This window comes from Caulobacter sp. GW456-12-1-14-TSB4, from assembly GCF_059424195.1.
On the sequence record NZ_JBWKZF010000002.1, the window covers coordinates 1 to 112467 of the forward strand.

The 112467-nt window shown below is 68.0% G+C and carries 106 protein-coding genes, 4 pseudogenes and 2 riboswitches (1 of these 112 only partly in view); of the genes and pseudogenes, 68 read left to right on the forward strand and 42 right to left on the reverse strand.

Features of this window, described 5'->3' with window-relative positions; translation table 11 throughout:
• From AC07YH_RS01960 to AC07YH_RS01970, 3 genes are all read right to left on the reverse strand, one after another.
• Positions 1-840 (reverse strand): pentapeptide repeat-containing protein (locus tag AC07YH_RS01960; RefSeq protein ID WP_494745341.1); only part of this gene is annotated, 840 nt, incomplete at its 3' end.
• A gap of 95 nt (positions 841-935) precedes the next feature.
• Positions 936-1427 (reverse strand): pentapeptide repeat-containing protein, encoded by a 492-nt coding sequence (locus AC07YH_RS01965; protein WP_494745342.1) that lies wholly within the window; start codon positions 1425-1427, stop codon positions 936-938.
• Positions 1428-1512: 85 nt separating this feature from the next.
• Positions 1513-4227: a TSCPD domain-containing protein gene (locus AC07YH_RS01970; protein ID WP_494745343.1), complete on the reverse strand. Its 2715-nt coding sequence runs from the start codon at positions 4225-4227 to the stop codon at positions 1513-1515.
• Between the two features lie 278 nt (positions 4228-4505).
• On the opposite strand from AC07YH_RS01970, the gene AC07YH_RS01975 reads away from it, so the two are divergent.
• Positions 4506-4901, forward strand: a complete 396-nt coding sequence (locus tag AC07YH_RS01975; RefSeq protein WP_494745344.1) for an NADH:ubiquinone oxidoreductase subunit NDUFA12 — start codon at positions 4506-4508, stop codon at positions 4899-4901.
• A 5-nt stretch (positions 4902-4906) separates the two neighbouring features.
• Positions 4907-5575 carry a DUF2155 domain-containing protein gene (locus AC07YH_RS01980; RefSeq protein WP_494745345.1) on the forward strand — a complete coding sequence of 223 codons (669 nt, stop codon included), beginning with the start codon at positions 4907-4909 and terminating at the stop codon, positions 5573-5575.
• Here AC07YH_RS01980 and aat read toward each other — a convergent pair.
• From aat to aroQ, 4 genes are read right to left on the reverse strand one after another with little or no spacing between them, the layout of a single operon-like run.
• Positions 5512-6165 carry a leucyl/phenylalanyl-tRNA--protein transferase gene (aat, locus tag AC07YH_RS01985; protein ID WP_494745346.1) on the reverse strand — a complete coding sequence of 218 codons (654 nt, stop codon included), beginning with the start codon at positions 6163-6165 and terminating at the stop codon, positions 5512-5514. The two genes, AC07YH_RS01980 and aat, sit on opposite strands and share 64 nt — an antisense overlap.
• Before the next feature lie 14 nt (positions 6166-6179).
• Entirely contained in the window at positions 6180-7526 is a 1347-nt protein-coding gene (gene accC / locus AC07YH_RS01990) for an acetyl-CoA carboxylase biotin carboxylase subunit (RefSeq protein ID WP_494745347.1), read from the reverse strand.
• Positions 7527-7531: 5 nt separating this feature from the next.
• Positions 7532-8044 (reverse strand): acetyl-CoA carboxylase biotin carboxyl carrier protein, encoded by a 513-nt coding sequence (accB, locus tag AC07YH_RS01995; RefSeq protein ID WP_494745348.1) that lies wholly within the window; start codon positions 8042-8044, stop codon positions 7532-7534.
• A 60-nt stretch (positions 8045-8104) separates the two neighbouring features.
• Positions 8105-8545 (reverse strand): type II 3-dehydroquinate dehydratase, encoded by a 441-nt coding sequence (gene aroQ / locus AC07YH_RS02000; RefSeq protein ID WP_494745349.1) that lies wholly within the window; start codon positions 8543-8545, stop codon positions 8105-8107.
• A 79-nt stretch (positions 8546-8624) separates the two neighbouring features.
• Here aroQ and thiS point away from each other — a divergent pair, with 79 nt between their 5' ends.
• Positions 8625-8825 (forward strand): sulfur carrier protein ThiS, encoded by a 201-nt coding sequence (gene thiS / locus AC07YH_RS02005; protein ID WP_494745350.1) that lies wholly within the window; start codon positions 8625-8627, stop codon positions 8823-8825.
• Positions 8826-8870: 45 nt separating this feature from the next.
• Entirely contained in the window at positions 8871-9680 is an 810-nt protein-coding gene (locus tag AC07YH_RS02010) for a thiazole synthase (protein ID WP_199743536.1), read from the forward strand.
• On the opposite strand, the gene AC07YH_RS02015 is transcribed toward AC07YH_RS02010, so the two are convergent.
• The 6 genes from AC07YH_RS02015 to AC07YH_RS02040 form a co-directional block, all read right to left on the reverse strand.
• Positions 9677-10060 carry a type II toxin-antitoxin system VapC family toxin gene (locus AC07YH_RS02015; protein WP_494745351.1) on the reverse strand — a complete coding sequence of 128 codons (384 nt, stop codon included), beginning with the start codon at positions 10058-10060 and terminating at the stop codon, positions 9677-9679. The two genes, AC07YH_RS02010 and AC07YH_RS02015, sit on opposite strands and share 4 nt — an antisense overlap.
• Positions 10057-10320, reverse strand: coding sequence for a type II toxin-antitoxin system Phd/YefM family antitoxin (locus AC07YH_RS02020; protein WP_494745352.1), 264 nt, complete (start codon positions 10318-10320; stop codon positions 10057-10059). The genes AC07YH_RS02015 and AC07YH_RS02020 overlap by 4 nt, the downstream gene beginning before the upstream one ends.
• Before the next feature lie 67 nt (positions 10321-10387).
• A complete protein-coding gene (locus AC07YH_RS02025) occupies positions 10388-11128 on the reverse strand; it encodes a DsbA family protein (RefSeq protein ID WP_494745353.1) in 741 nt (246 codons plus the stop codon).
• A gap of 25 nt (positions 11129-11153) precedes the next feature.
• On the reverse strand, positions 11154-12560 hold the full coding sequence (locus tag AC07YH_RS02030; RefSeq protein ID WP_494745354.1) for a M48 family metalloprotease: 1407 nt from the start codon (positions 12558-12560) through the stop codon (positions 11154-11156).
• Between the two features lie 142 nt (positions 12561-12702).
• Positions 12703-15444: an Rne/Rng family ribonuclease gene (locus AC07YH_RS02035; RefSeq protein ID WP_494745355.1), complete on the reverse strand. Its 2742-nt coding sequence runs from the start codon at positions 15442-15444 to the stop codon at positions 12703-12705.
• Positions 15368-15586 (reverse strand): hypothetical protein, encoded by a 219-nt coding sequence (locus tag AC07YH_RS02040; RefSeq protein WP_494745356.1) that lies wholly within the window; start codon positions 15584-15586, stop codon positions 15368-15370. The genes AC07YH_RS02035 and AC07YH_RS02040 overlap by 77 nt, the downstream gene beginning before the upstream one ends.
• A 474-nt stretch (positions 15587-16060) precedes the next feature.
• Here AC07YH_RS02040 and AC07YH_RS02045 point away from each other — a divergent pair, with 474 nt between their 5' ends.
• The 3 genes from AC07YH_RS02045 to prfB all read left to right on the forward strand — a co-directional run bounded on the left by AC07YH_RS02045 (position 16061) and on the right by prfB (position 20986).
• Positions 16061-17257, forward strand: a complete 1197-nt coding sequence (locus AC07YH_RS02045; protein ID WP_494745357.1) for an N-acetylmuramoyl-L-alanine amidase family protein — start codon at positions 16061-16063, stop codon at positions 17255-17257.
• A gap of 172 nt (positions 17258-17429) precedes the next feature.
• Complete coding sequence (locus AC07YH_RS02050; RefSeq protein ID WP_494745358.1) at positions 17430-19796, forward strand: penicillin-binding protein 1A; 2367 nt, start codon at positions 17430-17432, stop codon at positions 19794-19796.
• A gap of 67 nt (positions 19797-19863) precedes the next feature.
• A protein-coding gene (prfB, locus tag AC07YH_RS02055; RefSeq protein WP_494745359.1) for a peptide chain release factor 2 occupies positions 19864-20986 on the forward strand; the annotation gives its coding sequence in 2 pieces (ribosomal slippage) (positions 19864-19932 and positions 19934-20986; 1122 coding nt in all).
• Positions 20987-20990: 4 nt separating this feature from the next.
• Here the strand turns inward: prfB and AC07YH_RS02060 are convergent.
• The gene (locus AC07YH_RS02060) at positions 20991-21293 is read right to left on the reverse strand and encodes a helix-turn-helix domain-containing protein (RefSeq protein ID WP_494745360.1); all 303 of its coding nucleotides are present in this window, start codon (positions 21291-21293) and stop codon (positions 20991-20993) included.
• Positions 21294-21370: 77 nt separating this feature from the next.
• On the opposite strand from AC07YH_RS02060, the gene AC07YH_RS02065 reads away from it, so the two are divergent.
• Positions 21371-21739, forward strand: coding sequence for a VOC family protein (locus AC07YH_RS02065; RefSeq protein WP_494745361.1), 369 nt, complete (start codon positions 21371-21373; stop codon positions 21737-21739).
• A gap of 208 nt (positions 21740-21947) precedes the next feature.
• Here the strand turns inward: AC07YH_RS02065 and AC07YH_RS02070 are convergent, their stop codons facing one another.
• From AC07YH_RS02070 to tyrS, 4 genes are all read right to left on the reverse strand, one after another.
• Positions 21948-22436: a bactofilin family protein gene (locus AC07YH_RS02070; protein ID WP_494745362.1), complete on the reverse strand. Its 489-nt coding sequence runs from the start codon at positions 22434-22436 to the stop codon at positions 21948-21950.
• On the reverse strand, positions 22417-23568 hold the full coding sequence (locus AC07YH_RS02075) for a M23 family metallopeptidase (RefSeq protein ID WP_494745363.1): 1152 nt from the start codon (positions 23566-23568) through the stop codon (positions 22417-22419). Before AC07YH_RS02075 ends, AC07YH_RS02070 begins: the two co-directional genes overlap by 20 nt.
• Positions 23569-23801: 233 nt before the next feature.
• Positions 23802-24263: a peroxiredoxin gene (locus AC07YH_RS02080; protein WP_494745364.1), complete on the reverse strand. Its 462-nt coding sequence runs from the start codon at positions 24261-24263 to the stop codon at positions 23802-23804.
• 72 nt (positions 24264-24335) lie between these two features.
• The gene (tyrS, locus tag AC07YH_RS02085) at positions 24336-25673 is read right to left on the reverse strand and encodes a tyrosine--tRNA ligase (RefSeq protein ID WP_494745365.1); all 1338 of its coding nucleotides are present in this window, start codon (positions 25671-25673) and stop codon (positions 24336-24338) included.
• Positions 25674-25860: 187 nt separating this feature from the next.
• Here tyrS and AC07YH_RS02090 point away from each other — a divergent pair, with 187 nt between their 5' ends.
• Positions 25861-26967, forward strand: coding sequence for an anhydro-N-acetylmuramic acid kinase (locus AC07YH_RS02090; protein ID WP_494745366.1), 1107 nt, complete (start codon positions 25861-25863; stop codon positions 26965-26967).
• Between the two features lie 3 nt (positions 26968-26970).
• Here AC07YH_RS02090 and AC07YH_RS02095 read toward each other — a convergent pair whose 3' ends face one another.
• Complete coding sequence (locus AC07YH_RS02095) at positions 26971-28251, reverse strand: NAD(P)/FAD-dependent oxidoreductase (protein WP_494745367.1); 1281 nt, start codon at positions 28249-28251, stop codon at positions 26971-26973.
• Between the two features lie 142 nt (positions 28252-28393).
• Positions 28394-29044, reverse strand: a complete 651-nt coding sequence (locus AC07YH_RS02100; protein ID WP_013079273.1) for an alpha/beta hydrolase — start codon at positions 29042-29044, stop codon at positions 28394-28396.
• 181 nt (positions 29045-29225) lie between these two features.
• Here AC07YH_RS02100 and AC07YH_RS02105 point away from each other — a divergent pair, with 181 nt between their 5' ends.
• Genes AC07YH_RS02105 through AC07YH_RS02145 form a run of 9 tightly spaced genes read left to right on the forward strand, consistent with a single transcriptional unit; the run spans position 29226 to position 36246 of the window.
• Positions 29226-29687, forward strand: a complete 462-nt coding sequence (locus AC07YH_RS02105) for an Rrf2 family transcriptional regulator (RefSeq protein ID WP_494745368.1) — start codon at positions 29226-29228, stop codon at positions 29685-29687.
• Positions 29684-30814: a cysteine desulfurase family protein gene (locus AC07YH_RS02110; protein WP_494745369.1), complete on the forward strand. Its 1131-nt coding sequence runs from the start codon at positions 29684-29686 to the stop codon at positions 30812-30814. Before AC07YH_RS02105 ends, AC07YH_RS02110 begins: the two co-directional genes overlap by 4 nt.
• Complete coding sequence (sufB, locus tag AC07YH_RS02115; RefSeq protein ID WP_494745370.1) at positions 30814-32283, forward strand: Fe-S cluster assembly protein SufB; 1470 nt, start codon at positions 30814-30816, stop codon at positions 32281-32283. Before AC07YH_RS02110 ends, sufB begins: the two co-directional genes overlap by 1 nt.
• The gene (gene sufC, locus AC07YH_RS02120; protein WP_494745371.1) at positions 32284-33033 is read left to right on the forward strand and encodes a Fe-S cluster assembly ATPase SufC; all 750 of its coding nucleotides are present in this window, start codon (positions 32284-32286) and stop codon (positions 33031-33033) included. It abuts the gene before it with no gap.
• The gene (gene sufD / locus AC07YH_RS02125) at positions 33030-34058 is read left to right on the forward strand and encodes a Fe-S cluster assembly protein SufD (RefSeq protein ID WP_494745372.1); all 1029 of its coding nucleotides are present in this window, start codon (positions 33030-33032) and stop codon (positions 34056-34058) included. Before sufC ends, sufD begins: the two co-directional genes overlap by 4 nt.
• Positions 34058-35272 carry an aminotransferase class V-fold PLP-dependent enzyme gene (locus AC07YH_RS02130; RefSeq protein ID WP_494745373.1) on the forward strand — a complete coding sequence of 405 codons (1215 nt, stop codon included), beginning with the start codon at positions 34058-34060 and terminating at the stop codon, positions 35270-35272. The genes sufD and AC07YH_RS02130 overlap by 1 nt, the downstream gene beginning before the upstream one ends.
• A 7-nt stretch (positions 35273-35279) precedes the next feature.
• Positions 35280-35639 carry an SUF system Fe-S cluster assembly protein gene (locus AC07YH_RS02135; RefSeq protein ID WP_494745374.1) on the forward strand — a complete coding sequence of 120 codons (360 nt, stop codon included), beginning with the start codon at positions 35280-35282 and terminating at the stop codon, positions 35637-35639.
• Positions 35640-35653: 14 nt separating this feature from the next.
• On the forward strand, positions 35654-36046 hold the full coding sequence (locus AC07YH_RS02140) for a HesB/IscA family protein (RefSeq protein WP_494745375.1): 393 nt from the start codon (positions 35654-35656) through the stop codon (positions 36044-36046).
• Positions 36046-36246: a hypothetical protein gene (locus AC07YH_RS02145; protein ID WP_494745376.1), complete on the forward strand. Its 201-nt coding sequence runs from the start codon at positions 36046-36048 to the stop codon at positions 36244-36246. Before AC07YH_RS02140 ends, AC07YH_RS02145 begins: the two co-directional genes overlap by 1 nt.
• On the opposite strand, the gene AC07YH_RS02150 is transcribed toward AC07YH_RS02145, so the two are convergent.
• The 3 genes from AC07YH_RS02150 to AC07YH_RS02160 are packed head-to-tail and all read right to left on the reverse strand — an operon-like array spanning position 36243 to position 37985.
• Positions 36243-36614: a hypothetical protein gene (locus tag AC07YH_RS02150; protein WP_494745377.1), complete on the reverse strand. Its 372-nt coding sequence runs from the start codon at positions 36612-36614 to the stop codon at positions 36243-36245. The two genes, AC07YH_RS02145 and AC07YH_RS02150, sit on opposite strands and share 4 nt — an antisense overlap.
• 2 nt (positions 36615-36616) lie before the next feature.
• Positions 36617-37411 carry a lysophospholipid acyltransferase family protein gene (locus tag AC07YH_RS02155; protein WP_494745378.1) on the reverse strand — a complete coding sequence of 265 codons (795 nt, stop codon included), beginning with the start codon at positions 37409-37411 and terminating at the stop codon, positions 36617-36619.
• Positions 37412-37424: 13 nt separating this feature from the next.
• Complete coding sequence (locus AC07YH_RS02160) at positions 37425-37985, reverse strand: TetR/AcrR family transcriptional regulator (protein ID WP_494745379.1); 561 nt, start codon at positions 37983-37985, stop codon at positions 37425-37427.
• Between the two features lie 94 nt (positions 37986-38079).
• Between AC07YH_RS02160 and AC07YH_RS02165 the strand changes: the two genes are divergently transcribed.
• From AC07YH_RS02165 to AC07YH_RS02175, 3 genes are read left to right on the forward strand one after another with little or no spacing between them, the layout of a single operon-like run.
• A complete protein-coding gene (locus AC07YH_RS02165; RefSeq protein ID WP_494745380.1) occupies positions 38080-39051 on the forward strand; it encodes a glycosyltransferase family 9 protein in 972 nt (323 codons plus the stop codon).
• Positions 39052-39456: a DUF6165 family protein gene (locus AC07YH_RS02170; protein WP_494745381.1), complete on the forward strand. Its 405-nt coding sequence runs from the start codon at positions 39052-39054 to the stop codon at positions 39454-39456.
• Positions 39453-39866 (forward strand): ACT domain-containing protein, encoded by a 414-nt coding sequence (locus AC07YH_RS02175; protein ID WP_494745382.1) that lies wholly within the window; start codon positions 39453-39455, stop codon positions 39864-39866. The genes AC07YH_RS02170 and AC07YH_RS02175 overlap by 4 nt, the downstream gene beginning before the upstream one ends.
• On the opposite strand, the gene AC07YH_RS02180 is transcribed toward AC07YH_RS02175, so the two are convergent.
• Together AC07YH_RS02180 and AC07YH_RS02185 are read right to left on the reverse strand one after the other, a co-directional pair.
• Complete coding sequence (locus AC07YH_RS02180; protein ID WP_494745383.1) at positions 39863-40666, reverse strand: enoyl-CoA hydratase/isomerase; 804 nt, start codon at positions 40664-40666, stop codon at positions 39863-39865. The two genes, AC07YH_RS02175 and AC07YH_RS02180, sit on opposite strands and share 4 nt — an antisense overlap.
• Before the next feature lie 154 nt (positions 40667-40820).
• Positions 40821-41882, reverse strand: coding sequence for a GGDEF domain-containing protein (locus AC07YH_RS02185; protein WP_494745384.1), 1062 nt, complete (start codon positions 41880-41882; stop codon positions 40821-40823).
• Positions 41883-42072: 190 nt separating this feature from the next.
• Here AC07YH_RS02185 and AC07YH_RS02190 point away from each other — a divergent pair, with 190 nt between their 5' ends.
• The 3 genes and pseudogenes from AC07YH_RS02190 (at position 42073) to AC07YH_RS02200 (ending at position 44812) form a co-directional block, all read left to right on the forward strand.
• Positions 42073-43530: a coniferyl aldehyde dehydrogenase gene (locus AC07YH_RS02190; RefSeq protein ID WP_494745385.1), complete on the forward strand. Its 1458-nt coding sequence runs from the start codon at positions 42073-42075 to the stop codon at positions 43528-43530.
• 1 nt (position 43531) lies between these two features.
• A pseudogene (locus AC07YH_RS02195) lies at positions 43532-43645 on the forward strand (hypothetical protein); the annotation flags it as partial.
• Positions 43646-43666: 21 nt separating this feature from the next.
• Complete coding sequence (locus AC07YH_RS02200; protein WP_494745386.1) at positions 43667-44812, forward strand: glycosyltransferase family 61 protein; 1146 nt, start codon at positions 43667-43669, stop codon at positions 44810-44812.
• Here AC07YH_RS02200 and AC07YH_RS02205 read toward each other — a convergent pair.
• Positions 44809-45081 (reverse strand): hypothetical protein, encoded by a 273-nt coding sequence (locus AC07YH_RS02205; RefSeq protein ID WP_494745387.1) that lies wholly within the window; start codon positions 45079-45081, stop codon positions 44809-44811. The two genes, AC07YH_RS02200 and AC07YH_RS02205, sit on opposite strands and share 4 nt — an antisense overlap.
• 108 nt (positions 45082-45189) lie before the next feature.
• Positions 45190-46119 carry a LysR family transcriptional regulator gene (locus AC07YH_RS02210; protein WP_494745388.1) on the reverse strand — a complete coding sequence of 310 codons (930 nt, stop codon included), beginning with the start codon at positions 46117-46119 and terminating at the stop codon, positions 45190-45192.
• Between the two features lie 92 nt (positions 46120-46211).
• Between AC07YH_RS02210 and AC07YH_RS02215 the strand changes: the two genes are divergently transcribed.
• Complete coding sequence (locus tag AC07YH_RS02215; protein WP_494745389.1) at positions 46212-47045, forward strand: oxidoreductase; 834 nt, start codon at positions 46212-46214, stop codon at positions 47043-47045.
• Positions 47046-47122: 77 nt separating this feature from the next.
• On the opposite strand, the gene AC07YH_RS02220 is transcribed toward AC07YH_RS02215, so the two are convergent.
• On the reverse strand, positions 47123-48742 hold the full coding sequence (locus AC07YH_RS02220) for a DEAD/DEAH box helicase (RefSeq protein WP_494745390.1): 1620 nt from the start codon (positions 48740-48742) through the stop codon (positions 47123-47125).
• A gap of 126 nt (positions 48743-48868) precedes the next feature.
• On the opposite strand from AC07YH_RS02220, the gene AC07YH_RS02225 reads away from it, so the two are divergent.
• The 7 genes and pseudogenes from AC07YH_RS02225 to AC07YH_RS02255 all read left to right on the forward strand — a co-directional run.
• Complete coding sequence (locus tag AC07YH_RS02225; RefSeq protein ID WP_494745599.1) at positions 48869-49600, forward strand: class I SAM-dependent methyltransferase; 732 nt, start codon at positions 48869-48871, stop codon at positions 49598-49600.
• 23 nt (positions 49601-49623) lie between these two features.
• On the forward strand, positions 49624-49917 hold the full coding sequence (locus AC07YH_RS02230) for an FAD assembly factor SdhE (protein WP_494745600.1): 294 nt from the start codon (positions 49624-49626) through the stop codon (positions 49915-49917).
• A gap of 4 nt (positions 49918-49921) precedes the next feature.
• Positions 49922-53389, forward strand: a complete 3468-nt coding sequence (mfd, locus tag AC07YH_RS02235; RefSeq protein WP_494745391.1) for a transcription-repair coupling factor — start codon at positions 49922-49924, stop codon at positions 53387-53389.
• A gap of 63 nt (positions 53390-53452) precedes the next feature.
• On the forward strand, positions 53453-53914 hold the full coding sequence (locus AC07YH_RS02240) for a DUF4126 family protein (RefSeq protein ID WP_494745392.1): 462 nt from the start codon (positions 53453-53455) through the stop codon (positions 53912-53914).
• On the forward strand, positions 53914-54048 hold the full coding sequence (locus AC07YH_RS02245) for a hypothetical protein (protein ID WP_494745393.1): 135 nt from the start codon (positions 53914-53916) through the stop codon (positions 54046-54048). The genes AC07YH_RS02240 and AC07YH_RS02245 overlap by 1 nt, the downstream gene beginning before the upstream one ends.
• A gap of 16 nt (positions 54049-54064) precedes the next feature.
• Positions 54065-54203: pseudogene (locus tag AC07YH_RS02250) on the forward strand (hypothetical protein); the annotation flags it as partial.
• A 53-nt stretch (positions 54204-54256) separates the two neighbouring features.
• Positions 54257-54357 (forward strand): annotated as a pseudogene (locus tag AC07YH_RS02255) (hypothetical protein); the annotation flags it as partial.
• Between the two features lie 342 nt (positions 54358-54699).
• On the opposite strand, the gene AC07YH_RS02260 reads toward AC07YH_RS02255, so the two are convergent.
• Positions 54700-56487 (reverse strand): hypothetical protein, encoded by a 1788-nt coding sequence (locus tag AC07YH_RS02260; protein ID WP_494745394.1) that lies wholly within the window; start codon positions 56485-56487, stop codon positions 54700-54702.
• Positions 56488-56592: 105 nt separating this feature from the next.
• On the reverse strand, positions 56593-57108 hold the full coding sequence (locus AC07YH_RS02265; protein ID WP_494616818.1) for a GNAT family N-acetyltransferase: 516 nt from the start codon (positions 57106-57108) through the stop codon (positions 56593-56595).
• A gap of 141 nt (positions 57109-57249) precedes the next feature.
• Between AC07YH_RS02265 and secG the strand changes: the two genes are divergently transcribed.
• The 12 genes from secG (at position 57250) to AC07YH_RS02325 (ending at position 70579) form a co-directional block, all read left to right on the forward strand.
• Positions 57250-57795 carry a preprotein translocase subunit SecG gene (secG, locus tag AC07YH_RS02270; RefSeq protein ID WP_494745601.1) on the forward strand — a complete coding sequence of 182 codons (546 nt, stop codon included), beginning with the start codon at positions 57250-57252 and terminating at the stop codon, positions 57793-57795.
• 113 nt (positions 57796-57908) lie between these two features.
• Complete coding sequence (gene pyrG / locus AC07YH_RS02275) at positions 57909-59561, forward strand: CTP synthase (protein ID WP_494616820.1); 1653 nt, start codon at positions 57909-57911, stop codon at positions 59559-59561.
• Positions 59562-59686: 125 nt separating this feature from the next.
• Positions 59687-59869, forward strand: a complete 183-nt coding sequence (gene rpmF, locus AC07YH_RS02280; protein WP_010919589.1) for a 50S ribosomal protein L32 — start codon at positions 59687-59689, stop codon at positions 59867-59869.
• Between the two features lie 211 nt (positions 59870-60080).
• A complete protein-coding gene (locus AC07YH_RS02285; RefSeq protein WP_494745395.1) occupies positions 60081-60986 on the forward strand; it encodes a retropepsin-like aspartic protease in 906 nt (301 codons plus the stop codon).
• A 129-nt stretch (positions 60987-61115) separates the two neighbouring features.
• On the forward strand, positions 61116-62396 hold the full coding sequence (gene eno / locus AC07YH_RS02290; RefSeq protein WP_494745396.1) for a phosphopyruvate hydratase: 1281 nt from the start codon (positions 61116-61118) through the stop codon (positions 62394-62396).
• 392 nt (positions 62397-62788) lie between these two features.
• Complete coding sequence (locus tag AC07YH_RS02295) at positions 62789-63091, forward strand: FtsB family cell division protein (protein ID WP_047405705.1); 303 nt, start codon at positions 62789-62791, stop codon at positions 63089-63091.
• A gap of 168 nt (positions 63092-63259) precedes the next feature.
• Entirely contained in the window at positions 63260-64291 is a 1032-nt protein-coding gene (pdhA, locus tag AC07YH_RS02300) for a pyruvate dehydrogenase (acetyl-transferring) E1 component subunit alpha (protein WP_494745397.1), read from the forward strand.
• Positions 64288-65652, forward strand: a complete 1365-nt coding sequence (locus AC07YH_RS02305; protein ID WP_494745398.1) for a pyruvate dehydrogenase complex E1 component subunit beta — start codon at positions 64288-64290, stop codon at positions 65650-65652. Before pdhA ends, AC07YH_RS02305 begins: the two co-directional genes overlap by 4 nt.
• Positions 65653-65798: 146 nt before the next feature.
• The gene (locus tag AC07YH_RS02310) at positions 65799-67094 is read left to right on the forward strand and encodes a pyruvate dehydrogenase complex dihydrolipoamide acetyltransferase (RefSeq protein WP_494745399.1); all 1296 of its coding nucleotides are present in this window, start codon (positions 65799-65801) and stop codon (positions 67092-67094) included.
• A 25-nt stretch (positions 67095-67119) separates the two neighbouring features.
• The gene (locus tag AC07YH_RS02315) at positions 67120-67596 is read left to right on the forward strand and encodes a glutathione peroxidase (protein ID WP_494745400.1); all 477 of its coding nucleotides are present in this window, start codon (positions 67120-67122) and stop codon (positions 67594-67596) included.
• Between the two features lie 83 nt (positions 67597-67679).
• A complete protein-coding gene (gene lpdA / locus AC07YH_RS02320; protein WP_494745401.1) occupies positions 67680-69080 on the forward strand; it encodes a dihydrolipoyl dehydrogenase in 1401 nt (466 codons plus the stop codon).
• A gap of 20 nt (positions 69081-69100) precedes the next feature.
• On the forward strand, positions 69101-70579 hold the full coding sequence (locus tag AC07YH_RS02325) for a DUF6880 family protein (RefSeq protein ID WP_494745402.1): 1479 nt from the start codon (positions 69101-69103) through the stop codon (positions 70577-70579).
• Here the strand turns inward: AC07YH_RS02325 and AC07YH_RS02330 are convergent.
• The 3 genes from AC07YH_RS02330 to AC07YH_RS02340 all read right to left on the reverse strand — a co-directional run bounded on the left by AC07YH_RS02330 (position 70576) and on the right by AC07YH_RS02340 (position 73703).
• Positions 70576-70971 carry a DoxX family protein gene (locus AC07YH_RS02330; protein ID WP_494745403.1) on the reverse strand — a complete coding sequence of 132 codons (396 nt, stop codon included), beginning with the start codon at positions 70969-70971 and terminating at the stop codon, positions 70576-70578. The genes AC07YH_RS02325 and AC07YH_RS02330 overlap by 4 nt on opposite strands.
• 21 nt (positions 70972-70992) lie before the next feature.
• The gene (locus tag AC07YH_RS02335) at positions 70993-72546 is read right to left on the reverse strand and encodes an AMP-binding protein (protein ID WP_494745404.1); all 1554 of its coding nucleotides are present in this window, start codon (positions 72544-72546) and stop codon (positions 70993-70995) included.
• A 104-nt stretch (positions 72547-72650) separates the two neighbouring features.
• Positions 72651-73703, reverse strand: coding sequence for an alpha/beta fold hydrolase (locus AC07YH_RS02340; protein ID WP_494745405.1), 1053 nt, complete (start codon positions 73701-73703; stop codon positions 72651-72653).
• A gap of 83 nt (positions 73704-73786) precedes the next feature.
• Here AC07YH_RS02340 and lipA point away from each other — a divergent pair, with 83 nt between their 5' ends.
• Together lipA and AC07YH_RS02350 are read left to right on the forward strand one after the other, a co-directional pair.
• The gene (gene lipA / locus AC07YH_RS02345) at positions 73787-74764 is read left to right on the forward strand and encodes a lipoyl synthase (RefSeq protein ID WP_494745406.1); all 978 of its coding nucleotides are present in this window, start codon (positions 73787-73789) and stop codon (positions 74762-74764) included.
• A 5-nt stretch (positions 74765-74769) separates the two neighbouring features.
• Positions 74770-75222, forward strand: a complete 453-nt coding sequence (locus AC07YH_RS02350) for a type II toxin-antitoxin system RatA family toxin (protein ID WP_494745407.1) — start codon at positions 74770-74772, stop codon at positions 75220-75222.
• On the opposite strand, the gene AC07YH_RS02355 is transcribed toward AC07YH_RS02350, so the two are convergent.
• From AC07YH_RS02355 to AC07YH_RS02365, 3 genes are read right to left on the reverse strand one after another with little or no spacing between them, the layout of a single operon-like run.
• Complete coding sequence (locus tag AC07YH_RS02355; RefSeq protein WP_494745408.1) at positions 75219-76334, reverse strand: FUSC family protein; 1116 nt, start codon at positions 76332-76334, stop codon at positions 75219-75221. The two genes, AC07YH_RS02350 and AC07YH_RS02355, sit on opposite strands and share 4 nt — an antisense overlap.
• The gene (locus tag AC07YH_RS02360) at positions 76335-76826 is read right to left on the reverse strand and encodes a CinA family protein (RefSeq protein WP_494745409.1); all 492 of its coding nucleotides are present in this window, start codon (positions 76824-76826) and stop codon (positions 76335-76337) included. It abuts the gene before it with no gap.
• A 35-nt stretch (positions 76827-76861) separates the two neighbouring features.
• Positions 76862-78010, reverse strand: coding sequence for a bifunctional 2-C-methyl-D-erythritol 4-phosphate cytidylyltransferase/2-C-methyl-D-erythritol 2,4-cyclodiphosphate synthase (locus AC07YH_RS02365; RefSeq protein ID WP_494745410.1), 1149 nt, complete (start codon positions 78008-78010; stop codon positions 76862-76864).
• A gap of 100 nt (positions 78011-78110) precedes the next feature.
• Here AC07YH_RS02365 and dusB point away from each other — a divergent pair, with 100 nt between their 5' ends.
• The 8 genes from dusB to hflX all read left to right on the forward strand — a co-directional run bounded on the left by dusB (position 78111) and on the right by hflX (position 87991).
• Complete coding sequence (gene dusB, locus AC07YH_RS02370; protein ID WP_494745411.1) at positions 78111-79118, forward strand: tRNA dihydrouridine synthase DusB; 1008 nt, start codon at positions 78111-78113, stop codon at positions 79116-79118.
• The gene (locus AC07YH_RS02375; RefSeq protein ID WP_494745412.1) at positions 79115-80230 is read left to right on the forward strand and encodes a two-component system sensor histidine kinase NtrB; all 1116 of its coding nucleotides are present in this window, start codon (positions 79115-79117) and stop codon (positions 80228-80230) included. The genes dusB and AC07YH_RS02375 overlap by 4 nt, the downstream gene beginning before the upstream one ends.
• 2 nt (positions 80231-80232) lie before the next feature.
• Complete coding sequence (locus tag AC07YH_RS02380; RefSeq protein ID WP_125158443.1) at positions 80233-81654, forward strand: sigma 54-interacting transcriptional regulator; 1422 nt, start codon at positions 80233-80235, stop codon at positions 81652-81654.
• 90 nt (positions 81655-81744) lie between these two features.
• Positions 81745-83988 (forward strand): sensor histidine kinase NtrY-like, encoded by a 2244-nt coding sequence (locus AC07YH_RS02385; protein WP_494745413.1) that lies wholly within the window; start codon positions 81745-81747, stop codon positions 83986-83988.
• Positions 83985-85373: a nitrogen assimilation response regulator NtrX gene (gene ntrX, locus AC07YH_RS02390; protein ID WP_494745414.1), complete on the forward strand. Its 1389-nt coding sequence runs from the start codon at positions 83985-83987 to the stop codon at positions 85371-85373. Before AC07YH_RS02385 ends, ntrX begins: the two co-directional genes overlap by 4 nt.
• Positions 85374-86237 (forward strand): D-amino-acid transaminase, encoded by an 864-nt coding sequence (locus AC07YH_RS02395; RefSeq protein WP_494745415.1) that lies wholly within the window; start codon positions 85374-85376, stop codon positions 86235-86237.
• A gap of 156 nt (positions 86238-86393) precedes the next feature.
• Positions 86394-86642, forward strand: a complete 249-nt coding sequence (gene hfq / locus AC07YH_RS02400; RefSeq protein WP_013079113.1) for an RNA chaperone Hfq — start codon at positions 86394-86396, stop codon at positions 86640-86642.
• An 11-nt stretch (positions 86643-86653) separates the two neighbouring features.
• A complete protein-coding gene (hflX, locus tag AC07YH_RS02405) occupies positions 86654-87991 on the forward strand; it encodes a GTPase HflX (protein ID WP_494745416.1) in 1338 nt (445 codons plus the stop codon).
• On the opposite strand, the gene mazG is transcribed toward hflX, so the two are convergent.
• On the reverse strand, positions 87988-88821 hold the full coding sequence (mazG, locus tag AC07YH_RS02410) for a nucleoside triphosphate pyrophosphohydrolase (RefSeq protein ID WP_494745417.1): 834 nt from the start codon (positions 88819-88821) through the stop codon (positions 87988-87990). The genes hflX and mazG overlap by 4 nt on opposite strands.
• The gene (locus AC07YH_RS02415; RefSeq protein ID WP_494745418.1) at positions 88778-90190 is read right to left on the reverse strand and encodes an MFS transporter; all 1413 of its coding nucleotides are present in this window, start codon (positions 90188-90190) and stop codon (positions 88778-88780) included. Before AC07YH_RS02415 ends, mazG begins: the two co-directional genes overlap by 44 nt.
• 448 nt (positions 90191-90638) lie before the next feature.
• Here AC07YH_RS02415 and AC07YH_RS02420 point away from each other — a divergent pair.
• The 3 genes and pseudogenes from AC07YH_RS02420 to AC07YH_RS02430 all read left to right on the forward strand — a co-directional run.
• Positions 90639-90709: pseudogene (locus tag AC07YH_RS02420) on the forward strand (hypothetical protein); the annotation flags it as partial.
• A 311-nt stretch (positions 90710-91020) separates the two neighbouring features.
• Positions 91021-91223, forward strand: a riboswitch (cobalamin riboswitch).
• Positions 91224-91401: 178 nt separating this feature from the next.
• The gene (locus tag AC07YH_RS02425; RefSeq protein WP_494745419.1) at positions 91402-93381 is read left to right on the forward strand and encodes a TonB-dependent receptor plug domain-containing protein; all 1980 of its coding nucleotides are present in this window, start codon (positions 91402-91404) and stop codon (positions 93379-93381) included.
• Positions 93382-93383: 2 nt separating this feature from the next.
• Positions 93384-94853 (forward strand): PepSY domain-containing protein, encoded by a 1470-nt coding sequence (locus AC07YH_RS02430; protein ID WP_494745420.1) that lies wholly within the window; start codon positions 93384-93386, stop codon positions 94851-94853.
• Here AC07YH_RS02430 and cobU read toward each other — a convergent pair.
• The gene (gene cobU, locus AC07YH_RS02435) at positions 94834-95352 is read right to left on the reverse strand and encodes a bifunctional adenosylcobinamide kinase/adenosylcobinamide-phosphate guanylyltransferase (protein ID WP_494745421.1); all 519 of its coding nucleotides are present in this window, start codon (positions 95350-95352) and stop codon (positions 94834-94836) included. The genes AC07YH_RS02430 and cobU overlap by 20 nt on opposite strands.
• Positions 95353-95388: 36 nt before the next feature.
• Positions 95389-95578: riboswitch (cobalamin riboswitch) on the forward strand.
• Positions 95579-95710: 132 nt separating this feature from the next.
• Between cobU and AC07YH_RS02440 the strand changes: the two genes are divergently transcribed.
• The 10 genes from AC07YH_RS02440 (at position 95711) to AC07YH_RS02485 (ending at position 105918) form a co-directional block, all read left to right on the forward strand.
• On the forward strand, positions 95711-97663 hold the full coding sequence (locus tag AC07YH_RS02440) for a TonB-dependent receptor plug domain-containing protein (RefSeq protein ID WP_494745422.1): 1953 nt from the start codon (positions 95711-95713) through the stop codon (positions 97661-97663).
• 64 nt (positions 97664-97727) lie between these two features.
• Positions 97728-98681, forward strand: coding sequence for an aminotransferase class I/II-fold pyridoxal phosphate-dependent enzyme (locus AC07YH_RS02445; protein ID WP_494745423.1), 954 nt, complete (start codon positions 97728-97730; stop codon positions 98679-98681).
• Complete coding sequence (locus tag AC07YH_RS02450; RefSeq protein ID WP_494745424.1) at positions 98678-99514, forward strand: ABC transporter substrate-binding protein; 837 nt, start codon at positions 98678-98680, stop codon at positions 99512-99514. The genes AC07YH_RS02445 and AC07YH_RS02450 overlap by 4 nt, the downstream gene beginning before the upstream one ends.
• Positions 99511-100509 carry a FecCD family ABC transporter permease gene (locus tag AC07YH_RS02455; protein ID WP_494745425.1) on the forward strand — a complete coding sequence of 333 codons (999 nt, stop codon included), beginning with the start codon at positions 99511-99513 and terminating at the stop codon, positions 100507-100509. The genes AC07YH_RS02450 and AC07YH_RS02455 overlap by 4 nt, the downstream gene beginning before the upstream one ends.
• Positions 100506-101279: an ABC transporter ATP-binding protein gene (locus AC07YH_RS02460; protein WP_494745426.1), complete on the forward strand. Its 774-nt coding sequence runs from the start codon at positions 100506-100508 to the stop codon at positions 101277-101279. Before AC07YH_RS02455 ends, AC07YH_RS02460 begins: the two co-directional genes overlap by 4 nt.
• Positions 101269-102210: an adenosylcobinamide-phosphate synthase CbiB gene (cbiB, locus tag AC07YH_RS02465; protein ID WP_494745427.1), complete on the forward strand. Its 942-nt coding sequence runs from the start codon at positions 101269-101271 to the stop codon at positions 102208-102210. Before AC07YH_RS02460 ends, cbiB begins: the two co-directional genes overlap by 11 nt.
• Positions 102198-103658, forward strand: coding sequence for a cobyric acid synthase (locus AC07YH_RS02470; RefSeq protein ID WP_494745428.1), 1461 nt, complete (start codon positions 102198-102200; stop codon positions 103656-103658). The genes cbiB and AC07YH_RS02470 overlap by 13 nt, the downstream gene beginning before the upstream one ends.
• Positions 103655-104686: a nicotinate-nucleotide--dimethylbenzimidazole phosphoribosyltransferase gene (cobT, locus tag AC07YH_RS02475; protein ID WP_494745429.1), complete on the forward strand. Its 1032-nt coding sequence runs from the start codon at positions 103655-103657 to the stop codon at positions 104684-104686. The genes AC07YH_RS02470 and cobT overlap by 4 nt, the downstream gene beginning before the upstream one ends.
• A 3-nt stretch (positions 104687-104689) precedes the next feature.
• Positions 104690-105445, forward strand: a complete 756-nt coding sequence (gene cobS / locus AC07YH_RS02480) for an adenosylcobinamide-GDP ribazoletransferase (RefSeq protein ID WP_494745430.1) — start codon at positions 104690-104692, stop codon at positions 105443-105445.
• Positions 105442-105918 carry a tyrosine phosphatase family protein gene (locus AC07YH_RS02485; protein ID WP_494745431.1) on the forward strand — a complete coding sequence of 159 codons (477 nt, stop codon included), beginning with the start codon at positions 105442-105444 and terminating at the stop codon, positions 105916-105918. Before cobS ends, AC07YH_RS02485 begins: the two co-directional genes overlap by 4 nt.
• On the opposite strand, the gene AC07YH_RS02490 is transcribed toward AC07YH_RS02485, so the two are convergent.
• The 3 genes from AC07YH_RS02490 to AC07YH_RS02500 form a co-directional block, all read right to left on the reverse strand.
• Positions 105915-106508 carry a DUF2939 domain-containing protein gene (locus tag AC07YH_RS02490; protein WP_494745432.1) on the reverse strand — a complete coding sequence of 198 codons (594 nt, stop codon included), beginning with the start codon at positions 106506-106508 and terminating at the stop codon, positions 105915-105917. The genes AC07YH_RS02485 and AC07YH_RS02490 overlap by 4 nt on opposite strands.
• Before the next feature lie 48 nt (positions 106509-106556).
• Positions 106557-107615 (reverse strand): alginate lyase family protein, encoded by a 1059-nt coding sequence (locus AC07YH_RS02495; protein WP_494745433.1) that lies wholly within the window; start codon positions 107613-107615, stop codon positions 106557-106559.
• 128 nt (positions 107616-107743) lie between these two features.
• Complete coding sequence (locus AC07YH_RS02500) at positions 107744-110722, reverse strand: TonB-dependent receptor plug domain-containing protein (RefSeq protein ID WP_494745434.1); 2979 nt, start codon at positions 110720-110722, stop codon at positions 107744-107746.
• A 689-nt stretch (positions 110723-111411) separates the two neighbouring features.
• Between AC07YH_RS02500 and AC07YH_RS02505 the strand changes: the two genes are divergently transcribed.
• Positions 111412-112467, forward strand: the 5' portion of a protein-coding gene (locus tag AC07YH_RS02505) for a putative 2OG-Fe(II) oxygenase (protein ID WP_494745435.1). The gene runs 438 nt beyond the window's last position; only the first 1056 of its 1494 coding nucleotides appear in the window; the start codon lies at positions 111412-111414; its stop codon lies beyond the right edge, outside the window.

Genomic DNA, 112467 nt, shown 5'->3' on the forward strand with positions numbered 1-112467 from the left:
GGGCGCGGGCGGCGCCGGCGGGGGCTTGGGCATGTCCCGCAGCAGCATGATGCGCGTGCCCTTGAGCCCGCTGCACGAGCGGATCGAGAGGCCCGAGGGCAGGCGGACGGAGTCGCCGCAGGCCTCGTCCAGCTGGTCCTGGTCCAGGCCGCGGGCGCCGGTCAGGTCCGCGCCGCTGAGCATCACCATGCTCAGATCGGCGTTGCGGAAGTCCGCGCCGTTGAACGTCGCGCCGCGCAGGCTGGAGCCCGACAGGTCGGCGTTGCGGAAGCTGGCGCCGTCGAAGCGGCCGCCCTGCAGGTTGGCGTGGTTGATGTCGGCGTTCGAGAAGTCAGCGTCCTTGGCGTAGACGCTCTGCAGGTTGGCGCCGGTCAGCTCGACATTGGCCATCCTGGCGCGCTGCAGGTTGGCGTTCGGCATCTGCACGCCGTTCAGCTCGGCCGAGGACAGGTCGACGCGGACCAGGGTGGCCGACTGGAAGTTGGCGCCGCTGCTCTCGATGCCGGACATGCGGGCGTCGGTGAAGTTGGCGCTGGCGAAGTTGGCGCCGCGCATCTCGGCGCCGCGCAGATCGGCCCGGCTGAGGTCCGACGACTGGAAATTGCTGCCGTAGAACATCGCGCCGCGCAGGTCGGCGCCGATCAGGATGGCCTTGGCGAAGTTGGCGCCCATGAACTTGGCGTTCATCAGCTTGCGGCCGGCCAGGTCGCAGTTGGCGCACATCCCGCCGAAGGACGTCAGCTTGGCGACGTCCTTGTCTTCGATCGAGGCGTGAGCCGGGCCGGTCATGGCCAGCAGGCTCAGCGTCAAGGCGGCGATGGAAACGCCCAAGCGGGACATCGACTTCTCCGTTCCAGTCCATACGCGACTGTGTGAGTTACGGTTTGAACCGCCACACGGGTAGAAGCCACTTAAATTGCGGTAATGACGGGGATTTAACGGCAAAGCGGGATGCGCAGATTCCGCGGCAGATAGGTCGATCCGTCGCCGCAGGCCTGGTCCAGCTGGTGCTGGGTGAGGCCGATCGCGCGGTCCATTTCGGCCCCCGAGAAGTTGGCCCCCGATAGTTTGGCCCCGGACAAATTCGCGCCCTGCAGATAGGCGCCGACGAAGCTGGCGTTGGTCAGGTCCGCGTTGGCGAAGCTGGCGCCGGTCAGCACCGCGCCATAGGCGTTGACGTCGCGCAGGTCGCCGCCGGTGAAGCGGGTGCGGTTCATGACCGCCGTCGAGAAGTCGGCCTGGCGCAGACGCGCGCCGGTCAGGTTCTTGTTCTTCAGCTCCAGGTTCGACAGGTCGGCCTGGAACAGGTTGCAGTGCGGACAGCTGGCGCCGTTGCGGACGGCCGAGATCTGGCCGGCGTTCTGGGCGCTGGCGGGGATGGCGCAAACCAGGACGGCGAGAGCCGAAAGAAGGGCGATCGGTTTCATTCTGGCGCAGGTCCTACGCGAAAGGGTCCTATTCACCCTGCCGTAGCAAGCTTAACGCCAGCCGAACGCGTCTACGACGAGGCCCCTAGGACGAAGCTAGGGGACCCGGGCGGTCCGCCTGCGCTCCGCAGGTGTCGCAGACCGTCATGCCGCCCCGCTTGGTCAGCGAGAGGTCGCCGCAGGCCGGGCACATCTCGCCCTCCGCGCCGGGACGATCCTGGCCCTCCACGCGCCGGCGGCCGAACGAGGCGAACACCAGGTTGTCGTGCGAGGCGCCGCGCGAAAAGCCCTTGGAAATGAACAGGCTGGCCGGGACAGGCTCGGGTTCGACATCGTCGATCTCGAGGGTCTTGCCGGAGCCCAGGCCGTCGGCGTTGAACTCGCCCGGATCGCCATTGGCCAGGTCGTCGCGGCCCAGATACGACACGCCCAGCTCGCGGAACACGTAGTCCAGGATCGAGGTCGCCGACTTGATCGAGTCGTTGCCGGTCACCGGGCCCGCCGGCTCGAACTTGGTATAGACGAAGGCGTCGACGAACTCGTGCAGCGGCACGCCGTGCTGCAGGCCCAGCGACACGGCGATGGCGAAGTTGTTCATCAGGCTGCGGAAGGCCGCGCCTTCCTTGTGCATGTCGATGAAGAGCTCGCCCAGCTCCCCGTCCTCGTACTCGCCGGTGTGCAGATAGACCTTGTGGCCGCCGACGGCCGCCTTCTGGATGTAGCCCTTGCGGCGATCGGGCAGGCGGCGGCGCGAGCGGTCGCGCTCGACGATCTTCTCGACCACGCGCTCGGTGACGATCGGCTCACGCGCCGGCGCTGTGGCGCGTGGGGCTTCGGCGGGTTCTTCGGGCAGATCGAGCTTGAAGTCGACCGGCGCGGCGGCGCGTTGCAGGCGCAGGGCCCTGACGCCCGAGCGGGCGGCGGCGGCCTGGGCGCGGACGGCGTCGGCCGGACGGCTGTCGAACGCCACCGGAATGGCGACCGGCGTCGGCAGGCAGGCGAAGGCCTCGACGGCGGCCAGCATGGCCAGGCGGTCGGCGAAGGCCGGAGCCTCGACCGACGCGAAGGCCTCGCGCAGCTCTGGGTTCAGGGCGTCGCAATCGCCCAGACGGCCCGCGCCCAAGGCGTGGCGCTCGGCGGCGGCGATCTCGGTCGGCGAGAAGTCGGCGAAGGCCAGGGTGTCGAAGTCGCGGCGGGCCACGTCCTCGGCCGAGGCGCCCAGCACGTCGCGCAGGAAGCCCGCGCCGATCACCGCCGGGGCGAAGGCGGCGCGCAGGCCGTGGTTCTCGCGCAGGGCGTGCTCGGCCTTCTCGATCTCGTGGGCGGTGAAGCCGCGCGCCTGCAGCATGGCGTGGTCGATCGCCGGGCTCTCCATCAGCGAACCATGGCCCAGGGCGTGGCGGCGGGCGGCGTCCAGATCGACGCCTTCGCTGGACAGGGCCTCGAAGGCGGCAGGACTGAAGGTCGGCAGCAGGAAGCCGTCGGCGGTCTGGGCCACGGACACCGGCGACATCGCGCCAGCCGGACCGACCGGGGCGCCGCCAAGGCGCAAGGTCGCTTCCGGATCCTCAAACGGCCCGACCAAGGCGGCCGAACGCAGGCCGTGCTTGCGGGCCAAGGCGTGGGCGGTGGCGAGCGAGGCGGCGGCCTCGGTGGCCAGGGCCGAGCGCAGGGCGGCGGCGCGGACGCGGCGTTCGGCCAGGGTCTTGAGCACGCCCTGCTTGTCCTGGGCGAAAATGGCGTCCGGACCCAGCGCCGCGGCGGCCTCGGCGCTGGCCGACAGGGCCGCGCCGACGGCGAGCGCCCAAAGCGCGGCGGCGCCATCGCGGCCCTCGATGCTGGTCTGGGCCCAGCCCTGGCTGAGCAGGCAGTCGCCGACACCGGCCAAGCCCAGGCGGGCAGGGCGTTCGCCGCGCTCCAGCTCCAGGGCCGTGCCCCACAGGTGGCAGACATAGGTGAAGCGCTCGACGTCGAAGCCGTCGGCGTCGAGGAAGGCGCTGGCGTCGATCGCCGCGCTGATGCCCACGCCGCGCGCCAGGATCTCGGCGTCCATCGGCGACAGGGCCAGGGTGAGGGCGCTGGTCTCCCAGCCGACCTGGGCGGCGAAGGCGGCGGCGTCATTGCCGGCGGCCACGTCCTGGCGCGAGGCCGAGGCGGCCATGGCCAGCTCGCGCTCGGCCGAGGGTTCGACCAGGGGGCTGCGGACCGCGTCGGCGGTGGCGATGGCGTCCAGGATGGTGCGGTCGTCGGCGCCCAGTTCGCGGGCCTTGCGGGCGGCGCGGGCCAGGGCGGGATTCTTGCGGACGTCGCCACAGGCGCGCGGGTCGCCCGAGCAGCGGCGGACGGCGTCGGCGACCTGGGCCAGGGTGGCGTCCAGGCGCGCGGCGGCCTGGGCGGCGAGGGCGCGGCTGCGGCGGCGGCCCAGGCTGTCCTTGACGATGCTCTGGAATTCGAACTCGGCGATCTCGGGCAGCAGCTCCAGGCCGCCCTGGCCGCCGGCCGGCGTGGCGACGCCCGTCAGCATGGTGGCCAGCAGGGCGTCCTTGAAGGCGCTGGCGTCGGCCTTGTCGCCGAACAGGCCGCGCGTCAGGCCCGCCTGGGCCACGCGCTCGGCATAGCGGGCCGGACCGCCGCCCAGCGCGGCCTTGGGCTCGATCTCGCCGGCCCAGTCCAGCCAGGCCTCGACGCGGGCGTCGCTCCAGGCGTTGGGGGCCGAAACCACGACGATCTCATCGGCGCGCTCGAGGTCGCGCCACTCCATCGCGGGGACGCTTCCGGCGGCTTTGGCGGGGGTGCGCATGGGCGAGTTCCGGATCTGGTCGGCCAGTCGTGATATCTTACCAAATTCCTAACGACTGATTCCGTGCCGTCAGGTGCGCGTAAGGTCGCACCTCAAGTTAGAACCTCGATCGCCGAGCCTCAATAGATGTTGCGGGTGTCAGGCCTCTAATCCACAAGATGTTGAAGTCGCGACCGACGGAGCGACGCTGGACGCTGAGGGCGCGAAACCCTATAGTCCGGCCGCTTCGCCGTGCGTGTCGCGGCGCGCAAAGCCTTATGAAATCGGGTGCGAACGTAGTGCTGAAAGCGATCTTCACGTGGTGGAACGGCGCGACCCTGGGTCAGCGCTTCCACATCGGCCGCCGTGGTGTGCTGGTGGGCAAGGACGATTACGGCAACAGCTATTTCGAAGCCCGCGACAACAGCGACAGCTATGACGCCCGCAAGCGCCGCTGGGTGATCTACAGCGGTTACGCCGAAGCCTCCAAGGTCCCGCCGGATTGGAGCGGCTGGCTGCACTACACCTTCGACGAGCCGCCGACCCAGGTCGCCCTGCCGCGTCGCGCTTGGGAAAAGGATCACATCCCGAACCTGACCGGCACCGTCCACGCCTGGCGTCCCAAGGGCGCTCTGGCCCGTGGCGGCGAGCGCGCGGCCGCGACCAGCGACTACGAAGCCTGGAAGCCGGAATAATCTGAATGGCCCGCCGGGCGCTCCTGGTCGCCGCCGTCGCGGTCCTGTCCGGTCTGACCGTGACGGGCGCCGCGCTGGCGCGCCAGAACAGCGCCCCGCAGGCCCTGACCCCGCCGGCGGCCGCCCAGGCCCCGGTCGCGCCAGCGCCGCGTCCCCTAGCGCCCGCGCCGGCCCCGAGCGAGCTGCGTCCGGCCCAGCCGACGACGGTCTCGCCCGCGATCGCCAATCCCAATCCGCCGGCCTCGCCCGCGCCGACCGCCCAGACCGCGCCGCCCAAGCCGGCCGCAACGGTCCCGGCCAAGCCGCCCGAGCCGGCCAAGCGCCTGCGCTACCAGATCGCCATCGTCCAGGCCCTGGACAAGGTCACGACCGAGACCATGCGGTTCGAGGTCCCGATCGGCCAGCCCATCCGCTACAAGACGCTGATCTTCACCGTCCGCGCCTGCGAGACGGCGGCCTCCGACGAGGTGGCGCCCGAAACGGCGGCCTATGTCGTGGTCGACACCCAGCCAAAGGCCCAGGCCGGTCGCGCCGCGCCTCCGGGACGTCAGGTCTACAAGGGTTGGATGTACGCCAGCTCGCCAGGCCTGAACCCGCTGCAGCACCCGGTCTATGACGCCTGGCTGATCGCCTGCAAGCAGTCGATCCCGGTCGCGCCGCCCGCCAAGCCGTAGAAGTCGCCCTGCACGGTCAGAGCCTTGGCCAGCCGCCGGCGATAGTCCGCGCGGCTGATCTCGATCGTCCCGAACTGCGTCAGGTGCTCTGTCAGGAACTGGGTGTCCAGGAGCTGGTAGCCGCCGGCCAGCATCCGCGCGATCAGATGCACCAGCGCCACCTTGCTGGCGTCGCGCGCGGTCGAGAACATGCTCTCGCCGAAGAACGCCCCGCCCAGCGACACGCCGTAGAGGCCGCCGACCATCTCGTCGCCTAGCCAGGTCTCGACGCTATGGGCCAAGCCGCGCGCGTAGAGCTGGCCATAGAGGCGTTGGATAGGGTGGTTGATCCAGGTCTCGACCCGGCCGGGGCGTGACGCCGCGCAGGCCTCGATCACCGCGTCGAAGGCGGTATCGACCCGGACCTCGTACGGCCCGTTGCGGACCGTGCGCGCCAGGCGCTTGGGGATATGGAAGTCCCCGAGCGGCAGGACGCCCCGCCGCTCGGGATCGATCAGGAACAGGCTTTCGTCCTCGCGGGCGTCGGCCATGGGGAAGACGCCGCGCGCGTAGCAGGCGATCAGGTCGTCGACCGTGAAGGCGTCTTCCATGTTGCAGCCTGGACTTAGGCTTCCTGGGCTTTGATCCAGCGTTCCAGCCAGTGGATGTCGTAGTCGCCGGCCAGGATGTCGGGTTGCACCAGGAGGTCTTGGAACAGCGGGATCGTGGTCTCGATGCCGCCGACCACCATCTCGCCCAGGCAGCGCTTCAGGCGCGCGATGCACTCGGCGCGGTCGCGGCCGTGCACGATCAACTTGCCGATCAGGCTGTCGTAATAGGGCGGGATCGCATAGCCGGTGTAGATCGCCGAATCCAGGCGAACGCCCAGGCCGCCAGGAGCGTGGAAGTCGGTGATGGTGCCGGGCGAGGGCGTGAAGGTCCGCGCGTTCTCGGCGTTGATCCGGCACTCGATGGCGTGGCCCTCGAAAACCACGTCGTCCTGGGTGAACGACAGCGGCAGGCCGGCGGCGATGCGGATCTGCTCACGGACCAGGTCGATGCCGGTGATGGCTTCGGTGACCGGGTGTTCGACCTGCAGGCGGGTGTTCATCTCGATGAAGAAGAACTCGCCGTTCTCCCACAGGAACTCGATGGTGCCGACGCCGAGATAGCCGATGGCCTTGACCGCATCGACGACGATCTTGCCGATCTTGGCGCGGTCTGCCGCGCCCAGGGCGGGCGAGGGGGCTTCTTCCAGCACCTTCTGGTGACGGCGCTGCAGCGAGCAGTCGCGTTCGCCCAGGTGCACCACGTTGCCGTGGCTGTCGGCGATGACCTGCAGCTCGATGTGGCGCGGCTTCTGGAGGTAGCGCTCCATATAGACCGTGTCGTCGCCGAACGCGGCGCGGGCCTCGGCGCGGGCCGTCGAGACGGCTTCGGCCAAGTCTTCACGCGTCTGGGCGACCTTCATGCCGCGACCGCCGCCGCCGGAGGCGGCCTTGATCAGCACGGGGAAGCCGATTTCCTCGGCGGCCGCGAAGGCCTCTTCCTCGGTGGCGACGCCGCCGTCCGAGCCGGGGACGACCGGGATGCCGGCGTCCTTCACGGCCTGCTTGGCGGTGATCTTGTCGCCCATCATCCGGATGTGTTCCGGCTTGGGGCCAATGAAGGTGAAGCCGTGCGCGCCGACGATCTCGGCGAAGCGGGCGTTCTCCGACAGGAAGCCGTAGCCCGGGTGGATGCCCTGGGCGCCGGTGATCTCGGCCGCCGCGATGATCGACGGGATGTTCAGGTAGCTCTTGGCGGCGGGCGCGGGGCCGATGCAGACGCTTTCGTCCGCCAGGCGCACCCACATGGAATTACGGTCGGCCTCGGAGTGGACCGCCACGGTGGCGATGCCCATTTCCTTGCAGGCGCGGTGAACCCGGAGCGCGATCTCGCCCCGGTTCGCGATGAGGATCTTGTCGAACATGACCGTTACTCGATGACGACGAGCGGCTCGCCGAACTCGACGGGCTGGGCGTCGGCGACCAGGATCTCGACGACCTTGCCGCCCTTGGGCGCGGAAATCGGGTTCATGGTCTTCATGGCTTCGACGATCAGCAGGGTCTGACCGGCCGAGACCGTGTCGCCGACCTTGATGAACGGGTCCGCGCCGGGCTGCGACGAAAGATAGGCGGTGCCGACCATCGGCGACTTCACGGCGTCGCCACGAGCGGCGGCCGGAGCGGCTTCAGCGACCGGAGCGGGCGCGGCGGCGACAGGCGCCGGAGCAGCGACCGGAGCCGGGGCGTAGGCCGGGGCGGCGGCCTGGACGTAGTTGACCGGAGCCGCGGTCAGTTCACGGGCGACGCGGATCTTCAGACCCGCGTGCTCGACTTCGATCTCGGACAGGCCCGTGTCCTTCAGGATGTCCGCCAGCTTGCGGACCAGACGGGCGTCGATGGCCGGAGCTTCGACCGGATCGGCGGGGGCCTTGGGGTTCGACATGGAAGCTTACCTTGTTCTTGAGACGCCCTGGCGAGCGGAAAACGCCGGGCGATGTTCTTGTTAAACGCGGATCAGGCCGAAAGCGGCCTCGAGCGCCAATTCATAACTCGCTGCCCCGAAGCCGGAGACGATCCCCGTAGCGGCCAGCGAAACGAAGGTGTGGCGGCGGAATTCCTCCCGCGCCGCCGGGTTGGACAGATGGCACTCGATCACCGGGATGCTCAAGGTCTTGAGCGCATCCAGAAGCGCGATCGAGGTGTGGCCGTAGCCAGCCGGATTGATAATGAGCGCCGAGGCCGACTCACGCGCCTCCTGCACCCAATCGATCAGCACGCCCTCATGGTTGGACTGGCGGAAGACCACCGAAACGCCACGCGTCGCCGCCCGCGCCTCACAGCGCGCGCGGACATCGTCGAGCGTGTCCTTGCCATAAATCTCGGGCTCGCGGGTCCCCAACAGGTTGAGATTGGGCCCGCTCAGCACGTGGATCGGTTTTACCATGCGGCTCCGCCGTCGATTCCGGGAGGTCTTGTATAGCCGGTTCCGTCGGGTCACAAGCACGGCTCGCTTCGGAGGTGAGATGAGGCTTTTGCTGAACGGGGAAGAGCGGGACGTGGCCGACGTCGTCACGATCGCCGATCTGGTGGGCGCCCTGGGCCTGGACGCCCGCAAGGTGGCTGTCGAGCGCAATCTCGAGATCGCTCCGCGCTCGACCTATGCCGACACGGCCCTGGCCGACGGCGATCGCATCGAGATCGTCACTTTTATCGGCGGCGGTTGATCCTCCGCATTTGAAACGCCGGCTGACGGGGCGTAAACCGACCCCATGAACGCGCACGTTTCCCCCGACTCCGTCTCGGCTGACACCGAGGAAACCTGGACCGTCGCCGGCCGCACCTTCCGCTCGCGCCTGATCGTCGGCACGGGCAAGTACAAGGACTATGCGACCAACGCCGCCGCCGCCCGCGCGGCCGGGGCCGAGATCGTCACCGTGGCCGTGCGCCGCGTGAACCTGACCGACCCGACCCAGCCGTTGCTGGTCGATTACGTCAAGCCGAGCGAATTCACCTATCTGCCCAATACGGCGGGCTGCTTCACCGGCGAGGACGCCGTGCGCACCCTGCGCCTGGCCCGCGAGGCCGGCGGTTGGGACCTCGTGAAGCTGGAAGTCCTCAGCGACCCCAAGACCCTGTTCCCGGACATGGAAGAGACCCTGCGCTCACTGAAGCTGCTGGTCGCCGACGGGTTCCAGGTGATGGTCTACTGCTCGGACGACCCGGTCTATGCCCGCAAGCTGGAAGAGGCCGGCGCCGTGGCGATCATGCCGCTGGGCGCCCCGATCGGCTCAGGCCTGGGCATCCAGAACCGCGTCAACCTGCGGATCATCGTCGAGAACGCCAAGGTCCCCGTCCTGGTCGACGCGGGCGTCGGCACGGCCTCGGACGCCGCCATCGGCATGGAGCTGGGCTGCGACGCCATCCTGATGAACACCGCCATCGCCGAGGCCAAGGACCCGATCCGCATGGCCAAGGCCATGAAACACGCGGTCATCGCGGGGCGGGAAGCGTATCTGGCGGGGCGGATGCAAAAGCGGCTGTACGCCGATCCGAGCTCGCCGCTGGCGGGGCTGATCTAGAGCGCCGCCACCAAGTCGGTCTTGGTGAAGTCGTCACCGACAAACAGCAACGGACAGCCGTGTTCGTGGGCTAGGGCGTAGGCGAAGCAGTCGCCAAAGTTCAGGCCGGCAGGGTGAAAGCCCTTGCCCCAGCGCCGATAGGCGTCGGCGACACGGTGGATGTCGGCTGGGTGGAGCGGGACGATCTCGATTTCCAGGTCGTTCAGCAGGATCGACATCTCGCGCGAGACGCCTCTACGACTGGCCACGATCATGGCTTCGGCGGCGGTTGCGGCCGAGATCAGCAGGCTGTCGCTGCTTTCAAGCGCGATGGAGCAGCGCTCGGCGGTCGGCTCGTCCAAGGCAAGCGCCATGAGCGCCGAGGTGTCGACGACGATCACCCCGGAAGGCCATCGTCGTCATAGAGAAAATCCTGGCTTCGGGCGGCCGACACACCTGGAATGGCGTTCGCCGCGCCGCTCTTGCGAACCGCATCGAGAATGCGGCGGCGATCGGCAGCAGCTATGCGCGGCTTGGCCAAAACGGGGGTCAGCTGAACGGTCGGCTGCCCTTCGCGGGTGAGGATGATCTCCTCGCCCGCCTCGGCGCGGCGAACCAGTTCGGTCAATTGGCCTTCGGCCTCGGCGAGGGCGACGCGCACGGGGATGCTCCTTGAAGCGCTCACGCGAGGATAGTGGCCTCTCGGCGCGCGCGCTTCAAGGCGCGGATCAACCCGCCTTCGCCTTGGCGGCCCGCGTCTGGTCGATGGCCAGTTTTAGCGCGTTGATGTCCGCGCCGGGCACCAGGGTGTCGCCGACGATGAAGGCCGGAGTGCCCGAGAGGGCCAGGGTCTTGGCCAGCGCATCAGTGTCGGCCAGGTGCTGGGTGACGGCTTCGCTTTCGCCGGCGGCCTTGGCCTTGGCCATGTCGATGCCCAAGCCCGAGGCGATGCGTAGGGCCGCTTGGGCGTCCAGGGCGTTCTCGGCCATCAGCGCCTTGTAGAGCTCCAGGCTCTTGCCCTGGTCCTTGGCGCCCAGGGCGATGCGGGCCGCGGCCTCGCTGTCGTGGCCGAAGATCACGAAGTCCTTCAGCACCAGGCGAACGTCCGGGTTCTTCTGGACCAGATCGACGATTTCGGGCGCGGCGTGGCGGCAATAGCCGCAGCGATAGTCGAAGAACTCGGTGACCGTGATGGAGCCGTTCGGGTTGATGACGATGTCGCGCGGGTCGCGCTCGATAGCCTGGCGGTACTGGCCGATGGCCTTCTGGGCCGAGGCGGTCTGCTGAGCGGCCTGCTTTTCCTGCAGCTTCTGGCTGGCTTCCATCAGCACCTCGGGGTGCTCCAGCAGATAGGCGCGGACCTTCTCGCCAAAGGCCTTGTCGGGCTTGGCGGGGCCGCAGCCGGCGAGGATCATGCCGGTGACGGCCAGGGGCAGGGCGAGGGGCGCGGCGCGACGAAGCAAGGTCATACAGATCTCGGAGGTGAGGTAAGGGCTAGTGTTGGCCAACGCTGTCCTTGGCCAGGTCCTTCAGGTCCTGGTTTGTCGGGCGAGAGGCCAGGATGATGTCGGTGGCGCGGCGCCAGTCGGGGGTGTTCTTGTTCAGGAGCTCGCGTGCCCGCATGGCGAAGACCTTGGCTTCGCGCACGGCGCCCAGCGAATAGTACTGCTCGGCCGTGGCCAGGCGCGCCTCGCCGTCCTTCTTCTGGGTGTCGTAGGCCTGGGCCAGCAGGCGCCAGGTCACCGCGTTCTCAGGATCGTTCAGCAGGCTGCGCTTCAGCTCCTGGACGCCTTCCTCGATCTTCTTGGGATCGTTCAGGCTGATCAGGGTCTGGCCCAGATTGATGCGCAGCAGGGCCGCGTCGGGCTTCAGCTGCACGGACTTGCGCTGCGGCTCCTCGGCCAGGGCCACGCGGTTGAATTCGAACAGGATCTGGCCCTTCAGCTCCCACAGATAGGGATTGTCGGGGTGCTCGGCGATCATCGGCTCCAGCAGGGACAGGGCCCGGTCCGGGTCCTTCATCTGGTAGTAGGCGATGGCCCGGGCGTAGCGCGCCGGGAAGCCGGTGTCGGTTTCCTTGTACTTCATCAAGGCCACCTGCGGGTTCAGGAAGCCTTCCAGCTTGGCCTTCATGACCTCGTGCTGGGCCAGGTCCTCGGGCGTGTCGACGGCGCTGTAGTGCGGCTGGCGCTCGACGCGGCTGCGCAGCACCTCGATCCGCTCGGACGACAGGGGGTGGCTGCGGAAATAGGCAAAGCGCCGGGCCTGGTCGAAGACTTCCTGGTAGCGGAAGTTGTCGAAGAACTCGACGAGGCCGCGACCCGACTGGCCGGTGGCTTCCAGGAAGCCGGCGCCGGCCTGGTCGGCGCGCGATTCCTGCTCGCGGCTGTAGCCCAGCGCGCCCAGGGCGCCGGCATATTGCGCGTTGCCCAGCAGCATGGCGGCGCCGTCGGCGGAGCCGGCCAAGGCCGCCAGAACCCCTAAGCCCATCGTCAAGATCATCGGCTTGAGGCCGGCGCGCATCATCTCGTCGGAGCGAATCGGGTGGCCGCCGGCCAAGTGTCCGGTTTCGTGGGCGATGACGCCGCGCAGCTGGTTGGGGTTCTCGGTCTGCAGGATAAGGCCGGTGTTGAGGCCCATCTGCAGGCCCTGGGTCGCGAAGGCGTTCAGCGACCTGTCGCCGACGATCAGGATGCTGACGTTGCGCGCGTCCAGCCCAGCGGCGGTGTAGATCGGATCGGCGTCGTGATGCAGGATCTCCTCGATCTCGGTGTCGCGGATCAGGGAGGGGCCGCCGTCATCCTGGGCCAAGGCGACCTGGGGAACGCTGGAGGCGAGCACGGCCAGCGCGGACAGAGCCACGCCGAGTCGCTTTCCAACACGCCCGCTACGCGAGGTCATCGATTGATCTCCAGATCGCGCCCCCGCGAACCACGACCAGTCTAACTTGGAACGTGAAGGCGAGGGAACAAGGGTCTCGCATCGGCTCCACAACGATTTCGGCCCGCGTATCTTTCGACACGCGGGCCGTCATCAGGTCAGCCTACCGGCGCCACCAGCCCTTGCGGGGCTTTTCGGGCGGGGTGGTGATCTCGTTCGGATCGGGCTCGGCCGGAGCGGCCGGGGCCTCTTCGGCGACGGGCTCGGGAACCGGAGCCGGCGCGGCTTCGACGACCGGCTCGGGAGCCGCTTCGACCACCGGTTCCGGCGGGACGACAGCGACGCTCTCGGTCACGGCTTCGGCCACGGCCTCGACGGCAGCTTCCGTCGCGGCTTCCTCGGCCACGGCCTTCTTGCCGCGCGAGCGGACGCGCTTGGGCTTCTTCGGCGCTTCCTCGGCCTCGGGCAGCTCGACCCACACGTCGGCCGGCGGCGCGGAGATCACCGGCGGGGCCAGGATCGGGGCTTCGAACGGCTCGGCCGGTTCGGCGGGGCTCACGGCCTCGACGGCGGCGGTCGTCTCGGCGACGGCGGCGGGCTCGTCACGACGGCGGCCACGGTCGCGACCGCGACGGCCGCGTTCACGGGCCGGACGTTCCTCACGTTCAGAACGCTCGGCGCGCTCCGGACGCTCGGCGGTCTCTTCACGCGGAGCGCGGGCTTCCGGCGCCGGGCGGCGCGGTTCGCCCCCGGGACCACCATTGCCGCCGACCAGGGCGGCCGGATCGTGCCAGGTGAAGACGTTCTCGCCGAACGGGACGCGCGGACGGATCCAGACGAAGGCGTCGGTCGGACGATCGCCGTCCTCGCGACCACCACGACGACCGCCGCGACGGCCGCGACGGCGACGACGGCGGCTGCCGTCATCGTCATCGCCGAACTCGGCGCGGTCATCGACGTCGCCGTCCAGCTCGTCTTCGTCGCTCTCGGTTTCGGCCGAGGCCTCGCCTTCGGTCTCGCGCTCATCGCGACGACCACGGCCACGGCCGCGATCGCGACGGCCACGACGGCCCTTGCGGTCGCCGCGATCGTCGTCGCGGGCTTGCTTGCGGGTCGAGGCCTCGTCGTCGTCGGTGTCCTCGCGCTCGAGGCTTTCCTCGTCCTCGTCGTCGATGATCTCTTCGTCTTCTTCCTCGTCCTCGAAGGCCGTGGGATCGAAGTCGTCATCTTCCTCGACGTACGGGGCCGGAGCGACGGCGATACGGTCGCCCAGCTCGGTGCGCTCGATCTCCTGGTCGCCGGCGTGCAGGCTGTCGTCGACCATGACGGTGACGTGCAGGCCGTGCGTCGCTTGCAGGCGCTGCAGGTAAGCGCGCTTTTCGTTGAGGATGTAGAGGCCCACCGAACGCGAGACCTTCAGGATCACGGCGCCCGAGCCCTTCAGGGCCTCGACCTCGACCGCGCGCAGGGCGGCCAGAGCGCTGGACTCGACCGAGCGGACGCGGCCGGTGCCTTCGCAGTGTTCGCAGACGTGGGTGGTGCCTTCCAGCACGCCGGTGCGGCGACGCTGACGGCTGATCTCCATCAGGCCAAAGCCCGAGATCTTGCCCATCTGGATGCGGGCGCGGTCGTCCTTCAGAGCGTCCTTCAGGACCTTCTCGACCGTGCGGTTGTTCTTGCCTTCATCCATGTCGATGAAGTCGATGACGATCAGGCCGGCCAGGTCGCGCAGGCGCAGCTGGCGAGCGGCTTCCTCGGCGGCTTCGACGTTCGTCTTGAGGGCCGTGGCCTCGATGTTGCGCTCGCGGGTGGCCTTGCCCGAGTTGACGTCGATGGCGACCAGGGCTTCGGTCTGGTTGATCACCAGATAGCCGCCCGAACGCAGCGGCACGACCGGCGAATAGATCTGGGCCAGATGGTCCTCGATCTTGTTCTTGACGAACAGCGGGGTCGGGTCGCGGTAGTTGAAGACCTTCTTGGCCTGGCTCGGCATCAGCATGCGCATGAAGTCGCGTGCTTCCTTGTAGCCGGCGTCGCCCTCGACCCAGATGCCGTCCAGGTCCTTGTCGTACATGTCGCGGATGGCGCGTTTGACGAGGTCTTCTTCCTCGTAGATCAGCGCCGGGGCGACCGAGTGCAGCGTGTTGTCGCGGATGTTTTCCCACAAGCGCAGCAGATATTCGTAGTCGCGCTTGACCTCGGCCTTGGTGCGCTTGGCGCCGGCCGTGCGGACGATCAGGCCCATGCCCTGCGGCACGTCCAGGCTCTGGACGACGCTCTTCAGGCGCTTGCGGTCGGTGACGGCCGTGATCTTGCGGCTGATGCCGCCGCCACGGGCGGTGTTGGGCATCAGGACGCCGTAGCGGCCGGCCAGCGACAGGTAGGTGGTCAGGGCCGCGCCCTTGTTGCCACGCTCTTCCTTGACGACCTGGACCAGCATGATCTGCCGGCGGCGGATCACTTCCTGGATCTTGTACTTGCGCATCAGCCGGCGCTTGCGGCGCGCCAGCTCTTCCTCGACGTCGTCATCGTCGTCGTCCACCGCGTGGCCGCCGTTGACGTCGTCCTCGTCGTCGCCGCCCGAGGCGCGACGCGAGATCGGGGTGTCGTCCTCGTCGTCGCCCGAGTCGTCGCGCATCAGCGCTTCGCGGTCGGCGACCGGGATCTGGTAGTAGTCCGGGTGGATTTCGTTGAACGCCAGGAAACCGTGACGGTTACCGCCGTACTCGATGAACGCAGCCTGGAGGCTGGGTTCGACGCGGGTCACCTTGGCGAGGTAGATATTTCCACGGAGCTGCTTGCGGGTCTGGCTTTCGAAATCGAATTCTTCAACCCGGGTTCCGTCCACGACGACCACACGCGTCTCTTCGGCGTGTGCTGCGTCGATCAGCATCTTCTTCGACATTAAGGAAGTCTCCACGGCGCGCGGCGGGCGCGAGGCCCGGGCGCCGTACTGAATGAAGGGCGCGCGCGTCGCCGACCGTCGCACCGTCACTGCGGTTGCGAAGGGTCAGGTGCCAAAGGCGGTCGGGTGCGGCGCAGCCCATTGGGGGTTTCGTTGTCCTCACCACGCACGGAGCGCGGACTGGATGGTTTGCCTGCCGCGCCACTTGTGGCGCGAAGCGGAAAAATTACTCGCGCCACGAATGGCCCGAGGAGGTGTCAGTTGTCGCGCCGGGTGGCGCGGATCGGATGGCGCGTCGTCGCCAGGAGGGCGTTAGAGCCCGACGCAAGCCCCGCGACCCGGCGTCTCGGTAGGCGTCTTGCCCGCCAGATCGGCCGTGTCTCGAAACACTATCTAGTCTGCCGTCTCCGCACCGGAAGAGGTTCAGGACCACTTTCGAGGCTGGGACGGCCCGCACGGAGTCGTGACGATCACGGCATTCGCACGCGGCGCGACTGTAGCCACATCAACGCACAAAAGAAAAGCTTTCGACGGACGATCTGGACTTAACCCTTTGGCTACCGCCGCCCGGCGATATTGACGTTCGGTTCACCAGTTTCGGATTACGCGGGCGGGGATGCGTAAGCTTCTTATCAGTTTGGCCCGCATGGGTTGGGTTCGGGCGGCCCTGATTGTCGGCTGTCTCACGACGGCCGGCCTCGCCGTGGCCACCGCCCAAGGCCCCGCCGCGCCCGCCGGCGTCCAGAAGGTCCGCTTCGGCGGCGACCGCAACGAAACGCGCGTGGTCATCGACCTGGACCGCGCCGCGGCCGGCAAGCTGCTCTCCGACGGCATGAGCGACCAGCGCCTGGTCCTGGCTCTGCCGAACGTCCTGGTTTCCGGCGATCTCCAGGGTTCCGGCCAAGGCCTGGTCAAGCGCTGGGTGATCGACGAGGCCGCCGGCGGCGCCCGTCTGCGCCTGGACCTGGCCGGCAAGGCCGAGGTCCGCCGCCGCTTCCTGCTGCCGCCCGGCGACGGCGCCAGCGCCTATCGCTATGTCATCGACCTGAAGGCCGTGGACAGCGTTCCCACCGTCAACGCCCCGCAGGCTCCGCGCCTCAGCTTCGTCAGCGCGCCGGTCAAGGCCTCGCCGCTGCGCCTGAAGAAGGTCATCGTCATCGACGCCGGCCACGGCGGCAAGGATCCAGGCTCGCTGGGCGCCAATGTCTTCGAGAAGGACGTCACCTTGGCAGCCGCCAAGGCGCTGAAGGCGCGCCTGGAGCGCACGGGCCGGTTCCAGGTCGTGCTGACCCGCGAGACCGACACCTTCATCCCGCTGGAAGGCCGCGTGCAGATCGCCCGCCGCGCCGACGCCGATCTCTTTATCTCTCTGCACGCCGACTCGGGGCCTGACGTCAGCACCCGCGGCGCTTCGGTCTACACCGTGTCGGACAAGGGCGCCGAGCGCGTCGGCCTGGTCCTCGACAAGGACGACTGGCTGATGAAGGCCAACATGCCGGGTCGTGACCGCGCGGTCAGCCAGATCCTGCTGGACCTGTCGCAGCGCGCTACCAAGAACCGCTCGGCCGCCTTCGCTCAACTGCTGCTGGCCAGCGTCGGCGAAGAGACCACCTTGCTGCGCCGCAGCCACCGCGACGCTGGCTTTATAGTGTTGCTGGCCCCGGACGTGCCGGCCGTGCTGCTGGAGATGGGCTTCATCACCAATGCCGAGGACGAGGCGTTCCTGACCACCAAGGCCAGCCGCAACCGTCTGGTCGATGCGGTCGGCGACTCGATCGAGGCCTATTTCTCGGCGGGTCTGCGCAAGTCCTGACGTCAGGTGAGGGGGACTGGCTTCCCCTTTTCCCCGCGCCACTCTAATCACAGGGATGATCGTTCGTGCTTCGCCTCGCGAGGTGCGACCGCAAAACCGCTTACGGTTCGGCGCCAAGCGATCTAGTGAAGGGTGTGCGGCAGGCGAGGGGGCCTGCCTCGACGGAGGTCGCGTGGATCTGAAACCCACCGAACGATGGATGGCCATCGCGGGCGTGGCGGTGCTTTCGGCCATTGCGGTCGCGGGTTTCGCGATCGCGATCTACGCCGCCTGGCTGTTCCATGACATGCCCGACGCTGGCGAGCTGCAGGACTATCGTCCGCCGACCGCGACGCGCGTCTATGCCTGGGACGGCACCCTGATCGGCGAGTATTCCAAGGAACGCCGGATCTTCATCCCCTACGACCAAATCCCGCCGCAGCTGGCCCAGGCCTTCCTGGCGGCCGAGGATCGCAATTTCTTCCAGCACGGCGGCGTCGATGTCGGCGGCCTGTCGCGCGCGATGCTCAAGAATGTCGGCAACGCCATGCGGGGGCGGCGCCTGGAGGGCGGCTCGACCATCACCCAGCAGGTGGCCAAGAACGTCCTGCTGACCAGCGACGCCACCGTCGGCCGCAAGTTCAAGGAAGCGATCCTGGCCCACCGCCTGGAGCAATCGCTGACCAAGCAGCAGATCCTTGAGCTGTATCTGAACGAAATCTGGCTGGGCTATCGCTCGTTCGGCGTCGGCGCGGCCGCCTACAACTATTTCGGCAAGTCGCTGCCGGACCTGACCCTGGCCCAGTGCGCCTTCCTGGCCTCGTTGCCCAAGGGGCCGGACAACTATCACCCGATCCGCAACAAGAAGAAGGCGATGATCCGGCGCAACTGGGTGCTGGGTCAGATGGCCGAACAAGGCTGGGTGTCCAAGGCCGAGGCCGAGAAGGCGCAAGCCGAGGACCTGGTCGTCCAGTCCGCGCCCAAGCGCGCCGCCTATCGCGACGCCGACTACTTCGTCGAGGAGGTGCGTCAGCGCGGCATGGCCACGCTGGGTCCGCGCCTGAGCGAGGGCGGCTACTACATGCGCACCACCCTGGACCCGCGCCTGCAGACCGCCGGCCGCGAGGCCCTGATGGACGGCCTGGAGAAATACGACCGCCGCCACGGCTGGCGCGGCGCGTGGGGCCATGTCGAGTCGACGGACCTGGCGTGGGAAAAGACCGCCCTGGCCAAGGCCGCGCCGTCGGAACGTAGCAAATGGCGTCAGGCCCTGGTCGTCTCGAACGACGGCCGCGTCCGCCTCGTCAAGAACGAGGGCGAGGGCCAGATCGTCGGCGAGGACGTGACCTGGGCCAAGAACGGCAAGGGCCTGAAGGCCGGCGACCTGGTGTTCGTCGAGAAGACCGACGCCGGCTATCGTCTGCGCCAGGTGCCGGCGGTCAATGGCGCCCTGGTGGCCATGGAGCCCTATACGGGCCGCATCGTGGCCCTGGTGGGCGGCTACAGCTTCTCGCTGTCGAACTTCAACCGCGCTACCCAGGCGATGCGCCAGCCGGGCTCGTCGTTCAAGCCGTTCGTCTACGCCACCGCGCTTGAGAACGGCTACACTCCCGCCAGCGTCGTCGTCGACAGCGCCATCACCTTCAAGGGCGCGAACGGCGAGGACTGGAGCCCGGAGAACTACCACAAGGAGTTCTACGGGGCCCAACCGCTGCGCCGGGGCCTGGAGCAGTCGATCAACGCCATGACCGTGCGCCTGGCCCAGGGCGTCGGCATGAAGAAGATCGTCGACTTCGCCCAGCGCGCCGGCGTGGTGAAGAGCATGGACCCCGTCCTGGCCATGGCCCTGGGCGCGGGCGAGACGACGCCGTTCAAGCTGACTGCCGCCTATGCCGCCTTCGTCAATGGCGGTCGCCGTATCGATCCGCACCTGATCGAGCTGGTGCAGGACCGCGAGGGCAAGGTGATCTTCCGCGCCGACAAGCGCGACTGCGAGCGCTGCGACGCCGGCTTCAACGGCGATGAAAGCCCGCGCTTCGCCGCGCCGGGCGACCAGATCATGGACCCGGTCACCGCCTATCAGATCACCTCGATGCTGCAGGGCGTGGTCCAGCGCGGCACCGCGGCCGCCGTCAGCTCGCTGGGACGTCCGCTGGCGGGCAAGACCGGCACGACCAACGAATACCGCAGCGCCTGGTTCGTCGGCTATTCGCCCAACCTGGTGGTCGGGGTCTTCGTCGGCTTCGACGACAACCGTTCGCTGGGCGAGGGCGAGACCGGCGCCACCGACGCCGTGCCGGTGTTCATGGACTTCATGAAGGTCGCTTTGGACGGCCAGCCGGCCGTCGACTTCAAGCCGCCGAAGAACGCCAAGTTCGCCATGGTGCGCGGCATCCGCGAAGCTTTCCGTCCGGGCACCGAGCCGAAGGTCGAGGTCGCGCCGACGGGGCCGATCCCGTATCAGCAGATTTCGCCAGGCCTGCCGCAGCCTGTCCAGCAAGCGCCGCAGCCGGGCAAGCCGCCACCTCAAAAGGTCGATCCCTTGAGTGGGCTCTACTAATTGCTTTGCGCGGGAGAGCGACGCGCGTTATCTCCCGCGCCCTTCAACACTGTCACGGAGTTACGTGATGAGACCGGATGTCGAGGCCTCCGCGGCTGACATCGAGCAGTCCATTGGACTGCTCAGGAGGCGTCTTTGACTGGGATGTCGCCCTCCGAAAGCTCGATGAGCTAAACGCCCGGGTCGAAGACCCGACCCTGTGGGACCGTCCGACCGAGGCTCAAGCCGTCTCGCGCGAGCGCGCCGCCCTGGCTGGCCGTGTCGAGGCCGTCCAGGTCCTGGTGACCGGCCTGAAGGACGCCCTGGAATACGCCGAGCTGGCCGACATGGAGGGTGACGAAGCCCTGCTGGAGGACGCGCGCGCGCAACTCAAGGACCTCAAGGACCGCGCTGGCCGCGCGGAACTGGAAGCCCTGTTGTCCGGCGAGGCCGACGGCAACGACTGCTATGTCGAAATCAATTCCGGCGCCGGTGGCACGGAGTCGTGCGACTGGGCTGGGATGTTGCTGCGGATGTATTCGCGCTGGGCCAACGCTCACAAGATGAGCGTGGAGCTGGTCGAGGAAACCTCCGGCGATCAGGTCGGCATCAAGTCGGCGACCTTGCTGATCAAGGGCCAGAACGCCTATGGCTGGCTGAAGACCGAGGCTGGGGTGCACCGTCTGGTGCGCATCAGCCCCTACGACGCGGCCGCCAAGCGCCACACGTCGTTCGCCTCGGCCTGGGTCTATCCGGTGGTGGACGACACCATCGAGATCGAGATCAATCCGTCCGACGTGCGGACCGACACCTACCGGGCCTCCGGGGCCGGCGGTCAACACATCAACAAGACCGACTCGGCCGTGCGTCTGACGCACATCCCGACCGGCATCGCCGTGGCCTGCCAGGCCGGGCGCTCGCAGCACCAGAACCGCGAAGAAGCGTGGAAGATGCTGCGCGCCCGTCTCTATGAGGCCGAGCTGCAACGCCGCGAGGCCGCCCAGCAGGCGCTGGAAGACCAGAAGACCGACATCGGCTGGGGTCACCAGATTCGCAGCTACGTCCTGCAGCCCTACCAGATGGTCAAGGACCTGCGGACCAACGTCGAGACCTCCGACACCCAAGGCGTGCTGGACGGCGACCTCGACACCTTCATGGGCGCTTCCCTGGCCCAACGCGTCGGCGCCACGCGCGACGCGGTCGAAGGCTAAGGCTCTAGTCCCGCTGGCGCTTCCAAGGCGTCAGCGGGACATAGGTCGCCGCTTCGGTCGGGCCCGTGCGGCTGACCGACACCAATCCCCGACGTTTCAGATTGTCGACGGCGTTCTGCACCGTGCGCCGCGACTGGCCGGTGCGCTCGGCCAGTTCCGCGTGGCTGAAGCTGGCGCGGCCGTCGGCGTGGGCCGCCACGATCGCCAGATAGACCAGAAACGACGACGGCTTGTGGTCGTGACCCACGAGGTCGGCCATCAAGGTGTCGAGCACATAGCGGTCGATGGCGTAGCTTTGTGTAGTCATTGCTATAGCAATGCCTGCACGGCTTCACCCGCGCAAGGCCGCCGCGCTACGCCCCTTGTCACCAGAAGGGGAAACTCATGAGCGTGATCAGCAAGGTGAAGTTCGTCGGCATCCCGGTCAGCGACCAGGATCGCGCCCTGGCGTTCTGGACCGAGAAGGTCGGCCTGCGCGTCGCCACCGACCAGCCGATGGGCGCTCAGCGCTGGATCGAGCTCAGCATCCCCGGCGCGGAGACGGGCCTGGTGCTCTTCACGCCCGAAGGCCACGAGGACCGTGTCGGCACGTTTTTCAACGGCTCGCTGGCCTGCGACGACGTCGAGCACGCCTACCGCAAGCTCTCCGAGAAGGGCGTGGAGTTCGAAGGTCCGCCGCAGAAGCAACCGTGGGGGACCTTCGCCAAGTTCAAGGACCCGGACGGCAACACGTTCGTGTTGTCGAGCCGCTGACGCCCAGCTCCATCTCCCCGGCGAAAGCCGGGGCCCAGATCGAAGGCTGAGTGTCGGGCGAATGGGCTCAGAGCCGAGGCGCGAACACTCCAAATGCTCCGGATGAATCTGGGTCCCGGCTTTCGCGGGGAAGACGGGATCTGGTGGAGGCAAAGAAAAACGCCCCGGATCGCTCCGGGGCGTTCTTGTATGCGCCAGATTCGAAGCCTTAGCCCGCGACCGGCTTGGCGATCGCCAGCGGCTCGACCGGATGCGGGGCCGGTTGCTGGACCGGGGCAGGGCGCTGGAACTTCAGGCTGCGGCCCTGGAAGAAGGCGCCGGTTTCCATGGCCAGCTGCTCGTGGGTGATGTCGCCATCGACATACGAGGTGCCGTAGAGGCGGACCTGCTTGGAGGTGATCGCGCCGACCACGCGGCCGCGCACTTCGACCGCCTCGGCATAGACGCCGCCTTCGACATGGCCGGTCTCGCCGACGGTCAGGCGGCCGACGCGGACGTCGCCCTTGACCACGCCGTCGATCTGCAGCTCGCCTTCGCCGGTGATGCTGCCCTCGATGGTCAGGTCAGCCGACAGCAGCGACGCCACCTTCGGCGGGCCGCGACGCGCGGGCTCGACGGGGGCGACCGCCATCGGAGTGGGCAGGGGTTCGATACGGGCCGGGGTCTTGGCGCCCGACTTAGCTTGCTTGCTGAACATACTCACCAGCCTTCAAGTAGCGATTGGGATTCTGGGCCTTGCCGTTGACCCAGACTTCGTAGTGGAGGTGCGGACCGGTGGAGCGGCCGGTGGAGCCCATGGCGCCGACGCGGCTGCCGATGGCCACGCGCTCGCCCACGCGGACGCCGATGGTGGCCAAGTGGGCGTAACGGGTCTTGAAGCCGCCGCCGTGGTCGATCTCGACGGTATTGCCGTAGCCCGAGCGGACGCCGGTGAACGAGATGACGCCCGGGGCCGTGGACATGATCGGCGTGTAATAGGCGCCCGGGAAGTCTAGACCCGAATGGAAGGCCGGCCGGTGCGTGAACGGGTCGAAGCGGACGCCGTAGCTGGACGACAGGGCCGGATTGCTGGTCGGACGATAGAACGGCAGCTTCTTGGCCGCCGCGCCCAGCGAGCGCATGTCCGACATGTCGTTGGCCGCGTGCTGGATGCGGCCGGCGAATTCCTCGTCGACGTCCAGGACGGCGGCCAGGGCGCGCGGATCCTTGGCCTCGATCAGCGGACCGCCCAGCGACACGCCGCGGCCGGTGAAGTTGCCGGCGTCCAGACCCGCCATCCGCATGGCCAGGCGCAGGCGCTCGGCGCGGCTCTTGGCGAAGCTTTCGGCGGCGTCGATCAGGCGCTCCTGATCCATCCGGGTGGCTTGGATGCGTTGGACGGGGCTGGCGGCCAGCAGGCGCGGCTTGGCGACCGTCAGGGCCTGGGCGGCGCCGGGCACGCCCTTGAAATCGGAGACCAGCAAGGCAAGAGCGGCGTGGCGCTTCTCGACCGAGGCGGCCAGGTCTTCCAGCGAGCCATTGGTGGCCGACAGCTGGGCCACGGCGCTGTTCAGGCGGGCCTGGCGGTCGGCGTTGAGGCGCTCGTAATAGGCCTTCTGCTTGATCACCTGCTGGTCGGTCGAGCTGACGGCCAGGGCGTTGACCATCATCGAGGCGGTGCAGACGCCCATCCACAGCGCGGTGACGGCGACACCGCCAGCGCCCAGCAGCTGCTTGTTGGTGGAGAAGACATAGCCACGCATCTCGCCGCCGGAGCGGATATAGATGTGACGTTCAGGGAATAGATTTTCGAGAGATTGTCGCAGTCGCTTGAAGCGCTTGATCGCCATCGCCCGAGAACCCCCGTTTCAGGTTCGGCGATATGCTACGAGAAAGCGGAAACGCGCAAGACTGTTCGCGCCCTAAGTGAGCGCGAGTCGCAAAATATGACCTTGCGCCAGGTTCCTTAACGATTTCTGACCGCGAGAGCCACCGTCCACGGCGGCGCTTGCGCGAAAAGGTCACAGGCAGCGGCGCCGATACAACACATCGGCGACCAGCAGGTTCCCGAGAAATGCGAATTCTACTTGATGGCCTTGGCGGCGTTCATCACGGCCTTGATGTGGCCGGGGACCTTCACCTTGCGCCAGACTTCGCGGACGACGCCCTCGCGGTCGATCAGGAAGGTCGAGCGGTCGATGCCCATGTACTTGCGGCCGTACATGCTCTTCTCGACCCAGGCGCCATAGGCCTCGACCACGTCGCCCAGCGGATCGGCGGCCAGGTCGATGGTCAGGTCGTGCTTGAGGCGGAACTTGGCGTGCGAGGCGACGCTGTCCTTGGACACGCCGACGATCACGGCGCCCAGCTTCTGGAATTCCTCGACTTCCGACGAGAACTGCAGGGCCTCGGACGTGCAGCCGGCGGTGTCGTCCTTGGGGTAGAAGTACAGGACGACGTTCTTGCCCTTCAGGCCGGCGAGGCTGACGCGGCCGGTGTCGGTCGGCAGGTCGAAATCAGGGGCCTTGTCGCCGGGCTGCAGCATCGAACGCGTCTCCACCTAGGAATGAACCCGGCCCTTGGCTACGCCAGGGCCGGGAGCACAATCAACCCATAACTAAACGGGCTTCACCAACACGATCTTCTTCTTGCCGGCGGCCAGCTTGACCACGCCTTCGACGAGGTCCGCCGAAGAGATGACGCGATCGGCGCTGGCCTCGGCCTTGTCGTTGACCTTCAGGCCGCCGCCCTGGGCCAGGCGGCGAGCCTCGCCGCGCGAACCGGCGAGACCCGCGTCGGTGAACAGGGCCGCCAGAACGATGCCGGCCTCCAGGTCCGCGGCCGGCACCTCGAAGGTCGGCAGGTCGGCTGACAGCGCGCCCTGCTCGAAGGCCTTCTCGGCGGCGTCGCGGGCCTTGCGGGCCTCCTCGTCGCCGTGGGCCATGCGGGTGGCTTCGTCCGCCAGCACCTTCTTGGCGTCGTTGATCTGGGCGCCTTCGAGGGCTTCCAGCTTGGCGATCTCGTCCAGCGGCAGGTCGGTGAACAGGCGCAGGAACCGGCCGACATCGGCGTCCTCGGCGTTGCGCCAGAACTGCCAGTAGTCGTACGGGCTCAGTTGCTCGGCGTTCAGCCAGACGGCGCCCGACATGGTCTTGCCCATCTTGGCGCCCGAAGCGGTGGCCAAGAGCGGCGTCGTTAGGCCGAAGGCGGCCTTCTGGTCCACGCGGCGGGTCAGCTCCACCCCGTTCAGGATGTTGCCCCACTGGTCCGAACCGCCCATCTGCAGCACGCAGCCGTACTTGCGGTTCAGCTCCAGGAAGTCGGTGGCCTGCATCAGCATGTAGTTGAATTCGAGGAAGGTCATCGGCTGCTCGCGCTCGAGCCGCAGCTTGACCGAGTCGAAGGCCAGCATCCGGTTGACCGTGAAGTGCACGCCGTAGTCGCGCAGGAACTGGACGTAGCCGAACTTGCTCAGCCACTCGTCGTTGTCGACCATGATGGCGTCGGTCGGGCCGTCGCCGAAGGTCAGGAACTTGGCGAAGACCTGCTTGATGCCGGCGATGTTGGCCTGGATGTCGGCGTCCGACAGCAGCTTGCGGCTCTCGTCCTTGCCGGTCGGATCGCCGACCTTGGTCGTGCCGCCGCCCATCAGGACGATCGGCTTGTGACCGGCCTGCTGCAGGCGGCGCAGCATCATGATCTGGATGAGGCTGCCGACGTGCAGCGACGGGGCCGTGGCGTCGAAGCCGATGTAGGCGGTGACGATCCCGCCGGCGGCCGCGGCGTCCAGTTCATCCGGATGGGTGATCTGATGGATGTAGCCGCGCGCCTCCAGGGTTCGCAGGAACTCCGACTTGAAGGACGTGGCGGCGGCCATGGATCGACTCTCTGAATGACTTGGCGGGCCGTCTAGCACGGCGAGGTCGGCCAAATCGAGGGAATGTGAGGGTTTCATTTCAAACTCCGGGCAAGGAGCCGGAGCGCATGATCGACTGGAATAGAGCGACCCCGGCGAGGCGGGGTGGCGACGTGGCTGATCGTCCTCCCGCTATGGCAGCGGGCGGTAATACGGACGAGCTTGGGCGCGGATGCCGATCATGGGGCCTAGCTACCGTTTCACGGGCATGGCAGTCAACGTCCCCATGAAAATCCTGGGATTCATGACCGGCACCTCGCTCGACGCGGTCGACATGGCGGTGCTGGAGACGGACGGCGAAGAAATCCAGGGCTTTGGCCCGGCGGGCGAGCGCAAGCTGCGCGAGGCGACCCGCGATCTGCTGCTTAGGACCACCGACATCGCCCGCGCCTGGCCGCGCGGCGAGCCCGAGCCGGCGATCTTCGCGGAAGCCCGCCAGGCCGTCGCCGATGAACACTTCCATGCCGCCGAGAGCTTCCTGGAGGAACACGGCCTGAGCTGGAGCGAATTCGACCTGCTGGGCGTCCACGGCCAGACGGTTCTGCATGAGCGTCCCAACGCCGAGCGCGTCGGGCGGACGGTGCAACTGCTGGACGCCGAGCGCCTGGCCAAGGCTTGCGGCCGTCCTGTCGCCTTCGACTTCCGCACCGCCGACGTGGCGGCTGGCGGGGAGGGGGCGCCGCTGGCCCCGATCTACCACGCCGCGCGGGCTCGCGCTTCTGGCCTGGCCGCGCCGGTGGCGGCCCTGAACGTCGGCGGGGTGGCCAACATCACCCTGATCGGTTCGGATGGCTCCTTGTTGGCCTTCGACACGGGCCCCGGCAACGGCATGATCGACCTGATGCTGCAGGAGCGCGGCATCGCCCGCTTCGACCAGGACGGCAAGCTGGCCTCGGTCGGCCGCGTCGACGAGCTGGCGCTGAACGCCCTGCTGTCGAGCCCGTATTTCGACGCGCCAGTGCCCAAGTCGCTGGACCGCTACGACTTCTCGCTGGAGCCCGTGGCGCACCTGTCGCCCGAGGACGCCGCCGCGACCCTGGTGGCCTTCACCGCCGAGGGCGTGTTCCGCGCCTTCGCCCAGGGCGGCGTGACGCCCAGCGCCCTGATCGTCTGCGGCGGCGGCCGGCACAATCCGGCGATCATGAAGACGCTGGCCGAACGGGCTCCGGTTCCGGTGCAGGCCGCCGAGGCCTACGGCTGGCGCGGCGACAGCATCGAGGCCGAGGCCTTCGCCTACCTGGCGGCGCGGACGGCCAAGGGGCTGCCGATCAGCTTCCCCGGCACGACGGGCGTGAAGGCGCCGATGACGGGTGGGCGGATCGTCCAGCCCTAGGGGCTAGTGCAGCTTTAGCCGTCCCGACACCCGCTGTTGCAGCAGCCGCGCCAGCGCCAGGGTCGCCGTGCGGCCCACGCCCAGGATCGCCCGGTGGTGGTCCAGGTGCAGCGACATGTAGGCCCACTTGGCGATCAGGCCTTCGACGAAGAAGTTCGGGCCGCCCAGCCCGCCCATCAGCGCGCCGACGCCCTTGTCGTTGCCCAGCGACACCAGCGAGCCGAAGTCGCGATAGACGAACGGGTCCTTGACCCGCCCCTGGTGCAGCCGCGCGATCAGGGCCCGCTCCAGATAGCTGGCCTGCTGGTGCGCGGCCTGGGCGCGGGCCGGGATGGTCTTGCCGTCCTTCCACGGCGCGGCGGCGCAGTCGCCTAGGGCCCAGACGTCGGGGGCCGAGGTCTCCAGATGGTCGTTGACCACGAACTGGTCGCCGCGATTGGTTTCCAGGCCAAAGCCGGTATTGGCGTCGGCGGCCTTGATGCCGGCGGCCCAGACGATCAGGTCGGCCGGGATGTCGCCCTGGCTGGTCTCCAGCCGATCGGCATGGACGGCCAGCACCTTGGCGTTGGTCTTCACCGCCACGCCCTTGCGTTCTAGGGCGAGCGTGGCCTTGTCGGCGATCTTCTGCGGCAGGCCATTGAGGATGCGCGGCGCGGCCTCGACCACGCTGATGTCCAGGCGGAAGCGCTGCTCGTCGCCCAGGCTGTCCAGCAGCTCGCGATGAGCCTCGATCAGCTCGGCCGACAGCTCCACGCCCGTCGCTCCGCCGCCGACAATGGCCACGCGCATGATCTTCTCAGGTGAGAACGAGGCCTTGGTGAAGGCCGCCAGCAGCCGGACGTGGAAGGCCTCGGCGTCCTCGGTGCGCTCCAGCAGGTGGGCCAGCTCAGCGCCGGGCGTGCCGAAGAGGTTCGAGCCGCTGCCGATCGCCAGCACGCCATAGGTGAAGGTGATGGCGCGTTCGGGCGCCAGCACCTGACCATCCTCGCCGATGATCGCCTTCAGGGTCAGACGCTTGGCGGCGGGATCGAAGGTCGCCAGTTCGCCGAGCAGGAAGTTGAAACCGTTGCTGCGGCCCAGGATCGAATAGGAGATGCCTTCCTGATGGACGTCCAGCGTGCCGGCCGCCACCTCGTGCAGGGTCGGCTTCCAGATGTGGAAACTGGAGCGGTCGATCAGCAGGACGCGGCGCTTGCCGTGTCGGCCGCCCAGGCGTCGGCCCAGCCGCGAAGCCAGTTCCAGTCCGCCGGCGCCCCCGCCGACGATGACGATGTCGTAGTGCATCACCGTTCCCTTAATATTCATCAATCGGTGAAAATATAGGATCGTGACCGATGTTACGCCAGTCGCGCGACACTGCCCTAAAAGAGAAAGAGGGGGCACAAACGAAAAAGGCCTCCCCGGAGGGAGGCCTTCATGACGTCGTCTAGATCGGGTTTTCCGCCAGGCGCTTGTCGAGATAGTCGCTGACGCTCTTCTCGACGCTGGGCAGGTGCTCGGTCCAGAAGTGGCTGGCCTTGTCGATGACTTCGTAGTCGATCGTGATGCCCTTCTGGGTCCGCAGCTTGGTGACCACGCGCTCCACCTCGACCGGCGGGGTGATGGTGTCGGCCGAGCCCGTCAGGAACAGGCCCGAGGCCGGGCAGGGGGCCAGGAAGCTGAAATCGTACATGTTGGTCGGCGGCGACACCGAGATGAAGCCGTCCGTCTCGGGGCGGCGCATCAGCAGTTGCATGCCGATATAGGCTCCGAAGTCGAAGCCGGCGACCCAGGTCTGGCTGGCGGCCGGGTTCGAGGTCTGCAGCCAGTCCAGCGCCGTCGCGGCGTCGGCCAGCTCGCCGATGCCGGCGTCGAACTCGCCCTGGCTGCGGCCCACGCCGCGGAAATTGAAGCGCAGGGTCGCGAAGCCACGCTTCATGAACAGGTGGTACAGCTGCACCGAAACCGGGTGGTTCATGTGCCCGCCCGCCTTGGGGTGCGGGTGCAGGATCAGCGCGATCGGCGCTGTCTCGGTCTTGCCCGGAGAATAGCGACCTTCGATCCGGCCGGACGCGCCGGTCAAAATCACATCAGGCATATCGTCCCCTTCAGCTGGCGGACGGTCCGTTTCCGGCCCTTTTCGGGACCAGAATACTTGACCGCCGCGCTTGGTCTTCCTAAATCGCAGCCGCACAGCGGGCTGGAGGGCTCGCGCGCGAAGTCGCGGCTTGTAGCACACGCAAAAGCCGATGCGCGCGGAATCTGCAAGGGGTAAGGCGATGCGCCTGAGCACCAAGGGACGATACGCGGTCATGGCGATGACCGACCTGGCCAAGCGCCAGGACGAAAGCGAGGGCCGCGCCGTGGCCCTGGCCGAGATCGCCGCGCGCCAGCAGATTTCGCTGTCGTATCTGGAGCAGCTGTTCGCGCGCCTGCGCCGCAAAGGCCTGGTGATCAGCGCTCGCGGGCCCGGCGGAGGCTATCGGCTGGCCAAGGCTTCGGACGAAACCTTCATCTCCGACATCGTGCTGGCGGTGGACGAGCCGCTGCGCGCCACGCGCTGCAACTTCACCAAGGGCCAGGCCAAGGGCTGCATGGCCGGCGGCGAGCGCTGCATGACCCACGGCCTGTGGGAAGAGATGGGGCGCCAGATCCACGGCTACCTCGCCAGCGTGTCGGTCGCCGACGTGCTGAAGGGCGAGCTGCGGCCGGCCCGCGCGCTGGAGATGGCGGCCGAGTGAGCATCCCCCGCACATCGGTCTATCTCGACTACAACGCCACCGCGCCGATGCGGCCGGAGGCGAAGGACGCGCTGGTGCGCGCCCTGGAGAGCCCGGCCAATCCCTCGTCGGTCCACGCCGCCGGCCGCGCCGCGCGCGACATGGTCGAGCGCGCTCGGGCCGAGGTCGGGGCGCTGGTCGGCGTGCCGGCGGGTTCGGTGACCTTCGTCAGCGGCGGCACCGAAGCCAACGCGCTGGCCATCCAGAGCGCCAAGGTCGATCGCATCATCATTTCCGCCATCGAGCACGACGCAGTGACCGAGACGGCCAAGGCCTCGGGCCTGCCGGTCGAGGTCTTGCCGGTCGATGGCGACGGCGTCGCCGATCTGGCCTGGCTCGCTCAGGCGCTCGAAGCGCCGGGCAAGGCCTTGGTCTGCCTGATGCTGGCCAACAACGAGACGGGCGTCATCCAGCCGGTGGCGCAGGCCTCGGCCCTGGTGCGCGCCGCCGAAGGTCTGCTGCATGTCGACGCCGTTCAGGCGGCCGGCAAGATCGCCGTCGATTTCTCGGCCCTTGGCGCTGACACCATGGCGCTATCGGCTCACAAGCTGGGCGGACCGCAGGGCGTGGGCGCCTTGGTCGCCGGCACGCGCGCCAACGTCACCCGCCGCCAGCACGGTGGCGGCCAGGAGCGCGGTCGCCGGGCCGGCACCGAGAACGTGGCGGGCATCGCCAGCTTCGGCGCGGCCGCCAAGGTCGCCCAGGAAAACCTTGCCTCGCTGGCCGAACAGGCCCATTGGCGCGACGCCTTGGCCCAGCGGCTCAAGACGGAAGGCGCGGTCGTGCTCGGTGAGAGCGCCGATCGGTTGCCGCAAACCCTGTGTTTCGCCGGCGAGGGCTTCGGCTCCGAGGTCCAGGTCATGAACATGGACCTGGCCGGAGTCATGGTCAGCGCCGGCAGCGCCTGCTCGTCGGGCAAGGTCAAGGCCAGCCGCGTGGTGGAAGCCATGGGCCGGTCCGACCTGGCCCCGTTCGCCCTGCGTGTCAGCGGCGGCTGGGCCAGCACGGAAGACGATTGGATCAATTGCGGCGACGCCTGGCTCGCCGCCTGGAAGCGTATCGGCGCCCGGCGCCGGGAGGTGGCGTAATGGCCGCGGTCAAAGAGACTGTCGAAACCGTCGCCGCGCTCGAGAAATACGAGCACGGCTTCACCACGGACATCGAACAGGAGTTCGCGCCAAAAGGGCTGTCAGAGGACATCGTCCGCTTCATCTCGGCCAAGAAGGACGAGCCGCAGTGGATGCTGGACTGGCGGCTGGAAGCCTATCGTCGCTGGCTTGAGCTGGAAGAGCCGACCTGGGCGAAGGTGAACTTCCCCAAGATCGACTATCAGGACAGCTACTACTACGCCGCGCCCTCGACCAAGGAAGGCCCCAAGAGCCTGGATGAGGTCGATCCCGAGATCCTGGCCGTCTACGCCAAGCTGGGCATCCCGCTGAAAGAGCAGGAAGTCCTGGCTGGTGTCGAAGGCGCGCCGCGCTACGCCGTGGACGCGGTGTTCGACAGCGTCAGCGTCGTCACGACCTTCAAGAAGGAACTGGCCGCCGTCGGCGTCATCTTCTGCTCGATGAGCGAGGCGATCCGCGAACATCCGGAACTGGTCCGGCAGTACCTGGGCAGCGTCGTGCCGACCTCGGACAACTATTTCGCCTGCCTCAACAGCGCGGTCTTCTCGGACGGTTCGTTCGTCTACATCCCGCCGGGCGTGCGCTGCCCGATGGAGCTGTCGACCTATTTCCGGATCAACGCCAAGGATTCCGGCCAGTTCGAGCGCACCCTGATCATCGCCGACAAGGGCGCATACTGCTCGTACCTCGAGGGCTGCACGGCCCCGATGCGCGATGAGAACCAGCTGCACGCGGCCGTGGTCGAGCTCGTCCTGCTGGACGACGCCGAGATCAAATATTCGACCGTCCAGAACTGGTATCCGGGCGATCCGGAAACCGGCAAGGGCGGCATCTACAACTTCGTGACCAAGCGCGCCGACTGCCGTGGCGACCGCTCCAAGGTGTCGTGGACCCAGGTCGAGACCGGCTCGGCCATCACCTGGAAGTATCCGTCCTGCGTGCTGCGCGGCGAAGGCTCATCGGGCGAGTTCTACTCGATCGCCGTGACCAACGGCCACCAGCAGGCCGACACCGGCACCAAGATGATCCATCTGGGCGCCAACACCCGCTCGCGGATCGTCGCCAAGGGCATCAGCGCCGGCAAGTCGACCAGCACCTATCGCGGCCTGGTCTCGGCGCACCCGAAGGCCAAGGGCGCGCGCAACTTCACTCAGTGCGACAGCCTGCTGATCGGCAAGGACTGCGCGGCTCACACCGTGCCCTACATCGAGGCCCGCAATGGCCAGTCGGTGTTCGAGCACGAGGCCACCACCACGCGCCTGTCGGACGACCAGCTGTTCTACTGCCAGCAGCGCGGTCTTTCCCAGGAAGAGGCCGTGGCCCTGCTGGTCAACGGCTTCGTCAAGGACGTGCTGCAACAACTGCCCATGGAGTTCGCCGTCGAGGCCCAGAAGCTCGTGGCGATTTCTCTCGAAGGATCCGTCGGTTAAATGCTCGCTATCAAGAACCTTCACGCCCGCGTCGAGGACAAGCCGATCCTGAAGGGCGTCCAGCTTGCCGTACCCGCCGGCGAAGTCCACGCGATCATGGGGCCGAACGGGGCCGGCAAGTCGACCCTGTCCTACGTGCTGAGCGGCCGTGGCGGCTATGAAGTCACCGAAGGCTCGGCGAGCCTGAACGGCGACGACCTGCTGGCGCTGGAGCCCAACGAGCGGGCGGCCAAGGGCCTGTTCCTGTCGTTCCAGTATCCGCTTGAAATCCCGGGCGTTCCGGCCCTGACCTTCATCCGCACAGCCCTCAACGCCCAGCGCCGCGCGCGCGGCGAGGACGAGATCGCCGCGCCGGCCTTCCTGAAGCTGGCCAAGGAAAAGGCTGCAGCGCTGAAGATCGACTTCGAGATGCTCAAGCGCGGCCTGAACGTCGGCTTCTCGGGCGGCGAGAAGAAGCGGATGGAGATCTTCCAGATGTCCATGCTGTCGCCGAAGTTCCTGATCCTGGACGAGACCGACAGCGGCCTCGACATCGACGCGCTGAAGATCGTGTCGGAAGGCGTCAACGCCCTGCGCTCGCCCGAGCGTGGCATGCTGGTCATCACCCACTACCAGCGCCTGCTGGACTACATCAAACCCGACAAGGTCCACGTGCTGGCCGCCGGCCGCATCGTCGCCTCGGGCGGTCCGGAACTGGCGCTGCAGCTGGAAGCCGAGGGCTACGACAAGTACGCGAGCGTGGCGGCGTGACCCTTTCGACCGCCCTCAAGACCGGCGACGTCACCGCGCTGCCGTCGCGGCGCGACGAGGACTGGCGCTGGACCGACCTGCGGGGCCTGTTGCGGACCCTGCCGCTGGCCGCGCCGGCGCATGATGGCGACATTCCGGCCGGTCCGTTCGCCGGGCTCGCCAACGCCGAGACCGTGTTCGTCAACGGCCATCGCGTCGCCGACGCCGAGGCTGCCTCGGGCGTCGTGGCCCTGCGCTTCGTCGCCCTGGCCGACAAGGCCTCGCAGACCGCCAGCCACAGCCTGGTTGTGAAGGCCGGCGAGACCCTGGTCCTGCTGGAAAGCCACGAAGGTCGCGCCTCGGCTTATGTCTCCGACGTCGCGCTGGACATCGCCGTGGGCGAGGGCGCTTCGGTCGAACGCATCATCCTGGTCGAGGACGATGCTGAAGCGGTCAACGTTGTCACCGCCGAGGTCTCCCTGGCGCCCGGCGCCCAGTACGCCCAGACCGTCCTGACCTCGGGCGCACGCCGCCAGCGGATCGAGACGCGGGTCAGTCATCCGGGCGCGCATGCTCAGGTCCGCCTCGACGGCGCCTATCTGCTGGACGCTCAGCGCCACGCCGACCAGACCACGGTCGTCACCCACGCCGGCGTCGACGGCGTCACCAGCCAGCTGACCAAGGGCATGGTCACCGACCAGGCGCGCGGCGTCTTCCAGGGCCGCATCGTCGTCTCGCCCGGCGCAGACCAGACCGACGCCCGCATGGGCCACCACGCCCTGATCCTGTCGGACAAGGCCGAGATCGACGCCAAGCCCGAACTGCTGATCTTCGCCGACGACGTCTCCTGCGCCCACGGGAACACGATCGGCGCCCTGGACGAGGAAGCCATCTTCTACGCCCGCCAGCGCGGCATCCCGGAAGCCGAGGCCAAGGCCATGCTGACCGTCGCCTTCGTCGGCGAGGTGGTCGAGCGCATCGAGCATGACGGCGCCCGCGCCATCGCCGCCGCCTGGGTCGCCCGCAAGCTGGGGAGCCCCGAATAATGGCGCTCGATATCGAGGCGATCCGCGCCCAGTTCCCGATCCTGCAGCGCACCGTCCACGGCAAGCCGCTGATCTATCTGGACAGCGCCGCCAGCGCCCAGAAGCCCGACGCGGTGCTGGACGCCATGACGGGCCTGGCCCGCACCTCGTACGCCAACGTCCATCGCGGCCTGCACACGCTGGCCAACGAAACGACGGAAGCCTATGAAAAGGCGCGCGAAACCGTCGCCAAGTTCATCAACGCCGAGCGCGACGAGGTCGTCTGGACCAAGAGCGCGACCGAGGCGGTGAATCTGGTCGCGTCGTCGTTCGGTCTTGGCCTGAACGCCGGCGACGAGATCGTGATCTCCGAGATGGAGCACCACGCCAACATCGTGCCGTGGCACTTCCTGCGCGAGCGCAAGGGCGTCGTGCTGAAGTTCATTCCGGTGCTGGACGACGGGCGCCTCGACATGGAGGCCTTCAAGGGCCTGCTGTCCGAGCGCACCAAGATGGTCGCCGTCACCCACATGTCGAACGTGCTGGGCACGGTCAACGACGTCGCCGAGATCGTCCGCCTGGCCCACGCGGCCGGCGCGCCGGTGCTTTTGGACGGCTGCCAGGCCATCGTCCACGCCAAGGTCGACGTCAAAGCGCTGGACGTCGATTTCTACGTCTTCAGCGGCCACAAGCTCTACGGCCCGACCGGCATCGGCGTGCTCTACGGCAAGGCCGAGCGCCTGGCCGCGCTGCCCCCGTACCAGGGCGGCGGCGAGATGATCGCCTCGGTCTCCATGGAGGAGATTAGATACGCCGACCCGCCGCATCGCTTCGAGGCCGGCACCCCGGCGATCCTGGAGGCCGTCGGCCTGGGCGCGGCGATCGAGTGGCTGAACGGCCTGGATCGCGACGCCGTTTTCGCCCACGAGCACGCCCTTTATGAGCGCGTCGCCGAGCAGCTGCGCGGCGTCAACGGGATCAAGATCCTGGGCGAGGCGCCCGGCAAGGGCGCGGTGCTGTCGTTCACCGTCGAGGGCGCCCACGCCCATGACATCGCCCAGGTGCTGGACCGTTACGGCGTCGCCGTCCGCGCCGGCACCCACTGCGCCGAGCCCTTGATGCGCCGATTTGGCGTCACGTCGAGCGCGCGCGCTTCGTTCGCCCTATATAACACAGAGGCCGAGGCCGACGCGTTCGTCGACGCGCTGGCCAAGGCCCGCAGTTTCTTCAGTTGAGCCGCCCATGACCGACGCCGCCGCCTCTTCCGAACCTGTCTCGGCTCTCTCCAAGGAGGAGCTGAACAAGATCACGGATCAGCTGATCGAGAAGCTGAAGTCCGTCTACGACCCGGAAATCCCGGTCGACATCTATGAGCTGGGCCTGATCTACAAGGTCGATGTCAGCGACTCCAAGGACGTGGCCATCGACATGACCCTGACCGCGCCGGGCTGCCCGGTGGCTGGGGAAATGCCGGGCTGGGTCCGTGACGCGGTCATGGAGATCCCGGGCCTGAAGTCCTGCGCGGTCGAGCTGGTGTTCGAGCCGCCGTGGGACGCCTCGCGCATGAGCGACGAGGCCAAGCTGCAACTGAACATGTTCTGATCGGTTCGAAAGCCATGGAAGCCACGATCACCGCACGTCCCCGCCGCCCGCGCCCCAAGGTCGTCACCCTGACCGACGCCGCGGCCGCACGCGTGAAGGAGATCATGGCGCGCGCCGACAAGCCCTATGCCGGCCTGCGCGTCGGCGTGAAGAACGGCGGCTGCGCCGGTTCGGAATACATCTTCGAATATGCCGCCGAACGCGGTCCGCTGGACGAGGTGGTCGAGGACAAGGACGTCACGATCCTGATCGAGCCCAAGGCCGTGCTGTTCCTGATCGGGACCGAGATCGACTACGAGATCACCAAGCTGTCGTCGAAGTTCGTGTTCCACAATCCGAACGAGACCGACGCCTGCGGTTGCGGCGAGAGCGTCACCATCCAGCCCGCCGCCGAAGCGCTCGACTGATGCTGGCCAAGACGCCGTCCTGCGTCGAATGCGGCCTCGCTTGGGGCGCGCCGCGCTTCAAGCACGAGGACGAGGCGCCGCTCTACTGGTCGGACACCGGCCTGCTGTGCTCCTCGACCTGCGCCCAGACCCACTTCGCCAAGCGTCGGGCCGAGGGCACGTTCGCGGGCGTTCCGGCGGAGTGCCCGGTCGAGGTCTAGAGCCAAACCCCGGTGACCTGCATCGTGCCGATGAAGCCGAAGAACCAGGTCATGGGCGCCTGTGGTAATGCGAACATGACAGCCGGGACCCTGTAGCCCTTGGCCGCCAACGGCGCGGCCACCGTCAGGGCGAGACTGGCGTAGAAGAAATACCAGAGACTGTCGGCGATCCAGGCTGGCCGGGCGACCGGTGGAATCGACGCGGGCTCTACCGCGAAGGCGATCCCCCAAGCCGCCGCGACAAGGGGCGGAAGCGCGGACGAGAACGCCAAGGTCACGGTCAGCAGGCGAGGGCGCTGGCCGATTTTTCGCGCCAGCAGGAAGATGCCAAGACCCCACAGGGCCTCGAACGCCAGGATCCCGAGCATGATCAGGCCGTGGCTTGGGCGGGCTTGGCCGCCGCCGGCACGTTCTTGCGCCCGTTCCACTCCACCAGCACCGACGGCTTCACCGCCTCGCCGCGCGCCTGAGCGATCAGTTCGTTGGTGCGGCCTTCGATGGTCGTCTCCATCAGCTGCATGAACGCGTCCTTCTCCAGGCCCTGGGGCAGGGCGGGCAGGAACTCGACGGTGGCCGTGCCGGCCGTCTTCAGCTTGTCGGTCTGCTTCCAGAAGCAGCCCAGGTTGGTGGCCACCGGCACCACCGGCAGGCCGAAGTCCTTGCTCATGTAGTAGACGCCCGTCCGGTAGCGGAACCGCTCGCCCGGCGCGGCCAGGTGGCCCTCGGGATAGATCAGGATGCGCCGGCCCTCGGCCACGACCTGGGCGGCGCTGGCCGACAGCGCCTTGCGGGCTTCCGGACCGCCGCAGCTGTCGACGACGATGGCCCCGAACTTCTTCAGGATGGCCTCGACCAGCGGGAACTTCTCCAGGTGGTCGCCGGTGACGAAGGAGAGGTTGTCGACATTGGCGAACATCACGAAGCCGTCGCCCCAGCTGTGGTGCTTGGCGGCGATGATGAAGGGGCCCTTGGGCAGATTCTCCTGGCCCTTAAGCTGCACCTTCACATCGGCGAAGAAGCTAAGCGCCCACAGCATCCGCTGGCTGTAGAGCCGCAGGGCGAAGGCTACCGGCTTGCGCCCCGGCAGCAGCGCCGAAAGGGCAGCCGACAGGCCGTAGAAGATCGACAGGACCCAGTAGTAGGCGTTGAACATCGCGCTGCGCATGAGCGTCTGATCCTTAGCGGGCGAACAGCACGGCCTTGACGGCCGCCGTCATCAGGGGAGCGTGGGCCGAGAGGGCGTCGTCGCCCAGGCGGCCATAGGCCTTGTTCTGCGCGGTCTGGGTGATGACCCCGATGGCCATGGCCGCCAGCACGCGGGGATCGCCCGGCGGCAGCTGCAGGTCCATCATGGCGCGCTTGATGATGTCCTCGACCAGGGTGACCGGATCGCGGCCGTCCTCCTGGTAGTAGGGCAGGAAGTGGTGCAGTTGCAGCAGGTGGAATGAGAACAGCAGCCAGTCCTCGTCGGCCACCGCGCAATAGGCCCGCACCAGGGCCTCGGCCTTGGCCTCGACGCCCTGGACCGCGCCGGCCTCGTCCTCGATCAGGGCCGACAGCCGTCGGTGGCAGTCCATGAACAGGCCGACGGCCAGCGCGTCCTTGCTCTTCCAGTGGCGGTAGATCGCGCCTTCGGAAACGCCGGCGCGGGCGGCTATGGTCTTGGTGGTGGCCGCGTCGACGCCTTCGGTGACGAAGGCCTCCAGGGCGGCGCGTTCGATGCGGGGTTTGGCGCTCATGCAGAGAGCATCTCATGGCGTTCAAAATTAGCAAGTGAGTGTTCACTTACATTTTCGTGATGGACAGCCGCGAGCGACCCGGCGACACACGGCCATGGTCCAGACGGTGCTTATCTATTCCATGGGCGAGGTGATCGGCGATGGCCTGATCAAGCTGCCCTTCATCGCCGGGCTGCGCGCGGCGTTCCCGGAGGCCCGCATCAGCTGGTGCGCGGCCAAGGGCGAGACGGTCTACACGACGGCGCTGAAGAACGTCATGGCCGGCTATGTCGACGAGGTGATCCTGGACGGCGCCAACGGCGCGGGCGCGCTGGATAGCCTGCCATGGAGCAAGCCGTTCGGCGGCCGCAAGTTCGACCTCGTCATCGACACCCAGGAGAACCTGCGCCGCAGCGGCGTGGCCAGGCGTGGCGCGGGGCGCTTCTTCTCGGCGGCGCATCAGGCTCGCGCCAAGGACTGGCCGGTCGCCGTCACCGATCGCCTGGCGCGACTGCTGGACCTGGCCACGGACGGGCAGGGCGCGCCCAAGCCCCTGGCGCTGACCAACCCAGACGCCCTGAAGGCCGCCGAGTCCCTGCTGCCGGCCGGCCGGACTTATGTCGGCCTGGCGCCCGGCGCGGGCGGTCAGGACAAGCGCTGGCCGCTGGAGAACTATTTCGAGCTGGCCCGCCGGATCGTCGCCAACGGCTGGACGCCCGTGTTCCTCTTCGGCCCCGACGAGGCCGAGGACGCCGCCATCGCCGCCCAGGAGGTCCCGCAAGCCCTCCAGCCCGAGCGCAACCGCACTGACGGCTTCACGGCCGTGAAGGGCCCCCTGCTGGTCATCGCGTTGGCCAGCCGGCTGGCGGCTGGTGTCGCCAACGACGCGGGCCCGGGCCACATGCTCGCCGCCGGCGGCGCGCCGCTGCTGTCGCTGCAGCAGGACCGCCGCAAGTCGGTGAAGTTCCGTCCCGCCGCCCAGCGGCTTGAGATGCTGGTCGCGGAGGACTACGGAAGCGGCATGGGCGCCCTGCCGGTCGACGCGGCCTGGGACGCGCTCAACAAGTTGGTGTCCGGAGTCGCCTGAATGTCCATCCTCGCGCCGATCTCGGCGGGCGAACTGGTCGACAAGATCACCATCCTGCGGGTCAAGGCCCAGCGCATCGGCGATCCGGCCAAGGAAGCCAATGTCCGCAAGGAGCTGGCCCTGTTGGAGGCCACGGCGGCTCAGCACCTGCCCGACAACGCCGACATCGCCCGCCTGACCGAGGAACTCACGACGGTCAACGCCGCTCTCTGGGATATCGAGGACGGCAAGCGCGACTGCGAGCGCCGCCAGGACTTCGGCCCGGACTTCGTGGCCCTGGCCCGCCGCGTCTATATCGACAACGACAAGCGCGCCGCGATCAAGCGCGCCATCAACGAGGCCGCAGGCTCGGAGATCGTCGAGGAGAAGAGCTACAAGCCCTATCTTCCGACGTCGGAAGAATGAGCCAAGTCGTTCGCGACGCTCGGGAAATGGTTGCGGGTATGACGCCGGCGCTCCAGAGCGGCCAATACGTGTTCTGCGCCGCCGGCGATCGCGACTGGGCCGCGCTCCAGCCCTTGGCCATGTTCCGCGAGGCCGAGGGCGTCAGCCTGATCCTGGAGCGTGGCGCGGCGGCAGCGGCTGGCTTCCCGGTCGAGGCGCCGATGGCCCTGATCACGCTCAACGTCTATTCGGCCCTCGACGGCGTCGGCCTGACCGCCGCTGTGGCCACGACGCTGGCCCAGGCTGGCATCGCCTGCAACATGGTCGCGGCGCTGAACCACGACCATGTTTTCGTGCCGGCCGAGCGCGCCGACGAGGCTGTCCGGATCCTGGTCGACCTCCAGGCGTCCGCTAGCGCCCCCCAAAACTAGCGCCCTTTGAACGCCGCCGCGCGCTTCTGGAGGAAGGCGCTGACGCCTTCCAGGAAGTCCTCGGTCTTGCCGGCGAACTTCTGGGCCTTGCGTTCGGCGTGCAGCTGGCCGGTCCAGTCGCTGTCGAGGCTGTCCCAGACCAGCTTGCGGATCGCGCCCAGGGCGGCCGGGCCCTTGGCCAGTTCGAGGGCCAGCGCATGGGCGGTCGGGATCAGCTGGTCATCCGGGACGCAGCGGTTGACCAGGCCCCATTGCAGCGCCGTGGCGGCCGGGATCTTGTCGCCCAGCAGCATCATCTCCATCGCCCGCGCCTTGCCGATCAGGCGGGGCAGCAGGTAGGTCGAGCCGCCGTCGGGCACCAGGCCGATGCGCCGGAAGGCCTGCAGGAAATAGGCGCTCTCGCCGGCCACGATGATGTCGCCCATCAGCGCGATCGAACAGCCGACGCCGGCCGCCGGACCGTTCACCGCCGTGACGATCGGCAGCGGGAAGTCGCGCAGCAGGGTCATCAGCGGGTTGTAGGTGTTCTCCAGCGCCGAGCCGGCGTCGGGCTTGCCGTCGACATCCAGCTCGCGCCCGGCCGCGCCGCCGCCCGACAGGTTGGCGCCCGAGCAGAAGCCGCGGCCTTCGCCGGTCAGGATCACCGCGCGCGCCTCGACCTTGCCGGCCGCGATGGAGGAGAAGGCGTGGATCAGCTCGCGGGCGATCTCCAGGCTGGCGGCGTTCAGCGTGGACGGATCGGCGAGGGTGACGGTGGCGACGCCGTCCTGGGTCGAGACACGGATCTTCTGATAGTCCACGGCGCTGCTCCCTTGGTTCGTTGGGAGAATTCTAGGCGCCTTTGCCCTTTGGGAAGGCCAGTGGAATCTTCAGGGGGAAATTGGAATCTTCAAAAGGAAACGCCGCCGATCGTGAGACCGGCGGCGCCAAAGGTAGGTCTTCTGCTGAAGCTGTTTAGGCCGCGTTGGCCGAGGCCGGCATGGATTCCGCCGCCGTGACGCGGTTGCGGCCGCCGCGCTTGGAGGCGTAGAGCGCCGCATCGGCGCGTTCCATGACCGAGTGGCCGCTTTCGTTCGGCTTGCGCTCGGCGAAGCCCGACGAAATGGTGATGGCGCCCAGGTCCTCGTTGGTCGAGCGACGCTTGAGCATGCGCGAGGAGACCTCGACGCGGATCTCTTCCAGGGTGGTGGCGACGATCGAGGCGGCTTCGCGCGGGAAGATCATGGCGAATTCCTCGCCGCCGTAGCGGGCCGCGAAGCGCGGCGGCGCGGCGACGCGGCCGATCACCGAGGCGACGTAACGGATGACCTGATCGCCCGTCTGGTGACCCCAGGTGTCGTTGAAGCCCTTGAAGTGGTCGATGTCGAGCACGGCCAGGCAGATCGTCGTGTCGCTGTCGTCGGCGTCCTGACAGGCGCGATCCAGCTCTTCGTCGAAGGCCTTGCGGTTGGCCAGGTTCGTCAGGCCGTCGGTGGTGGCGTCGCGACGGACCTGTTCCAGGTGCTCGCGCAGGCGCTCGACTTCCGAGGTGGATTCGGCCAGGCGCGTTTCCAGCGACTGGTTTTCCTTGTGCACGCGGCGGGTGGCTTCGGCCAGGTTGCCGACCACGGCCTTGATGGCTTCGACGTCGGTCGTCTTGTCCAGGCTCTTGCTGGCGCCGGCCAGTTCCTTGCCGAAGGCGGCGTTGGACTTCTGGGCGTTCTGGATGGCCTTGGAGACCGCTTCCAGTTCCTTGGAGAGGATGTCGCCGGCGTCGCGGATCTGTTCGTTCAGGCGCGCCTTGGGCAGGTAGGTCGCGGCGAGCTCTTCGCTGACCAGTTCGGTCATCGGCTCGCCCAGCGAGATCAGGCGGGTCAGCTCACGGGCCAGGGCGCCGTCGGGATCGGCCACATAGTGGGTCCACAGCTCGAAGTTCAGCGCGGTCGGCCACACCTGGTGGCGCTCCATGAGCTCCAAGGCGCGCGAAGCAATCTTGTAGGCCTCGGGACCGCGCAGCGTGGTTTCGACGTCCGACATCTCTTCTTCCCCCGTGGGCGGTCCCCCTTGCGGAAACGCCGACGCTTGGAGCGCGACCTTAGGGGGGAGAGTTCTTACGATGCGTTAAGAACGACGTTCTCTTGCGTAAGAAACGACCAGCGCTCATGGTGATCATCGATAAGATGAGCGCCGCGCCGCCTCGGCCGGGCCAGGGGAGGGAGCCAGCATCATGAATGCGCCGGTGAATCTGTCGTCCGACGCCCACAAGGCGGTGATGAACGACATCCTGCAGCGACAGAAGGCCGCGCACCTGCGCGACGGCGCGCCAAGCATCGACAAGCGAATCGACTGGCTGAACCGCTGCATCGATCTGCTGGTCGGGCACCAGGTCGAGATCGCCAAGGCCGTGAACGCCGACTTCGGCTCGCGCTCGCCGGAGGCCACCTCGCTGACCGACGTGGCCGGCTCGATCGGGCCGCTGAAGTTCGCTCGCGAGAACGTCGCCAAGTGGGCTCGCCCCGAGAAGCGCAAGACGACCCCGGCGATCCTGGGCCTGTTCGGCGCCAAGGCCAGCGTGCAGTGGCAGCCCAAGGGCGTCGTGGGCGTGATCAGCCCCTGGAACTTCCCGGTCAACCTGACCTTCGCCCCGCTGGCCGGCGTGTTCGCGGCCGGTAACCGGGCGATGATCAAGCCGTCGGAATTCACACCGGCCACCTCGGACCTGCTCAAGGCGATGTTCGCCAAGGCGTTCTCGGAAGAAGAGGTCGCGGTGTTCGTCGGCGGGCCGGAGGTCGGCCAGGCGTTCTCGGGGCTGGCCTTCGACCACCTGGTCTTCACCGGCGCGACCTCGGTGGCGCGGCACGTGATGCGGGCGGCGGCCGAGAACCTGGTGCCTGTCACCCTGGAGCTGGGCGGCAAGAGCCCGGTGATACTGTCGCGCGGCGCTGACATCGCCACGGCCGCGGCGCGGATCATGAACGGCAAGACCCTGAACGCCGGCCAGATCTGCCTGGCGCCGGACTATGTCCTGGCCCCGCAGGAAGACGTCGAGACCTTCGTCAAGGAAGCTCAGGCCGCCGTCGGCCGCTACTTTCCGACGATCAAGGATAATCCCGACTACACGGCCGTGGTCGCCCAGCGCCATTACGACCGGGTGAAGGGCTATGTCGACGACGCCCGGGCCAAGGGCGCTCGCATTGTCGAGATCAATCCGGGCGGCGAGGACCTCTCGCAGCAGGAGCATCGCAAGATCGCCCCGACCCTGATCCTGGATCCCACCGACGACATGACGGTGATGCGGGAGGAGATCTTCGGCCCGGTGCTGCCGGTAAAGGGCTACAAGACCGTCGACGAGGCCGTGGCCTATGTGAACGCCCGCGACCGGCCGCTGGCCCTCTACTGGTTCGGCACGAACGAGGCCGAGAAGGATCGGGTGCTGGCCAACACCACTAGCGGCGGCGTCACGGTCAATGACGTGATCTTCCACGTCGCCCAGGAGGACCTGCCGTTCGGCGGCGTCGGCCCGGCCGGCATGGGCGCCTATCACGGCCACGACGGCTTCCGCGAGTTCAGCCACCGCAAGGCGGTGTTCCAGCAGTTGAAGAAGGACATCGCCCCGATGCTGGGCCTGCGCCCGCCGTACGGCGAGGGCATCCGCAAGTACCTGGCAGGGCAGATCAAACGCTAAACCTTGTCATCCCGGCCGCAGCGAAGCGGAGAGCCGGGACCCAGGGGCGACTGCAGTGCGCCGGCCCCTGGGTCCCGGACAAGCGCTACGCGCTTTCCGGGATGACACGTTTTAAAGGTCATGCTCCAAGCGGCGCATGACCGCGCCGCTTTCCCTGCGCCCCATCGTCGAGGCCAGCGACCTGCCGCCCGTGCTGGCGGCGGAGCTGCGCGAGCGGTTCGCGCGGGGCCAGACCGGAGTGGCGTTCGCGCCGGAGCATGACGCCTCGGTCGGCGCGCCGTGGGGCGCCTTGGCCGGCCCGGAGGCCGCCGCCTGGCAGTTCGACATCAACGCTCCGCTGCCGGTCAACGTGCCGGCGCTGTGCGCGATCGGCGAGAGCTGGTGGTTCCCGCGCTTCGGCGGGCTGATCGGGACGGACGGCGCGCTCTACAACGCTACGATCGGCGAGGCGCGGCATGGGTCGCAGGACCTGTCGGCGATGCCGGGCGTGCAGGGCGACCGGTTCACGCCGCCGGCTTCGGCGCCGCAGATCGAGGCCGGGGCTGTGTTCCTGCCCTGGGGCGCGACCTTCAACTACGGTCACTTCGTCATCGACGCCCTGCCGTCGCTGCTGGCGCTGGAGCAGGCGGGGCTTCTGGACGGTGTGCCGGTCCTGGCCCCGAAGCTGACCGCCTGGCAGCGCGACCTGATCGCTCTGGCCTTCCCGGGGATCGACCTGCGCGAGGTCGAGGCGCCGGTCGTGCGGCTGAAGCGGGCGGTGTTCGCCACCAGCATGGACCACTTCCTGCACCACCCGAACGGCCTGGTCGCCGATGTCGCCGCGCGGGTGCTCGAGCGCGCGCCGGTCGGGCAAGGCGCCAAACGCGTCTATCTCTCCCGGCGTGGCCAGTCGATGCGGGTGATGGTCGGCGAGGCGGCCTTCGAAAAGGCCCTGATGACGCGCGGCTTCACGATCGTGCGGCCCGAGACCCTGGGCGCGGCCGAGCAGGTCGCCCTGATGCGTGACGCCGAGGTACTGGTCGGCGCCAGCGGCGCGGCCCTGGCCAACGCCGTCTTCTTGCCGAAGGGCGCGCGGGTCGTGGAGATCCAGCCGCTGAACTTCACCAGCCAGTGGGTGCGGGCGGCCTGCCGCCAGGTCGGCGTCGACTGGCGCGGTTATGTCTGCGCGTCACCGGCTCCGGCGCGACAGGCGCCGGTGCTGGCCAGGCTTCGCCGAGGCTTCAAATTCGCCTTCAAGCCGTCCTTGGACGACCTGCTCAGCGTGGTGGATCAGGCGCTCTAGAGGATGCCCTTGCGGCCCGGAGCCCACGGGTCGAGCGACTGCTGCTCCTCGCGCTTGACCATGCCGTAATAGCCGGCGAACCAGACGATCAGGAAGGTGACGAGGCCACCCCAGAAGCCGCCCGGCGTGGCGAACCACACCGTCAGGCCACTGATGCTGGAGGCCAGGCCCAGCATCGCCCAGCGCAGCAGCACCGCGAACGCGTGATAGGTCTTTTCGTGCGCGATCAGCACGGCTTGCTTGTCGAGTTCGGGTTCGATGGCGGCCATGTTCAGTCCTCCCATTCTTGTCGCCAAATTGGCTTATTGGGCGCGACCGGGCCGGACTCCGGCGCGATCGAGCCGAAAACGTCAGCGACGATAACAGCGTTCCGTCAACTAGGCCATGGCCGCGCCGTCTCGAACCGTATCGATGAAGGCGCGAAGGGCCGGGCTCATCTGCCGTTGCTGGGGAAAGCACAGGTGGTGGCCCGGGAAAGACCCGCACCAGGGCTCCAGCATGGGGACGAGACGGCCTTCGGCTATGGCCTGACGCGCGGTGCGTTCGACCGGGAAGGCGATGCCGACGCCGTCGAGCGCGGCCTGCAGCGCCATCTCCTTGCTGTTGACGATCAGCGGCCCGTCGACCTCGACCTCGAACCAGGCGCCGTCCTCGAGGAATTCCCAGCGATAGGGCTGTGTGTGGCCCGGCCAACGCCAGCGGATGCAGTCGTGGCCCAGCAGATCGCGCGGATGGGCCGGCAGGCCACGCTCGGCCACATAGCTTGGCGCGGCGACCGGCACCTGCCGCAACGGCGGCTCCAGCGGTACGGCGATCATGTCGCGCTCGATCACCTCGCCGATGCGGATGGCGGCGTCGAAGCCGGCGGCGACGGTGTCGACCACCTCGTCGTCGATCGTCACGTCCAGCACCACCTTGGGAAACGCGCGGCGGAACGTGGGCAGGATGGGCTGGATGAAGCGCTCGGCCGCGGAGCGGAAGGCGTGGACGCGGACGGTTCCTGAGGGGAGGTCCTGATATAGCCGCGCCTGGCCGACGGCCTGGCTGAGTTCGGCGACGGCTGGCGCGGCGCGGCGAAGCAGGGTCTGGCCCGCCTCGGTCAAGGAGACGCTGCGCGTGGTGCGGTTCAGCAGGCGGACACCGATCTTGTCCTCGAAGGTGCGCACGATCTGGCTCAGGGCCGATGGCGTGACGCCTAGCGCCTCGGCCGCGCGCGTGAAGCTCAGCGCCTGGCCCACGGCCACGAAGGCGCGCAGGTGGGCGAAGTCGCCGCCCGTCAGCATCGCGTCCGCCGCCGCCTGGGTCATTCTTTAGTCAGCCTTACAAACTCGATCAGAATTGACCGTATTATGTAGTGGCTTGAGAAGGCGCACAAGGTGCGCCTCACAAGGAGCAGGCGATGACGAAGCATTGGTTCATCACGGGGATTTCACGCGGGCTGGGTCTCGCGCTCGCCAAGGCGGCGTTGGCGCGCGGCGACACCGTGATCGGCACGGTCCGCTCGGGCGCGCCACCGATCGACGCTGGACCGGGCCTGCTGCACGTCCTGACCCTGGATGTCACGGACGGCGCGGCGATCGACCGGGCGGTAGATGAGGCCTTCCGCCTGGCCGACGGGCGCCTGGACGTTGTGGTCAACAACGCGGGCTATGGCCTGCTGGGCGCCTTGGAGGACGCCACCGACGCCGAGGCCGAGCGGCTGTTCGCCACCGACGTCTTCGGCCCGTTCAAGGTGATCCGGGCGGCCCTGCCCAGGCTGCGGACGCAAGGGGAGGCGCGCATCCTCAACATCACCTCGATCGCCGGCCGCGCGCCGGGGGCGGCCTCGGGCCTCTACGCGGCGGCCAAGTTCGCGCTGGAGGGGCTGACGGTGTCGCTGAGTCAGGAAGTCGCCCCTCTGGGTATCAAGCTGACCGCCGTGGCGCCCGGCGCCTTCCGCACGGACTTCCTCTCGGCCCACTCGATCCGCCTGAGCGAGACGCGGGCCAAGGGCTATGACGCCACGGTCGGCAAGGCGAGCGAGGCGTTCTCGTCCATGGCCGGCCAGCAGCTGGGCGACCCGGATCGCGCCGCCCAGGCCCTGTTGCGCATCGTCGACGCGCCCGATCCGCCGCTGCATCTGCTGCTCGGGTCCGACGCCCTGCGCCGGGCGCGCGCCAAGCTGGACGCGGTGCAGGCCGAGATGTCCGCCTGGGAGGCGCTGACGGTCAGCACGGACTTCCCGCAGGCCTAGAAAACCGGGTCGCGAGAAACGAAAAAGCGCCGGACGAGCGATCGTCCGGCGCTTCTGCATTCTCGATGATCCGAGGCCTATTTGCCGCGCGGCGGGCGGACCAGGAAGGCCGGGATGTCGTTGCCGAAGCCGACCACGCGACGGTCGTCGTCGTCGCGGTCACGGACCGGCTGGACGCCGCGCACGGGACGCTCGGGGCGCTCCGGACGTTCGCTGCGCTCGGCGCGTTCAGCACGCTCCGGACGCTCGGCGCGAGCGGGGCGTTCCGCGCGTTCGGGGCGCTCGGTTTCGGCGGCCGGGGCGGCGGCGCGCGGTTCGCGCTCACCACGCGGCTCGCGTTCGCGGCGCGGGCGGCGCTCGCGGGCGGGACGTTCCTCGGCGACGACGGCTTCAGGCGTCTCGGCGACGACGACGGCTTCGGCCGGCGCGTCGGCGGCGGCTTCCTCGGTGCGGCGACCACGGGCGCGGGGCGAGGGACGCTCACCGCGTTCGCCACGATCGCGATCACGGCTGCCGCGCTTGCGATCGCGATCGCCCTCGCGCTTCACCGTCACGGCGTTCGAGTAGTCGAGCTCGAGCTTCTCTTCGTCCGGGGTCGAGCCGATCAGCTTGACGACCTTGTCGAAGCCCTTGTCGTCGGCCGGGGTCACCAGCATGTAGGTGATGCCCGTGCGCCCGGCGCGGCCGGTGCGGCCGATGCGGTGGACGTAGTCGTCGGCGTGGTGCGGGACGTCGTAGTTGAAGACGTGGCTGACGGCCGGGATGTCCAGGCCGCGCGCGGCGACGTCCGAGGCCACCAGAATCTTCAGCGAACCATCGCGGAAGGCCGCCAGGGTCTTGGTGCGCTGGCTCTGATCCAGATCGCCGTGGATGGCGGCGGCGTCGAAGCCGTGCACTTTCAGCGACTTGGCGACGATGTCGACTTCGGTCTTGCGGTTGCAGAACACGATGCCGGTTTCGATGTTGGCCTTCTCGACCAGGGCCCGCAGCGCCAGGCGCTTGGCCTTGGGATCCGAGGAGGGGACCTTGACCAGCAGCTGGGTGATGTTGGCGTTGGTCGTTGCCGGCTTGGCCACCTCGATCCGGACCGGGTCCTTGAGGAACTGCTTGGTCAGGCGGGTGATTTCCGGCGGCATGGTCGCCGAGAAGAACAGGGTCTGCTTCTTGGGCGGCGTCATCTTGAAGATGCGCTCGATGTCCGGGATGAAGCCCATGTCCAGCATGCGGTCGGCTTCGTCGACGACCAGGAATTGCACGCCGGTCATCAGCAGCTTGCCGCGCTCGAAGTGGTCGAGCAGGCGGCCCGGCGTGGCGATCAGCACATCGACGCCGCGATCCAGCTTCTTCTCCTGGTCGCCGAACGACACGCCGCCGATCAGCAGCGCCCACGAGAGCTTGGTGCCCTTGGCGTACTTCTCGAAGCTGGAGGCGACCTGGTCGGCCAGCTCGCGGGTCGGGGCGATGACCAGGGCGCGCGGCATGCGGGCCTTGGCGCGGCCCGACTGCAGCTTGTCGATCAGCGGGAGGGTGAAGGCGGCGGTCTTGCCGGTGCCCGTCTGGGCGATGCCGAGCACATCCTGGCCCGCGAGGGCGACGGGGATGGCCTGGGCCTGAATGGGGGTCGCAGTGGTATAGCCGGTGTCGGCGACCGCCTGCAGGGTCGTGGGCGAAAGCCCGAGGTCGGAAAATTCGGTCATTTACACGCTGGTCTGAAACCCGGAGCCGCCCGTGCTTGGGCGAGCGGGCAGCGCGGATTCGCCAGACCTGCTCCGAAGTTGGGGATAAATAGGCTGAAACCCGGCAAAGTCAATGCTGACAAGGCGATAGGAAGTGTTCGGAAGATGAGCGACGGCGGCTGGAGAAGTTCCGCGAAAGCCTGGATCGCCGACATGGGCGATACTGGCGACTATGGCCGACAGTACGTGCTCGACGCGCCGATGATCGCGCGGTTGCGGCGCCTGACACCCGGCAAGGCCCTGGATGTCGGCTGCGGGGAAGGGCGGTTCTGCCGGATCCTGCGCGCCGAGGGCTTCGAGCCCGTGGGCCTGGATCCGACGCCGGAGCTGCTGGAGGCCGCGCGGGCCAAGGACCCGGACGGCGCCTATGTCGACGGCCGCGCCGAGGCGTTGGACTTCGAGGGCGGCAGCTTCGACCTCGTGGTCAGCTGTCTTTCCCTGATCGATATCGAGCCCGCCGGTGAGGCGATCGCCGAGATGGTCCGGGTGCTGAAGCCTGGTGGGACCCTGCTGGTCGCCAACCTGACCAGCTTCTCGACCGCCCGCGCCAACGATGGCTGGCAGCGGAACCTGCTGGGCCAGCGCAAGCACTTCGCCATCGACCGCTATCTGGAGCCGCGCGCCAGCTGGGACGAATGGCGCGGCATCCGGGTGCTCAACTGGCATCGTCCGCTGAAGGACTACATGCAGTGGTTCCTGGCGGCGGGCCTGACGCTCACGCACTTCGACGAGCCCGAGCCGCACGGCGGGCCGCCCGACCGTGCTGACAGATACCGGCGAGCGCCCTGGTACGTCATCATGGAGTGGCGCAAGCCCTGAGCCCGCTCTATATCCGCGAACACATGACCATCGACCACGACTCCCGCCTTCGGCGCCTTCGTTTCCGCGCCTGGCATCGCGGCTTCCGGGAAGCGGACCTCATCCTGGGCCCGTTCGCGGACGTCCATGGCCCGAACCTGACCTCCGAACAGATCGACACGCTGGAGACCCTGCTGGAGGAGTCCGACCGCGAGATCTACGCCTGGATCGTCGGCCAGGAGCCGACGCCGGAAAGGTTCGAGACCGACGTCCTGGCGATGATCCGCGCGTTCAGGTTCGAGGCGCACGCTTCGCGCCCGATGGGAGACGGCGCTTAACAGCATGAGCTATGACGCAAAGCAGATCGCCAAGGCCGCCGGCGGCCTGACCCTGGCCGGCGCGCCGGAAGGCTTTGACGCGCTGGTGATGGCCGACATCGCTCGCGCCCGAGGCGGCCTGACCGCCTTCGTGGCCCGCGACACCGCCCGCGCCGGCGCCTTCATCGACGCGCTGAAGTTCTTCGCCCCCGAGGTCGAGGCGGTGCTGCTGCCCTCGTGGGACTGCCTGCCTTACGACCGCATCGGCCCGTCCTCGGGCGTGTCGGCCACGCGGATGGCGACCCTGTCGCGCCTGGCCCGGGGCCTGGGCGACAAGAAGGCGGCCATCCTGGTCATCGCCGCGCCGGCCTTGCTGCAGCGCGTGCCGACCAAGGACGTGCTGCTGCGGGCCAGCTACTCGGCCAAGGTCGGCAATGTCGTCGATATCAAGGACCTGGAGCGCTATTTCGCCGTCAACGGCTACGCCCGCGCCTCCACCGTCTCCGAGCGCGGCGAGTTCGCGATCCGCGGCGGCGTCATCGACGTCTATCCGCCAGCCGCCGAAGAGCCGGTGCGTCTCGATCTCTTCGGCGACACGCTGGAAAGCATCCGCGCCTTCGATCCCGAGACCCAACGCTCGACCAAGCAGCTGAAGGAGATCGATCTCCTGCCGGTCAGCGAGGCGCTTCTGGACGCCGACGGTATCTCGCGGTTCCGCAAGGGCTATGTCGCGCAGTTCGGCGCGCCTGGCGATGATCCGCTGTACGCCGCCGTGTCCGAGGGCGGCCGCCGCGCCGGTCTCGAGCACTGGCTGCCGCTGTTCTACGAGCGGATGGCGACGCTGTTCGACTATCTGCCGGATGGGTCGCTGATCGGCGTCGACCACCAGGCGGCCGAGGCCCGCGACGAGCGCCTGGCGATGATCGCCGACGCCTATGACGCCCGGGCCAGCGCCGACCGCAAGTCGGCCTACCGCCCGCTGGCGCCCGAGGCCCTCTACCTGACCGCCGCCGAGTGGGACCGAGAGCTCACCGACCGCACGCACCGCCTGTTCACGCCGTTCCAGCCCCAGGGTCTGGACGTCGTCGACATGGGCGCGAAGCTGGGCCGCGTGTTCGCCGCCGAGCGGGCCCAGGACAGCGTCAACCTGTTCGAGGCCACCGCCGACCACGCCAAGAAACTGGCCGCCGACGGCAAGCGCGTGCTGTTCGCCTCGTGGTCCGAGGGCTCGTCCGAGCGCCTGGGGACCATGCTGTCTGACCACGGCTTGAAGAAGATCCCCTATGCCGGCTACTGGCAGGCGGCCAAGGCCAATGATCCGAAGACCCCGCAGCGGGTCGTGCTGCCGCTGGACCACGGCTTCGAGACGGAAAACCTGGCGGTCATCTCCGAGACCGACATTCTGGGCGACCGCCTGGCCCGCCCGCGCAAGAAGCGCCGCGCCGCCAACTTCCTGGCCGAGGCCTCGGCCCTGACGCCGGGCGATCTGGTCGTCCACATCGACCACGGCATCGGCCGCTACGAGGGCCTCAAGACCCTCGATGTCCAGGGTGCGCCGCACGACTGCCTGGACCTGATGTACGGCGGCGAGGCCAAGCTCTATCTGCCGGTCGAGAACATCGACCTCTTGACCCGCTACGGCGCCTCGGATCCCGACAGCGTCCAGCTGGACAAGCTGGGCGGCGCGGCCTGGCAGGGCCGCAAGGCCAAGGCCAAGGAACGTCTGCGGGTCATGGCCGAGGGCCTGATCCAGATCGCCGCCGCCCGTCAGCTGAAGTCCGTGGAAGAGACCGACGCGCCGCAGGGCGTGTTCGATGAGTTCTGCGCCCGCTTCCCCTACGAGGAGACGGACGACCAGCTCAGCGCCATCCACGACGTGCTGGAGGACCTGTCGTCCGGCAAGCCGATGGACCGCCTGATCTGCGGCGACGTGGGCTTCGGCAAGACGGAAGTGGCGCTGCGCGCGGCCTTCGTGGTGGCGATGAGCGGCAAGCAGGTGGCGATCGTCTGCCCGACGACGCTGCTGGCCCGCCAGCACTACAAGACCTTCAAGGACCGCTTCCAGGGCTGGCCTATCAAGGTCACGCGCCTGTCGCGCCTGGTCACCGGCAAGGAAGCCGCCGAGGCCCGGGAGGGCCTGGCCGACGGCACGATCGAGATCGTGGTCGGCACCCACGCGGTGCTGTCCAAGCAGGTCTCGTTCAAGGACCTGGGCATGGTCATCGTCGACGAGGAGCAGCACTTCGGGGTCAAGCACAAGGAGAAGCTCAAGGAGCTTCGCGCCGACGTGCACATGCTGACCCTGACCGCCACGCCGATCCCGCGCACCCTGCAGATGGCGCTGTCGGGCATCCGCGAGATGTCGATCATCGCCACCCCGCCGGTCGATCGCCTGGCGGTGCGCACCTACATTAGCCCGTTCGATCCGGTGACCCTGCGCGAGGCCCTGCTGCGCGAGAAGTACCGCGGCGGCCAGTCCTACTATGTCGTGCCGCGCATCAAGGACCTGGAGGACATCGAGAAGTTCCTCCGCACCCAGGTGCCCGAGGTGAAGTATGTCGTCGGCCACGGCCAGATGGCGGCCACCCAGCTGGAAGACGTGATGACGGCCTTCTACGAGGGCCAGTACGACGTGCTGCTGGCCACGACGATCGTGGAAAGCGGCCTGGACATCCCGTCGGCCAACACCCTGATCGTCCACCGCGCCGACATGTTCGGCCTGGCCCAGCTCTATCAGATCCGGGGTCGCGTCGGTCGTTCCAAGGCCCGCGCCTACGCCTATCTGACCACGCCGGTCGAGAAGTCGCTGACCCTGTCGGCCGAGAAGCGCCTGCAGGTGCTACAGTCGCTGGACAGCCTGGGCGCCGGCTTCCAGCTGGCCAGCCACGACCTGGACCAGCGCGGCGGCGGTAACCTGCTGGGCGACGAGCAGAGCGGCCACATCAAGGAGATCGGCGTCGAACTCTACCAGCAGATGCTGGAAGATGCGGTCGCCGAGCTTCGCCAGCGCCAGGGCCAAGAGGCTCTGCTGGAAGACCGGGGCTGGTCGCCGCAGATCAATACCGGCGCGGCCGTGATGATCCCGGACGAATATGTGCCGGACCTGAACGTGCGCCTGTCGCTCTATCGCCGCCTGTCCGACGCCGAGCAGGCCGCCGATCGCGAAGCCCTGGCCGCCGAGATGATCGACCGCTTCGGCCCGCTGCCGCCCGAGACCGACTCCCTGCTCAAGGTCGTCGCCATCAAGGGTCTGTGCCGCGAGGCCAATGTCGCCAAGATCGACGTCGGGCCCAAGGGCGCGGTCGCCAGCTTCCGCAACGACACCTACGCCAATCCGCTGGGGCTGATGCAGTACGTGGCCAAGAACAGCATCATCTGGAAGGTCCGTCCCGACCAGAAGGTCGTGGTCAAGGGCGAGTGGGACACCCCGGCCCAGCGTCTCGACGCGGCCGAGAAGATTCTCACCGTCCTGGCCAAGCTCGCCAAGGAATAGCGCCGGGATCGGATGAGGCGGGGAGGGGTTGTCTTCCGGTAGTTCCTAGAAGGAAGCGCCGGAATGCTCCGATCCATCCTCATCGGCCTGTCGGCCGGGTCCCGTTCGATGACGCCGCTGGCCGCGGTCAGCGAAGCCGCCCACGGCGGCCACCTGCCGGCCGACAACGGCGCGCCGTCCTGGCTGGGCAGCGACTGGATGGCCGCAGGTTCCAAGGCCCTGGCGGCCGGCGAGCTGTGGGGCGACAAGCTGCCGTCGGCCCCGGACCGCATCGTGTTGGCTGGCATCCTCGCGCGGATCGTCACCGGTGGCCTCGCAGGCGCGGCCTTGGCGCCGAAGCGTCAGCGGTATCTCGGCGCGGCCCTGGGCGCCGGCGCGGCGGTGGCGGCGTCCTATGTCACCTTTCACGCCCGCATGAAGGCCATCCGCCATTTCGGCCAGACGCGCAGCGGGCTGGTCGAGGACGCCTTGACCGTCGGCGCGGCGCAGTTGGTGACGCGGGCGATGCCGCAGCGGGGGCTGTGATGGCGGAGGAGCTTGAGCCGGAGAAGGAACCGGCTGAGCCGACGCCGGAAGAGACCGAAGGTGTCCGCCGTCAGCGCGAGCATATCGAGGAGCTGGACGGCGAAGACCCGCTGCGCGGCGGCGTGGCGGACTAGCTCAAATCCCATCCGAGTGCGGGAATTGAACCTCTCTCAACGACACAAAGCTTGTCATCCCGGCCGCAGTGAAGCGGAGAGCCGGGACCCAGGGGCAACCGCACTGGGCTTGGCCCCTGGGTCCCGGACAAGCCCTGCGGGCTTTCCGGGATGACAAGAATTGGGGGCGTCACGCTCCTGGGTGGCGCACGAGCGTTCACGCACCTTCATCCCCGACTCCAAAACCTGCCGTACAGTCTACCCACCTCGTCGCGAGGAAAGGGCGCATGGCCAGCGACCGTTGCGGCGGCGGGGGGTGATCGAGCGGGCGCGCTCATCGGTGCGGTTTCGGCCGCAACTGCATCCCTCTGGCGGCGGTCGGCCCTGGAACACAGAAACGACGTGGGATGTCGGGCCGAGGAGGCGATAGGCGGCTGGAAACAGCCGCATCCGGGACCAGGCTTCGCGGCCCGGCCCGCCCGTCGGAGGCTTCAAAGGCGAACAGGCGCGAACAGCGTCGGGACGTCACGCTTCCGGAAAACGATCACGCGGAGCGTTCGGGCTTCGTCGAAACGGTACCAAACCACTCACACTCCGGGCGTGGCCCGGCGCTCCGCGTCCCTTTCCATCACCTTCAGCGGCTCGCCGCGTGAAGCGGCGAAACCGCGCCCGTCAGTCGGCGAAATAGGCGACGTGGATGTGCATGTGACCGATGTCCTTGCCCAGGAACACCAGGCCGCGATCCGCCTTGGTCTGGACGTGCTGCACGATCTCGTCGCGCGAGCAGACGATGGTGTCGCCGTTGCGCGTGTCGGTCAGCTTGACGATCTCGGGCACGCTGGTGGCCGGCATCAGGGCCGAGATGCCGTTGGCGGTCATGACGCCGAACTGGCGCCACTTCTGGGGGCGGGCTTCCTTGCCGTTCCAGTTCTCGCCCAGACGGGTGCTGGCGATGTGGCGGACCGGGATGTCGCTGATGCCGAACAGGTTGTCGCGTCGCCATTGCTGGTAGAACCAGCTGTCGACGCTGCCGGCCGAACAGAAGTTCTCGCTGACGATGTTGGGCCAGCTGTCGCGGATGGCCGTGGCGCGGGCGTTGAACAGCTGGAAGTAGCCGTTGGGCTCGAAGTTGACGACGTCGCTCTGGCCCTCGACCACCTGGCTGTCGATGCGGCTGGTGAAGTAGAGGCAGCCCGGGTTCCACGAGTGCGACATGAAGAGCTCGTAGAAGCCCTCGTGCATGACGATGTCGGCGTCGGTGAAGACGATCCAGTCGGCGTCCTTCAGGCCCTTCAGGCCGTCATTGAGCATCTTGCCCTTGTTGAAGGCGTGGTCGTCCTCGAAGCAGCGATCCGAGATCACCAGGGTCGCGCCGTTCTCCTTGACCACCTCCTGGGTGCGGACGTCGTCGCTGGTCGTGACGACGATGATCTCGTCGAACTCGCGCATGTTGCTGGGCAGAGTGAGGGCCAGGTCGTCGCCATAGCCGACCGAGGTCAGGACGCAGACCACCCGGCGCGGCTTGGTCGAGTTGTGGCCGATGCCGACGCGGCGGCCGGAACTGGCGTCGCCGACATAGTTGTCGCGCGTCTCGACCTGGCGCTTCTGCATGTGCAGCTCGGGATCGAACATCTCGTAGGCGCGCTTGCGGATCGCCGGGCTGCCCAGCTTCTTGAGGATCTGCTTGTGCTCGGCCGAGATGATGTCGCGGTCCAGCAGGTCCAGCTGCGACGGGCCCGGCTGGGCCAGGCCGCAGTAGTTGCAGAGGTCCAGCTGGTCCTTGAAGTCTTCCGGCGTGCGCTGCCACCAGCCGTGCTCGACCGGCCAGGCGCGCTCGCCGTTGAAGTACAGGCGGTCGATCGCGCCGGCGACTTCGCAGAAATAGGCGCCCTTGTCGTTGATCGTCGCCGACCAGAGCTTCTGAACCCAGCAGTTGTCGCGGTTATATTCCCACTCGGCGTCCGACATGCCGGTGGCCTGGGTGTAGTCCTTGCGCGAGATCAGCAGCGCCTGGTGCTGGCCGGCCGTCTCGTGCGTGTTGGTGTTGAAGTGGCTGTAGACCTCCATGATGGTCTCGTAGTTCTTGTAGAACCCGTTCCCCAGGCTGGTCCAAAGCCCGCGACCGTTCGAGCGGTCGAACAGGCGCTGCGTGGCGAAGTCGTTGAAGTCCTTGATCGGCGCCTTGCCGTTCGAGGTGTTCTCGCCGCCCCACAGCTCGGCGAACCGGCGCGAGATCTGCTCGAAATTGCCGTGCAGGGTGGGCTCGCCGGCAATGACGCCGATGACCTTGTTGGGAGCGTTCCAGCCTTCCATGCTCCGGACCGAGCGCTCGAAGGTCTCCAGCTCCATGTCGCGGCGCTGGGTCTGGTGCGGGATCAGACGCGTGCAGTTGCTGCAGGCCAGGTGGCACTTGGTGCTGATGTCGATCTGGACGATGTCCATGTCGGCGGGCGAGCGCATCGGGATCTCCGTTCCGGTCGCGGCCGATTCGAGGCGCGATGGTTAACGCCGAAGATGCCTATGTTAACCAATGCGGTCGATAACACTGATCGCCGCACCCTGCATTTAGAGCTGCAGGCCGTAGAGCCGGCGATCGCGCCGTTCGCCGTCGCGATGCACCGCGCCCTTCAAATAGCCCTCGGCCTTGAAGCCCAGCTTCTCCAGCAGCCGTTCGGCGCGGTTGTCGCCGACGTGGATGCTGGCCACCAGGCTCTTGAGGCCCTTGGCGGCGGCGTGGGCGAGGAGGGCGCTGACGGCTTCGGCGCCGAAGCCCTGGCCCCAGCCCTTGCGATCGACCACGAAGCGGATCTCGGCGCGCTCGTGGCGCTTGTCGATGTCGATGAAGTCGCAATAGCCCAGATAGGCCCCGCTCAGCGTGTGGCGGATGCTCCAGTAGGCGGCGTCGCCGGCGGTCATCTCGTCGACCTGGGCGGCGACGCGGCTGGCCACCTCGTCGGGATCCTCGATCGGCTCCTGGTCGAGATTGGACATCACCTCCGCGTCACTCAGGAACGGATAGATCAGGGGCGCGTCGTCGACCTTCAGCGGAGCGAGGGTCAGGCGTTCGGTCTCGAGGATCATACGGTCCGACGGTCTAGCTTCAGGGGTTGCGTTTGGGAGCACGCTTCCCAGCTATGGCGCGGAGCGCTCGCTAGTGGTAGAGGGGCCGCTTCGTTTTTCGCGCGGCATTTCGCCCGCGCCCGGATCGAGAATACATTCCACATGCTTATCGGCGTCCTGCTGGCCATCAATATCGTCGTCTGCCTCGGTCTGATCGGGGTGGTGCTGCTGCAACGCTCCGAAGGCGGCGCGTTGGGCATGGGCGGCGGTAACACCGGCTTCATGACCGCTCGCGGCGCGGGTGACCTGCTGACCCGCATCACCTGGATCCTGTTCTCGGTCTTCCTGCTGATCAGCCTGACGCTGACGATCCTGACGGGTCGCGCCAACACCGGCGGTTCGGTCGCCGATCAGGTCAAGGGCCTGGACGCCAAGACCCTGAACGCCGCCCCGGCCCCGATCGCTCCGCCGCCGGGCTCGCTGAACTCGCTGCCGGCCTCGCCGGACAGCCAGCCGGGCGCCATCCAGGCCCCGACCCCGCAGATCAATACGCCGGCCCCGGCCGCCGCCCAGCCCTCGCTGCTGGCCCCGACCCCGGCCCCGAAGGCCGAGGCCAAGAAGCCGGCGGCCAAGCCTGCCGAAAAGCCCGCAGCGGCCGCCCCGACCCCGACGGTCGCGGCTCCGCCGGCGGAACAGCCCAAGCAATAACCGTCCCAAGACGGCCTTCCACTGACCCCCGAGGGCGACCTCGGGGGTTTAATCTTGTTGATGAACGCAGGTCTTTTTCCGGCGTCGTCGAATCACGGGTAAGCTGATCGCCCATGACGCGGTACATTTTCATCACCGGCGGCGTGGTTTCCTCGCTTGGCAAGGGTCTGGCCTCGGCGGCGCTCGGCGCGCTGCTGCAAGCGCGTGGCTACACGGTTCGCCTTCGTAAGCTCGATCCCTATCTCAACGTCGATCCGGGCACGATGAGCCCGTATCAGCACGGCGAGGTCTTCGTGACCGACGACGGGGCGGAAACCGACCTCGACCTCGGCCACTACGAGCGCTTCACGGGTGTCTCGGCCAAGAAGGCCGACAACATCACCACGGGCCAGATCTACAAGACGATCATCGAGAAGGAGCGCCGCGGCGACTATCTCGGCGCGACCGTCCAGGTGATCCCGCACGTCACCAACGAGATCAAGGACTTCGTCCTGTCGCCCGCCATGGACGAGACGGGCAAGAAGCCGGTCGATTTCGTGCTGGTCGAGATCGGCGGCACGGTCGGCGACATCGAGGGCCTGCCGTTCTTCGAAGCCATCCGCCAGCTGCGCCAGGACCTGCCGCGCGGCCAGAGCTGCTACCTGCACCTGACCTTGCTGCCGTTCATCAAGACGGCCGGCGAGATGAAGACCAAGCCGACCCAGCACTCGGTCAAGGAGCTGCGCTCGATCGGCATCCAGCCCGACATCCTGCTGTGCCGCTGCGAGCAGGAGATCCCGGCCGAGGAAAAGCGCAAGATCGCCCAGTTCTGCAATGTCCGCCCCAGCGCGGTCATCCAGGCGATGGACTCGGCCTCGATCTACGCCGTGCCGATCGACTATCACGAGCAGGGCCTGGACGCCGAAGTGCTCGACGTCTTCGGCATGAACGATGCGCCGGCTCCGGACCTGACGCGCTGGAAGACGATCGACAACACCGTCCAGCATCCCGACGGCGAGGTCACCATCGCCGTCGTCGGCAAGTACACCGTCCTGAAGGACGCCTATAAGTCGCTGATCGAGGCCCTGCATCACGGCGGCCTGGCCAACAAGGTCAAGGTCAACCTGGATTGGGTCGAGAGCGAGACCTTCGAGGGCGACGAGGGCGCGGCCGCGGCCCGCCTGGAGAACGCCCACGCCATCATGGTGCCCGGCGGCTTCGGTGAGCGGGGCGCGGAAGGCAAGATCAGGGCGGCCCAGTTCGCCCGTGAACGCAAGGTGCCGTACTTCGGCATCTGCTTCGGCATGCAGATGGCGGTCATCGAGACCCTGCGGAACGTCGCGGGGATCAAGGACGCCAGCTCGTCCGAATTCGGCCCCACCGAGCGTCCCGTGGTCGGCATCATGACCGAGTGGATCAAGGGCAACGAGACGGTCCAGCGCCGCTCCAACGACGACCTGGGCGGCACCATGCGCCTGGGGGCCTATGACGCGGTCCTGACGGCCGGTTCGAAGGTCGCCGAGATCTATGGCTCGACCGACATCAGCGAGCGTCACCGCCACCGCTACGAGGTCAATATCGGCTATGTCCACCTGATGGAGGACGCGGGCCTCAAACTGACCGGCCGCTCGCCCAACGGCGTGCTGCCCGAGATCGTCGAGCGGGACGACCATCCGTGGTTCATCGGGGTGCAATATCACCCGGAACTGAAGAGCCGTCCGTTCGCCCCGCACCCGCTTTTCGCCAGCTTCATCGCCGCCGCGAAGGAGCACGGACGGCTTGTGTGACGGATTTTCCCCAGGTGCTTGCGTCTGGGGAGAGATTCGGGCATAAGCCCCCGCTCACGCGGCGGCCTGGGTCGAACCCTAGTCGCCGCTCTCAATTTTCACGCTCAGCGAGCAGAGTCACTTCGATGGCCGTTCCCAAAAGAAAAACTTCGCCTTCTCGCCGGAACATGCGCCGGTCGCACCACGCCCTGGGCGCCAACTCGTTCATCGAGGACAAGGACACCGGTGAGCTGCGCCGTCCGCACCATGTCGATCTGAAGACCGGCATGTACAACGGCAAGCAGATCCTGACCCCGAAGGAAGACTAAGGTCTCCTTTCGTCAGTGACGATTTCGAAAACGCCGCCTGGTTCGCCCGGGCGGCGTTTTTCGTCGTATTTTCGTCGTGCGCCCAAAAAACGGTGTTAGCCTTCCGCATAGGGAGGATGCCCCCATGCTCACACGCCGAAACATCACGGCGGGACTGGGATTTTCGTTAGCCGCGTCGCCGGCTCTTGCCGGGTCCGCGATCCCCGTTCCCGTGAACCAGACGCCACCGCCGCAGACCGCCGCGCCGCTACCCGACGAACCCGTGCTGATCCTGGACGCGTCCGTGGACGACGACGACCGCCTCACCGTCGAGGTTGAAGTCAACGGGCAGGGGCCCTTCAACTTCGTGGTCGACACCGGGGCAGGGCGCAGCGTCCTAACGCCCAGCGTCGCCGAAAAGCTGAAACTGCCAGCCGGCCCCAACATCCTCATCCACGGCATCTCCAGCGCCATCACCAGCCCGACCGCTCGCATCCAGAGCATGCAGGCCGGCGAGGCCAAGCTGGGCAGCGCGACCTTACCGGTGCTGCCGTACGAACGGGTCGGCGCCGATGGCTTGCTGGGCGTCGACATCCTGGACCGCCGCAACGTGGTTATGGACTTCAAGAAGCGTCAGCTGCTGATCCGCCGCAGCCGATTCTTCTCGGAGCTGAGCCGCCGCGCCGATGAAATCTCGGTGCCCGCCGACGCCCGTTTCGGTCGGCTGACCCTGACGGACGTCCGCATAGGCGGCAGTCGCGCGACCGCCTTCATCGATTCCGGCGGCGGGGTCTCGATCGGCAACATGGCTCTGCAGCGCGCGATCGCTGCCCGCCGTCGTCGCTCGGCCGACTTCGTAAAGCAAGCGCGGCTCGTGACCGCCGGCGGTGAGATCTATCTGGGCGAGTTCCGGGTCGTGCCGTCGATCAACATGGGCAATCTGCAGCTGACCAACATCCCGATGGCTTTCGCCGATGTGCACATCTTCGACGTCTGGGGGCTGAACGACCGGCCCGCGGCGCTGATCGGGGCCGACGTGCTGAAGCTGTTCGCCAAGGTCGAACTGGATTTCGGCTCGGACCGCGTGCTGTTCAAGCTGGGCCAGAAGAACGGCCTGACGCCGATCTACAACGTCTGAGCCTACTGAAAGCGACCACGCCTTCCCTTTGTGACCGATGATCAGTCGGCCGCTTAAAGGGAAGTCAAGTTGCGCCCGAAGCGCATGGCGGCTAAAGCCACCGCGCCTTTTGGCCTTGAGGAGCAGTCCATGACCGAGATCGTCGACATCATCGCCCGCGAAATTCTCGACAGCCGGGGCAACCCGACCGTCGAAGTCGACGTGATCCTGGACGACGGCGCGTTTGGCCGCGCGGCGGTGCCGTCGGGCGCATCGACCGGCGCTCACGAAGCCAACGAAAAGCGCGACGGCGACAAGGCCCGCTACCTGGGCAAGGGCGTCCTGCAGGCCGTGGACGCGGTCAATGGCGAGATCTTCGACGCCCTCTCGGGCGTGGACGCCGAAGACCAGCGCCGCGTCGACAACCTGCTGATCGAGCTGGACGGCACGCCGAACAAGGCCCGCCTGGGCGCCAACGCTATCCTGGGCGTCTCGCTGGCCACGGCCAAGGCCGCCGCCGAGTCGGCCGGCCTACCGCTCTACAAGTACGTCGGCGGCGTGAACGCCCGCGTGCTGCCGACCCCGATGATGAACATCATCAACGGCGGCGCCCACGCCGACAACCCGATCGACATCCAGGAATTCATGATCCTGCCGACCGGCGCGCTGAGCTTCCGCGAAGGCCTGCGCATGGGCGCCGAGATCTTCCACAGCCTGAAGAAGGCCCTGAAGGACGCCGGCCACAACACCAACGTCGGCGACGAGGGCGGCTTCGCCCCGAACCTGGCGTCGGCCGAAGCCGCGCTCGACTTCATCGTCAAGGCTGGCGAGAAGGCCGGCTACAAGGCCGGTGACGACTTCGTCCTAGGCCTGGATGTCGCCTCGACCGAGTTCTTCAAGAACGGCAAGTACGAGCTGGAAGGCGAGGGCAAGTCGCTCGACCCGGCCCAGATGGTCGATTACCTGGCCGGCCTGGCCGGCAAGTTCCCGATCCTGTCGATCGAGGACGGCATGGCCGAGGACGACTTCGAAGGCTGGAAGCTGCTGACCGACACCCTGGGCAAGAAGGTCCAGTTGGTTGGCGACGATCTGTTCGTCACCAACCCCAAGCGCCTGCAACTGGGCCTGGACCAAGGCCTGGCCAACTCGATCCTGGTCAAGGTCAACCAGATCGGCACGCTGTCGGAAACCATCGACGCCGTCGATCTGGCCCACCGTCACGGCTACACCAGCGTCATGAGCCACCGCTCGGGCGAGACCGAGGACTCGACGATCGCCGACCTGGCCGTCGCCCTGAACTGCGGTCAGATCAAGACCGGCTCGCTGGCCCGCTCGGACCGCACGGCCAAGTACAACCAGCTGCTGCGCATCGAGGAAATGCTGGACGACCAAGGCGTCTACGCCGGCCGCAAGGCGTTGAAGGTCCGCTAGGACGCTTCAGCCCGGCTGAACACGACGAGGGCGCGGTTTCCGAAAGGAGGCCGCGCCCTTTCCTTTGCGCGCTGCGGGGCAGGCGAGGGGGCTCGGTGATGGCGATTCTGCATCCCCCAGGACCCCGGATCGGGCTTCCAGAAGGGTTAGCGCGCCAGTTAACCCACAAATTTTCTAAAAGCTCGGCAGTGGTTTCAAACGAGACCATTTCGGCGTTGTTCGCGGTCGCGAAATGGCTTCGCCCATGCAGTATCTAGATGCGCGTGAAACGATCTCACGTGAAAGCATCGCTCGCCTGATCGGCGAACAGGCAAAGACCCTTCTCAAAGCCCGGATTTAGAAGGCGTTAAGCACGGTCTGCGACTCTGTGAGTCCCTCTCCGGGACCCAGAGATGTTCGCCCGACTGCAACCCTTCCTGCCGACTGCGGCGATCTTTTTCCTGATTTTCTACTTCGCCTTTCACGCTTTGACGGGTGATCGAGGCCTGCTGTCCATTTCGCAGCGCAATGCGGACCTCGCAGCAAAAACAAAGGAACTCAGGAAGATACGCGCGGAGAGGATGGACCTCGAGGCCCGTGCTCGTCTATTACGCAGCGGCAGTCTGTCGGCTGATCTCCTGGAGGAGCGTGCGCGTTCCCTCCTAGGATATGCCGACCCGAGGGACTATGTGATCCGCGTCAAGCGTCCGAGCTGACGGGTCGCCTATTCCTGGAATCGGCTGCTGGTCAGTTCGCGGATCACACAGGTCCAAGGATTGATCTTGGCGATACACCAGGGTGTTTCCTTCGCGGAACCGACGATTTTTCGGCGGGAAACACTCTCAGGACGAAGGCCGCGATGAAGATTGGCCAGGGAGATTTGAATGGCGCGTACGCGCAAGGCTGAGGCCTCTGAGGCGAAGGGCGTAGACACCGGTGTCAACGACTTCGTCGGCAAGGACGAACTCCTGAAATTCTATCAGGACATGCTGCTGATCCGCCGCTTCGAGGAGCGCGCCGGCCAGCTGTACGGCATGGGCCTGATCGGCGGTTTCTGCCACCTGTACATCGGTCAGGAAGCCATCGCGGTCGGCATGCAGTCGATCTCGCAGAAGGGCGACCAGATCATCACGGGCTACCGTGACCACGGCCACATGCTGGCCGCGGGCATGGATCCCCGCGAGGTCATGGCCGAGCTGACCGGCCGCGCTGGCGGCTCGTCGCGCGGCAAGGGCGGCTCGATGCACATGTTCGACATCGAGACCGGCTTCTACGGCGGCCACGGCATCGTCGGCGCGCAAGTCGCGCTCGGCACCGGCCTGGCGCTGGCCAACAGCTACAAGGGCAACGGCAACGTCTCGTACGCCTATATGGGCGACGGCGCGGCCAACCAGGGCCAGGTCTACGAGAGCTTCAACATGGCCCAGCTGTGGAAGCTGCCGGTCGTGTACGTGATCGAGAACAACCAGTACGCCATGGGCACCAGCGTCGAGCGGGCCGCCTCGGAAACCGCGTTCCACAAGCGCGGCGTCTCGTTCCGGATCCCGGGCGAGGAAGTCGACGGCATGGACATCGTCGCCGTTCGTGAAGCCGGCGCGCGCGCCACCGAGCACGCCCGTAGCGGCGCGGGTCCCTACATCCTCGAGATGAAGACCTATCGCTATCGCGGTCACTCGATGTCGGACCCGGCCAAGTACCGCACCAAGGAAGAGGTCGACGAGGTCAAGACGACCCGCGACCCGATCGACCACATCAAGGAACGCTTGGCCAAGGCCGGCGTGACCGAAGACGACCTGAAGGGCGTCGACGCGGAAGTGAAGCGCATCGTCGCCGAGGCCGCCGAGTTCGCCCGCACGAGCCCCGAGCCTGATCCCTCGGAACTGTATACCGACGTCTACCTGGAGGCCGCCGAGTGACGGACATCCTGATGCCCGCGCTTTCCCCCACGATGGAGGAAGGCACCCTGGCCAAGTGGCTCGTCAAGGAAGGCGACACCATCAAGGCCGGCGACGTGATCGCCGAGATCGAGACCGACAAGGCGACGATGGAAGTCGAAGCCGTCGACGAAGGCGTGGTGGAAGCCATCCTGGTTCCGGCCGGCAGCGAGAACGTCAAGGTCAACACCCTGATCGCGCGCCTGAAGGGCGAGGGCGAAGCCGCGGCTCCGGCCGCTCCGGCTGCCGCTCCCGCCGTTGCTGAAGCCGCTCCGGCTCCGGTCGCCGCTGCTCCTGCGACTGGTGGCCCGATCTCGGCCGCCTCGACCTTCGCCGATCCGGAAATTCCGGCCGGCACGCCGATGAAGAAGATCACGGTCCGCGACGCCCTGCGCGACGCCATGGCCGAGGAAATGCGCAAGGACGACCGCGTCTTCCTGATGGGCGAGGAAGTCGCCCAGTACCAGGGCGCCTACAAGGTCAGCCGTGAGCTGCTGCAAGAGTTTGGCGACAAGCGCGTCATCGACACCCCGATCACCGAGCACGGCTTCGCCGGCATGGGCGTCGGCGCGGCGATGGCCGGCCTGAAGCCGATCGTCGAGTTCATGACGTGGAACTTCGCCATGCAGGCGATCGACCACATCATCAACTCGGCCGCCAAGACGCTGTACATGTCGGGTGGCCAGATCAAGTCGTCGATCGTGTTCCGCGGCCCGAACGGCGCGGCCTCGCGCGTCGGCGCCCAGCACAGCCAGGACTACGCCGCCTGGTACGGCAACGTGCCCGGCCTGAAGGTCGTCGCGCCGTATGACGCGGCCGACGCCAAGGGCCTGCTCAAGGCCGCCATCCGCGATCCGAACCCAGTCGTCTTCCTCGAACACGAGATGATGTACGGCCACGAGTTCGACATCCCGGACGTCGACGACTGGGTCGTGCCGATCGGCAAGGCCAAGGTCCGCCGCGAAGGCACGGACGTCACCCTGGTCGCCTACAGCCGCATGGTGGGCTTCGCCCTGAAGGCGGCCGAGGAGCTGGAGAAGGAAGGCATCTCGGCGGAGGTCGTCGACCTGCGCACGATCCGTCCGATGGACCACGCCACCGTCCTGGAAAGCGTCAAGAAGACCAACCGCCTGGTCACGGTCGAGGAAGGCTGGGGCCCGATGGGCATCGGCGCCGAGGTCGTCGCCCGCATCACCGAGTTCGGCTTCGACTACCTGGACGCCCCGCCGCTGCGGGTCCACCAGGAAGACGTGCCGCTGCCCTATGCGGCGAACCTGGAAGTCCTGTCGCTGCCTTCGGTCGAAAAGATCGTGAAGGCGGCCAAGGCGGTCAGCTACCGCTAAGAACGGCGCGGCCCTTGCTCCTGAAGAGCAGGGGCCGCATCGTCTTGGCCAACGAATTCATCCCGCTTCAAAGCGGGGTATCGCGGACGGCGGCCCGGCAGACTATGCAGGCTAAAACCGTCCCGAACGATTGAGGAAAAAGCTCAATGTCGATCGACATCCTGATGCCCGCCCTGTCGCCCACCATGGAGGAGGGAACCCTCGCCAAGTGGCACGTCAAGGTCGGCGACACCGTCAAGGCCGGCGACGTGATCGCCGAGATCGAGACCGACAAGGCGACGATGGAAGTCGAAGCCGTCGATGAAGGCGTTATCGAAGCCATCCTGGTCGACGCCGGGACCGAGAACGTCAAGGTCAACGCCCTGATCGCCAAGCTGGCGGGCGAGGGCGAAAGCCCCGCGCCGGCTCCGAAGGCCGAAGCGCCCAAGGCCGCCGCTGCCGCGCCGGCTCCGACGGCTGCTCCCGCCGCCGCTGTTCCGGCCGCCCCCGCGCCGGCCGCTCCGGTCGCCGCTGACGGCTCGCGCGTCTTCGCTTCGCCGCTGGCTCGCCGCCTGGCTTCGGCCGCCGGCCTGGACCTGAAGGGCATCAAGGGCACCGGCCCGCATGGCCGCGTGGTCAAGACCGACGTCGAAGCCGCCAAGTCGGGCGCTCCGGCCGCCAAGGCCGCTTCGGTTGCCGCGCCCGCTGCCGCCGCTCCGGCCGCCGCCGCGCCGCGTCAGGTCCAGTCGCTGGAGCAGCAGGGCATCCCCGCCGGCTCCTACGACCTGATCCCGCTGGACGGCATGCGCAAGACGATCGCGCGTCGCCTGACCGACAGCTTCCGCGACGTGCCGCACTTCCCGCTGGTCATCGATCTGGAGATCGACGCCCTGCTGGCCGCGCGCGCCAAGATCAACCACCTGCTGGAAGGCCAGGGCGTGAAGGTGTCGGTCAACGACATCATCATCAAGGCCGTGGCCGTGGCCCTGAAGCGCGTGCCGGAGGCCAACGCCTCGTACACGCCGGAAGGCATCGCCATGCACAAGCACGCCGACATCGCCGTGGCCGTGGCCATCGATGGCGGCCTGATCACCCCGATCGTCCGCGCCGCCGAGACCAAGGGCCTGGCCCAGATCTCGGCCGAGGTGAAGGATCTGGCCGCTCGCGCCAAGTCCAAGAAGCTGAAGCCCGAGGAATTCCAGGGCGGCACCTTCTCGGTCAGCAACCTCGGCATGTTCGGCATCAAGCAGTTCGCCTCGATCATCAACGAGCCGCAAGGCGCGATCATGAGCGTGGGCGCCGGCGAGCAGCGTCCGGTGGTCAAGGATGGCCAGCTGGCGGTGGCCACCGTGATGACCGTGACCCTGACCTGCGATCACCGCGTGGTCGATGGGGCCATCGGCGCCAAGTTCCTGGCGGCCTTCAAGCCGCTGATCGAAGAGCCGCTGACCCTGATCGTCTGATCTAAGTCGCGGTAAGGGGACGGCTATGTCGGTCTACGACTATTCGGCCAAGACGCTGGACGGCCAGGACGTGAGCTTGGCCGACTATCGCGGCCAGGTGCTGCTGATCGTGAACACCGCCAGCAAGTGCGGTTTCACGCCTCAGTACGAAGGCCTCGAAGCGCTCTACAAGGACTTCAAGGGCCGTGGCTTCACGGTCCTGGCCTTCCCCTGCAACCAGTTCGGCGCTCAGGAGCCGGGAAACGCCGAGGAGATCGCGAACTTCTGCTCGCTGACCTACGACGTGACCTTCCCGGTGATGAGCAAGATCGACGTCAACGGCGCCGACGCCCACCCGCTCTACAAGTTCCTCAAGAAGGAACAGAAGGGCCTGCTGGGCACCGAGGCGATCAAGTGGAACTTCACCAAGTTCCTGATCGGCAAGGACGGCGAGGTCGTCGAACGTTTCGCGCCCACGGTGAAGCCCGAAGACCTCAAGGTCGCGGTCGAGGCGCTGCTTTAGTTTCTCCCGGATCGGCTCGCGGGCCGATCGATCTAGGCCGTCCGGCTCCTCCCGGGCGACGTCCAAGCTAGGGTTAGATGAACATGTCCACGGAATTCGATGTCGTCGTCGTCGGCGCCGGTCCTGGCGGCTATGTGGCCGCGATCCGCGCCAGCCAACTGGGTCTGAAGACGGCCATCGTCGAGCGTGAAAACCTGGGCGGTATCTGCCTGAACTGGGGCTGCATCCCCACCAAGGCCCTGCTGAAGTCGGGCGAGATTTACGAGCAGCTGTCGCATCTCGCCGACTACGGCCTGTCGGTCGAGAAGCCCGGCTTCGACTTCCCCAAGATCGTCGAGCGCTCGCGCGGCATCGCCAAGCAGATGTCGTCGGGCATCGCGTTCCTGATGAAGAAGCACAAGATCGAGGTCATCGAGGGCGAGGCCAAGCTGGAGAAGGGCAATCCTGCTCCCAAGCTGGTCATCGCCCTGAAGGCCGGCGGCAGCCGCACGGTCCAGGCCAAGAACGTCATCCTGGCCAGCGGCGCCCGCGCTCGCGAGATCCCGGCCATCGGCGCGGTCTCGGACGGCGACAAGATCTGGACCTATCGTGACGCCCTGGCGCCCAAGACCATGCCCAAGTCGCTGGTCGTGATCGGCTCGGGCGCCATCGGCATCGAGTTCGCCAGCTTCTACCGGGCCCTGGGCGCCGAGGTGACCGTCGTGGAAGCCCTGGACCGCATCATGCCAGTCGAGGACGCCGAGGTCTCCAAGGCCGCCCAGAAGGCTTTCGAGAAGCGCGGCATCGCCTTCCGCATCGGCGCCAAGGTGTCCAATGTCGAGAAGACCAAGGACGGCGTCTCGGTCACCGTCGACGTAGGCGGCAAGATCGAGCAGCTGACGGCCGAGAAGTGCATCGTCGCCGTCGGCATCGCGCCGAACAGCGAAGGCCTGGACGCCGTCGGCCTGAACCTGGACCGTGGCCATGCCGTGACCGACAAGCACTGCAAGACCAATGTCGCGGGCCTCTACGCCATCGGCGACATCGCCGGCGGCCCGTGGCTCGCCCACAAGGCCAGCCACGAAGGCATCCACGCCGCCGAGGCCATCGCCGGCTACAAGACCCCGAACGTCCACTCGCCGATCCCGGGCTGCACCTACGCCAACCCGCAGGTCGCGTCGGTCGGCTACACCGAAGCCGGCGCCAAGGCGGCCGGCATCGAGGTCAAGGCGGGCCGCTTCCCGTTCCGCGTCAACGGCAAGGCCGTGGCCGCGGGCGAGACCGAGGGCTTCGTGAAGACCGTGTTCGACGCCAAGACCGGCGCCCTCATCGGCGCCCACATGATCGGCCACGAAGTGACCGAGATGATCCAGGGCTTCGTCACCGCCATCACCCTGGAAGCCACCGAGGAAGACCTGCACGGCATCGTCTACGCTCACCCGACCATGTCGGAAGCCATGCACGAAGCCGCTCTGGACGCCTACGGACGAGTCCTGCACATCTAGGCCTCGTTTGAGGACACTGGATGGCGCGCAAGGCCGCGACGACGACGGACGACGCCCTAAACAAGACGGGGCCGGACAAGGTGAAGCCAGCCAAGGCGCGGAAGGGGTCCAAGACGACCCTTTCCGAGGCCAATCTGGTCGACCTGGGGCCCGAGCGCCTGGCCGCCATCCTGCTCGATCTCTCCAGCGACAGCCACGTCAAGCGCGTGCTGCGGCTGGAGCTGTTCGCGGAGTCCAACACCGAAGGTCTGGCGCTGGAGATCGGCAAGCGCCTGGCGACGGTCGGCAAGTCCTCGTCGCGCATCAATTGGCGCAAGCGCGCGGCCTTCGCCAAGGACCTAGATTTGCATCGCGGGATGATCGAGCGGCTGGCGCAGGACGACGCCAACGCCGCTCTCGACCTGATGCTCGATCTGCTGGACATGGCGACGCCGACCCTGGATCGCCTTAGTCAGGCCGAGGGGCCGATCGGCGACGTCTTCCTGGCCGCCCGGGATGGCATCGGCGCGATCGCCGCCAGCGCCCTGCCGGACCCGATCGCCCTGGCCGACCGCATCGCCAACCTGCTGCGCCGCGACGACTACGCTCAGTTCGGGCCCGTGGTGAATGCTCTGGGCCCTTTGCTCGGCAAGATGGGACAGGCCCACCTCCGCGAGACGCTCGAGAAGCTGCTGGCGGCCCGTTCGATCCGCGACGCCCGCAGCGCGATCTATCGGGATGCCCTGCGCCGCCTGGCCGATGCCAGCGGCGATGTCGACGCCTTTGAAGCGACCTTCGCGCCGGAACTGCGCAAGACGCCTCTGGTCTCGGCCGAGATCGCCCGCCGCCTGCTGGAAGCCGGCCGTCCCGAGGACGCCCTGGCCACGCTCCATGCCGGCGCACCGAGCGAAAAGTCCGGCCGCCACCAGAGTTCGCTGGAAGAACGCTCGGCCTGGGAGGAAGCGATGCTGGAGGCCCTGGAGGCCACCGGCCATCACGACGAGGCCCAGAAGCGCCGCTGGGCGGAGTTCGAGCGCACGCTCTCCATTCCGCGCCTGCGGAGCTACCTGAAGGGCCTGCCGGACTTCGACGACGTCGAGGCCGAGGACCAGGCCAAGGCGGTCGCCAAGCGCTTCCCACAGTTCGACACGGCGCTGGCGTTCCTGGTGTCCTGGCCCGACCTGCCGGCCGCCTCGCGCCTGGTGCGGGATCGCGCCGGTGAGATCAACGGCGCCGACGACACCCTGATGGTCGAGGCCGCCCGTCGGCTGGAAGGCGCCTATCCGATGGCCGCGACCCTGCTGCTGCGAGCGTCGATCCAGTATGTGCTGACCTATGGTGTCGCCACCCGCTACGCCGAGGCCGCGCGCCAGCTGCTGGAGGCGGAGTCGCTGTCGGTGATGATCGGCGACTTCGGCGAATATCCCGACCACGAAGCGTTCGTGGCCGACCTGCGCGCCATGCACAGCCGCAAGCAGGGCTTCCGCACCGAATTGGAAGCCCTGGGCGCGACCTTCTAGGGTCGCTTGCGAACCTGGGCGTCCAGGCTCCACTCACCGGGACCTTGGAAGACGAAGTACAGGAACAGGAAGCAGAACAGGATCGCCGCCTCGCCGCCGTTCAGCGCCGGCCAGAAGCCCTTGCTGCCATGGGCCAGGAAGTAGGCCACCGCCATCTGGCCCGACAGGATGAACGCCACGGGCCGCGTGAACAGGCCCAGGACCAGCAGACCGCCGCCGACGACCTCCAGCCACGCCGCGACGACCAGGATCGACGGCAGAGGATCGGGCGCGCCGGGCTGAGCGGCCGGGAAGTGGAACAGCTTCATCAGGCCGTGCTCCATGAAGAGCAGGGCGGCGATGATGCGCAGCACACTCAGGACGCGCGGAGACCAGACGGCGAGACGTTCCATGCTTCTTCCCCCAAATCGGCTTTAGGCGGCGCGGGTGTCCGTCTCGGCCATCCGCTGGATGGCGACATAGTCGGTCTTGCCGCTGCCCAGCACGGGCACCTCGGTCACCTTGAGGATCTTGCGCGGCACGGCCAGTTCGGGCGCGCCGATCGTCTGGGCGTGGGCGACCAGGGGGCCGACATCGGCGTCGGGACGGTCGGTGACCAGCACCAGCTTCTCGCCCTTCTTCTTGTCAGGCATCGAGATCACGGCGTGACGGCCGTTGGGCCACACGGCCGAGGCCAGGTCCTCGGCGGCGGTCAGGGAGACCATCTCGCCGCCGATCTTGGCGAAGCGCTTCACGCGGCCCTTGATGGTGATCCACAGGTCGTCGGTGACCGTGACCACGTCGCCCGTGTCGTGCCAACCGCCCTCGGGCGCGTCGACGCCGCCATCCTCGCGCAGATAGCCGGCCATGATGTTGGGACCGCGCACCAGCAGCTTGCCGCCCTCGGGGATGCCTTCGACCGGCTCGATCTTCCAGTCCTGGCCCGGCAGCAGTCCGCCGACGGTGCCACGACGGTTGTCGGTGGGCTTGTTGACCGCGATGACCGGCGAGGCCTCGGTCGCACCGTAGCCCTCCAGCACCGGCACGCCGCCGAACTTCTCGGCGATGATGTTGTGCGTCTCTTCGCGGACCTTCTCAGCGCCGCAGACGATGAACTTCAGGCCCGACAGCTCGTCGCTCTCGGCCGAGCGGGCATACTGGTTGACGAAGGTGTCGGTCGCCAGCAGCACCGAGCCGCCGACGTCCTTGATCAGCGGCGGGATCTGCTTGGTGTGCAGCGGCGAGGGGTACTGGAACGCCTTCATGCCGGTCATCAGCGGCAGGATCACGCCGGCGGTCAGGCCGAAACAGTGGAAGACCGGCAGCGGGTTGAAGAACACCCAGGCCGGGTCCAGCGCGATGTGGGCGGCGATCTGCTGGGCGTTCGTCACCAGGTTTGCCTGGGTCAGGACCACGCCGCGCGGCGCGCCGAAGCTGCCCGAGGTGAACAGGACGACGCCCGTGTCGGACGGCTTGGCTGGCGCGCGGAACTGGCGCGGGAAGAGGCCGGCGGCGGCGGCGAACAGCTTGTCGCTGAAGCCGATCGTGCCGCGCACGTCTTCCAGATAGGTGATTTCAGCCTGCTCGCCGATGGCATCGACGATGTCGTGCAGCTTGCCCAGCTCGATGAACTTGTGGGCGGTCAGCACGCGCTTGACCTTGGCCAGCTTGCAGGCGGCCTTGATGTTGCGCAGGCCCGCCGTGAAGTTCAGCATGGTCGGCACGCGGCCGAAGGCGTGCAGGGCGAAGAAGGTCACCACCGAGCCCGCGCCCGACGGCAGCAGCACGCCGACGTTCTCGCCCGGCTTGGTCATGGCCGCGATCTTGCGACCCAGCGCGAAGCTGGCCCGGATCAGGTCCGTATAGGACAGCGGATTGCGATCCTGGTCCTCCAGGATCGGTTTCTTGGCGCCGTACTTGTCGCGGGCGTCGATGAGGGCGTCGAAGATGGCCTTTTGGCCAGCTTGCGCGTCGTAAGCTACCGCCATACCGGCGAAACCTCCCCGAAGAGCGAAAGCGCGCTCCCGTTCTTAAACGTCGAGTCTGCCGGGGAAGGTCCAGCTTTGCAAGAAAGAGTCACAAAGCGTGAGGCTCACCCCTTGCGGCGCAAGGCTTTGTCGGGTGCGCGAGCCTTGGTGAAATCAACGATCGCGGCCAGCCAGAGCTGTCGGACGGCGTCCGATTCCATGTGCAGGGCGTGTCCCGCGTTTGAGTAGCGGGTCTCCTGGCAGCTCGTCATCGCCGCGCAAAGCCGGGTCTGGGGCGAGGCCGAGACGGCCTTGTCCTGGCCGGCGGTCAGCATCAACGTCGGCACGCTTGTATGGCGGATATCCTGGGCGGCAGCCTCGGAGGCGTCGAAGAAGGCGGCGAACCAGCCCAGGCTCCGCCCGCCCATACGCAGGTCGGGATTGGCCAGCATCCAGGCGGCCTGGACCTTGCTGCGCTCCGCATCGTGGGTCAGGCCGCCGTCCGTGGCGTCACGCCGCCAGCCAGGCTGGTTCGGGGTCTTGATCCAGCCCAGGCGCAGGAACCGCATGGCCGGCGTGAATTTGGTGAAGTCCGAACGGGGCCGGGGCAGGGCGGTCAGGCCGAAGGCGGGCGAGGATAGGACCAGGCCGTCCATGGCCAGTCCCTGCTCGGCGGCGCGCAAGGCGACCAGGCCGCCCTCGGAATGGCCCAGCACGATCAGCGGCGTATAGGGACTGGGCCGGACCACGCCCTTGACCAGGGCGCGGACGGCCGCGACGTCGGGATCGAAGCTGTCGATGTGGCCAAGATCGCGCCAGGGCGTCTTGCGTTCCGAACCGCCCTGGCCCTGGCGCTCCAGCACCCATACCGAAAAGCCCTGGTTGGTCAGGTCGGTCACCGTCTCGAACCAGGCCTCGGCGCTTTCGCCATAGCCGGTCAGGATCAGGATCGAGGCCTTGGGCGCGACGGGCGGAGACGCGACGCCGTAGCGCTGCACCAGACCCTGGCCGCTGCGGACATAACCCCAGGCCCAGCCTTGCGGCGGATAGAAGCGTGAACTCAGCGACGGCGGGGTCCGGCTGTCGGCGAAAGGCGCGCGAGAACCCCCGTCTCCGCAGGCGGAAACGGCCAGGATCGGGACCAACGCCAGGGCGATAGCGGTAAGGCGGCGACGCATACCTGGACACTCATTTCGCGCGTTGCCGACTTAAGCAAGATCAAGCGCTTGATCCGCGAGCCAAGAAGACCGATTTAGGCGCCATGGCTACGGTGATCGACACCCTCAAGGCTCGCGGCCCGGATGACCGGGCGGTGCGCCATCCCGAAAAGCAGAACCGCCCGGACACGCCGGTGCTTCGCAAGCCTGACTGGCTGCGCGTGCGCGCGCCCGGCTCGGGTCAGTACAACGAGACCAAGGGCATCGTGCGCGAGCACAAGCTGACCACGGTCTGCGAGGAAGCGGCCTGCCCGAACATCGGCGAGTGCTGGAGCCAGAAGCACGCGACCATGATGATCATGGGCGAAATCTGCACCCGCGCCTGCGCCTTCTGCAACGTCACCACCGGCCTGCCGACCCAGCTGGACCCCGATGAGCCGCGCCGCGTGGCCGAGGCCGTCGCCAAGATGGGCCTCAAGCACGTGGTCATCACCTCGGTGGACCGCGACGACCTGCTGGACGGCGGCGCCCGCCACTTCGCCGAGGTGGTCACGGCCATCCGCGCGGCGGCCCCGGGTACGACGATCGAGATCCTGACCCCGGACTTCCTGCGCAAGGACAGCGCCGAGAACGTGGTGATCGACTCCCGCCCGGACGTCTTCAACCACAATCTCGAGACCGTGCCGCGGCTCTATCTCAAGATCCGCCCCGGCGCGCGCTACTACAACTCGCTGCGCCTGCTGGACCGCGTGAAGCAGCGCGATCCTTCCCAGTTCACCAAGTCCGGCCTGATGGTCGGTCTGGGCGAAACCAAGGAAGAGGTCATGCAGGTCATGGACGACATGCGCTCGGCCGGCGTCGACTTCATCACCATCGGCCAGTACCTGCAGCCGACCCGCAAGCACGCCGCCATCGACCGCTTCGTGACGCCGGAAGAGTTCAAGGCCTATGAGGCGATCGCCCGGGCCAAGGGCTTCCTGATGGTCTCGTCCAGCCCGCTGACGCGCTCGTCGCACCACGCGGGCGAGGACTTCGCCAAGCTGCAGGCGGCCCGCCGGGCCCTCGACGCCCGCACGGCGTAAAAGCCGTGCATCGTCACGTGGTGACGCGCGTGCTGCCGTACGCGCCGGAGCAGCTGTTCGAGCTGGTCGGAGACGTCGAGGCCTATCCGAAGTTCGTGCCGTGGATCACCGGCATGCGCACCTGGAACGGCCGCGTCGACGGAGCCGTCAGCACGGTCGACGCCGAGGCCCAGGTCGGCTTCTCGTTCCTGAAAGAGAAGTTCGCCACCCGCGTGCGCCGCGATCGCGACGCGCTCAGTATCGACGTCAGCCTGCTCTACGGTCCGTTCAAGCGCCTGGCCAACGGTTGGCGCTTCGTGCCGGAAGGGGACGTGACGCGCGTCGAGTTCGTGATCGACTTCGCCTTCAAGGCCACGCTGCTGGACGGCATGCTGGCCGCCAATATCGACAAGGCGGCCAACAAGCTGATCGCCTGCTTCGAGGATCGCGCGAAACAGATCTACGGCGAGAAGGCCTAGTCCTTTTTCGCCACCGCTTCTTCGATCCGCTCCTCGAAGTCGCCGAGGTTGCCGAACAGGTTCTCGATCGCGAAGACCAGGCCGAACACCCGCGCGGCGTCGTCGAATTCCAGTTCGCGGGTCAGGCCCTTTTCGCGCAGGCCTTCGACGCAGGCCTGGAAGCTCTGATGGACCTCGGCGAAAGCCAGGCGATCCGGACGCGCGCCGCCGGCCAGCAGGTCGGCCGTGCCGCGCAGGAACCCGGCGCTGGCCTCCAGCATGTCGGCGGCGGCCGGGGCCAGGCCTTCGGCCGGCAAGGGCTCGCGCAGGGTGCGGCCGACCATCACCGTGTCGTTGCGTAAGCGCCAGAGCGTGCGGGGCAGGGCGTCGGACACCGAGCGCTCGCTGAGCCTGGTGGCATTCTCGCGATCGGCCTCGGTCATCGAGGTCTGCAGCTTGGCCAGCGCCGCGCGCAAATCGTCCTGGGCCTTGAGATAGTCGGTCGGGCCCGGCGTACCGCGCAGCATCAGGATGTAGCTGTCTAGGATATGGGCCTGCAGGCCGGCGATCTTCTGAACGCTGGTCACCACCGAAGCGTGGGCGCGGGCCGGAAAGATCAGCAGGGTGGCGGCGACGCCGACCAGGCTGCCGACGGTGATCTCGGCCACGCGCAGGCTGGCGGCGACCAACGGGTCCATGTGGGTCGCCTGACCGATCAGCATGATCACGGCCGTGACCGGCGCGACCTTCAGCGCCGGCCTCACCGAAACCACGAACGCCAGGAGCGCCACGGTCACGCACAGGATCAGTCCGCCGAACTCCGGGAACTTGGCGTGGAAATAGGCGGCGACCGCACCGGCCAGCGCGCCGACCACCGTGCCCATGAAGCGCTCGATCGAGGCGGTGATCGTCGCGCCCAGGCTGGACTGCACCACGATCACGGCGGTGAACACGGCCCAGTAGCCCTGCGGCAGGCGCAGCAGCGTCGCCAGCGCGAAGGCCGCGCCGACGGCGGCCGAGACGCGGATGGCGTGGCGGATCTCGGTCTTGCGGGCGGCCGCGGCCTTCAGCGCCTTCTGCGAGAGGCCGACGCCGGCGAAGCGTCTCCAGTCGCTGGGCGCGGTCTCGGGCACCTAAGCCACCGCCTCGCGCAGCATTTCCAGCGCCGTCCGCACCGCCGCCAGTTGCACGGCCTCGCGGGTCTCGCCGGCGAAGTGTTCGTGCCGGTGGACGACCGAGCGGTTGGCGCGGGCGACGGCGAAGTGGACCGTGCCGACCGGCTTCATCGGCGTGCCGCCGCCGGGGCCGGCGATGCCGGTGATGGCTACGGCGACATGGCCATTGCTCTCGCGCAGCGCGCCTTCGGCCATCATCCGCGCCACGGGCTCGGAGACCGCGCCGTTGTCGGCGATCAGGTCGCCCGGCACGCCCAGCATCTCGGACTTGGCGCGGTTGGTATAGGTGACAAAGCCGCGCTCGAAGACGTCGGATGCGCCCGAGATCGCGCAGATCGCGCCAGCCACCAGGCCGCCGGTGCAGCTCTCGGCCGCGATCAGGCGCAGTGACTTGGATCGCGCCTCGTCGATCAGCAGTCGGGCCAGGGTCTCGATTTCCAGCGGGAACATCGGCGTCTCCGGATTCGTCTTTGAGTTTAGCCCGTTCAGGCCGGGGTCTCGACCGCCACGACGGCGGAGGCGGCCAGGCCCTCGCCGCGGCCGGTAAAGCCCATCTTCTCGGTCGTGGTCGCCTTGACGCTGACGCGGTCGAGGGGAAGGTCCAGGATCTGCGCTAGCTTCTCGCGCATGGCCAGGCGGTGCGGTTTGATCTTGGGGCGCTCGCAGATCAGCGTCACATCGATATTGACGATGCTCCCGCCCTTGGCGGCGACCAGGTCGGCGGCGTGCTTCAGAAAGAGGTCCGAGGACGCGCCCTTCCACTTGTCGTCGGTCGGCGGGAAGTGGTCGCCGATGTCGCCTTCGCCGATCGCGCCCAGGATGGCGTCAGTCAGGGCGTGCAAGCCGGCGTCGGCGTCGGAGTGGCCGATCAGGGTCTCGTCGTGCTTGATCGCCACGCCGCACAGCCAGACCTCTTCGCCCGGGCCCCAACGGTGGGCGTCGAAGCCTTGGCCGACTCGGGTGATGCGCGCGGCGCCGGCGAGCCGTTCGGCCATGGCGAAGTCCTCGGGATAGGTGAGTTTCATCAAAAGCGGATCGCCCGGCGCGATGGCCACGCGGCCGCCGGCGGCTTCCACCACCTGGGCGTCGTCGGTCGGCTCGCCCTGCGTCCAGGCGGCGTAGGCGGCCAGCAGGGTTTCGCGGCGCGCGGCCTGGGGCGTCTGGGCGCGCCAGAGGTGTTCGCGGGAGGTCGTGGTCGGGCTCTGGCCCGGCTCGGCGCGCTTGAGCGTGTCGGCGACGGGCAGGGCGGGGAGCACGGCGTCGGCGGTCTCGAGCGCTTTCAGCACGCCTTCGATCGTCGCGCCGGTCAGGAAAGGGCGGGCGGCGTCGTGGATCAGGACAGGTTCTTCCGCCGGGCGATGGGCGAGAGCGGCCAGGCCCGACTGCACCGACAGCGCCCGAGTCGCGCCGCCCAGCGCCGCGCGCCAGTTCGGCAGGCCCTGGAGAACCTCGGCGAGCGCTTTTTCGCCTTCCTGTGTCGTTACGATGACAATGTCCGTCGCACCGCCCGCTAAAAGGGCTTCTACGGACCAGCGCAGGACCGCTTTACCCGCCACGGGCCGCCATTGCTTGGCCTGGCCAGGACCGGCTCGGCTTCCCGAACCGGCGGCGACGATCACGGCGGAAAAGGTCATGGCGGCTGTTTAGTCCGGTGGCCGCGCTTGTCCAGTCGAAGCGGGCTTTACTGCGCTGCAACAATGTGCCTAAAAAGAATGCTGTGGGGATGATCATAAAATGAGCAACAAGCTCGAGGTCGGCGGGGTCGCCGTCCCTGGTCGTGTGTGGATCGCACCCATGACCGGAGTGTCGGACCTGCCCTTCAGAGAAACGGCCACGGCGCTCGGCGCGCCCTATGTGGCGACGGAAATGGTGGCCTGCGCCGAGTTCGCGCGCGGACGGCCCGATGTCGTGCGCCGCGCGGCGGTGGGCGAGGGGCTGCCGCTGATGGTGGTCCAACTGGTCGGGCGCGATCCGGGCCTGATGGCCAAGGGCGCGCGCATGGCCGCCGACGCGGGCGCTCAGATCGTCGACCTGAACTTCGGTTGCCCCGCCAAGGAAGTGTCCGCCGGCCAGCAATCGGGGTCAGCCATCATGCGCGAGCCTGACCTGGCCGAGGCTCTGGTCAGCGCGGCGGTCGAGGCCGTCGATGTTCCCGTCACCGTCAAGATGCGGCTGGGCTGGGACGACAATCTGCGCAACGCCCCCGACATCGCGCGCCGCGCCGTGGCGGCTGGCGCCAAGGCGATCACGGTGCACGGCCGCACGCGTAGCCAGTTCTACAAGGGCGTCGCCGACTGGACCGCCGTCGCGGCGGTGAAGCAGGCCGTCTCGGTGCCGGTGCTGGTCAATGGCGACATCATCGATGGCGAGACCGCCCGCCAAGCTCTTGAGCAATCCGGCGCCGATGGCGTGATGATCGGGCGGGGCGTCTATGGCCGCCCCTGGATCGCCGGCGCCATCGAGGCGGCCCTCGAAGGCCGCGGCTTCGTCGAGCCTGACGCCGAGGAGCGCCTGGCCATCGCGCTCACCCATTTCCGCCGCAGCCTCGAATTCTATGGCGAGCCGCTGGGCCTGAAGATGTTCCGCAAGCACCTGGCCTCGTACATCGAAGCCGCGCCCTGGCCGGAGACGGCCGAGGAACGCCGGGCCGCTCGCGCAACCCTGTGCCGACTTGAAGATCCCGCCGCCGTGGAGGCCGCCCTGCGCGACCTGTGGCTGGCGGGCGGGAGATTAGCCGCATGACCGACCGCGCCCGCGTCCTGGGTGGTGTCACCCCCGAAGCCCTGAAGGCCGCCGCCTTCGACCTCAGTCCCGAACCGGCGCTGGTCGTGGATCGCGAAGGCGGGCTGGTGGCCGTCAACGAAGCCGCCGAGGCGCTGTTCGGCCACGGCCTGTCGCTGCTGGCGCGCGGTCGCTTCCGCGCCGCCCTGCCGCCGGGCTCGGTGCTGGTCTCGCTGCTGGACCGGGCGATCTTCGAGGGCGCGCTGGTCCGCGAGCATGGCGTCGAGGTCAATCTGTTCGGCCAGCCTCCGTTCGAGGCGGATGGGGCGGCAGCGCCCTTGGGCGACGGCTCGGTGCTGCTGACCCTGCACGTCAAGGGCGTGCTGGGCGTCGATAAGGCCGCCGACGCGGCCGGCCTGCGCTCCGTCGTGGGCCTGGGCAAGATGCTGGCCCACGAGATCAAGAACCCTCTGGCCGGCATCCGCGGCGCGGCTCAACTGCTCAAGACCGGCGCCAGCGCCGTCGACCAACCTCTGGCCCAGCTGATCGTCGACGAGACCGACCGCATCCGCCGCCTGGTCGACCGCATGGAGGCCTTCTCCGACCAGGCCCCGACCCCGCGCGAGCCGGTCAATATCCACCAGGTGCTGGACCGCATCCGGGCCCTGGTCGTCAACGGCGTCGCCGACGGCCTGACGCTGAAGGAAAGCTACGATCCGTCGCTGCCGCCGGTCTGGGGCGACGAGGATCACCTGATCCAGATCTTCCTGAACCTGACCAAGAACGCCGCAGAGGCCGCCCACATGCGCGGCGACGAGCGCGGCCAAATCTCGATCCACACCGCCTGGCGCCCCGGCGTCCGGGTGCGCGGGGCCGACGGCAAGACCGCCAGCGGCGCGCCGATCGAGGTCAAGATCATCGACAACGGCCCCGGCGTGCCGACCAGCCTGCGCGACCACCTGTTCCAGCCCTTCGTGACCACCAAGGCCAACGGCACGGGCTTGGGCCTGGCCCTGGTCACCAAGCTGGTCACCGCCCACGGCGGCCTGATCGACTTCGAATCCGAGCCCGGCCGCACCGTGTTCCGCGTGCTGCTGCCGGTTGCCCCCGACACCATCTCTGGAGACGCCTGAGCATGAACGCCGCGAGCAAGAAGATCCTGATCGCCGACGACGACAGCTCGGTGCGTCTGGTCCTGAGCCAGGCCTTCACCCGCCTGGGCTACCAGGTCCGCGCCACGGGCAACGCCACCACGCTGCTGAAGTGGGTCACGGACGGCGAGGGCGACCTGGTCGTCACCGACGTCATGATGCCCGACGAGAACGTCTTCGACGTGCTGCCGCGCATCCGCAAGGAACGGCCCAAGCTGCCGATCATCGTGATGAGCGCCCAGAACACCCTGCTCACGGCGGTCAACGCCGCCGACGCCGGCGCGTTCGAATATGTCTCCAAGCCCTTTGACCTCGATGACGTCACCGCCGCCGCGCGCCGGGCCCTGTCGCGTCCGGCCGACGCCGAGGCCTCCAAGGCCCAGGCCCGCGCCATGCGCGACGAGCGCCTGCCACTGATCGGCCGCTCGGCGCCGATGCAGGAGGTCTATCGCACCATCGCCCGCCTGGTCGGGGCCGACCTGACCGTGCTGATCCTGGGCGAGAGCGGCACCGGCAAGGAGCTGGTCGCCCGCGCCCTGCACGAGCTGGGTCGCCGTCGCGACGGCAAGTTCGTGGTCATCAACCTGGCCGCCGTGCCGCGCGAACGGGTCGAGACCGAGCTGTTCGGACGCGGGGAGGGCGACAATGGCCGCCTGATCGAGGCTGACGGCGGCACCCTGTTCCTGGACGAGATCGGCGACATGCCGCTGGACGCCCAGACCCGCCTGCTGCGCGTGATCGACGGCACCGAGCCGGTGATCAACCCCAAGACCGGCCGCCGACCCAACGTGCGGATCATCGCCGCCACCAATCGCGACCTGCGCGGCCTGATCCAGCAGGGGCTCTTCAGAGAAGACTTGTTCTTCCGTCTGAACGTCGCCCCCGTGCGCCTGCCGCCGCTGCGCGACCGCGCCGAGGACATTCCGGACCTGGCTCGCACCTTCCTGCTGCGCGCCGCTCGTGAGGGCCTGCCGGCCAAGACCATCGACCAGAGCGCCCTGGATCGCCTGAAGACCCATCCGTGGCCGGGCAACGTCCGCGAACTGGAAAACCTGATGCGCCGGATGTGCGCCCTCTATGCCGAGGAGCTGATCACCGCCCGTATCGTCGATCGCGAGCTGCAGGACCACACGCCGGCTGTCCGCTCGGAAGAGGGGCCTCTGACCCTGTCGATGCTGGTCGAGCGCCACTTGGCCTCGCACTTCGCCGACCAGCCCGACGGCGTGCCGCCGCCCGGCCTCTACGACCGCATCCTGGAGGAGGTGGAGCGTCCGCTGATCCAGCTGACCCTGTCGGCGACGCGCGGCAACCAGGTGCGGGCCGCCGAGATTCTCGGCCTCAACCGCAACACCCTGCGCAAGAAGATCCAGGACTTGGGCGTGGAGATGACGCGGGGTCGTCGATAGCTTGAGCGCTCACGCGCTCGGAGCGGCCGCTGAAGCTTTCTCGGCACATAGCTGTTGAATTTGGGACACACGCTCCTAAACTCCACGGCGATGTCTTCAGTGGCTTACGCGACAGGATCGGAAGACCCGCCGACTCGGTTCAGCCGGGCCTGGTGGCGGGAGTTCCTGCGGTCGCGCTACCTGACCGCCGGAGCCTATGCGCTGGCCGTGATCCTGACGGTCGCCAGTGTCGCCCTGGCCTCGTCGCCGCCCAAGACCGATTCGATCAGCACGGCCTCGACGGTCATCCTGGTGGTGCTGGGCTTCAACCTGGTGCTGATCCTGGGCGTTGCCACCGTGGTGGGCTTGCGCCTCTACGACCTGATCGATGCCCGGGCCAGCGACGCCGGCGCCCGCCTGCACCTGCGTTTCGTCGGTTTGTTCTCGCTGGCGGCCGTGGCCCCGGCGGTGATCGTGGCGCTGTTCTTCGGCGTCTTGGTCAACCGCGGCGTGGACGGCTGGTTCAGCCAGCGGGTCCAGACCGTGGTCGGCAATTCGGCCAAGGTCGCCAACTCGTATGTCGAGCAGCAGACCAAATATATTTCCGAGCATATCGGCCCGATGGCGGCCAACCTGAACGAGGCCGCGCCGGCCCTGGCCCATTCGCCGGTGGCCTTCGGTCACTTCCTGGCCGACGAGACCAAGAACAACGGCTTCGCCGCCGCCTATATCCTGGACCGCGACGGCCGCATCCTGGCGCGGGCCGAGCTGCGCGACGCGCCGCCGTTCCTGGCGCCGCCGCCCTCCAGCTATGTCGCCACCGACAGCGGCGAGGTCACGGCCCAGCGCTTTGTCTCGGCCGACCTCTTCCGGGCGCTCTATCGCCTGAAGGCCTTTCCGGACGCCTATCTCTATGTCGCCAGGCCGATCGAGAAGGGCATCCTGACCCACCTGATCGAGACCCAGGACGCGCTGGTCTCGTACCGCGACGCCGAGCGCAGCCGCGTCCGCATCCAGGCGATCTTCGGCCTCAGCTATCTGGAGACGGCGCTGCTGGTGCTGGTCGCCGCCATCTGGGTGGGTATCGCCGCCGCCAACTCGATCGCCGGCCCGGTGGCCGGCCTGGTCGAGGCCGCCGGCCGCGTCTCCAGCGGCGATCTCGACGCCCGGGTCGAGGCCGACACGGGTCCTGAAGAGATCCGGGCGCTGTCCAACGCCTTCAACATGATGACCAGCGAACTGCAGTTGCAGCAGGCCGCGCTGAAGGCCGCCAGCCTGGACGCCGAGGGTCGGCGCCTGTTCATCGAGACCGTGCTGTCGGGCGTCAGCGCCGGCGTCATCAGCCTGGACGAGTACGGCAAGGTCTCGGCCGTGAACCGCCGCGCCGTGACCCTGCTTGGCCTGCCCAGCGAGGCGCTGGGCGTTGATCTGATCCAGCTGGCCCCCGAGTTCGAGACGGTGATGGAGGCGCTGCAGGAGAGCCGTCCCGACACCGACGTCGAGGTCGACATCCAGCGCGAGGGCGAGACACGCCGCCTGCGGGTCCGCGCCGCCGGTCACGTGGCCGAGGGCCTGGTTTTGACCTTCGACGACATCACTCGCCTGATGGCCGCCCAGCGCAACGCCGCCTGGAAGGACGTGGCGCGTCGCATCGCCCACGAGATCAAGAACCCGCTGACCCCGATCCAGCTGTCGGCCGAGCGCCTGCGCCGCAAGTATCGCAAGGAGATCGCCAGCGACCTGGAGACCTTCGACCGCTGCACCGAGACGATCATCCGCCAGGTCGGCGACATCGGCCGGATGGTCGACGAGTTCTCGGCCTTCGCCCGGATGCCGGCGCCGCGCTTCGAGCCGGCCAACCTGACCGAGATGCTGCGCCAGGCGGTGTTCGCCCAGCGGTTCCAGGACGGTGAAATCGAGGTCAAGCTGCAGGAAGCGAGCGGTGAGGATGTTTGGATCACCTGCGACGAGCGGATGATCGGCCAGGTGCTGACCAACATCCTGAAGAACGCCGGCGAGGCTGTCGGCGCGCGCCGCTCGGCCACGCCCGACATGACAGGCCGGATCACGGCCAGCCTGAGTTCGGACGCCGACGACCTGTGGGTGACGATCGAGGACAATGGCGTCGGCTTGCCCGCCAAGGACCGCGATCGCCTAACCGAACCCTATGTGACCACCCGCGAGAAGGGCACAGGCCTGGGCCTGGCCATCGTCAAGCGGATCATGGAGGACCATGGCGGCAGCCTGGTCCTGACCGACGCACGCGAGCTTCCCGGAGCTCGCGTGATCCTGAAATTCCCGACGACCGTACGACTGCACGCCGCTGCTCAGAGTGGCGTTGAGGAGATGATATGAGCGCCGACGTTCTTGTGGTCGATGACGAAGCCGATATCCGCGAGCTGGTGGCCGGCATCCTGGAGGATGAGGGCTATGCGGTGCGCACGGCCGCGGACTCCGACCAGGCCCTGGCCGCGATCCGAGCTCGCAAGCCCGCTCTGCTGGTCCTGGACATCTGGATGCAGGGCGGGGGCATGGACGGCCTCGAGCTGCTGGACATGGTGAAGGCGCTGGACGCCGACCTGCCGGTGATCATGATCTCGGGCCACGGCAATATCGAGACCGCCGTCAGCGCCATCAAGCGCGGCGCCTACGAGTTCCTCGAAAAGCCGTTCAAGTCCGACCGCCTGCTGCTGATCGTCGAGCGCGCGCTTGAGGCGGCTGGCCTGCGTCGCGAGAACCGTCGCCTGCGGACCCAGACCCTGGCTCCCGACGGCCTGATCGGCAAGTCGGCGCCGGCCCAGGCCCTGCGCCAGTTGATCCTCAAGGTCGCCCCGGCCAACAGCCGAATTCTCGTCTCGGGCCCGCCCGGCTCGGGCAAGGAGCTGGTGGCCCGCCTGATCCATGGCGCCAGCACCCGCACCAAGCAGGAGTTCGTCGCGGTCAGCGCCGCCGGCATGGCCCCCGAACGTCTCGACGTCGAGCTGTTCGGCGAGGAGGGCGAGAACGGTCGTCCGCGCAAGATCGGCGTGTTCGAACGCGCCCACGGCGGCACGCTCTATCTCGACGAAGTGGCCGACATGCCGCGCGAGACCCAAGGCCGCATCCTTCGGGTGCTGGTCGAGCAACGCTTCCGTCGGGTGGGCGGCGACAACGACGTCCAGGTCGATGTGCGGGTCATCTCGTCCAGCTCCCGCGACCTGCGTGACGAGATCACCAGCGGCCGCTTCCGCGAGGATCTTTTCCACCGCCTGAATGTGGTGCCGGTCCGCGTGCCGGGCCTGGCCGAACGGCGCGAGGACATCCCCGAGCTGATCGCCTATTTCGTCGACAAGATCAGCGAGGCCACCGGCCTGGCGCGTCGCCGCCTGGGCGAGGACGCCCTGGCCACGCTGCAGGTGCAGACCTGGCCGGGCAATGTCCGTCAGCTGCGCAACAACGTGGAACGGATGCTGATCCTGGCCTCGGGCGAACCGGGCGAGGTGATCACCGCCGAGATGCTGGCCGGCGCCGACCAGCCCAGCGCCGGCAACGCCGGGGCGATCGGGGCCGAGCGGATCATCGCCTTGCCGCTTCGCGAGGCCCGAGAGCTGTTCGAGCGTGAGTACCTGAACGCCCAGATCCTGCGGTTCGGCGGCAACATCTCGCGCACCGCCAATTTCATCGGCATGGAGCGCTCGGCGCTGCACAGGAAGCTGAAGTCCCTGGGCGTGGCCGGCGCCCGGGCCGAAGAGGAAGAGTAGATGTCGCGTTTCGCCTATGTGAACGGCCGCTTCGTGCGTCACGGCGAGGCCGCCGTCCATATCGAGGATCGCGGCTACCAGTTGGCCGATGGCGTCTACGAGGTCTGGGCCGTGTTCGACGGCAAGCTGGCCGACGCCGAGGGCCACTTCGCCCGGCTGTGGCGCAGTCTGGACGAGCTGCGCATCGCCCATCCGATGAGCCAGGCCGCGCTGCTGCTGGTCCTGCGCGAGGCCGTGCGCCGCAACAAGGTCAAGGAAGGGCTCTGCTACCTGCAGATCACCCGCGGCGTCGCCAAGCGCGACCACGCCTTCCCGAACCCGGAAGTGCCGCCCGCGATCGTCATCACCGCAAAGTCGCTGGACCGCGCCGCCACCGAGGCCAAGGCGGCCAAGGGCGCTTCGGTGATCTCCGTGTCCGAGAACCGCTGGGGTCGCTGCGACATCAAGTCGATCGGCCTGCTGCCTAACGCCCTGGCCAAGCAAGCCGCTCGCGAGCGCGGCGCGCTGGAGGCCTGGTTCGTCGACGACATGGGTCTGGTGACCGAAGGGGCCTCGTCCAACGCCTGGATCATCGACGCCGAAGGGGCCCTGCGGACGCGGGACACCCAGGCCAATATCCTGCGCGGCGTCACTCGCTCGACCTTGCTGGAAGTGGTCCGCGAGACTGGCCTGCCGTTCAGCGAGAAGCCCTTCACGATCGCCGAGGCCCAGGCCGCCAAGGAGGCCTTCATCACCGGGGCCGGCTCGCTGGTCACGCCGATCATCGAGATCGACGGGGTCAAGCTAGGCGGGGGCAAGCCGGGTCCGGTGGCGATCGGCCTGCGACGTTCCTATATTGAGCGCGCGCGTCAAAAAGCCGTCTGAGATCGGAGCAATATCCGGCGAGGGCGTCTTTAGGCCGCGCGGCTTTGCGGAAATTTTCGCTGCGACCTTGTCGCTTTCAGCGAAAAATCCTCTAGCATGGCCTTGTTTGTGTGGGGGGCGTGTTGCCCTCCGATAACAATGAGAGGGGAACCCCCGATGTCTGCCGAGAAGAAACAAAACCTCCAGGACACGTTCCTGAACAGCGTGCGCAAGTCGAAGACGCCGCTCACCATTTTCCTCGTCAACGGCGTGAAGCTGCAAGGCGTGGTCAGCTGGTTCGACAATTTCTGCGTCCTCCTGCGTCGCGACGGCCAGTCGCAACTGGTCTACAAGCACGCCATTTCCACCATCATGCCGGCCCAGCCTGTCCAGCTCTACGAGCCCAGCGCTGACTCCGACGACTGATCCGAGACTACTTGTCCAAATCTACATCCAGGTCGATTGACCACGCCGCGCCGATCCTGAAGGCGCTTGTCATCCATCCGGCGCGGCAGCTGCGCGGCCAGGCGGCCCTCGAGGCCCGGGATCCCAAAGCCCGGCTCGAGGAAGCCGTCGGCCTCGCCGTCGCGCTCGATCTCGACGTCGTCGAGACGGTGATCGCGCCCCTGCGCGCCGTCACCCCCGCCACCCTGTTCGGCAAGGGCAAGATCGAGGAGTTCGCCGCGATCTGCGAGGTCGAACACATCGACGTCGCCGTCTTCGACGACCAGCTCACGCCCATCCAGCAGCGCAACCTCGAAAAGGCGCTGAAGGTGAAGGTCGTGGACCGCACCGGCCTGATCCTCGAGATCTTCGCCAGGCGGGCCCGGACTCGCGAAGGCCGTCTGCAGGTCGAGCTGGCCAGGCTCGAATACGAGCGCTCGCGCCTCGTCCGCACCTGGACCCACCTTGAGCGGCAACGCGGCGGCACCGGCAACACCGGCGGTCCCGGCGAAACCCAGATCGAGCTCGACCGCCGCCTGATCCGCGACAATATCCTGAAGCTCAAGAAGGAGCTTGAGGAGGTGCGTCGCACGCGGACCCTGCATCGCAGCGCCCGCAAGAAGGTGCCGTATCCGACGGTCGCCCTGGTCGGCTACACCAACGCCGGCAAGTCCACGCTGTTCAACCGCCTGACCGAGGCGGAGGTCCTGGCCAAGGACATGCTGTTCGCGACGCTGGACCCGACCCTGCGCACCGTGAAGCTGCCCGACGGGCGGCCGGCGATCATGTCCGACACCGTCGGCTTCATCTCCGACCTGCCGCACGAGCTGGTCGAGGCCTTCCGCGCCACCCTCGAGGAGGTGCAGGAGGCCGACGTGGTCCTGCACGTCCGCGACGTGGCCAATCCCGACAGCGAGGCCCAGGCCCGCGACGTCGAGACGGTGCTGGCCGAACTGGGCGTCACGCTCGACGAGGGCAAGACCGTCGTCGAGGTCTGGAACAAGATCGACCTGCTGGGCGAGGACGACCGCGAGGTCGTCGAGGGCCATGCCCGTCGCAAGGAGGCCTCGGCCGTCTCGGCCGTCACCGGCGAGGGTTGCGAGGCCCTGCTGCGCCGGATCAGCGGCCTGATCGACGATTCCGCGCCGGTCGAGATCCAGCTGAAGGCCCAGGACGGCCAGGCCATCGCCTGGATCTACCGCAATGGCCGGGTGCTGAGCCGCTATGACGGTCCTGACGGCGACGTCACGATCGTCACCCGGCTGGACAGCCAGGCGCTGGGCCGGTTCGAGCGCCAGTATCCCGGCGCCCTGGTCGGGACGGTCGACTAGGCTTCTTTCTCGGCCGCCTTGGCGTCGTTCCATAGGCCATCCATTTCCGCCAAGTCGGACTGGTCGGGCGTCTTGCCGCGCTCGGCCAGCTTGGCCTCGACGAAGCCGAAGCGGCGGGCGAACTTGGCGTTGGTGGCGCGCAGGGCGTCTTCCGGATCGACGTCCAGCTTGCGGGCCAGGTTGGCGCAGACGAACAGGATGTCGCCCAGCTCCTCGCGGGCCTTGGCCATGTCGCCGGCCTCGATCTCGACCTCGATCTCGGCGGTTTCCTCGCGCAGCTTGTCCAGCACCTCGCGGGCCGAGGGCCAGTCGAAGCCGACGCGGGCGGCCCGCTTGGTCAGCTTGACGGCGCGGGTGAGGGCAGGGAGGCCGGCCGGCACGTCGTCCAGCACGCCCGTCTTGGCCTTGGCCTTGCGCTCCTGCGCCTTGAGTTCCTCCCAGCCGGCGACCTGGGCCGAGAGGTCGTCATAGGCGTGGTCGCCGAACACGTGCGGATGGCGACGGATCATCTTGTCGGAGATCGCCGCCGCCACGTCCTTCAGGTCGAACGCGCCCTGTTCCTCGGCCATCCGCGAATGGAAGACGACCTGCAGCAGCAGGTCGCCCAGCTCGTCGCGCAGCTCCGGCAGGTCGTTGCGCTCGATGGCGTCGGCGACCTCATAGGCCTCCTCGACCGTGTAGGGCGCGATCGTCGCGAAGGTCTGCTCCAGGTCCCAGGGGCAGCCGCCGTCTGGATCGCGCAGCTTGGCCATGATCTCGACTAGGCGAAACAGCGGATGTTGATCTTCAGCCGGCGGGGCCAGGGGCGGGGACTTGCTCTGGGACGACATTCGGTTCCGGCTCCGCTGCGGGGGCGTCCCCTTGGGCCGCATCCCGCGCCGAAAGCTGGCGCTGGATCTCGGCGACGCGGGTCGCATCCAGCGGATAGCGCAACATGACGACGGCGACCACCAGTCCCATCGCCGCCGGCACCACGGCGTACATGGCGATCAAGGCGTTGTCGCCCGAGACGGTCGGGACCTTGGGGTCGAAACCCAGCCATTGCAGGACCGGGAAGGCCCCGATCGCCAGGGCGTAGCCCAGCTTCACCGTGCCGGTCAGGATGGCGTAGAGCAGGCCGGTGCGGTCGACGCCGCCCTGCAGCCGCTCCTCGTCGCCGATGTCGGCCATCATGGCGCGCACCAGCACCGGCGCGGCCGTGTAGGGGATGCCGGCCAGGATCAGGATGATCGTGCCGATCCCCGAATTGCCCACCGGCGTGAAGACGGCGGCGATCTGGACGAAGGCGTAGACCACGGCGGCGACGGCCAAGGCCCGGTGCTTGCCGATCCGCTTGGCCAGCATCGGCCAGATCGGCGCGCTGACCAGGGCGGCCAAGAAATAGACCAGCAGCAGCACGCCCGACTGGGTCTTGTCGAACTGCTTGATGCGCTCGAAGAAGAACAGGAACAGCGCCCCGGCGATGCCCGGCGCCAGGCCCATCAAGAGGTCGGCGAACAGCAGCAGGCGCACCGACGGGCGGCCCAGCAGCGCCAGATACTGCTTGATACCAGCCGCGTGCCTCACCAGCGGCGCGGCCGGCTCGCCGACCACGCGCACGGCGGTCAGGATGGTGATCGGGAGCAGGGCGATGATGAACCAGCCCATGGCCCGCACGCCCTCGGCATGCTCGGTCTTGAACACGCCGACCAGCAGCGGCGGCAGGCACAGGACCAGGATCATGCCGACGACATTGCCCGCCTGCCACCAGCCATAGACGCGCGAGCGCTGCTGGTAGTCGGAGGACAGCACCCCGCCCCAGGCGGTGTGCGACAACACGACCATCGAATAGCCGGCATAGGTGACCAGCAGCCAACCCCACAGATAGAAGGCGCTGGCGCCAGGCTGACCCATGAACAGGGCCAGAGCCCCGATGCCCACGACCGGCATGCCCGCCAGCAGCCAGGGCCTGAATCGGCCCAGCTTGGTCCGCGTCCGGTCCATGACCCCGCCGAGGAACGGGTCCAGAGTGATGTCGATCAGCCGCACGAACAGGAAGGCCGCGCCGACCGCGGCCAGCGACAGCCCGATGGTGCTGACGTAGAATTCCGGCAGATAGACCACCAGCGGCAGGCCCAGCGCCGCGATCGGGATGTTGGGCGAAGCGAAGGCCGCCAGGGCCCACGACGACACCCTCTGGGATGGATGGCGCTCGGACATCGATACTCCTCCCCGCGCTGTTGGTCGCGCTCGGACACTAAGGCCGCTGAACGGCCGTTTGAATGAGTGTGCGAGCATTGTCGGTCGAGCGCCAGCCTCTTCCTGAACCGGCGCGTGCGTTTGCACTTCACGCGGCAGGCCGCTGAAGATCAAGGAAAGGGACGCGGAGCGCCGGACAGCGTCCGGAGTGTGAGTAGTGAATACCGTTTCGACGAAGTCCGAACGCTCCGCGTGACCGTTTTCCGGAAGCGCGGCGTCCCGACGCTGTTCGCGCCTGTTCGCCCTTGAAGCCTCCGACGGGCGGGCCAGGCCGCGAAACCTGGTCCTGGGTGTCCGGGTTTCCCCGAACCTGTCGTCTCCTCGGCCCGACATCCCACGTCGTTTCTGTGTTCCAGGGCCGACCGCCGCTAGAGGGATGAGGTTGCGGAGCTTCCCCGCACCGACGAGCACACCCGCTCGATCACACCCCGCCGCCGCAACGGTCGCTGGCCATGCGCCCTTTCCTCGCGACGAGGTGGGGAGAGATTACGGCAGGTTTTCAGGCCGGGGATGGAAGGGCGTGAACGCCCGTTGAGCGCTCTAGAGCGTCACGCTGCCCATTCTTGTCATCCCGGAAAGCGCATAGCGCTTGTCCGGGACCCAGGGGCCAAGCCCCGTGCGGTTGCCCCTGAGTCCCGGCTCTCCGCTTCGCTGCGGCCGGGATGACAAGCTTTGTGTCTTTGAGAGAGGGGTTCAACGCCCGCACTCCGGCGGGATTTCCCCTCGCTCACCCCATTTGCCTTCCGCGCAACTTCCGCTATCAGCGTTCGTCGCGGCGCGCGTAGTGCGTCGCAACAATGACCGTGCTGGCGCCCGAGAGGGCTTAATAGGGAATGCAGTGCGGGGGCTTCGGCCCCCAAATCTGCGGCTGTCCCTGCAACTGTAAGCGGCGAGTTCTAGCGTCACATGCCACTGGGGTCCTCGGACCCTGGGAAGGCGGCGCCAAGAGCGATGACCCGTGAGCCAGGAGACCTGCCAGCATGGGTCGCTCTTGCCGTGGCCCAGGGGATGGCCAAGGCGCGGAACCCCGTCTGAGCGACGAGAAGCGGTGGAGAGCCGCTCGACCGGTACGGCCGGCGCTTCAACGCGTCCGCGCCGCCGGGCCGTCGACCCGTGGGCACCGCTCCCGGGAGGCTCTTCGCCATGTCGCACGGACGCACATGGGGGGCCTTATGCCTAAGACGATTTCGCACGCCGCCATCGCGGCGGCTCTACTGTTCCCGCTGGCCGCGCACGCCGCCGCCGACAACGATCCGGCCAACGCCATCGACCAGGTGGTGATCACCGCCAAGAGCCTGGAAGAAACCCTGCCTCAGGAGCTGTCGCGCTACGGCAGCGACGTGGCCATCGTCACCGCCGCGCAGATCAAGGACGGCGGCTTCGTCGATACCGTCCAGGCGCTGCAGACCCTGACGCCGGGCCTCTACATCGCGCCCAGCGCCGGCCCGTTCAGCTATGTCGACCTGTCGCTGCAGGGCTCGCGCACCCAGGACGTGCTGTGGACCGTCGATGGCGTGCGGATCAACAATCGCCTCTACAACTCGACCACGCCCGTCGACACCCTGCCGGCCAGCATGATCGAGCGCATCGAGGTGCTGAAAGGCGGGCAGGGGCTGTTCTACGGCACCCAGGCCTCGGCCGGCGTGATCAATGTCGTCACCCGCGCCTTCTCCGATACGACCAGCGGCGAGCTGACCATCGGCGGCGGTGAGAACAAGACCGTCCACGCCGACGGCTATGTCCGCGGCGCCTTTGGTCGCCACAAGTACGTCGTCTATGCCAACAAGGACGAGAGCGACGGCTTCGGGCAGTATGACGTCTTCCAGCCCAGCGCGACCGACCGCAAGCGCGGCTACGACGTCGTCACCCTGGGCGCCAAGTACGGCTTCGATTTCACGCCGGACCTGCGCCTGCAAGCCAACTGGCAGCACACCGACGCGCGCCTGGACAACCTGTCGCCGCGCCTGGTCCGCAAGAGCTACAACGACCGCGACGAGGACATCCTCAGCGCCCGCCTGGACTACACGCCCGACGGCCCGGCCCAGTTCTTCCTCAAGGGCTATCTGCACGACTGGGACACGACCTACGAGAACGTCCAGAACGGCGCGGCCGGCCCGGTCGTTGTCTATCCGGCCGGCACCTACTGGGGCTATCGCGACTACGGCGCCAGCGCGCTGGTGAAGCTGAACCTGAACAAGGGCTTCGAGTACGAGCTCGGCTACGACTTCCAGAACTTCAAGGGCCGCGACGAGGTGCTGCTGATCGAGGGCAAGACCGAGCAGGTCCATGCCGTGATCGCCCAGATCCGCACCACGCCGGACCTGATCCAGAACGCCCTGTTCACCGCCGGCGTCCGCTACAATCACGGCCAGGGTTCGGACACCACGGTGTGGACGCTCAGCGGCCGCTATGACGTGACGCCGTCGTTCTATGTCGAGGGCGTGGGCGGGACCTCGTTCCTGCTGCCCGACGCCGAGCAGCTGTTCGCCATCGACCCGGATTCCACCCACGGCAATCCGGACCTGAAGGCCGAACGCAGCAAGAACCTCAATGTCGCGGCCGGCGGCGTGCTGGGCGAGGCGGTGCGCTGGAAGCTGACCGGTTTCGCCCGCCGGATCGATAACCTGATCAGCGACGTCTACGACAACCCGGCCTATCCCGAAGGCCTCTATGTCAATGTCGCGGGCCAGGTGCGCGTCTCGGGCGCCGAGGCCGTGGTCCAGGCCCGGCTGAACGACGCCTTCAGCCTCAACGCCAGCTACACCCATACCAAGTCGCGCAACCAGGGCTCGGACCTGCAGCGCGACCGCACGCCGACCGACTTCGCCAAGGCCTCGCTGGACTTCGCCCCGACCGGCAAGCCGTACGGCGCGGATCTGTCGGCGACCTGGACCGGTGACGTCTGGCAGACGGTGTCGGGCTTTGGCCGCATCAACTATGGCGATGTCGTCGTGGTCGATCTGGCCGGGCACGTATTCCTGGACGGCGCGGCGCGTCACCATCGCCTGGGGCTGCGGCTGCAGAACCTGTTCGACAAGGACTACGCCGCGCGTCTCGGCTCAGCGGCCAAGGACGGGTCGACCAGCCGCTTCCTCTACCGGAACCTCGGCGTGCCGCGCACCGCGAGCGTCCGCTACAGCTACGCGTTCTGATCATGGGGGCGACGTTCAACTGGCGGCCCGCCTGGAAGGTCGGCAAGCGCTGGCTGTGGTTCGTCCACCGCTGGCTGGGCGTCGCCGCCTGCCTGCTGTTCGTGCTGTGGTTCGTCTCCGGCCTGACCATGATGTACGTGCGTTTCCCACATCTCGAAGAGGCCGAGCGGGTCGCGCACAGCGCGCCGATCGACTGGGGCAGGGTGCGGCTGGGTCCGTCGGTGGCGGTCGACAAGGCCGGCGCCAAGGCGTTCCCGGCCGACCTGACCTTGTCGATGTGGGGTGGCGAGCCGGTCTATCGCGTGGTCGAAGGCCGCAAGCGCGTCGGGGTCTCGGCGGTCGACGGCCGGGTGCTTGGCGCGGTCGACGCCGAGCGGGCCAAGGCCGTGGTCGCGGCCGCCTGGCCCGAGGCTTCGCCGCGCTTCCTGCGCACGCTCGAACGCGACCAGTGGACCGTGGCCCAGAGCTACAACGCCGCGCGGCCGCTGCACTTGTTCGCGCTGAACGATGCGGCGGGGACGCAGGTCTATGTCGGATCCAAGGGCGGCGAGATCGTACTCGACACCAATCGAACCGAGCGGTTCTGGAACTGGCTGGGGACGGTGCCGCACTGGCTGTACTTCACCAGCCTGCGGGCCATGCCCCAGGCCTGGGCCCAGGTCGTGCTGTGGACCTCGGGGATAGGCATGGTCAGCGCCGTCACCGGCCTCTGGATCGGCCTGCTGCGCGTGCGGCTCAAACGTCGCTACGCCGGCGGGCGGATGTCGCCCTATCGCGGCTGGATGACCTGGCACCATCTGACGGGCCTGGTCGGCGGGCTCTTCGTCCTGACCTGGGTGTTCAGCGGCTGGATGTCGATGAACCCCAACGACTGGGGCGGGCCGGGCGACGCGGTGATGCTGGGCCGCAAGGCCTGGATGACCGCGCCGGCCGCGCCTTATCCGCTGGAAGCCGCAGCGTTGAAGGATCGCCACGGCGACCGGCTGGCGCGGTTCTACTGGCTGGGCGAGCGACCGCTGATGCTGGTCGACGATGGCGCGGCCAAGGCGGTGCTGGATCCGGCCAGCGGCCGCCGCGTGACCTTCACCGACGGCGAGCTGTTCTCCCGCGCTTCGACGCTCGTGCCGGGCGCGCATCTGGTCATGCGCGATCGCCTGACGCAGGACGACGCCTACTGGTACTCGCACCACGACAAGGCGCCGCTGCCGGTGTTGAGGGCCGGCTTCGATGATCCCGCCCGCAGCTGGTTCTATATCGACCCGACCAGCGGCCGGATGGTCGGTGTGGCCGACGACTCCCTGCGACTCTACCGCTGGACCTTCTCGGCGCTGCACAGCCTGGACTTCGGGTTCCTGCTAGCCCACCGGCCGTTATGGGACATCGTGGTCTGGCTGCTCAGCATCCTGGGTCTGATTATCTCGGTCAGCGGCGTGGTGATCGGCTGGCGGCGGATCACCAAGCCTGCGGCTTGAGGCGTAGCGGCAGGCCGGCGGCTATGAAATAGACCTCGTCCACGGCCTGCGCGAGCCGCTGGTGCAGCCGTCCCGCCTCGTCGCGGAAACGGCGGCCCAGCGGCGTCTCGGGCACGAGACCCAGGCCCACCTCGTTGCTGACCAGCCAGAGGCGGGCAGGGCAGGCGGCGACGGCTTCGACTAGCGCGGTCGCCGCCGCGCCAACGTCACGCTCGCCCAGCATCAGGTTCGACAGCCACAGCGTGAGGCAGTCCACGACCGCTACGGCGTCGGCGGGGAGGGCGGCGATCGCTTCGGGGAGCGCCAGCGGGGCCTCGACCGTGGTCCACGATTCGCCGCGCTCGGCTTGGTGGCGGGCGATGCGCTCGGCCATCTCGTCGTCGAAGGCCTGCCCGGTGGCGATCAGCACTAGACGCCCACCGCTGGCGCTTTCCGCCGCCTTCTGGGCAAAGGCGCTCTTGCCGGAACGGGCCCCGCCCAGCACCAGGATCGACGTCATGGAAGCTCCACATTGACCGTGTGCGGCGCAGCATATAGGGCTGACCGCGCGTCAGGCTCCTCGAAAGAGGATTAAAAGGGAACGAGGTTCAAGACCTCGGCTGCCCCCGCAACTGTAAGCGGCGAGTTCTAGCGTCACATGCCACTGGGGTCCTCGGATCCTGGGAAGGCGGCGCCAAGAGCATAGACCCGTGAGCCAGGAGACCTGCCCGGCGCGGTCGTTCATCGGTTGGCCGGGGTGCGCCAAACGAACGGGTTTTCCCGAGAAACGGCAGTCCAGGACCGCGCGACGGTCCAGCGTACGCGTGAATTTGCGGGTGCGTCGGCTGGCGCGCGGATCGTTTCGAAGAGGAAGACCCATGATCCGAGCTTTTCTGAGCTCCACCGCTCTCGCTACCGTCCTCGTCGCCGGCGCCGCCATGGCCGACGAGCAGAAGGCCCCCGAGGCCGACGTCGCCGGTAAGGCCGGCGCCAACGGCGTCGCCGAGCTGGTGGTCACCGCCACCCGCACTGCCCAGCCCATCCAGAAGATCGGTCAGTCGGTCACCGTCCTGACCCAGGCCGCCATCGAGGCAAGCCAGGCGATCTCGGTCACCGAACTGCTGGCCCAGCAGCCGGGCGTCAGCTTCACCCGCAACGGCGGGCCGGGCACGACCACCAGCCTCAACATCCGCGGCGCCGAGACCCAGCACACGGTCGTGCTGATCGACGGCGTCAAGCTGAACGACCCGTCCTCGACGCAGGGCGGCTTCAACAGCGGCAACCTGCTGGTCGGCGACATCGCCCGCATCGAAATCCTGCGCGGCGCCCAGTCGACCCTGTGGGGCAGCCAGGCCATCGGCGGCGTGGTCAACATCGTCACCGCCGACCCGACCACGCCATTCGAGAGCTCGGTCGAGGCCGAAGCCGGCGCGCGCAAGACCGGCTACTTGCGGGCCGGCGTCGGCGGCGCCTCGGACAAGATCACCTGGCGCCTGGCCGGCGGCTACTACACCACCGACGGCTTCTCCTCGTACAAGGTCGGCAAGGAGAAGGACGGCTACCAGAACACCGGCGTCTCGGGCCGCGTCCGCGTGGCGCTGACCGACAACGTCTCGGCCGAGGTCCGCTCGGTCTATTCGAAGGGCAAGAACGACTTCGACGCCTTCAACGGCGACAGCGCCGAGTTCGCCCGCACCGAGGAACTGGTCGTCTACACCGGCCTGAACTTCGCCCTGCTGGACGGCCGCTGGAACAACCGCCTCGGCTACGCCTACACCGACACCGACCGCGAGAACCTGAACCCCGCGCGTCCGACCGGCCCGATCACCTTCGACGCCGCCGGCAAGAACAAGCGCGTCGAATACCAGGGGGTGTTCGCGATCTCGGACATCTGGACCGCCACCTTCGGCGGTGAGAGCGAGAAGTCGCGCATGCGCACCCGCTCGCCCACCCCGACCACGCAGAACGCCCCGTTCCGCACCGGCCGCGTCGGCGTCGACAGCGTCTACGGCCAACTGCAGGTCGAGCCGGTCCAGGGCCTGACCCTGACGGGCGGCCTGCGCTACGAGGACCACGACACCTATGGCAGCCACACCCTGGGCCAGGTCGCGGCCGCCTATGCGCTGAACGAGGGCAACACCGTCCTGCGCGCCAGCTTCGGTCAGGGCTTCCGCGCCCCGGGCCTTTACGAACTCTACAGCGAATACGGCAACACCAACCTGTCGCCGGAAGAGTTCGACAGCTGGGACGCCGGGATCGAGCAGCGCTTCTTCGGCGGCAAGGCCCGCGCCTCGGCCACCTGGTTCCACCGCGAGGCCGACAACGAGATCCGCTTCTTCTCGTGCGCCTCGGGCTCGACCGCGGCGCTGTGCAATCCGGGCGGGATGTTCCGCTTCGGCTATTACGACAACGTCCAGAAGACCAAGGCGCAGGGCGTCGAGCTGATCGGCGAGGTCAAGCCGACGACCGCCCTGACGATCACCGCCAACTACACCTACACCGACGCGGAATCGAACTCCGGGACCACCAAGGGCAAGCAGCTGACCCGTCGCCCGAAGAACATGGGCAACCTGTCGGCGACCTATGTCTGGCCGGTGAAGCTGTCGACCACGGTGGCGGTGCGTTACGTGGGCAAGACCTTCAACAACGACACCAACACCCAGGTGGTGAAGGGCTACACCCTGGTCGACCTGCGGGCGGCCTATCCGATCAATGAGACCCTGGAGGTCTTCGGCCGAGTCGAGAACGCCTTCGACAAGGACTACCAGACCATCCTCAACTACGGCACGCCGGGCCGTGGGGCCTTCCTGGGCCTGCGGGCGCGCTTTTAAGCCTATGAGGGCGTCGATACCCACCATCGGCGCCTTCCGGCACGGCGGCCGTCTCCGCGAGGCGATGGCCGCTTTTCCGGACGCGCCGCGTCCCTGGCTGGACCTGTCGACCGGGATCAATCCCGAGCCGTGGTCCGGCCAGCGGGCGCCGACCGACGCCCTGCGCCGGCTGCCGGACCCGCATGAGCTGGCCGAGCTCGAGGCCGTCGCCGCGCGCGCCTTCGGCGTCGCCGACGCCGGCCGCGTGGTCGCGACCTCGGGCGCGGAGGCGGCGCTGCGGCTGCTGCCCGGCCTGATCGGCGGCGGGGAGGTCGCGCTGTTGGCCCCGATCTATGGCGGTCATACCGAGAGTTGGTCGGCCTCGTCGCCCAGCCTGGCGGCATCGCTGGACGACCCGCGCGCCGTCAGCGCCGACGTGTTGGTGCTGGTCAATCCGAACAACCCCGACGGCCGCCGCATCGACCGCGAGACCCTGGCCGCCCTGGCCGCCGAGCGCTCTGACGCCGGCCGCTGGACCGTGGTCGACGAGTCCTTCGGCGAGGTTGCGCCCGAGCTCAGCGTCGCCGACTTGGAGATCGACCGGCTGGTGACCCTGCGCTCGTTCGGCAAGTTCTATGGCCTGCCGGGCGCGCGTCTCGGTTTCCTGATTGGAAACAAGGTCTTCGCGCGAGAATTTCGTGTCCTGCTCGGCGACTGGCCGGTCGGGGCCGACGCGCTGGCTATGGGCCTGGAAGCCTATGCCGACGATGCCTGGCGCACTCAGACCCGAACATGGCTGGCGACCCAGGCCGCCGCCATCGACGCCGCACTGGTCGAGGCGGGCCTGAAGCCGCTCGGCGGCTGCGATCTCTTCCGCTGGGTCGAGACGCCGGACGCCCACGGCCTGTTCACCCGGCTCTGCGCCCAGGGCGTGCTGACCCGGCCGTTCGCGGATCGCCCCGACCGACTTCGCATCGGCCTGCCTTCGCGCAATGAATTCAAACGCTTCAAGCGTGCTCTTCAGGCGGTGACGTCATGAACCGCCGCGAAGCCATCGCCGGCGCCCTAGCCATGACGGCGGGCGCGCCACTGCCAGCGCCCAAGCGCATCGTGTCGTTGAACAGCTGCCTGGACGCCATGCTGGTGCACCTGGCCGACCGCGGCCAGATCGCCGCCCTCAGCCACTACGCCCGCGAGGAACAGGGCTCGACCGTCGCGGCCCAAGCCAAGACGCTGCCCTACACCTGGGAAAGCGCCGAGGAGGTCATCGACCTGATGCCAGACCTCGTCCTGGCCAGCCAGCACTCGGCCTTGGCGACCCGCAATGCGCTGAAACGCCTGCACGTGCCGGTCCAGCGCTTCAAGGTGCCCAAGTCGGTCGACGAAAGCCTCGGCCAGGTCCGCAAGATGGCCAAGCTGATCGGCCATCCCGATCGCGGCGAGGCCCTGGTCGCGCGCATCGAGGCGGCGATCGCGGCGTCCAAACCCGCGTCCGGCGCGCGGCGGCTGACGGCGCTGATCTATCAGCCCAACGGCTTCGCCGCCGGCCCCGGCACTCTGGTCGACGAGATGATGGACCACGCCGGTTTCGACAATGTCGCCCGCCGCTTTGGCTTGCGGACCTGGGGCAATGTCGGGCTGGAGCGCCTGTTGGCCGACCCGCCGCAGGTGTTGCTGGTCGGCGTGCCGGGCCCGGGCGCGCGCAGCTGGGCCGACCGGGTCATGACCCATCCGGCCCTGAAATCGGTGTCAGGGCGGATGCGCCAGGTGCGCTTGCCCGAAAAGCTTCTCTATTGCGGTGGCCCGGTCCTGATCGAGACCGCCGCCGCCATGGCCCGGGCGCGAGCCCAAGCGTTGAAGGAGGGAGCATGAAGCTCCGGTCTCCCCAAATACAGCCATGGCTGATCTGTAGCGTCCTGTTGGCGCTATTGGTCGTGCTGTTCGGCGTCAGCCTGTGCGCCGGACGCGTCTGGGCGCCGTGGAGCGCCTGGACCTCCGGCGGCGCCGATCCGCGCTGGGCCATCGTCTTCGGCCTGCGCCTGCCGCGCACCATCCTGGCCATCCTGGTCGGCGGGGCGCTGGGCCTCTCCGGCGCGGCGCTGCAGGGCTACACCCGCAACCCGCTGGCCGATCCGGCGGCGCTGGGCGTCTCGACCTCGGCGGCGCTGGGCGCGGTGCTGACCCTCTATCTGGGCTCGGCGGGAGAAGCGACCTGGATCCTGCCGGCGGCCGCCATGGTCGGGGCGGGGCTGGGCGTGGCGGCGTTGCTGGGCTTGGCCGGCATCACTTCCAGCATCGTCACCTTCATCCTGGCCGGCTTCGTCATCCAGACCGTCTGCGGTTCGGCCATCGCCCTGGCGCTCAACCTGGCGCCCAACCCGTGGGCGGTGAACGAGATCGTCAACTGGCTGATGGGCTCGCTGGCCGACCGCAGCATCGACGAGGTCAAGCTGGCCGCGCCGGGCGTCATCGTCGGCGGCCTGCTGCTGCTGTCCCTGGGCCGGTCGCTGGACGCCCTGACCCTGGGCGAGCAGGGCGCGCGGTCGCTGGGCGTGGACCTCTCGCGCACGCGCTGGCTGATGCTGATCGGCGTCGCCGTGGCGGTCGGCTCCAGCGTGGCGGTGACCGGCGTCATCAGCTTCGTCGGCCTGATCACTCCGCACCTGCTGCGGCCGCTGCTGGGCTCCAAGCCCAGCGCGGTGCTGCTGCCGTCGTTCGTGGGCGGCGCGGTCATGACCCTGGCCGCCGACATCCTGGTCCGCATGACCCCGGCCGCCAGCGAGATCAAGCTGAGCGTCGCCATGGCCATTCTGGGCGGACCGTTCTTCCTGGCCATGCTGATCTCGATGCGACGGAGGCTGGCATGAGCCTGCACGCTGAGAACGTCACCCTGGCGCTGGGCGGCCGTCCAGTGCTGGCCGGGATCACCGCCGACTTCGCCCAAGGCGGCGTCATCGCCATCGTCGGCCCCAACGGCGCTGGCAAGTCGACCCTGCTGTCGTGCCTGGCGGGTCTGCTGAAACCCGACGGCGGCGCGGTAATGCTGGACAGCGCCGCCGTCGCGACCATGCCTGGCCGCCAACGCGCCGGCCGCATCGCCTTCCTGGCCCAGACGCCGGAGATCGCCTGGGACGTCGATGTGCGCACCTTCGTCGGCCTGGGACGAACGCCGCACATCGGGGCCTTCGGTCCCAGCGCCGAGGACCGCTCGGCGATCGAGACCGCCATCGCCGCCGCCGGCCTGGAAGCTTTTGTCGACCGCTCGGTGACGCGACTGTCGGGCGGCGAGCGGGCCCGCGCCCTGATCGCCCGGGGCCTGGCCGGCCAGACCGACTGGCTGCTGGCCGACGAGCCGTTGACCGGTCTCGACCCCGGCCACGCCCTGGACGCCCTGGCGCTGTTCCGCGGCATGGCTCACGACGAGGGCAAGGGCGTGATCGTCACTCTGCACGACCTGAACCTGGCCGCGCGCTTCGCCGACCGGGTGCTGGTGTTGAACGAGGGCCGTCTGGTGGTCGATAGCGCACCGGACACGGCCCTGACGCCGGAGACCCTGTCGGACGTCTACGGCGTCGTCGTCCGCCGTCACGCGGGCGAGGGCGGGCCGCTGATCGAAGTGCTGGGCCGTGCCGGCTAGTTCCTGGTCCGCCAGCCCCTGGATCGTCCTGGCGGCGGCCGGGGTCGAGGCCGTCGTCGGCTATCCCGACGCGCTGCATCGGCGCGCGCCGCATCCGGTGGTCTGGGTCGGGGCGTTGATCTCACTGCTGGAGCGGATGCTGAACCAGTCGGCGTTCGGCGAGCTGCTGCGGCGTCTGCTCGGCGGGATCACCCTTCTGAGCCTGGTGGCGGTCAGCGCCGCCGCCGGCTGGCTGATCACGCGCTATGGCGGGCCGTGGGCCGTCGTCGCGGTCGGCTGGCTGGGCCTGGCGCAGCGTAATCTCTGGGATCATGTGCGGGTGGTGGCCAAGCCGCTGGCCGCCGGCGACCTGGAGGGCGCGCGGGCCGCCGTCGGCATGATCGTCGGTCGCGACGTCGCCAAGCTCACCGAAGGCGACATCGCCACGGCGGCGATCGAGAGCCTGGCCGAGAGCTTTTGCGACGGCGTCGTCGCGCCGCTGTTCTGGTTCGTGGTCGGCGGCCTGCCGGGCCTCTTCGTCTACAAGGCCGTCAACACCGCCGACAGCATGATCGGCCATCGCGAGCCGCGCTGGCGGTCGTTTGGCTGGGCCTCGGCCCGATTCGACGACCTGTTGAACCTGATCCCGGCGCGGCTGGCGGGCGTCATCGTCGCCCTGGCCGGCGGTGGCGGCTGGAAGGTCATGCTGCGCGACGCCGGCAAGCACGCCTCGCCCAATGCCGGCTGGCCCGAGGCGGCCATGGCCGGGGCGCTGGGCGTGCGGCTGGGCGGTCCGGCTTGGTACGACGGGGCGCTGTCGCAGCGCCCGGTGCTGGGCGAGGGCAGGGCGCCGACCGCGGCCGACTTGGCGCGCGCGATGCGGATCTATCTGGTCGCGTGCGGGATCCTCTGGTTGATGCTCGCGGCAGGAGGCTTCGCATGGCCGCGTTGATGATCCAGGGCTGTGGCTCCGATGTCGGCAAGTCGGTGCTGGTGGCGGGGCTTTGCCGGCTGTTCGCCAATCGCGGCCTGCGGGTGCGGCCGTTCAAGCCGCAGAACATGTCCAACAATGCCGCCGTGACCGCCGACGGCGGCGAGATCGGTCGCGCCCAGGCGCTGCAGGCCATCGCCTGCCGCGTCGCCCCGACCGTCGACATGAACCCCGTGCTGCTGAAGCCCCAGAGCGATGTCGGCGCCCAGCTGGTGGTGCGCGGCCAGATGGCGGGAAACTGGAAGGCGCGCGGTTATCAGGAGCGCAAGGCCGCGCTGCTGGGCACGGTGATCGAGAGCTTCCGCACGCTGGAAGCCGAAAGCGACCTCGTCATCGTCGAGGGGGCCGGCAGTCCGGCCGAGATCAACCTTCGGGCCAACGACATCGCCAATATGGGCTTCGCGATCGCCGCCGATGTCCCCGTGGTGCTGGTCGGCGACATCGATCGCGGCCACGTCATCGCCGCCCTGGTCGGGGCCCACGCGGTGCTGGACGAGGCCGACCGGGCGATGATCCACGGCTTCCTGATCAACAAGTTCCGAGGCGATCCCAGCCTGTTCCAGGACGGCCGCGCCGAGATCGTCCGCCGCACGGGCTGGACCGACCTTGGCATGGCCCCCTGGCTGGCGGCGGCGCGACGGCTGCCGGCCGAGGACGCCGTGGTGCTGGACCGCGCCGCCTCCGCCGACGGCCGCAAGGTGCGGATCGTCGTGCCGATGCTGTCGCGCATCGCCAATTTCGATGAGTTCGACGCCCTGCGCACCGAGCCGGAGGTCGAGTTCGCTTTTGTGCCTCCCGGCACGGCTCTGCCGGGCGACGCGGACCTCGTCATCCTGCCGGGCACCAAGGCGACGCTGGCCGATCTGGCCTTCCTGCGCGCACAAGGCTGGGACATCGATCTGGCCGCGCACGTGAGGCGCGGCGGTCGGGTGCTGGGTGTCTGCGGCGGCTACCAGATGTTGGGCCAGCGGGTGTCTGATCCAGACGGCGTCGAGGGACCGCCGGACTCCGTCGAGGGGCTGGGCCTGCTGGACGTCGAGACGGTGATGACTGGCGACAAGACCTTGCGGCCGGTGTCCGGGACCCTGGCTGGCGGCGCCAGGTTCGAGGGCTACGAGATGCATGTCGGCCGCACGACGGGCGCGGTCTCGCCGATGCTGACTTTCGACGACGGCGTCACGGACGGCGCGGTCTCGGCCAACGGCTTGGTGCGCGGCGCCTATGTCCACGGCCTGTTCGACCGGGGCGAGGCGAGGGCGGCGCTGCTGGCCGAGCTGGGCGCGGTGTCCGACACGATCGACCAGGCCGTCCGTATCGACCAGGCATTGGACGAGATCGCCGCCGTCCTGGAACAGGCCTTCGATATCCCCGCCCTGGCCGCCATCGCCGGCCTGGAGACTTTCAAATGAACTTGCCGACTGTCCCGCCGATCGACCTCGCCCACGCGGCCGGCTTGCGCGCCCAGATCGATGGCAAGGCCAAGCCGCTGGGCGCCCTGGGCCGGGTCGAGGATCTGGCCGTGCGCCTGGGCCTGATCGCCGAAGGCGCGCCACCGGCCTTCGACCGCGCCCTGCTGCTGGTCTTCGCCGGCGACCACGGCCTGACCGCCGAGGGCGTCTCGGCCTATCCGTCCAGCGTCACCCAGGCCATGGTCGCGACCTTCCTGGCCGGCAAGGCCAGCGCCAACGCCTTCGCCCGCGCGGTCGGGGCCGAGCTGCGGGTCGTGGACGCGGGCGTGGACGCAGAGCTGCCGGCCCATCCCAGCTTGCTGGCAGCGAAGGTCCGGCGCGGGACTCGCAACGCCGCCGTCGAGCCGGCCCTGACGCCCGAAGAGGTCACCCAGGCGCTGGAGACCGGTGCGCGCATCGCCCGTGACGCGGTCGCCGAGGGCTTCGAGATTCTGGCCCTGGGCGAGATGGGCATCGGCAACACCGCCTCGGCGGCGCTGCTCATGCACCGCCTGGCGCCCGCGCCGCTGGTCGAATGCGTCGGGCGTGGCACGGGCCATGACGACGCCGGCCTGGCGCGCAAGCTGGCGACGTTGGAGCGGGCGGCGGTGCGGTCCGACGCGACCGCCCCCCTCGACGTGCTCGCCGAGTTCGGTGGGCTGGAGATCGCCATGATGGCTGGGGCCGTCATCGGCGCGGCCTCGGCGCGGGTCCCCGTGCTGGTCGACGGCTTCATCGCCTCGGCGGCGGCGCTGGCGGCGATCCGGCTGGTCCCGGCGGTCCAGGACTACTGCGTCTTCTGCCATCGCTCGGCCGAGCAAGGGCATCAGCGGATGCTCGCGGCGCTGGACGTCGAGCCGCTACTGGACCTGGGCCTGCGCCTGGGCGAGGGCACCGGCGCCCTGCTGGCCCTGCCGATCGTCCGCGCCGCCTCGCGCCTTTTGAGCGACGTCGCCAGCCTGGACGACGTGCTGAACGGGCGGCTCTAACGCATGGGCTTGCTCGCGCATCAGGTCCGGCTGCTGGTCTGCGCGGTCCAGTTCCTGACGCGCGCCCCGACCCCGGCGCTCAAGACCTTCGAGTCCGACTGGATCACCCGCTCGGCCCGCTATTTCCCGCTGGTCGGGCAGGGCGTCGGCGCAGTCTGCGCCGGCGTCCTGCTGGTCGGCGAGCGGCTATGGAGCGCACCGGTCGGGGCTGTGCTGGCCATCGCTGTAGGCCTCTTGATCACCGGCGCCTTCCACGAGGACGGCCTGGCCGACACCGCCGATGGCCTGGGCGGCGGCCAGACGCCGGCGCGGCGGCTGGAGATCATGAAGGACAGCCGGATCGGGACCTACGGCGCCTGCGCCCTGGTCTGTGTTCTGGCCCTGAAGGGCGCCGTGCTTGCGACGACACCGGCCGCCGCCGCCCTGCTGCTGGCCGCCCACGGCCTGGGCCGCGCCGCCGCCGTCACCGTCATGCGCCTGACGCCCTACGCCCCCAGTGGCGAGGCGGGCAAGTGGAAGCCCGTGCCGCAGGGCGTGCGGACCGGCGAGGTGCTAGTCGCGCTGCTGATCGCCGCCTGGCCGCTGATCCTGCTGCCGCCGGGCGCGGCCTTGGCCGGCCTGGCGGGCGGCGTTCTGCTGGCCGCCTTCGTCGCGCTGACCGCCAAGCGGCTGATCGGCGGCCATACCGGCGACGTGCTGGGCGCGGTCGAGCAGGTGTTCGAAGTCGGCTTCCTGCTCGGCGCGGCGGCGCTGGCATGAGACTGCTGGTCGGGCCGGTCACGGCGGTCGAACAGCTGGCGGGCGAGGCCGATCACGTCCTGTCGCTGATCTCGCCGGACGCGACGGCGCCGGCTGTGACGCAGTGTAGAACACTCTTGCGATTCAATGACATCACCGAGGAACGTGAAGGTCTCATCGCACCCTCGGCGGCGATGATCGAGACGATCCTGGCGCTGCGCGAAACACCCACGCTGCTGATCCACTGCTTCGCCGGCGTCAGCCGCTCGACGGCGGCGGCCTATGTCCTGGCCTGCGCGACGCGGCCCGGCGGGGAGCAGGCGCTGGCCGAAGAACTCCGCGCGCTCTGCCCGGAAGCCACGCCGAACGCCCTGATGGTCTCGCTGGCCGACACGATCCTGGACCGAGACGGCGCCATGAGCCGCGCCATCGCCGGCATCGGCCGGGGCGTCGAAGCCTACGAAGGGACCGTGATCGACTGGCGGCTGGCCTAGTCGAGGCCCGGCAGCTCGATCTTCACCAGCTTCCAGCCGAACACGCCGTGGCGCTTCAGGACCAGGCCGAACGGCTCCTGGTCCGCGTCCTTGCGGTCGCGATAGGTGGCGCGGAAGTGGTCGAGGTCCTGGTAGCCGTACTTCACCTCGACGCTCGACTTGTCCTTGGGCTTGGCCGCCACCTCGGGTTGGGGCTGCTCGATGACCGGACCGTCCGGCGTGGCGCTGATGCTCTTGGGCGGCTCGTTGGTCGCGACCATGGTGGCGATGGCGTCCGGTGTCGCATAGGTGTCGACCGCTTTGTCGACCACGCCGACCAGCAGCATCTGGCCGAAGGCCGCGAAGGGGTTGTCGCGCAGCTTGGGGTCTTCCTCGAACTTGCGGGTCATGCTGGCCTTGAGCTGCAGCTTCAGGCTTTCGCGCACGGCCGGGAAGTCCACGGCGCGCTCCAGCTTGGCCTTGTCGCCGGCCTTGGCCGCCTCGGTCAGGCTCTTCAGCGCGAAGATCGGCGAGGCCAGGTAGAAGCCCACCACCACGGCGACAAGCACGCCGATGCCGGCTGCGGTCAGGATACGGTTCGAGCGAGTCATCAAGTCCTCCCGCTGGCGATCAAGTCAGGCGGGAGGACCTGGGTCAACTTATGGCCGCGAAGACCGCAGGATCTCGGCCCACGGCGCCGGTTTCTTGCCGGTGCGCTTCACCAGGTCGTCCCGCAGGGGCAGGTACTTGGCGTCCAGCAGGCTGGCCAGGGTGTAGGTGCCCACGCCATTCGAGACGTCCCAGTCATGCGCCGCGTATTCCTTCTGGCCGGAATTGGCCCGGTCGCGGTCGAACTGAATCTTGGAATTGACGAACTCGCTGTGGGTCTTCTCGCCCTTCGCATAGGCCGCCAGCCAGTCCAGCGAGTTCGGCAGGCTGGAACCGCTGGCGCTCTTGAACGCGAACCAGTCCTCGCCGTGCGCCTGGGCCGACAAGGCGGCCATCATCAGCGGGTCGAGATTGTAGGTGACGTAGTGCAGGGCGTCGCGCTCGTGGAAGTCGAAGGTCGAGCCGTCCGCATAAAGATTGACGCCGATCTGCTTGCGGAACGTTTCGCGGGCCCGGGCGATCAGCTTGGCGTCGCCGGTCTGGTAGGCGGCCATGGTCGCCATCTTGATCCGGTGGCTCTGCCAGTTGGTGTTGGCGTTCTTGGGGCCGGCGTCCATGGCGTCCAGATAGCCGACCGCCATCTTGCGCCAGAAGGCGTCGATCTTGGCGCGGATGGGGGCGGGGAGGTCGGCGTCCGTCAGGTCGGTGGCCATGACCAGGGTGTCGAAGCCCGTCTCGTCGATCGGATTGAACGAGATCTGGTAGATGTCAGCCCAGTTCTCCAGATAGCGGCCCGTCGCCTCCAGGAACTTGCGATCGCCGGTCAGGCGGTAGGCGAGGGCGAAGTTCAGCACGATCGGCTGGTCCTCGCGGGCCTTGATGCTGATCTCGCGGATGCCCTTGCCGGGCAGGGTGCCTTCGGTGTGGGCGTGGGGGATGGCGCCGGGCGGGCGGTCCAGCGTGGCCGCAGCCCGGGAGACGATGGCGTCCTTGAGGGCAGGGGAGACGGCGCCCTTGCCGAAGGTCGGGCCCAGCAGGCCGTAGTCGGCGGCGTGCGCGGCGGGCGCGATGGCGATCAGGACGCCGGCGGCGAGCCATGCGGTCTTCATAGGAGCCTCCCAAACTTTACTCTTGGGAGCGAGATATCTGGCCAGTCTAATTATTGGTCAAGCCACTTTCGACCTTTTGGTCGGACCGAAACGGGCGGCGCCGAGGGGAACGACGCCGCCCGACCAGGCTAGAACGAGGCGTCGAGCTTCAGGAAGAAGTAGCGACCGATCGCATCGTAATAGGCCGGACCGATGTTGCGGCCGTCACCCGTGCCGTGCGGCGAGATCGCGGTGTCCTGGATCGCCGGCGGCACGCCGTAGTCGTCGATGTTCTTCACGCCCAGCGCGATGTCGAAGCTCTTCTTCGCATGCCAGGTAATGTTGATGTCCTTGTAGATGAAGGCTCGGACGTTCGGGAACTCGTTGTATTCGTCGCTCTGGTTGATCGCGTACTTGCTCTTGCTGACGTAGCGATTGTTCAGGCCGAAGGTGAAACGGCCGAGGTCATAGCTGGTGGTCAGCGTGGCCTTGTAGGTCGGGTAGTTCCACTGGCCGGCATAGTCGATGCCCGCCTTGCCTTTTTCCGAGATCGTCGTCTGCTCCAGCAGCTTCGTGCCCGCGAAGGTCAGGCGCAGCATGCCCGGACCGACCTGCGTGCGGTAGCGCGCCGACAGGTCGATGCCGCGCACGCGCTGGCCGGCTAGGTTGGCGAACTGGGTGCGGACTTCCTTGACCGAGCCCTCGATCAGCGTGCCGTCGACGTCGCGCGTCCCGGCCGGGTTGCGGATCACGTACTTGCAGTAGGCCATGTCCGGGCCGCCGGCCGAGTCCACGCAATTGTTCATCAGCGTGGTGTAGGCCAGCGAGGTGATGACGTTGCCGACCTTGATGTCCCAATAGTCGATCGTCATGTCGAAGTTGCGCAGGAAGCGCGGCTGGATCACGACGCCGTAGGTCAGCGAGTTCGAGGTCTCCGGCTCCAGGTCCGGATTGCCGCCGCTATAGACGATCGGCACGTTGAGGTTGGGGTAGGGGACCGGGAACTTCACGCCCGGCAGGGTCGCCTCGCAATTGGCCTGACGGTTCGGCTTCAGCGCGATGTAGACGCTGGAGCAGGGGTCATCGATCTTGCCGTAGCTGGAGAAGCTGATCGGCGTGTACAGCTCACCGAAATTGGGCACGCGGATCGAGTGCGACCTGGTTCCGCGGAAGGTCAGGTCACGGACCGGCTGCCAGGTCAGGCCGGCCTTCCAGGTGTCGGTGCTGTCGTTGTCGCTGTAGTCGGAATAGCGATAGGCGCCTTCGACCTGCAGCTTGCGGGCGAAGGGCAGGTCGGCCAGCACCGGCACGACCACCTCGGCGAAGGCCTCGGTCGTCTCGCGCTTGTGGTGGAAGTCGGGGTGCAGAGCGAAGTCGTTGCCCGGCGCGTAGACGATGGTCGACAGCTTGGCCTTGTCCGGGTCGTCCCAGGTGTCCAGCTTCTCCTGACGCCATTCGGCGCCGACCGAGGCCTTCACCGCGCCGGCCGGCAGGTTGAACAGCTCGCCGTCGACGCTGACGCCGGCGTTCAGCATCGAGTTCCGCGTCTTCTCGAAGCGGTCGAACATCAGGTAGTCGAGCACGTCCTGCGACGGGCGTTCGGTCGAGAAGAAGTCCAACGGCTTGCAGCCGGCGGCGCGGGCGGTGGCGTCCCGGCAGACGATGGCGCCGCTGGCGTCCTTGATGCTGTCGCGAGCGAACAGCCACTGGTCGCGGCCGACCATGTTGGTCGTGGTCCAGTCGTCGTCCACCTGGCCGTAGCGGGCGAAGGCGGTCCAGTTCAGCTTGCTGGTCAGCTTGCCGGTGATGTCGCTGCCGATCAGGAAGTTGCGACGGTCGTGGTGCTCCATGGTCTGGGGCAGGTTGTTGTAGCTGCGGTCCAGGCCCAGCTGGGTCAGGCCGTTGGCGATCATGTAGTCGCGCATGGCGGCCGGCAGGAACGGGTTGGTCAGGGTGGCGATCTCGCCGGTGTTGGCGACGCCGTCCTTGCCCCACCAGATCTTGCCCGTGCGCGCGTCCGAGCGGTACTCGGGGAACTCGCCGGCGCCGCGCGTGGTGCTGCGGGTGAAGCTCAGCGTGCCGTTCCACACCAGGTCGTCGGTGAACCTGTAGTTGGCGTTGGCGTAGGCCGACTGACGGTTGGAGCCGTTGCGGATGAAGTGGTTCTCGTTGCCGTTCAGGCCCGGACCGCCGTTCTGGCCGCCGGTCTCGCCAGCGGTGACGATGCCGTAGCTGTCCTTCGGCACGGCCACGACCTGGCCGCCCACATACTGGTACCACTGGCCGTTGTTGTTCCCGCAGGCGTTCTTGCCGTTGTACATGCACCAGGTCGGGACCAGCGAGCGGTACATGACGCGGTAGTCGCGATAGAGCAGGCGGTCGGGGATGCCGTCGTTCGGGCCGGTATTGGCCGGGTTGGCGCTGTAGACGTCGCGGTTGATCCAGCGCTCGGTGCTGCGCAGCTTGTCGGTGGTCGAGATGTTGCCGCCGAGCACGACATGGCCGCGACCTTCGCCGAAGTCGAAGCCGGTCGCCGCCGTGAAGTCCGACTGGCGCGCGTCGCTGTGCGAGGAGACGCCGGTGGTCGCGCTGAGATGCAGACCCTTCATCTGCTTCTTCATCACCACATTGACCGCGCCGGTCACCGCGTCGGCGCCGTAGACGGCCGCGGCGCCGCCGGTGACCACTTCGAAGCGGTCGATCAGCGCCGTGGGGATGGTGTTGACGTCGACCGCCGAGGTGCGCGCGCCGCCCGAGACCCAGCGATGGCCGTCGACCAGCACCAGCGAGCGGTTGTTGCCCATGTTGCGCAGATTGATGTTGGCGACGCCGGCGTCATATTCCTGGCCTAGCGAGCTGGACTCGCCCAGGCCCGGGCCCATGGCCGGGTTCTGCATCAGGGCGTCGTAGACGGTGATGCGGCCATAGTCCTTGATCTGCTCCATGCTCATCACCGAGATCGGCATCGCCGACTCCAGCTCCGGGCGGGCGATGCGTGAGCCGGTGACGACGACGGTGTCGACCGAGGTGGAGCCCTGGGCGGCGCTGGCCTGCTGAGCGAAGGCGCAGGGCGCCATGAACAGCGGCGCGATGATGGTGCTGGCCAGCGCCAGCTTCTTGATGGTCACGTCGATCCCCCGATCTGGATGATTGAAACCGCCGCGACGCCTTGCTCGGCGCCGCTAGTGGAGGGGGTCATAACTTTGTCATCCGCCATTTTATTTACGGATATGTGAAAGAATAACGACGCACGATAACGTTCGTACGGCTTCGATATAATCTAAAATGTTGAAAGACTATCCCGTGATTTAATCGGACTTATCGGCGATCGATGGAAATTACACAGAGTAATAGCTGAGCGTACGATCGTTTTTACATGTTAGTACGATCGTTTTCGTTGCGATCGAGAAAGTAACTCGTGGCGCAATCTGCGTCGAGATCGCGTTGCGCGAGGATAGATCGGACCGCTTCAAACGGATGCCGGTCACGGCGGCTCCAGCGACAAAGCCGCCAAGCCGACCCACGATGGGCGCGCCGATGATGGGATCACCGAACGACCGCGCGTTCGAGGCTGCGCTAGAAGCGCTGATCGTGGAAAGCGCCGCATACTCGGAGCGCCATATACTCGGGGCGCCATATACTCGGGGCACCATGAGCTGAGGTCATCGACAGGGAGAGCAGCGCGAAGCCCAGGAACTGACGGCCGGGCTGCGCTGAGCTATTTATCGTCTAAGATATATTATCGGAAATATCGATTAGCACTATGAACGACCCTGGCGTGTTTCTAGTATTACAGCCTCGTAATCCGACACGATCCATGACCGACTCACTGACCCAGAAAGCCTGGACTCTCATAGACCACGGCCGCGCCGCCGAGGCTTCGAGCCTGACACAATCGGCGGCCCAGGCCAGCGGCGCGACGCCGAACCTGCTGATAGCGCACGCCGCCGCGCTGAAGGCCCTGGGCCGCGTCAGCGACGCCGTGGCGTTCAATCGCCGCGCCGTGATGCGTTCGCCGTCGGATCGCTTCGCCTGGTACAATCTGGCCGCCACGCTGGGCGACCTGAACATCGACGCCGAGGCCGAAACCGCCGCGCGCCGGACGCTGGCCCTGGGCCTGGATGCGCCCGAGGTCTGGCTGGTCCTGGGCAAGGCCCTGCAAGGCCTGCGGCGCTACGACGACGCCGAGAAAGCCTTCATGACCGCCCTGACGCGCCGGCCCAACTACGCGGCCGCGCATCTGGACCTGGCGCAGCTGCGCTGGATGCGTTCTGGACGCCAGGACCAGGCGCTGGCCGCGCTGGAGGCCGCGCTGGGGCGGCATCCGGACGATGCGGGCCTGTGGCTGATCAAGAGCACGGTGCTGACCTTCGCCGGCGATCACACGGCCGCCGATGCGACGCTGAACGATGCGCTGAAACGCACGCCAGACGACGTCCTGCTGCTGCTGGCTGCGGCGCGCGCGGCCGGCGCTGTCGGTGACGCCCGGCGGATGCTGGCCCACGTCCAGGCGGCCGAACGCCTGGCGCCCGCCGCGCCCGAGGTTCACGCCGTGCTCTGCGAAGCCCTGCTGGCGACGGGCCAGGCCCAGGCCGCCGCCGAGACCGCCGAGCGCCTGGTCGCGGCCACGCCGCTGGACCAGTACGCCCTGGCGCTGCGCAACACCGCCTGGCGGCTGACCGAAGATCCGCGTTTGGCGCCGTTCAGCGATCACGACCAGTTGGTGCGCGCCTATCGCCTGGAGACGCCGGACGGCTGGCCCGATCTGGAGACCTTCCTGGAGGCGTTGCGCACGCGACTTCTGGAGCTGCACGACCTGAAGACCCACCCGTTGCAGCAGTCGCTGCGCGGCGGCACCCAGGTCCCGTCGCTG

Coding starts and splice junctions, on each gene's coding strand:
- AC07YH_RS02335 (WP_494745404.1), bottom strand. CDS start 72,546: ATGGCGGTAGCTTACGACGCGCAAGCTGGCCAAAAGGCCATCTTCGAC.
- lpdA (WP_494745401.1), top strand. CDS start 67,680: ATGTCCACGGAATTCGATGTCGTCGTCGTCGGCGCCGGTCCTGGCGGC.
- AC07YH_RS02220 (WP_494745390.1), bottom strand. CDS start 48,742: ATGACCGAATTTTCCGACCTCGGGCTTTCGCCCACGACCCTGCAGGCG.
- AC07YH_RS02330 (WP_494745403.1), bottom strand. CDS start 70,971: ATGGAACGTCTCGCCGTCTGGTCTCCGCGCGTCCTGAGTGTGCTGCGC.
- AC07YH_RS02095 (WP_494745367.1), bottom strand. CDS start 28,251: ATGCACTACGACATCGTCATCGTCGGCGGGGGCGCCGGCGGACTGGAA.
- AC07YH_RS02145 (WP_494745376.1), top strand. CDS start 36,046: ATGCTGGCCAAGACGCCGTCCTGCGTCGAATGCGGCCTCGCTTGGGGC.
- accB (WP_494745348.1), bottom strand. CDS start 8,044: ATGTCGAACCCCAAGGCCCCCGCCGATCCGGTCGAAGCTCCGGCCATC.
- AC07YH_RS02035 (WP_494745355.1), bottom strand. CDS start 15,444: ATGTCGAAGAAGATGCTGATCGACGCAGCACACGCCGAAGAGACGCGT.
- AC07YH_RS02260 (WP_494745394.1), bottom strand. CDS start 56,487: ATGCGCTCGCCCGCCGACATGGACATCGTCCAGATCGACATCAGCACC.
- AC07YH_RS02090 (WP_494745366.1), top strand. CDS start 25,861: ATGAAAATCCTGGGATTCATGACCGGCACCTCGCTCGACGCGGTCGAC.
- rpmF (WP_010919589.1), top strand. CDS start 59,687: ATGGCCGTTCCCAAAAGAAAAACTTCGCCTTCTCGCCGGAACATGCGC.
- AC07YH_RS02070 (WP_494745362.1), bottom strand. CDS start 22,436: ATGTTCAGCAAGCAAGCTAAGTCGGGCGCCAAGACCCCGGCCCGTATC.
- AC07YH_RS02230 (WP_494745600.1), top strand. CDS start 49,624: ATGACCATCGACCACGACTCCCGCCTTCGGCGCCTTCGTTTCCGCGCC.
- aroQ (WP_494745349.1), bottom strand. CDS start 8,545: ATGGTAAAACCGATCCACGTGCTGAGCGGGCCCAATCTCAACCTGTTG.
- AC07YH_RS02155 (WP_494745378.1), bottom strand. CDS start 37,411: ATGCGCAGCGCGATGTTCAACGCCTACTACTGGGTCCTGTCGATCTTC.
- AC07YH_RS02105 (WP_494745368.1), top strand. CDS start 29,226: ATGCGCCTGAGCACCAAGGGACGATACGCGGTCATGGCGATGACCGAC.
- AC07YH_RS02025 (WP_494745353.1), bottom strand. CDS start 11,128: ATGACCTTGCTTCGTCGCGCCGCGCCCCTCGCCCTGCCCCTGGCCGTC.
- thiS (WP_494745350.1), top strand. CDS start 8,625: ATGAGGCTTTTGCTGAACGGGGAAGAGCGGGACGTGGCCGACGTCGTC.
- AC07YH_RS02440 (WP_494745422.1), top strand. CDS start 95,711: ATGATCCGAGCTTTTCTGAGCTCCACCGCTCTCGCTACCGTCCTCGTC.
- lipA (WP_494745406.1), top strand. CDS start 73,787: ATGGCTACGGTGATCGACACCCTCAAGGCTCGCGGCCCGGATGACCGG.
- pdhA (WP_494745397.1), top strand. CDS start 63,260: ATGGCGCGTACGCGCAAGGCTGAGGCCTCTGAGGCGAAGGGCGTAGAC.
- AC07YH_RS02455 (WP_494745425.1), top strand. CDS start 99,511: ATGAAGCTCCGGTCTCCCCAAATACAGCCATGGCTGATCTGTAGCGTC.
- AC07YH_RS02010 (WP_199743536.1), top strand. CDS start 8,871: ATGAACGCGCACGTTTCCCCCGACTCCGTCTCGGCTGACACCGAGGAA.
- AC07YH_RS02490 (WP_494745432.1), bottom strand. CDS start 106,508: ATGACTCGCTCGAACCGTATCCTGACCGCAGCCGGCATCGGCGTGCTT.
- AC07YH_RS02310 (WP_494745399.1), top strand. CDS start 65,799: ATGTCGATCGACATCCTGATGCCCGCCCTGTCGCCCACCATGGAGGAG.
- sufB (WP_494745370.1), top strand. CDS start 30,814: ATGGCCGCGGTCAAAGAGACTGTCGAAACCGTCGCCGCGCTCGAGAAA.
- AC07YH_RS02160 (WP_494745379.1), bottom strand. CDS start 37,985: ATGAGCGCCAAACCCCGCATCGAACGCGCCGCCCTGGAGGCCTTCGTC.
- mazG (WP_494745417.1), bottom strand. CDS start 88,821: ATGTCGTCCCAGAGCAAGTCCCCGCCCCTGGCCCCGCCGGCTGAAGAT.
- AC07YH_RS02045 (WP_494745357.1), top strand. CDS start 16,061: ATGCGTAAGCTTCTTATCAGTTTGGCCCGCATGGGTTGGGTTCGGGCG.
- AC07YH_RS02415 (WP_494745418.1), bottom strand. CDS start 90,190: ATGTCCGAGCGCCATCCATCCCAGAGGGTGTCGTCGTGGGCCCTGGCG.
- AC07YH_RS02175 (WP_494745382.1), top strand. CDS start 39,453: ATGAGCCAAGTCGTTCGCGACGCTCGGGAAATGGTTGCGGGTATGACG.
- accC (WP_494745347.1), bottom strand. CDS start 7,526: ATGTTCGACAAGATCCTCATCGCGAACCGGGGCGAGATCGCGCTCCGG.
- AC07YH_RS02325 (WP_494745402.1), top strand. CDS start 69,101: ATGGCGCGCAAGGCCGCGACGACGACGGACGACGCCCTAAACAAGACG.
- AC07YH_RS02495 (WP_494745433.1), bottom strand. CDS start 107,615: ATGAAGACCGCATGGCTCGCCGCCGGCGTCCTGATCGCCATCGCGCCC.
- AC07YH_RS02140 (WP_494745375.1), top strand. CDS start 35,654: ATGGAAGCCACGATCACCGCACGTCCCCGCCGCCCGCGCCCCAAGGTC.
- secG (WP_494745601.1), top strand. CDS start 57,250: ATGCTTATCGGCGTCCTGCTGGCCATCAATATCGTCGTCTGCCTCGGT.
- ntrX (WP_494745414.1), top strand. CDS start 83,985: ATGAGCGCCGACGTTCTTGTGGTCGATGACGAAGCCGATATCCGCGAG.
- AC07YH_RS02190 (WP_494745385.1), top strand. CDS start 42,073: ATGAATGCGCCGGTGAATCTGTCGTCCGACGCCCACAAGGCGGTGATG.
- AC07YH_RS01970 (WP_494745343.1), bottom strand. CDS start 4,227: ATGCGCACCCCCGCCAAAGCCGCCGGAAGCGTCCCCGCGATGGAGTGG.
- AC07YH_RS02265 (WP_494616818.1), bottom strand. CDS start 57,108: ATGATCCTCGAGACCGAACGCCTGACCCTCGCTCCGCTGAAGGTCGAC.
- AC07YH_RS02485 (WP_494745431.1), top strand. CDS start 105,442: ATGAGACTGCTGGTCGGGCCGGTCACGGCGGTCGAACAGCTGGCGGGC.
- AC07YH_RS02030 (WP_494745354.1), bottom strand. CDS start 12,560: ATGACCTCGCGTAGCGGGCGTGTTGGAAAGCGACTCGGCGTGGCTCTG.
- aat (WP_494745346.1), bottom strand. CDS start 6,165: ATGGAAGACGCCTTCACGGTCGACGACCTGATCGCCTGCTACGCGCGC.
- eno (WP_494745396.1), top strand. CDS start 61,116: ATGACCGAGATCGTCGACATCATCGCCCGCGAAATTCTCGACAGCCGG.
- AC07YH_RS02470 (WP_494745428.1), top strand. CDS start 102,198: ATGGCCGCGTTGATGATCCAGGGCTGTGGCTCCGATGTCGGCAAGTCG.
- AC07YH_RS02185 (WP_494745384.1), bottom strand. CDS start 41,882: ATGTCGGACGTCGAAACCACGCTGCGCGGTCCCGAGGCCTACAAGATT.
- AC07YH_RS02395 (WP_494745415.1), top strand. CDS start 85,374: ATGTCGCGTTTCGCCTATGTGAACGGCCGCTTCGTGCGTCACGGCGAG.
- AC07YH_RS02460 (WP_494745426.1), top strand. CDS start 100,506: ATGAGCCTGCACGCTGAGAACGTCACCCTGGCGCTGGGCGGCCGTCCA.
- AC07YH_RS02380 (WP_125158443.1), top strand. CDS start 80,233: ATGAACGCCGCGAGCAAGAAGATCCTGATCGCCGACGACGACAGCTCG.
- AC07YH_RS01980 (WP_494745345.1), top strand. CDS start 4,907: ATGGCCCGCCGGGCGCTCCTGGTCGCCGCCGTCGCGGTCCTGTCCGGT.
- AC07YH_RS02215 (WP_494745389.1), top strand. CDS start 46,212: ATGACGAAGCATTGGTTCATCACGGGGATTTCACGCGGGCTGGGTCTC.
- tyrS (WP_494745365.1), bottom strand. CDS start 25,673: ATGAAACCCTCACATTCCCTCGATTTGGCCGACCTCGCCGTGCTAGAC.
- AC07YH_RS02200 (WP_494745386.1), top strand. CDS start 43,667: ATGACCGCGCCGCTTTCCCTGCGCCCCATCGTCGAGGCCAGCGACCTG.
- cobS (WP_494745430.1), top strand. CDS start 104,690: ATGGGCTTGCTCGCGCATCAGGTCCGGCTGCTGGTCTGCGCGGTCCAG.
- AC07YH_RS02340 (WP_494745405.1), bottom strand. CDS start 73,703: ATGCGTCGCCGCCTTACCGCTATCGCCCTGGCGTTGGTCCCGATCCTG.
- AC07YH_RS02385 (WP_494745413.1), top strand. CDS start 81,745: ATGTCTTCAGTGGCTTACGCGACAGGATCGGAAGACCCGCCGACTCGG.
- mfd (WP_494745391.1), top strand. CDS start 49,922: ATGAGCTATGACGCAAAGCAGATCGCCAAGGCCGCCGGCGGCCTGACC.
- AC07YH_RS02210 (WP_494745388.1), bottom strand. CDS start 46,119: ATGACCCAGGCGGCGGCGGACGCGATGCTGACGGGCGGCGACTTCGCC.
- sufC (WP_494745371.1), top strand. CDS start 32,284: ATGCTCGCTATCAAGAACCTTCACGCCCGCGTCGAGGACAAGCCGATC.
- AC07YH_RS02165 (WP_494745380.1), top strand. CDS start 38,080: ATGGTCCAGACGGTGCTTATCTATTCCATGGGCGAGGTGATCGGCGAT.
- AC07YH_RS02170 (WP_494745381.1), top strand. CDS start 39,052: ATGTCCATCCTCGCGCCGATCTCGGCGGGCGAACTGGTCGACAAGATC.
- AC07YH_RS02295 (WP_047405705.1), top strand. CDS start 62,789: ATGTTCGCCCGACTGCAACCCTTCCTGCCGACTGCGGCGATCTTTTTC.
- AC07YH_RS02065 (WP_494745361.1), top strand. CDS start 21,371: ATGAGCGTGATCAGCAAGGTGAAGTTCGTCGGCATCCCGGTCAGCGAC.
- AC07YH_RS02040 (WP_494745356.1), bottom strand. CDS start 15,586: ATGGGCTGCGCCGCACCCGACCGCCTTTGGCACCTGACCCTTCGCAAC.
- AC07YH_RS02445 (WP_494745423.1), top strand. CDS start 97,728: ATGGCCGCTTTTCCGGACGCGCCGCGTCCCTGGCTGGACCTGTCGACC.
- pyrG (WP_494616820.1), top strand. CDS start 57,909: ATGACGCGGTACATTTTCATCACCGGCGGCGTGGTTTCCTCGCTTGGC.
- AC07YH_RS01965 (WP_494745342.1), bottom strand. CDS start 1,427: ATGAAACCGATCGCCCTTCTTTCGGCTCTCGCCGTCCTGGTTTGCGCC.
- dusB (WP_494745411.1), top strand. CDS start 78,111: ATGAGCAACAAGCTCGAGGTCGGCGGGGTCGCCGTCCCTGGTCGTGTG.
- AC07YH_RS02075 (WP_494745363.1), bottom strand. CDS start 23,568: ATGGCGATCAAGCGCTTCAAGCGACTGCGACAATCTCTCGAAAATCTA.
- AC07YH_RS02365 (WP_494745410.1), bottom strand. CDS start 78,010: ATGACCTTTTCCGCCGTGATCGTCGCCGCCGGTTCGGGAAGCCGAGCC.
- AC07YH_RS02100 (WP_013079273.1), bottom strand. CDS start 29,044: ATGCCTGATGTGATTTTGACCGGCGCGTCCGGCCGGATCGAAGGTCGC.
- AC07YH_RS02080 (WP_494745364.1), bottom strand. CDS start 24,263: ATGCTGCAGCCCGGCGACAAGGCCCCTGATTTCGACCTGCCGACCGAC.
- AC07YH_RS02315 (WP_494745400.1), top strand. CDS start 67,120: ATGTCGGTCTACGACTATTCGGCCAAGACGCTGGACGGCCAGGACGTG.
- cobU (WP_494745421.1), bottom strand. CDS start 95,352: ATGACGTCGATCCTGGTGCTGGGCGGGGCCCGTTCCGGCAAGAGCGCC.
- AC07YH_RS02425 (WP_494745419.1), top strand. CDS start 91,402: ATGCCTAAGACGATTTCGCACGCCGCCATCGCGGCGGCTCTACTGTTC.
- AC07YH_RS02130 (WP_494745373.1), top strand. CDS start 34,058: ATGGCGCTCGATATCGAGGCGATCCGCGCCCAGTTCCCGATCCTGCAG.
- cobT (WP_494745429.1), top strand. CDS start 103,655: ATGAACTTGCCGACTGTCCCGCCGATCGACCTCGCCCACGCGGCCGGC.
- AC07YH_RS02150 (WP_494745377.1), bottom strand. CDS start 36,614: ATGCTCGGGATCCTGGCGTTCGAGGCCCTGTGGGGTCTTGGCATCTTC.
- AC07YH_RS02245 (WP_494745393.1), top strand. CDS start 53,914: ATGGCGGAGGAGCTTGAGCCGGAGAAGGAACCGGCTGAGCCGACGCCG.
- AC07YH_RS02430 (WP_494745420.1), top strand. CDS start 93,384: ATGGGGGCGACGTTCAACTGGCGGCCCGCCTGGAAGGTCGGCAAGCGC.
- AC07YH_RS02450 (WP_494745424.1), top strand. CDS start 98,678: ATGAACCGCCGCGAAGCCATCGCCGGCGCCCTAGCCATGACGGCGGGC.
- AC07YH_RS02240 (WP_494745392.1), top strand. CDS start 53,453: ATGCTCCGATCCATCCTCATCGGCCTGTCGGCCGGGTCCCGTTCGATG.
- AC07YH_RS02135 (WP_494745374.1), top strand. CDS start 35,280: ATGACCGACGCCGCCGCCTCTTCCGAACCTGTCTCGGCTCTCTCCAAG.
- AC07YH_RS02060 (WP_494745360.1), bottom strand. CDS start 21,293: ATGACTACACAAAGCTACGCCATCGACCGCTATGTGCTCGACACCTTG.
- AC07YH_RS02375 (WP_494745412.1), top strand. CDS start 79,115: ATGACCGACCGCGCCCGCGTCCTGGGTGGTGTCACCCCCGAAGCCCTG.
- AC07YH_RS02205 (WP_494745387.1), bottom strand. CDS start 45,081: ATGGCCGCCATCGAACCCGAACTCGACAAGCAAGCCGTGCTGATCGCG.
- AC07YH_RS02360 (WP_494745409.1), bottom strand. CDS start 76,826: ATGTTCCCGCTGGAAATCGAGACCCTGGCCCGACTGCTGATCGACGAG.
- hfq (WP_013079113.1), top strand. CDS start 86,394: ATGTCTGCCGAGAAGAAACAAAACCTCCAGGACACGTTCCTGAACAGC.